The following is a 111,896-nucleotide window of genomic DNA, read 5'->3' as shown; positions in this document are numbered from 1 at the left end:
CAGATCGCCCTGACGGCTGGAGATGTCGAGAAGGAAGCTGACGATGCGCTCAAGTGCCGTCTGGCGACCGACAACGAGGAGATGCTCCTGGGCGCGGACCATTTCATTGAGCGCCAGCGACAGCAGTTCATGCGAGGTTTCCGCACCGTCGTGCTGGCTGAATGCGCGAAGCCCGCACTCGGCAATCGATTCCGCGAAGAAACCGTGGGTCAGGCCCGGCTCAAAACCGAAGGTCTCGCCGGCGAGATGAAAGGCAATGATCTGACGCCGGCCATCGGTCAGCAGGCGGTAGATGCGCACGGCGCCGTAAGCGACCTTGTAGAAGGTGCCGGCCTTGTCTCCTGGACCATAGATCTCTTCGTCGGCGGCAAAGTTGATGACCAGTTGCGGCTTGGCAAAACCGGTCACGGCAGCGGGAAACCGGGTGCCGAGTTTCGGTGTCGAAGCAGCTAAGGTCGCGGCGTTGAAACTGGCGTGCATTTCCGTTCTCCTCGGTTCGGTGAAAGGAGAATGCAGCAGGACGGGTCAGCGGGAAATTCGGTTATGACACTACGGGTAATTACTTAGGCGTGCGCGGGGATGGACAACGCGCGCACCTGCGCCAGGATGTCAGATCCCTGCGAAGGCTTGTAGATCACACGCACCCCGGCAATATCGACCTGAGCGCCGAGACCATCCGCCAGGAGAATGACCGGTGCGGCAAGCCCGATCATCTCCATCGAGGTCGCCGGCAGCACCTGCTCATCGATGATGAAGCAGAGAAAGCGTTGATTGTCCTGCGCCGCGCGGTGCCAATCCTCGGCAGAAAATGTCTCCGACGCAAAACCTTCCGCGGCCAAGGCAAAAGCCAGCGATTGCCTCAGGGCATGGTCGGCAGCCAGGATGGCAATGGGTTTGGCGGCAGGCACGGTCGTCTCTCACGTCTCGACGGTCAATCCGCCATGCTGCATGACTAGACCACCTGCTGCTTTGCCGCCTTGCGCCAGATCAAGCGTTTCGCAATCACCATACCGATCACTGCGGGCCGAAGCCGGCCGACATCGCCATGCGGACAAGTTGCGGCAGACTTTTTGCCTTCATCTTCGTCATGACATTCGCCCGATGCACCTCCACCGTGCGCGGACTTATATCGAGATCATAGGCGATGGTCTTGTTGGGCAGACCGGCGACAACCGCGGCCAGCACCTGTCTTTCGCGTTCGCTCAGGGTGACGACACGGTCGCGTATCTCGTCGATCGTCTCGCCATCTTCAGCACTACCAGCAAGCTGGACCGCCGCGCGCCTGATGGCATCGATGATGACCGTATCCTCGAACGGCTTCTCGATGAAATCCGTGGCCCCGGCCTTCATCGCTTCGACGGCCATGGGGATGTCACCGTGGCCGGTAATGACGATCGATGGCACTTTCAGTTTCATCGCCGCAAGCCGGCGCACGAGGTCGATGCCGCTCATTTCGGGCATTCTGAGATCCGTGATCAAAACCGCGTTGCGGGCATTGGGTGCAAATTCCGCAAAGGCTGCCGCCGTCTCATGAATGCGGACAGCAAAACCGTTCATCGTCAGCAGGAAGGCCAGCGACTTGCGGACAGGCTCTTCGTCATCGACAATATGGACGGTGAAGTCAGCGATCTGCATTTGCAATGCCCTCATTGAAAGACGGAAGCGTGAAGCGGAAGCTTGCGCCCCCCGATGCGTTTTTCGACACCGACATCTCGCCGCCATGCGCTTCCACGATACGTTTTGAAATCGACAGCCCTATTCCCATGCCGCCGGATTTGGTGGTGACGAAGGGCTTGAACAGGTCCTGGGCGATCTCATCGGAGATTCCGGGGCCTGTGTCGTTAACTTCCACGACGATTTCACCTTCGCCTTCCAGGCGGGTTCGAACAGTCAATTCGCGGTAGGGGGAATCCTTCATCGCCTCGATCGCATTCCGCATCAGGTTGATCAGGATCTGCTGGATCTGGATGCGGTCGATCATCGCCATTTCGGCGCCGGGAGCAAAGTCGAAGACGGTTCGGACACCCTTCTCCTTCGAGCCGGCAAGCGCCAGCGCACCGGATTCCTCGATGACCTGGCGGATGTTCTCCGGCGTCTTGTCCGTTTCGCCCTTGGTGACGAATTCACGCAGATGCTTGATGATCTGCCCTGCCCGCAGTGACTGTTCCGCGGCAGCCTCAAGGGCTTCACGCACCATCACCGTCTTCGGATCGCCGGCATCCTGCAAAAGTCGGACACAGCCGTGAACATAGTTTGCAATCGCCGACAATGGCTGGTTGAGTTCGTGCGCGAGGGTCGATGCCATTTCGCCCATCTCGTTCAACCGGGCGAGCCGCGCCAACTCACTCTGCGTTTCGTGCAACCGCGCAGCCGTTTCCTCCCGCTCCGTCAGGTCGCGGATGAAGCCGGTGAAAAAGGTCTGCCCGCCGGAATGCATTTCGCCGACGGCCAGCTTCATCGGGAAGGTCGATCCGTCCTTGCGCCGTCCGACCACCACCCGATCGACGCCGATAATCCGCTTTTCTCCGGTATGAAGATAGCGTGAGATATAGCCGTCATGTTCCCGACGATAGGGTTCGGGCATCAGGATTCGCAGGTTCTGCCCAACGACCTCGTCTTCCGAATAGCCGAATTGCCGGACGGCGGCGGCATTGAAAGAGACGATCGTGCCATCGCGCGTGCTGACGACTGTCGCATCGAGGACAGTATCGAGAATCGAGCGGAGATGCGCCTCGCGCGAGGCGAGTGTCGCTTCAGCCGTACGGATCACCCGGCGCACGGATTGCAGCATTTCGCCAACGACACCGATCGCGATGCCGACACAGGCGAAGATCGACAGCGGCACGAGGGCGGACATGCCCGCATGGCCGATGATCGAGGCCGCTGCCAACGACGACAGCGCCAGTGCAAGCAGCGTCGGCTTGAGCCCGCCCACGGCGGCGACCAGCAGAATCGGCGGAATGAAGATTATGAACGGCGCGTTGTCGGCAAGGATACCTTCCAGCGCCAGCCGGACGGCGAAGGCCAGGGCGACCGACAGGACAGCCAGGATATAAGGATAGGCTGTCGGCAGTCGGCGCTTGACCAGGGCATTGACCGTCTGCATCGAAACCATATCTGAAAACATCAATTGCATATCCAACGATGGAAATTGTTCGATTGCTCTAGCACAGCGGATCTGCCCGTCGAAGTCATCGCAAACCGACGCCGCTTCGCTCTTGTGGATTGTCAATTCACTCTAGCAGGTGACGACCGTTTTGAAAAACCTGAAGTAGCAATCTTCCGCCTGCGCCACCTTGACCGCAGAGTGCCTGCGACGGCGATGTCAGGTTGAACGCGACCTCAGATAGGTACTGGGTGAACTTCCCAGCATGCGCCGAAACATCGTTGTAAATGCTGCGATATTCTCATAGCCGGCATCGAGCGCCACATTCGTTACCGGTTCTCCCGCCGCCAGTTTTGGCAGGGAAGCGAACAGGCAGGCCTGCTGTCGCCACGTGACGAAACTGACGCCCGTTTCGGAGCGGAACAGGCGGGTGAAGGAGCGCCGGCTCATGCTGAGGTCGCGCGCCCAGTCGTCGATGCCGGCATTGGCGGCGGGTGTCTTGAGAAAACGGCGGCAGAGGCTTGCCAGCCGCTCGTCCTCCGGAAATGGCAGGCCTAACGGCCTCTCCGGTAGCAGGCTTATTTCATCCAGAAGCAGTTCCATGATCAGGCGTTGCCGGCGAACCGACAAAGGCCTTACATCAACCAGCACCAGTTCCTCCATCAGGCTTCTGCCGAGACCGGTGATCTCGACCACCTTCGGCCCGCTCGCGCCGGCAACGGACGGATCGACATAGATCGAATGCATCTCGACTTCGCTGATCATTTCCGTGGCATGTTCAAGCCCGGCAGGGATAATCAGACCGTGGCCAGGCGGAATCATCCAGCGCCCATCGGTGGTGCTGACCAGCACCACGCCACGGCGCGCGCACCAGAGCTGGGTCTTGTTGTGCGAATGCAAAGGCACGCGAAAGCCGGAAGGATAGAGCCTGCCGAGCGCAACAACAGGTTCCGCGGCATCATTGATCCAGCTCAGGCTCTGCGCATGTTCGCTGTCCAACAGATTTTTGACACCGGTAAGATCGACAATACGCATTTGGCCCACTCTCGCAAGAACACGACCAGAGCACAAAAGCAGGCCAGTCGCAATCTCTGTAACACACGAGCCTGCCGTGCAGACTGCGCAAGGCGGACCTGGCGACCTGGAGAACTCGGAAATGGCAAGCGTAGCAGCAACCGGCGGGCATGACGTGCAGCGAACCGCCTATTCCATTATCGTTGCCGCCAGTTTCTGCCACATGCTGAACGACATCATGCAGTCGCTGCTGACATCGCTCTACCCGCTTCTCAAGGCCAACTACGCGCTGGATTTCGTACAGATCGGCCTGCTGACCTTCGCCTTCCAGGTAACGGCATCTCTGCTGCAGCCGGCCGTCGGCGTCGTCACCGATCGCTGGCCAATGCCGTTTTCGCTCCCTGCCGCCATGCTGTCGACCTGTGCCGGCCTGTTCACGCTGGCCTATGCCCATGAATTCTACGTGCTGGTCATCGGCGCATGCCTGATCGGGATCGGCTCGGCAATCTTCCATCCGGAAGCCTCGCGCGTCGCGCGGCTCGCATCCGGCGGCCGGCATGGCTTTGCCCAGTCGCTGTTTCAGGTGGGCGGCAATACGGGCACGGCGATCGGGCCGCTGCTGGCTGCCTTCATCGTCATTCCGCGCGGACAGACCAGCCTCAGCGGATTTACGGTGATCGCGCTCCTCGGCTTTGCCGTTCTGTCCTGGGTCAGTGTCTGGTATACCCGTCATCGCCGCAGCACGGCCGGCCGCGCACCGGCCAGCCGCACCTTGCCTCTGCCGCGCAACAAGGTGCTGATGACGCTTGTCGTGCTCGTCGTGCTGACGGCTACCAAGAATGCGTATCTGGCCAGCCTGTCGAGCTACTTCACCTTCTTCACCATCGAAAAATTCGGCGTATCCGTTCAGGATGCCCAGTTGCTGCTGTTCCTGTTCCTCGGCGCTTCGGCTGCCGGCGTGTTTCTCGGCGGCCCGATCGGCGACCGGTTCGGCGCGCGCATCGTGATCTGGTTCTCGATCCTCGGCGTCATTCCCTTCGCCTTGCTGCTGCCCTATGCCAACCTGTTCTGGACCTCGGTGCTGGTTGTCCTGATCGGCTTCATCTTCTCTTCCGCTTTCTCGGCGATCGTGGTCTTTGCCCAGGAACTGGTGCCTGGCCGTGTCGGACTGATCGCCGGAATGTTCTTCGGTTTCGCCTTCGGTTTCGGTGGCATCGGGGCTGCCGTGCTCGGCGTCTTTGCCGATCGCGAGGGGATCGAATTCGTCTACCGGATCTGCTCCTACCTGCCGCTGCTCGGATTGCTGACCGTCCTGCTGCCACGGCTGCCCGGCCACCGCTGACACCGGCGCCGGCATCCCGGCGAACATGTCGACGGAGAGACGCAGTCCGCACATCCCTCCGGATTGAAAGAGGATGTCATCAGCGTGACGATTCGCAACCTTCCACGGCCATGACAGGTTGCTGACAGTTTCATGTGGTGCATAGTGTTCACCATCATCCGTGGAGGCGGATGAGTGGAACGGTTCGGGAGGAACCCTTTCCAACACGCACAATCCTATTCGGCGATCGCTGCGTGTCACCCCAGTCTCTCCCGATGAGTTTTAAACGCGTCAAAGACGCGACAACGGAGGACACCACCTTGAAGAAACTGTTTCTCGCATCGCTGATCGCCGGCGCCATGTCGCTGCCGGCATTCGCTGCCGACTACACCATCATTGCACCGGCCAACCCCGGCGGCGGCTGGGACCAGACGGCCCGCTCCATCCAGACCGTGATGCAGCAGGAAGGCATTTCCGGCAATGTGCAGGTCCAGAATGTCCCGGGCGCCGGCGGCACGATCGGTCTTGCCCAGTTCGCCAGCCAGGCAGCCGGCAATCCCAATTCGCTGATCGTCGGCGGCTATGTCATGGTCGGCGCCATCCTGACCAACAAGTCGCCCGTAACCCTGAAGGACGTGACCCCGATCGCGCGCCTGACCGGCGAGTATGAAGCCATCGTCGTTCCGGCCTCTTCGCCCTTCCAGACCATGGGTGACCTGGTCGAAGCGCTGAAGAAGGATCCGGGTTCGGTTTCCTGGGGCGGCGGCTCGGCCGGTGGCACGGACCACATCGCCGTTGGCCTGATCGCCAAGGCGGCCGGTGTGGACCCGACCAAGATCAACTACATCGCGTTTTCCGGTGGTGGCGAAGCGCTTGCCGCCATCCTCGGCAGCCAGGTTTCAGCCGGCATTTCCGGCTACGGCGAATTCGAATCCCAGGTGAAGTCCGGCACGCTGCGCCTGCTCGCCGTGTCCAGCGACGAGCGCATCGCCGGCGTGGACGCGCCGACCCTGAAGGAATCCGGCCTCGACGTCTCTGTCCAGAACTGGCGCATGATCGCCGCGGCTCCGGGCCTTTCGGACGAACAGAAGGCAGCTGTTTCGGCCGACATCGAAAAGCTGGTCAAGTCGGCCGGCTGGCAGGAAACGCTGAAGACCAAGGGCTGGGCTGACACCTATCTTTCCGGCCCTGCCTTCGACGAACAGCTGGCCAAGGATGTTGCAGCGACGGAAACCGTCCTGAAAGACATCGGATTGGTGAAATGAGCGGGAACAACCTTCCCGGAACATCGCCACGCCGCCCCGATGGGGCGGCGCTTGGCGTGGCGGTCGTTCTCGCCGTGATCGCGGGCATCATCCTCTGGGATGCCGCCCATCTGGCTGCACTCACCGCCTATTCGCCGGTCGGACCGGCGACGGTTCCCTATGTCGTCGCGTTTGGCCTGCTCGGGTTGGCCGTCTGGACCGTCTTTGCCGCGATGCGCCGGGACTTTCCCGAGCGCGAGCACCAGGAGATCGCTCCGGTCATCTGGATCATCGGCGGGCTGGCGGCGCAGATGCTGCTGCTCAAGACAGCCGGTTTCTCGATTGCCACGGGACTGCTGTTTGCCGCCACCGCCTATGCCTTCGGGCGGCGCAAGCTCTGGGTTTCGATACCCGTCGGCATCGTGCTGTCCTTTGTTGTCTGGCTGATCTTCGCCCGGCTGCTGCAGCTCTCGCTGCCGGCCGGACCGATCGAACGCCTGTTTATCTGAGGGTCCACTGCCATGAGCACCTTTGAATTCCTCCTGCAGGGACTGGTGATCGCGTTTCAGCCGATCAACCTGTTCTACGCCCTGATCGGCGTGACGCTCGGCACCGCGGTTGGCGTGCTTCCGGGCATCGGCCCTGCCCTGACCGTCGCGCTGCTGCTGCCGGTGACCTACAAGCTCGATCCCGCCGGCTCGCTGATCATGTTCGCCGGCATCTACTACGGCGGCATGTATGGCGGCTCGACAACCTCGATCCTGCTCAACACGCCGGGCGAAAGCGCCTCGATCGTGACGGCGCTCGAGGGCAACAAGATGGCGCGCGCCGGGCGCGGCGGACCTGCGCTGGCGACAGCGGCCATCGGCTCGTTCGTTGCCGGTCTGATCGCCACCATCGGCCTCGCCTTCATCGCACCCTACATCGTCAAGCTGGCGCTGGTTTTCGGACCACGCGAATATTTCGCGCTGATGGTCCTCGCCTTCATCACCGTCTCGTCAGCCTTTGGCGACAGCACGCTGCGCGGCCTGACATCGCTGTTCATCGGCTTTGCCCTCGCGATGATCGGCATCGACCAGCTGACCGGTCAGACCCGTCTCAGCTTCGGCGTTCCCGACCTGCTCGACGGCATCGAGGTCACAACGCTTGCCGTTGCCATGTTTGCCATCGGCGAGACGCTGTTCATCGCAGCCCAGGGCAACCGCGGGCCTGAAACGATCGAGGCCGTCAAAGGCTCGCTGTGGATGACCAAGGCAGACTGGGCACGCTCCTGGAAGCCGTGGCTTCGCGGCACGTTCATCGGCTTTCCGATCGGCGCCATGCCGGCCGGCGGTGCCGAAATCGGCACATTCCTCTCCTATGCAGCCGAAAAGCGCCTGACCAAGCATCCGGAAGAGTTCGGCAATGGCGCCATCGAGGGCGTGGCCGGGCCTGAGGCTGCCAACAACGCTTCGGCAGCCGGCACGCTGGTTCCGCTGCTGACGCTTGGCCTGCCGACCACGGCCACGGCCGCGATCATGTTGGCCGGCTTCCAGCAGTATGGCCTGCAGCCCGGCCCCCTGCTGTTCGTCACCAACCCGCAGCTGGTCTGGGGCCTGATCGCCAGCCTGCTGATCGCCAACTTCATGCTGCTGGTGCTCAACCTGCCGCTGATCGGCCTCTGGGTTCGCCTGCTGACGATCCCCAAGCCCTGGCTCTATGCCGGCATCCTGCTGTTTGCCACACTCGGCACGATCGGTGCGAACCCATCGGTCTTCGAGCTTGGCATGCTGTTGGCCTTCGGCATCATGGGCTACATCATGCGGGTATTCGGCTATCCGATCGCGCCCGTCGTGGTTGGTCTGATCCTCGGCCCACTGGCCGAGCAGCAGCTGCGCCGGGCTCTGGCCATCAGCCAGGGCGACTGGACGGTGCTGGTCACCTCGCCGATCGCCGCCGTTCTGCTGGCGATTGCCGCTGCGGCGCTGATCGTGCCGCTGGTGCTGCGGGCGCGCGGTCGCGGCCAGGTTCTGGCACAGCTGGCGGCCAACGAAGACTAAGCGGAAACCTATGCAAAATGTTAACGACGAGAAGGCCGGACGCAAGTCCGGCCTTCTCGTTTTGCATAGCTGACCTGATCTATTGTGCATTGCAAAATAGTGATCGGAGGACCACTTTATGTCTGTCTAATGAACGAGAAAGAGAGTTACTTCCATGTCCATCCGCAACAGCAAGCATTCGAATTTCTTCGGTCGCGCTTTTGCCATCCTCGGCGCTGCTTCTGCCGCTGCCGCTGCCGTTGAAGGCCACCGTCGCCCGCATGACCGCGATCTGCGCACGCTCGGCATCGAGCCCGGCAATTTTCCCGGCGCGTCCAAATTCTAATACCGGCCGCGTTTGATCGCAGCCCTTTCAATGATCACGACAGAGATGCCAAAAAATCGTTTGGCATCTTGGCCGGCGACACCAGTCGCGTCACGCCGACGGTTCCCACGACCGATATTCCGGACCGCTGCCGGTTCGCCACAGATAGTTTCTGGCAATTGCCAGCCCTCCCCTCCTGAACCCGTTTCGTCGAACGTTCGCCTTCGCTAATCGTGTGGGGAAACCGCACACAGCGATCGCGCCACTCTTCGTCGCGCTGCTTGCAGCGGGCGCTCACTTCTTCTAGCTTCGCGGCATATGGCCGAAACGGACCGGGAGAAACGTGTGGTAAAACTGGTTGGAATATCCGGCAGCCTTCGCAGGGGCTCGTTCAACACCGCCCTCTTGAATGCGGCGGTTGCCAATCAGGGACAGGGCTACAGCCTCGTGGCCGGCACCATTCGCGGCATTCCGCTCTATGACGGCGATCTTGAGACGGCAGATGGCATTCCGCCAGCTGTGCAGACGTTGAAAGACCTGATCGCATCGGCCGACGGCGTCATCCTGTTTACGCCGGAATACAACAACTCGATCCCCGGCGTGTTCAAGAATGCGATCGATTGGCTGTCTCGGCCATCGGGCGATATCGCCAGGGTTTTCGGGGGCAAGGCCTTTGCGGTTCTCGGCGCCTCGCCCGGCAATTTCGGCACCCTGCTCAGCCAGAACGCCTGGCTTCCGGTCTTGCATACGCTCGGCGCCCGCACATTTTCCGACAAACGCCTGATGGTCTCCAAGGCAGGCAGCGTCTTCGACGGCGAAGGTCAGTTGATCGACGAGGCCATTGCCAAGCGGCTGGCCGACTTTGTCGCGGCATTTGCAGTGTTTGCCAGGCACAACGCCACAACAGCCTGAAACTTAGTACAGAGCCTTCTCACATCGCGTCGTCAAAGCCGGCGGTCAAATGCTGCGGCAGTCGACCAGATCGACGACAAAGACGATGCCTAGCCCGGCAAGCACCGTGGAAAGTATAGAACCAGCGGAAAGCCAGCTTTCGCCGGCCCCGAGAGACCAGAAACCGTCGGCACCCTCCAGACTTGCCTGCCCTTCAAGGCAGAACAGCAAAACCGCATTCTGTCGGGGCGGCAGCACGATATTGCCGTCAAGACGAATGCGTTCGACGCGATGTTTGAAGCGGCCACGCCGGGTCATCACGTTCAGATCGGTAATTGCACCCTCGGCCAATGTCGCTCCGACCTGCTCGTCTGCCGGAAAAGCGTAGGGAGTGCTGTCGACCCGCAAGTCCTGCTTTGTGCCATCCGCCCGATCCAGGGTCAGCCCGTTGCCGGTGAGGACCGACAGGGTGCGTTCGATCCCCGGAAACAGCGAGAACGGACCATCGCTTGCAACGGTCGCCATGCTGATCCGCCAGTCGAAGTCGCCGATGCCAGCATCTGGCGGATATACGGCGATCTCGATGGTTTCCCCCAACCCGTTCTTCCACGGCATGCGGCGATAGTCGGTCGGCTTGAGCAGAACGGGTGATGGCATTGCGATCCCTCTCGGATGGGGATGGCGCCGCCGTGGCGGCGCCATTCAGTATCAGTTGCCGAGAATGCCCGGCAGACGCAGGCCCTTTTCCTTGGCGCAATCGAGCGCGATCTCGTAGCCGGCATCGGCATGGCGCATGACACCGGTCGCCGGGTCGTTCCACAACACCCGCTCCAGCCGCTTGGCGGCATCGTCGGAACCGTCGGCGCAGATCACCACGCCCGAGTGCTGGGAGAAGCCCATGCCGACGCCGCCGCCGTGATGCAGAGACACCCAGGTGGCGCCCGACGCGGTGTTAAGCAGCGCGTTCAGCAACGGCCAGTCGGACACGGCATCCGAACCGTCCTTCATCGCTTCCGTCTCGCGGTTGGGCGAGGCGACGGAACCCGAGTCCAGATGATCGCGGCCGATGACGACGGGCGCAGACAGCTCGCCGTTCTTGACCATTTCGTTGAAGGCCAGCGCCAGACGATGGCGGTCACCGAGGCCGACCCAGCAAATGCGCGCCGGCAGGCCCTGGAAGGCGATGCGATCGCGCGCCATGTCCAGCCAATTGTGCAGGTGGGTATTGCCCGGCGTCAGTTCCTTCACCTTCGCATCGGTCTTGTAGATGTCCTCCGGGTCGCCGGAGAGTGCCGCCCAGCGGAACGGGCCGATGCCGCGGCAAAACAGCGGGCGGATATAGGCCGGCACGAAGCCGGGGAAGGCGAAGGCATTTTCCAGCCCCTCTTCCTTGGCCACCTGGCGGATGTTGTTGCCATAATCGAGCGTCGGCACGCCGGCATCCCAGAAGGCAACCATGGCTTCCACATGGCGTTTCATCGAGGCGCGGGCAGCGGCTTCGACAGCCTTCGGATCGCTTTCGCGCTTGGCCTTGTGCTCGGCAACCGTCCAGCCGATCGGCAGATAGCCGTTCAGCGGATCATGCGCCGAGGTCTGGTCGGTGACGATGTCCGGGCGCGGGCCGCCGGCCTGCATGCGCTTGACCAGTTCCGGGAAGATCTCGGCGGCATTGCCGAGCAGGCCAACGGACTTTGCTTCTCCGGCCTTGGTCCAGCGGTCGATCATTTCAAGCGCTTCGTCGAGCGTCTTTGCCTTTTCATCGACGTAGCGGGTGCGCAGGCGGAAATCGATGCGGGTTTCGTCGCTTTCGACCGCCAGGCAGCAGGCGCCGGCCATGACTGCGGCCAGCGGCTGGGCGCCGCCCATGCCACCGAGGCCACCGGTCAGGATCCACTTGCCCTTTAGGTTGCCGCCATAATGCTGGCGACCGGCCTCGACGAAGGTCTCATAGGTGCCCTGCACGATACCCTGGGTGCCGATATAGATCCATGAACCGGCAGTCATCTGGCCGTACATGGCGAGACCCTTCTTATCCAGTTCGTTGAAATGGTCCCATGTCGCCCAATGCGGAACGAGGTTGGAATTGGCGATCAAGACGCGCGGCGCATCCTTGTGGGTGCGGAAAACGCCTACCGGCTTGCCGGACTGCACGACGAGCGTTTCCTCCTCGGTCAGCGTCTTCAGCGTCGCGACGATGCGGTCGAAATCCTCCCAGGTACGGGCGGCGCGGCCGATACCGCCATAAACCACGAGTTCATGCGGGTTCTCCGCGACATCGGGGTCGAGGTTGTTCATCAGCATGCGCAAGGGCGCTTCGGTCATCCAGCTCTTCGCATTGAGCTCGGTACCGCGCGGCGAACGCACGTCGCGGATGTTGTGGCGTGGGTTGGTCATCTCAGTTCCCCTTGGTCTTCAGTTGATCCGCAACGGCTTCGATGCGTGCCAGGATCTGGTTCAGGTGAATGCGCAGCCGCCCGGCCTTCTCCTCGTCATAGGCAAAAGGCGGCTCTTCGGTGGTCAGATGCGAAATCTGCGACAGTTCCATCTGGATGGCATGAACGCCATCCTGTGGCTGCCCGTAGTGACGGGTGGTCCAGCCGCCCTTGAAGCGGCCGTTGACGATCGACGTGTAACCTTCGGCCGCGCGAGCAACCTCGGCTGCAGCCGCCTCGATGCGAGGATCGCAGGTCCGCCCGATGTCCGTGCCGATGTTGAAATCCGGCAGCTGGCCTTCGAACAGGAAGGGGATCAGCGAGCGGATGGAATGGCAGTCGTAGAGCACGGCCACGCCATGGATCGCCTTCACCCGCTCGATCTCGGCCAACAAGGCGGCATGATACGGCGCATGGAACGTGTTCAGCCGATAGGCGACATCGGATTGCGACGGTTGCTCGCCGTCCTGCCAGATCGAAACCCCGTCAAAATCCGTTTCGGGCACCAGTCCGGTTGTGTTCTGCCCGGGGTAGAGGCTCGTTCCGGTCGGATCACGATTGGCGTCGATGACATAACGATGGAAGGTGGCGCGCACCGTCGTCACGTTCGGCAGCAGACCTGCGTAGAGCTGGTGAATATGCCAGTCGGTATCGGCCAGCAGCCGGCCATTGTCGTTCAGGCGGCCCCAGATCTCGGGCGGCACGTCAGTTCCCGTGTGCGGGAAGGCGAGAATGACCGGCGAGTTGCCTTGGAAGACTTCGAACGTCATTGCAGCCACCCCGCCTGGTGCCCGACACTACCCCCCTCTGGTCTGCCGACCATCTCCCCCACAAGGGGGGAGATCGGATCGCCGCAAGCGTCCAGATTGACGATAAGCATTTCCATGTGCCGCAGTTCGATCTCCCCCCGTGTGGGGGAGATGTCCGGCAGGACAGAGGGGGGTAGACCAAACACACCCATGCTCAACCCTCCAGCCCCGGCAACAAGCCATCAGACACGCTCGCCACCAGCGAGCCATCCGCCACCAGAGCACTGGCCGCAGCCAGATCCGGCGCCATGAAGCGATCCTCGTCCAGCGTGGCGACGACGGTGCGCAAGGTGGCGATCGCCGACTGCAATTCGGGGCTGGTGGCCAAGGGCGCACGGAAATCCACGCCTTGTGCTGCCGTCAGCGCCTCGATGCCGATGATCGAAAACAGGTTTTCCGTCATCTGCAGCAGGCGGCGGGCGCCATGGCAGGCCATGGAGACATGGTCCTCCTGATTGGCCGATGTCGGGGTGGAATCCACCGAGGCTGGATGCGCCATCTGCTTGTTTTCGCTCATCAACGCGGCAGACGTAACTTCGGCGATCATCAGGCCGGAATTCAGCCCCGGCTTGCGAGCCAGGAATGCCGGCAGGCCATAGGACAGTGCCGGATCAACCAGAAGCGCAATGCGACGCTGCGCAATGGCGCCGATCTCGCAAACGGCAATGGCGATCTGGTCGGCGGCAAAAGCCACGGGCTCGGCGTGGAAATTGCCGCCGGACACGACGCTGTCGTCGGAGAGCACAAGCGGATTGTCGGTGACCGCATTGGCTTCGATCTCAAGCGTGCGGCCGGCCATGCGTAGCAAATCGAGGCAGGCTCCGTCGACCTGCGGCTGGCAGCGAATGCAATACGGATCCTGCACGCGTTCGTCGCCCTGCAGATGGCTTTCACGGATGACAGACCCGGCCAGCAGGCCGCGCAGCGAGGCCGCCGTGTCGATCTGGCCCTTATGGCCACGCAGCGTGTGGATGTCGGCGGTGAAGGGCGCGGAGGAGCCCATGGCCGCGTCGGTCGAGAGCGCACCGGTGATCAGCGCTGCCTGGGCCGCACGATGGGCGCGGAACAGACCGGCAAGCGCCAGCGCTGTGGAGGCCTGCGTGCCGTTGATCAGCGCCAATCCCTCCTTGGCAGCCAACACGACGGGGATGAGACCCGCACGCTCCAGCGCCACTCCACCCTGCACGCGCTCGCCCTGATAAAAGGCTTCCGCCTCGCCCATCATCACGGCGGCCATATGCGCAAGCGGCGCCAGATCGCCCGAGGCCCCGACAGAACCCTTTTCCGGAATCAGCGGCGTGACGCCCTTGTCCAGCATGGCCTCGATCAGGCGCACCAGCTCGAGCCGCACGCCGGAAGCGCCACGGCCGAGCGAGACGAGCTTCAGCGCCATGATCAGGCGGACGATGTTTTCAGGCATCGGCTGGCCGACGCCACAGCAATGCGACAGGATCAGATTGCGCTGCAGCGTTGCCGTGTCGGCCGCATCGATCCGGATCGAGGCGAGTTTGCCGAAACCGGTATTGATGCCGTAGACGGCCTCGTTGCCGGCGGCGATCGCAGCGATGCGAGCGGCGGCGCGTTCGATGCCCGCGTCAAAGCTGCGGTCGAGCACGACGGTCTCGCCGTTCCAGTAGATCTCAGCCAGTTCTGCGAGCGAAACGCGGCCGGGATGCAGTGTAATGGTCATGCGTGGTTTCCTCCCGTAATGTCCCCGTTCCAGATCCGCTGATGCAGCGGATTGAAGCCGATGCGATAGACCAGCTCGGCCGGGCTCTCGATGTTCCAGATGGCGAGATCGGCCTGCTTGCCGGCCTCGATCGTGCCGATCGTGTCCAGCCGTCCCAGCGCGCGGGCGGCCTCGCGGGTCACACCCGCCAGGCATTCCTCCACCGTCAGATGAAACAGCGTCGCACCCATGTTCATGGTCAGCAGAAGCGAGGTCAGCGGCGAGGTGCCGGGGTTGCAATCGGTAGCAAGCGCCATCTTCGTCGCATGTTTGCGGAACAGATCGACCGGCGGCTTCTTCGTTTCGCGAATGAAATAATAGGCGCCCGGCAGGAGAACGGCGACGGTGCCGGCCGCCGTCATGGCCGCGGCCCCGTCATCATCGGTGTATTCGAGATGATCCGCCGACAGCGCGCCATAAGCTGCTGCCAGCGCCGCGCCGTGCAGATTGGACAACTGATCGGCATGCAGCTTGACGGGCAGCCCCAGCGCCTTGGCCGCATCAAACACCACGCGCATGTCATCCGGCGAGAAGGCAATGCCTTCGCAGAAGCCGTCGACGGAATCGACAAGCCCTTCTGCATGGGCTGCGGCAAGTCCCGACAGCACGACATCCCGAATGAAGTCGCCATTGCGGCCCTTGTAGTCGGCCGGTGTTGCATGGGCGCCGAGATAGGTGGTCGTCAGGTTCACCGGACGTTGGTTGCCCACAGACCGCGCCGCGCGCAGCATTTTCAATTCATCCTCGACCGTCAGGCCATAGCCGGATTTCACCTCGACGGTTGTCACCCCTTCGGCGATCAGCGCATCGAGGCGCGGCAGTGTCTCGGCAACCAGATCCGCCTCGCTGGCGTCGCGCACTTGGCGCACCGACGAGACGATGCCGCCGCCCGCACGGGCGATCTCTTCATAGGAAGCGCCGGCAAGCCGCATCTCGAATTCCCGCGCACGATTGCCGGCATGGACGAGATGGGTATGGCAATCAATTAGGCCGGGCGTGATCCACCTGCCTTCACAATCAACCACAGAGATCCCAGCGCCTGCCGGCGCATCGGCAGCGTGACCGGCATAGGCGATGCGGCCGTCTTCTATCAGGATGGCACCATCCTCAATGATGCCGAGGCCCGGAAGCTTAGGCGCCAGTGTTGTCAGTCTTGCATTGCGCAGCAGCGTTTTCATCGTGCGTCTCCGTCCAGCGGTGCCGACAGGATCCCGATCATCGCACGAACCTTGGCGACCTCAGCATTGAGCGGCCGGTGATCGCGGTAGAACGGCACATTCTGGCGAACGCGCTGATAAAGTGCCGCAGTCCGCTTGGCCTTGTCTGCCGAACCTGACTGCAGGTCGTAGGCTTGGCCGGCCGCCATGACTTCGATGGCGAGGATCGTCTGCAGGTTTTCAAGGATCGCCAGCGCCTTGTCGGCCGCCGGCGTCGCATGGGTCAGGATATCCTCCTGCAGCGCCGAGGTGATGCCGCCATCGAGGCTGGCGGGCGCGGCAAGGCGCCGGTTCTCCGCAACCAGCGCGGCCGCGGTATACTGGATGATCATGAAGCCGGAGGCGACGCCGCTGCCGGCTGCGAGAAATGCCGGCAGGCCGCTGACCAGCGGATTGACCAGCCGGTCGATCCGCCGCTCAGAAATGGCTGCGAGCTCTGCGGCAGCGGTTGCGAGGCTGTCCATGGCGAGACCAAGGGCCGCCCCCACGGCATGCGCCTGTGAATGCACTTCCGGTGTCTCCGGTATCCCGGCCACCACCGGATTGTCGGTGACGCTGGCGAGTTCGCGATCGACGGTTTCCGCGACATGCACGAGAGCATCACGCACGGCGCCATGGATCTGCGGCACGGCGCGCAGGCTCAACGGATCCTGCGTTCGGCTGCCGGCCGATTGCGCCAGAAGCGCGCTTCCGCCGAGCCAGTGGCGCAGAGTACGGCCGACCTGCTGCAGGCCGGGCGACTGGCGAAGGGCAAGCGGCATTTCGGCGAACGGGTCTGCCTGCGCACCGAGGTTTTCATAGGTCATCGCAGCGGCCGCATCAGCCCAGTCAGCGAGATGGGAGAGACGCGACACGGCAAGGGCGCCAAGACCGGTGGCGCAGGGCGTGCCGTTGACAAGGCTGAGGCCTTCCTTGGCCTGCAGAACGAGCGGCATCCGCCCCAAACGGTCGAGAGCCTCGCGGCCGGCGATCAACTCATCACCATGGCGGCATTCGCCTTCCCCGATCAGCACCAGACCAATCGCGGCAGCATGGGTCAGATAACCAACCGAGCCCTTGGATGGGATCACCGGCAGCATATCGCCGTTGAGCAGCGCCAGAAGCGTCTCGAGCACCGGCCTGCTGACGCCGGAATATCCGTGGGCGAAATTGGCGATCTGCGCTGCCATCACGGCGCGCGTCTCCACTTTGCCAAGCGGCTCGCCAACGCCGCAGGCATGGCTGAGGATGATATTGCGCGACAGGGCCTGCTGATCCGCACGGCTGATGATCACATCGCAGAGCGCGCCGACGCCGGTATTGATGCCATAGCCGCGGATCTCCCGCTCGACCAGTGCGTCAACGATGGCCCGCGCGTTTGCGATCCGCGCCCATGCGGCATCGGAAAGCGCAAGCTCAGCGCCTTCGGCAACCGCGGCAATCTCTTTCCAGCTAAGCGGTCCATCAAGAACAATTCCTTCAGCCATGATGCGCGACCTCCGCACCGGCCCGACGCTGGACAAAGCGGGCGACATAATCATCGGCCGGCGTATTGAGGATCTGGCTTGGCGTGCCGACCTGGACCAGGCGGCCGTCCTTGAGGATCGCGATTTCGGCCCCGATACGCAGCGCCTCATCGAGATCGTGGGTGATGAAGACGATGGTCTTCGACAGGTTCTTTTCCAGCTGCAGCAACTGGTCCTGCATGTCGCTGCGGATCAGCGGATCGAGCGCCGAAAAGGCCTCGTCCATCAGGATCACATCGGTGTCGGCCGCCAGCGCACGGGCAAGGCCGACGCGCTGCTTCATGCCGCCCGAGAGCTGATGCGGGTACTTGTTCTCGTAACCGAGCAGGCCGACGGTCTCGATCCATTTCATCCCGATCGGATAGGCCTCAGCCTTGCTCAGCCCGCGCACCCGCTGGCCGTAGACCACGTTCTGCATCACCGTCCGATGCGGCATAAGACCGAAACCCTGGAACACCATGCTGACGCGCCGGGTGCGGAATTCGCGCAGGTCCTTTGCATTGAGTTCGAGCACGTTGCCGCCATCGACGAGGATCTCGCCGCTGGTCGGCTCGATCAGCCGATTGATATGGCGCACCAGCGTCGACTTGCCCGATCCGGACAGGCCCATGATGACGAAGATGCGCGACGCCCCGATTTTCAGGCTGATGTCATTCAGGCCAACGCTGCATCCGGTGCGTTCGAGAATCTGGCTCTTCTCGGCTCCGCCGCGCGCCATGACGAGCGCTTCCTGCGAATTGCGGCCGAAAATCTTGAAGACGTTGCGGATTTCAATCTCAGCCATTCTGGCCATCCTCCTGGCTCGAGCGGCCGAAGCCCTGGGTGATACGATCGAGCACGATGGCAAGGATGACGATGCCGAGACCGGCCTCAAGCCCCTTGCCGACGTCGAGCGTCTGGATACCGTTCAAGACCTGTTCGCCGAGACCGCGGGCGCCAATCATCGAGGCGACCACGACCATGGAAAGCGCCATCATGATCGTCTGGTTGAGGCCGGCCATGATCGTTGGCGTGGCCAACGGAAGCTCGACACCGAAGAGGATCTGACGCGGGCTACCGCCAAAGGCGGTGGCGGCCTCGACGACTTCACCATCGACCTGGCGGATGCCGAGATCGGTCAGGCGGATCAGCGGCGGGACGGCATAGACGATGGTGGCCAGAACCGCCGGCACCTTGCCGAGGCCAAAGAGCATGATCGCCGGAATAAGATAGACGAAGCTTGGCATTGTCTGCATGACATCGAGAACTGGCAGCGCGATGCTGCGCATCAGGCGGCTCTTGGCCAGCCAGATGCCGACCGGCACACCGATCGCCACCGAAATCAGCGTCGCCATCAGCATCAGCGCCAGCGTCTGCATGGCGAGGTCCCAGAGGCCGAGCGCACCAATGGCAAAGAGCAGGACCGCGACGGTAGCGACCAGCAGGGGCTTGCGCGTCGCCTGCCATGTCAGTGCCATGAAGGCGATAATCATCAGCCACCATGGCAGACCGCGCACGATCCATTCGATGAACAGAATGGCCTGCAGAATGGTCTGCGAAATGGCCTTGAAGACAAAGCCGTAATTGACCACCAGCGCCTGAACCGCGTCATTGATCGGTCCGCGGATGGAGATATGCAAGCTTTCGGGAAACATGGCTCAAGTCCTTGAAATGGCAAACCCGCCCTCGCCGCACCGAAACGCTCGGCACAGACACGCATGAATGTGGCCGCGCGCCGGAACGCGCGGCCTGATGCGGCTTATTTCAGCGAGGCCTCGATCTTGGCCTTGGCATCGGCGGAGACCCATGCGCCCCAGACATCGCCCTTGGTCTTCAGGAACTCGTTTGCGGCAGCCGCCGCATCAGCCTTCTGATCGACCATATAGGCGAGGCTCGCATTGACCTCTTCCAGCGGGAAGGTGGCCTTGCCGAGAATTTCGATGATCTCCGGCGCTTCCTTGGCAAAGGTGCTGTTGACGCCGTAGGCGACTTCGACGGCCGGGAAGGCGCAGCCTGCCTCGCGCTTGCCGGTGGCACTCGTCAGTTCCTTCCAGCAAGCCTCGTCATAGGCCGGCTCTTCGAGCTGGACCAGCTTGAACTTGCCCATCACGGCTGTCGGGCTCCAGTAGTAGAAGAGCACCGGCTCGCCCTGCAGATAAGCCGAGCTGATCGCCGCATCGAGCGCCGTGCCCGTGCCGGGACGGAAATTCACATAGGTGTCCGTCAGCTTGTAGGCCTCGAGCTTGGCGGTGTTCACACCTTCGCAGGTCCAGCCAGACGGGCAATTGAGGAAGCGGCCCTTGGACGGCTCTTCCGGATCCTTGAACAGCTCGACGAACTTTGGATCGGAAAGCTGCGAAACGCTTTTCAGGTCCGGCGCTGCGGCCTTGATGCCGCGAGCTTCGTCGCCCTTGACGAGATATTCGGGCACGAACCAGCCCTCCGACGCACCGACAAAGGTCTTGCCGACAGACGTCACCTGACCGGCGGCTGCGGCATTGTTCCAGACGTCGGAACGGCCGATCCATTCCTCGGCAAAGATCTGCACGTCATTGTTGGCGGTCGCCTGCTCCAGGGTCACCGAATTGCCGGGGATCGAGTCCACCTTGCAGTCATAGCCCTTGGAAAGGATCGTCTTCATCACTTCCGTGATCAGGGCGCCGCTTTCCCAGTCGATGCCGGCAAAGGTGACGGTATTGCCGTCGGCGCAATAGGATGCGGCATTGGCGCTCATGGCGGAACCGCCAAGCATCAAGGCGGTGGCAAGCAGTGTATATTTCAGTTTGGTCTTCAGCATGGAATTCCCCTTTTTAATTTGCTGATGAATGAAATTCGGCTCCAAGACTAAGCGAGCCGCAGAAGCACCTCGCGGAAATCGCGATCAATCGCTTCCTCGTTGTGATGTCGACCGTCGCGAACCACCCACCGGCCGCCCACCATCACGTCGCGCACGGCGTCATTGCCGGTGGCAAACAGCCAGCGATCCAGAGCCTGATCGCCCGATGCCGAGCCGATGAACGGATTGTCGCCGTTGAGAACCACAAGATCGGCGCGGGCACCGACGCGAATGCCGCTGCTGCGCATTCCGGCTGCCTGTGCGCCACCGCTCAGGGCAGCATCGAACAGGGTTCGGCCTACGGACGCACCAGGGCCGCTGGCCAGACGGTTGCGGCGGCGGTCGCGCAATCGTTGGCCGTATTCGAGCAGGCGCAATTCTTCGGCGACGGTCGTTGCAACATGGCTGTCTGTACCGATGCCAAACGCACCGCCATTGCCGACATAATCGGTTGCCGGGAAAATTCCGTCGCCAAGATTGGCTTCCGTCGCCGGGCACAGGCCGGCAACCGCACCGGAACGCGCCAGCCGCGCCGTTTCATCCGGTGTCATGTGCGTGGCATGAATGGCGCACCAGCGCTCGTCCACCGGCATTTCATCCAGCAGGAACTCAACCGGCCGACGGCCACTCCAGGCCAGGCAGTCGTCAACTTCCCGTTCCTGTTCGGCGACATGAATGTGGATCGGGCCACCGGTCTTTTCGGCCGAAAGGATCGCTCGCATTTCATCCGGCGTAGCGGCCCGCAGCGAATGAATGGCAAAGCCGAGGGTGGCGCCGACGGCGTCGCATTCAGGCTTCAGCGCATCGAGCAGGCTCAGAAACTGGTCGACATCATGTATGAAGGGGCGCTGCCCCTCGCCCGGCTCCGTTCCGCCAAAACCGGCATGCGCGTAGAAGACCGGCAGATGGGTCAGACCGATGCCGGATGCTTGCGCCGCACGCAGGATCCGCAGCGATGTCTCGGCCACGTTTGCGTAGCGACGCCCCCCGGCCGCGTGATGGAAATAGTGAAACTCCACGATGCGGCCGAAGCCACCTTTCAGTAGTTCACTATACAACTTGGTTGCGACGATTTCGATATCGTCCGGCGACATTCGCCCGACGAGCCGATACATCGCGTCGCGCCAGGTCCAGAAACTGTCGTCAGTAGACCCGGCCAGTTCAGCGAGACCGGCCATAGCCCGCTGAAATGCGTGGGAATGCAGGTTTTGCAAGGCCGGGACAACAGGACCGCTGACGCTCTCCAGATCAGAAACGGCGTCGGAAGCCGCCTCGATCGCGACAACGCTTCCATCGTCGCCAATGCTCACCACGACGTCGGATACCCAGCCCTGCGGCAGCAATATCTGTTTACAGAAGAGAGAACGAGACGCCGTCATTTGCGTGCCCTTAGCAAGTTGTATAGGGAAGATGGCAGAGTTTTTCGAATGCGGCAAGTGGCCCGCAAAAACTTTGTGCTTTATTTCCGATGCGTATTTTGTATGCACATGACGGAACGACGGGGGAGAACCGAGCATGGCCGAAGGCGACCGGACGATCGAGGCTGCGAGCCAATCAGGTGACCAGCCTGGGACCGCGCGCGACATCCCGCTCTACGAACGCCTGAAGGCGGATATCAAGAAGCGGATCGAAACCGGTGAATGGCCACCCCATCATCGCGTCCCCTCGGAAAACGAGATTGCCGAAACCCTGAATGTCAGCCGGATGACGGCCAATCGTGCCTTGCGCGAACTGGCGAGCGAAGGCGTGATCGTCCGGGTGCAGGGACGCGGATCCTTCGTCGCGACCAAGAAGCGCAGCGCACCTTTCATGGGCGTTCGCAACATTGCCGACGAGATCACCGAGCGCGGCGCGATCCATACGGCAGAGGTCATCCTTGCCCAAACCGAAGTCTGCGGCCACGAGCTTGCCGAGGCGATGAACATAGAGGTCGGGCTATCGGCCTTTCATTCGGTCATCCTGCATCACGAGGATGAGGTGCCGATCCAGCTTGAGGATCGTTTCGTCAATCCGGCCGTCGCGCCTGACTATCTCGGCCAGGATTTCCAGAGAACGACGCCCAATGCCTACCTGACCCGCATAGCGCCGATCTCGCACACGGAACAGTTCGTCGAGGCCGTGCTGCCGCAGCCTTGGGAATGCAAGCATCTGTCGATTGCCCGCTCGGAGCCCTGCCTGCTGATCCGGCGGCGCACGTGGTCGGCGGATCGGATCGTCACATCCGTCCGCCTGCTTTATCCGGGCAGCCGCTACCGGCTGGAAAGCAGTTCGTGAGCAAAGCTCGCTTCGTCGGCACCGGCTATCAGGCCGAGACTGAGCAAGTTGCGGTCCGGGAAGGCTTCGGTTCGCGCCCGACAGCCTGAAGCTCCTTGGCAAGCCAATCAACGAAGACGCGTACCTTGTTGCTCAAATGCCGGGTCTGCGGATAGACGACATAAAGCGGCAGCGGATCACGATGCCATTCGGCCAGAACAGGGACGAGCTCTCCCTTTTCCACCGAAGTCTTGACCATGAATTCCGGCACCTGAACCACGCCCATGCCGGAAATTGCGGCATTCACATAAGAGCGACTGTCATTGATCGAGACAATGTAATTGGGTGCAACTTCGAGCGCCTCGCCGTCACGGACAAATTCCATCGGCATGATACGGCCCGACTGGGCGCTGAGATAGCCGACACAGAAATGCTCGGATTCAAGCTCTCTCGGATGCTGCGGCATGCCGAATTTTTCGATGTAGAAAGGTGCGGCATAGGTGTGCATCTCAAGCTCGCCGACCTTGCGCGCGACCAGCGACTGGTCGGTCGGCGTCCCGGCCCTCAGCGCACAATCGACATTCTCGGCGATGTAGTCGACGAGCCGGTCGCCGACGCCGATATCAAGGCGAATATCGGGGTAACGCATGTAGAAATCGCAGATGGCCGGCATGACGACGAGGTCGGCAAAAACACCAGCCATTTCAACGCGAAGACGTCCGGATGGCTGGGTCTGGGCGCTAGAGAAACTGCCATCGAGCTCTTCCAGTTCACTCAACAGCTGCGTCGCGCGCTCGTAATAAAGCGCGCCTTCCGTGGTCACCATGACCCGTCTTGTCGTGCGGTTCAGCAGGCGGGTGCGCAAATGGCCCTCAAGCCCCTGAATGAGATTGGTCACCGATGTCTTCGGCATGCTGAGGCTGCTTGCCGCGCGGGTGAAATTGCCCGTCTCGACAACCCGGACAAAAACGCGCATGGCCGATAGCTGGTCCAAATAAGCCTCCTTGTGCGCCGCACCATTATTCCGATATTTGGAATAGTATTATCACAATTCGCCGGCTTGCGCAGATTTATCGGGACAATCATATTTGTTCCCAAGCAAGCGTCGGCTTTCGTCCCCCTATGTATGGGGAGCCGCCAAAGGTATTTCAATGACAGCGCAATGGGAACACATCGCCTCGAGCAGGCCGTCGGCATCGCCATTGAGCGTGCGTGTGTACCAGGGTGCGGATCTGCCGAAGGCGCCGCCGCTCGTGCTGTACCTGCGTGGCGGCGCTTTTCTCGGCTCAGTGCCCGAGACCGACGAACGGCCGGTGGCACGCGCGCTGGCGGATACGGGCGCGGTTGTGGTCGAGGCTGACTATAGCAGCCCGTCGCACAATGCCTTCCCGGAGGCACTGGAACTGGCGTTCAGCGCTTTGAGCTGCCTCAGCAGCCGGCGCAAGACCTATGGGAGCGCCAAATCGATGCTTCTGGTGGTTGGAGAAGAGGCTGGCGGCAATGTTGCTGCGGGCGTTGCGCTGAAGGCACGGGATCTCATTCCCGGCGAGTTGAGCGGGCAGATCCTGCTGTCGCCGATGATCGATCCGCGGATGGCGACGGTGTCGTTTCGCGAGGCGGACCGGATCGGCATGCGGCAGCGCTGGTCGGACGGCTGGAGCCGCTATCTATCGATGGTGGGCAATTTTGCCCATCCCTATGCGGCCCTTTGTCAATGCACCCGGCTGTCGGGCCTGGCGCCGGCTCTGGTGCTGACGGCCGACAACGATCCGCTTCGTGACGAGGCAATCGCTTATGCGACCCGGCTGAAAAAGGCGGGCGTGCCGGTCACGCAACACAGTTTCCCGGCCTCCTCCGGATGGACGGGCATATACAACGACGAAAGTGGCGACTGGCTGGATCCCCTTTGCAGCCAATTCAAAAGTTTCGTCGACAAATTAAAACATTGAAATGAGCATTTAGACCAGAACCACCGGCTCGGTTTCGAGCCAAGGAGACCAAGATGACATCGAAGAAGCTACGCTGGGCCCTGTGGGGCGCCGGCATGGGTATTGCTGCGTCCGTAACAGGTGCCGCGTTCTACTTCACACCGCCGACCGCTGCCAATGCCGCATCGACGGAAGCAGCCGCTGCGGCCCCCGCCGTGCCGGTTACCGTGACCGCAGTCGAGCCCCGCAAGGTCACCATCTGGCAGGAGTTTTCCGGCCGGCTCGAGGCTGTCGACCGGGTTGAGCTCAGGTCTCGGGTGGCAGGTGCCGTCCAGTCCGTTCACTTTCGCGAAGGCAGCATGGTCAAGGCCGGCGACCGCCTGATCACCATTGACCCGGCGCCCTATGCCGCTCTGGTTTCCCAGGCGCAAGGCCAGGTGGCTTCGGCCCAGGCGCGCGTCGACCTGGCACTGACTGAACTGGAACGCGGCAAGACGCTGTCATCGCGCAACACCATATCGCAGAGCGATCTGGCGCAGCGCGAAAGCACCCACAAGGAGGCGTTGGCCGCCCTGCAGTCGGCGACAGCCCAGCTCACGGCCGCACAGCTCAATCTGGATTATACCGAGATCCGTGCACCGATCAGCGGCCGCGTCGGCAAGCTGGAAATCACACCCGGCAACCTTGTCGCCGAAGGTTCCGCCTCCACGCCCCTGACCACACTCGTGTCGTCCGACCCGATCTATGCGAGCTTCGATGCAGGCGAGGAACTGGTCAGCCGGGCGCTGGCCAGCCTGCCGGTCGAAAACGGCCTTCCGGCCATCGAACGGATTCCCGTCGAAATCGGCACGCTTGCCGATGAAGGCACCCCGATCCACGGCAAGCTGCAGTTGGTCGACAACGAGGTCAATGCCGCAAGCGGCACGATCCGCGTGCGGGCAGTGTTCGACAATCCAGACGGCAGGATGATCCCTGGTCAGTTCGTCCGTGTCCGCATGGGCCAGCCGGAAAGCGGCAACCAGCTTCTCATCAGTGAAAAGGCCATCGGCACGGACCAGGACAAGAAATTCGTCTTCGTCGTCGATGCGAGCAATACCGTTGCATACAGGCAGGTCGTGCTTGGCCTTTCCGTCGATGGCATGCGCATTGTCGAAAAGGGTCTGGCCGCTGGTGACCGCATCGTCGTCAATGGCCTGCAGCGCATCCGTCCCGGCGTCGTCGTCGATCCGCAGGACGAGGCCAAGGTCGCCAACAACTGATTTTGGCCGGCAGCCCCCGGTCGCCGGCCCACTCTGATCCACCGCCATGGTCGCCCGCAGCCCTCCCGCTGCGGGACAGGCTTTTCTTTCGCCTCTTGTTCATCCCCAGAGAGAGGGTTTTGACATGAATATCTCCAGGTTCTTTATCGACCGGCCGGTCTTTGCGGCCGTGCTGTCGATCCTGATCGTGGTCGCAGGTCTGATCGGCATGCGATCCCTGCCGATTTCCGAATATCCAGACGTCGTGCCGCCATCGATCGTGGTGCGCGCCGTCTATCCGGGCGCAAACCCGACCGTGATTGCCGAAACCGTTGCGACGCCGCTCGAAGAGCAGGTCAACGGCGTCGAGGACATGCTCTACATGTCAAGCCAGGCGACATCGGACGGCGTGCTGACGCTGACGGTGACCTTCAAGCTCGGCACCGATCCGGACAAGGCACAGCAGCTCGTGCAGAACCGCGTCTCGCAGGCCGAGCCGCGCCTGCCGGCCGAAGTGCGCGCGCTTGGCGTGACCACGGTCAAGAGCTCGCCCGACTTCATCATGGTCGTCAATCTCGTCTCGACGGTGGATGACTACGACATCACCTATCTGCGCAACTACGCCACGCTGAACGTCAAGGACCGGCTCGCCCGTATCCAGGGCGTCGGCCAGGTCCAGGTCTTCGGTGCCGGCGACTATTCGATGCGCGTGTGGATCGATCCGCAGAAGGCCGCCGAACATTCGCTGGCAGCAAGCGACATCACCAATGCGATTCGCGGCCAGAACGTTCAGGCCGCCGCCGGCATTATCGGCGCCTCGCCGAGCCTTCCCGGCGTCGACCTGCAGTTGAACGTCAATGCCCAGGGTCGCCTGCAGACGCCGGAGGAATTCGGCAATATCATCGTGAAAAGCGGTGCAAACGGCGAGATCACGCGTCTGCGCGATGTTGCCCGCATTGAACTCGGCGCTGCCGATTATACCCTGCGTTCGCTGCTCGACGGCCAGCCGGCGGTTGCCGTGGCCGTGCTTCAGGCGCCGGGATCAAACGCCATCGAGATTGCCGACAATGTCCGTGCCACCATGGACGAGCTGCAACTGGCGATGCCGACAGGGGTAAAATACGAAATCGCCTACGACACGACCAAGTTCGTGCGCGCCTCGATCGAAAAGGTCGTCGACACGCTGCTCGAGGCCGTGGCGCTGGTCGTGCTCGTCGTGATCATCTTCCTGCAGACCTGGCGCGCCTCGATCATTCCGCTGATCGCCGTTCCCGTGTCGATCATCGGCACATTCGCCGTCATGTATGCCTTCGGCTTCTCGGTTAACGCACTGACGCTGTTCGGCCTGGTTCTGGCGATCGGTATCGTGGTCGATGACGCGATCGTCGTCGTCGAAAACGTCGAGCGCAATATCGAAAACGGCCTGAGCCCGCGCGATGCGACCTACAAGGCCATGAAGGAAGTGTCCGGCCCGATCATCGCGATCGCGCTGGTGCTGGTCGCGGTCTTCGTGCCGCTCGCCTTCATCTCGGGCCTGTCCGGCCAGTTCTACCGGCAGTTCGCCCTGACGATCGCAATCTCGACCGTCATCTCGGCGATCAACTCGCTGACCCTGTCTCCCGCCCTGGCTGCTCTTCTCCTGAAGGACCACCATGCGCCGAAAGACTGGCTGACCCGCTTCATGGACCGGATCTTCGGCTGGTTCTTCCGTGGCTTCAACCGGGCATTCGGCGCGGCGTCAAACAGCTATGCCCGCGGCGTCGGTGGATTGCTGTCGCGCAAGTCGCTGGTGATGATCGTCTATCTCGGCCTGGTGGCGTTGACCTATACGGCATTCACCGCCGTTCCGGGCGGCTTCGTGCCGGCACAGGACAAGCAGTATCTGATCGGCTTTGCCCAGCTTCCGGACGGCGCCACCCTCGACCGTACGGAAGAGGTTATCAAGAAGATGAGCGACATTGCCCTGGAACAGCCAGGCGTCGCCCATGCCATCGCCTTCCCCGGCCTGTCGATCAACGGCTTCACCATCGGCTCCAACGCCGGCATCGTGTTCGCGGTCCTCGACGATTTCGAGGAGCGCAAATCGCCGGAGCTTTCGGGCGGTGCCATCGCCATGGCGCTGAACCAGAAATATGCCGGCATCCAGGATGCCTTCATCGCCATGTTCCCGCCGCCGCCGGTCAACGGTCTCGGCTCGACGGGCGGCTTCAAGCTGCAGATCGAGGACCGGGCTGGCCTCGGCAACCTCGCTCTGGACGAAGCCACAAAGGCATTCATCGCCAAGGCCTATCAGACACCGGAACTGGCCGGCATCTTCTCGAGCTACCAGATCAACGTGCCGCAGCTCTATGCCGATCTCGATCGCGCCAAGGCCGAACAGCTGGGCGTCTCGGTATCGGATGTCTTCGAGACGCTGCAGATTTATCTGGGCTCGCTTTATGTCAACGACTTCAACGCCTTCGGCCGTACCTACAGCGTGCGTGTCCAGGCGGATGCCAAGTTCCGCGCCAAGGCGGAGGATATCAGCCAGCTGAAGGTGCGCTCGCAGTCCGGCCAGATGATCCCGCTGTCGGCGCTCCTGAAGGTCGATGCCACGACCGGGCCGGAACGCACCACACGCTACAACGGCTTCCTGTCCGCCGACATCAACGGCGGTCCGGCTCCGGGCTTCTCGTCGGGCCAGGCCCAGGCGGCCATCGAAAAGATCGCGGCGGAAACACTGCCGGCCGGGATCGATTTCGAATGGACGGATCTCACCTACCAGCAGATCCTCGCCGGCAATTCCAGCATCGTGGTCTTCCCGCTGGCGCTGCTGCTGGTCTATCTGGTGCTGGCGGCGCAATACGAAAGCCTGACCTTGCCGATCGCGATCATCATGATCGTGCCGATGGGCGTGCTCGCGGCTCTGGCGGGGGTATGGCTGACCGGTGGCGACAACAACATCTTCACCCAGATCGGTCTGGTGGTGCTTGTCGGCCTGTCGGCGAAGAACGCGATCCTGATCGTGGAATTCGCCCGGGAGCTGGAGTTCGAGGGCCGAACGCCGTTGCGGGCCGCGATCGAGGCCAGCAAGTTGCGCCTTCGCCCGATCCTGATGACGTCGATGGCCTTCATCATGGGTGTCGTGCCGCTGGTCGTGTCCACCGGCGCGGGTGCGGAAATGCGCGCGGCCATGGGTGTCGCGGTGTTTTCCGGCATGATCGGCGTGACCTTCTTCGGCATCTTCATGACGCCGGTCTTCTATGTGCTGCTGCGCCGGCTCGCCGGCAACCGGCCGCTGGTCCAGCATGACCGGGAACCGGCCAACAGCCAGACGGCGACGGGCGTGGAGCATTCCGTCGCTGCGGAATGACATGAACACTCGTCAGGATTGATGACATGGGCGGGATCTTCCCGCCCATGTCCGTTTTCGGCTCCTGCGCGCCCTGTCCAACAAACCTGTCCAACAAAACAGGGGACCCAGCCGATCAAAGCGGCGTCTTCTCCCTTGCAGATCTGCCCTTCTCATGCGACTGGACGGCCATGGAGATCTGACAGGAGTAAGCCCCTTGAGCGCACGAGACCGTCTCATCGTCGGACTGGACGTCCCCACCATTGCCGAGGCCGAAGCCATCGTTGCCAAGCTCGGGGACAGTGTTTCCTTCTACAAGATCGGCTACCAGCTCGTCTTTGCAGGCGGCCTTGAACTTGCCCGCGATCTTGCCCAGGGCGGCAAGAAGATTTTTCTCGACATGAAACTGCTCGACATCGACAACACGGTTGCTTCCGGCGTCGAGAACATCGCCAAGATGGGCATGTCGATGCTGACCCTGCACGCCTATCCGAAGGCGATGCGTGCCGCCGTCGAAGCCGCCAGAGGCTCGGATCTCTGCCTGCTCGGCGTCACGGTCCTGACCTCGATGGACGAACAGGATCTGGTCGATGCCGGCTACGAATATGATCCGCACACGCTGGTGCTGAAGCGTGCCGAACAGGCGCGTGCTGCCGGCATGGGCGGGATTGTCTGTTCGGCGGAAGAATCCGCCGCTGTGCGTTCGATCATCGGCCCCGACATGGCGCTGGTGACGCCCGGCATTCGTCCGGCAGGTGCCGACAAAGGCGACCAGAAGCGGGTAATGACACCGGCCGATGCATTGAAAGCCGGCTCGAGCCATCTCGTCGTCGGCCGGCCGATCGTCAAGGCTGCCGACCCCAAGGCTGCGGCGCTGGCGATCCTTGCTGAGATGGACACCGTGCGGGAAGCCGCACGATAACAATCGACGGTTCACGTCTGAGGGAGAACAAACATGGCCAAGGGTTACTGGATCGCGCATGTCACCATTCGTGACACCGAGCGCTACAAGGACTATGTCGCTGCCGCAAAGCCCGCCTTTGAAAAATACGGTGCGAACTTTCTCGCCCGCGGCGGCGACGTGACCGAACTGGAGGGCCATGTGCGGCCGCGCAACGTGATCATCGAGTTTCCGTCCCACCAGGCGGCGGTCGATTGCTACAATTCACCGGAATACCAGATTGCCGCAAAGATCCGCCAGGAAGTGGCCGATGCGGACATGATGGTCGTTGCCGGTATCTGAGGCTGTTTGCCTCGCCTGACGGCGCCGCAACAGCCCTTTCACTACTGCTGCGATTCGGCTAAGAGAAGCCGAGATCCGAGGTGCATTCCGCGCCAATGCCGTTCAACCGCCATGCAATCGCAGTTCAGGGGAACCCATCATGACCTTGTCGAACCTTCCGCCGCTCGTCACCGTCTTCGGAGGCTCGGGCTTCGTGGGACGGCATGTCGTTCGGGCTCTCGCGCGCCGCGGCTACCGCATCCGTGTCGCCGTTCGACGCCCGGATCTTGCTGGCTTCCTGCAGCCGCTCGGCAATGTCGGCCAGATTTCCTTCGTGCAGGCGAACCTGCGCTATCGGGACTCCATCGACAAGGCCGTGCAGGGCGCTGACCATGTGGTCAACTGCGTCGGCATCCTGTTTGAAAACGGTCGCAACAGCTTCGACGCCGTGCAGGAATTCGGCGCCCGTGCTGTAGCCGAAGCTGCACGTTCGGCCGGTGCCCGCCTGACCCATATTTCCGCCATCGGTGCAGACGCACAATCCCGGTCCATCTACGCCTCGACCAAGGGCCGCGCCGAGGCTGCGATACGGTCTATCCTTCCCGACGCGACGATCCTGCGTCCGTCGATCGTCTTTGGACCGGAAGACAGCTTCTTCAACAAGTTCGCCGCCATGGCGCGCATCTCGCCTTTCCTGCCGCTGGTGGGCGGTGGCAAGACCAGGTTCCAGCCGGTCTATGTCGAAGATGTCGCCGAAGCCGTTGCGCTTTCGGTCGATGGCAGCATCGCGTCGGGCAAGATCTACGAACTCGGCGGTCGCGACGTGCTGACCTTCAAGCAATGTCTGCAGACCATGCTCGAGGTGATCGGCCGCAAGCGCGCGCTCGTCCCGCTTCCCTTCGGCATCGCCTCGATGATCGGCAGCATTGCGTCGGCAATTCCGCTGATCAGCCCGCCGCTGACCAGCGACCAGGTCACTCTGCTGAAGCGCGACAACGTCGTGTCGGACGCTGCCAAGGCGGAAGGCCGCACGCTTGAAGGCATGGGGATCCAGCCGGTAAAGGTTGCTTCCATCCTGCCGACCTACCTGGTGCATTTCCGTCCACATGGACAGTTCACCGGATCCGGCAAGGCCGCCTGACGGCGGCCCGACAAGCGCTGCTTGTTTCGACGTTGCACAAATGACGCAGTCGTGGAAACACCTGCGTTAACCTCGAATAAAGCAAGATCTTCTATTGATGCCTCTGACGGCAATGCGTAAAGACTCGGCCCCAACGGCAAGGCGGGAATGATCGCTAGCCCACATCCTTCTACACCCTCAAGAGGCATTTTATGGGCAAGTCCATCGCACTGTTCTTTGCGTGTGCGGCATTGGTGATCATCGCCGGTTCGTTCCTCGCTCCCTCGACAGTCGCGGCACGCAAGGGCAATTGCTCACCCGCCTATGGCGTCGATCCGTGCAGCACGGGTTCGATAGCGGCGTCCGAGTAAGGCACCCCCAAAGGCCGCCCGTTGAGCGGCCTTTTTCTTATCCGGCTTTCCGGTATGGCGACGCTCAGCGACCCATAAGCAAGGCGACAAGGCCGATGCTGCCGATCGCGATCCGCCACCAGGCAAACGGCGCATAGCCACGCTTCGAGACAAAATCCAGCAACGACCTGACCACCAGCAGCGCGGTAAAAAACGCCGCCACGAAGCCGATCGCGATGATCGCGCCGTCGTCGAAGCTCAACGCGTCGCGGTTCTTGTAGAGGTCGAGCGCGAAGGCGCCGGCCATGGTCGGCATGGCGAGGAAGAAGGAAAACTCGGCGGCCGAACGCTTGTCCGCACCGAGCAGCAGCGCGCCGACGATCGTCGCGCCGGAACGGGATGTGCCGGGGATCATCGCCACGCACTGGCAAAAGCCGATCTTCAAGGCAAGCGACAACGGATATTGCGTGACATCGGTATATTTCGGCGTCAGCGGAAGGCGATCGATCCACAAGAGCACGATGCCGCCGAGGATCAGCACCACACATATCAGCATCGGCGTCTCGAACAGCACCGTCTTGATGAAATCATGCGCCAGCGCACCGATAACGGCTGCCGGCAGGAAGCCAATCAGTACGGCCATCACGAAACGGCGGCTTTCCGGGCTGGACGGCAGCGACAGCGCAATGCCGAGCAGCTTGGTGAAATAGACACTGAGGATCGCGAGGATCGCGCCCAGCTGGATCAGCACGGCAAAGGTGTTGCCCGGTGATTCGAAACCAAGGAAATAGCCGGCGAGAAGGACATGCGCGGTCGAGGAAACGGGGATGAATTCCGTCAAACCCTCGATAAGGCCGAGCACGAGGGCGCTGATGATGGATTGGTCTTCCATGGAAACTCTTTCAGGGCGGGATGGCGAAGCGATCTGCTTGTATTGCGATAACCAAGCTCCTATAGCTTGGAAGCCGAGGTCATGACCAGTCGCCTCTCGCACGGGCGTACCGGCAGGCGAAATCCCAAGAATTCGAGTGACAATGCCGACCCTCTACCACCATTCCATGTCCACATCGTCGCGGTTTATCCGTCTGGTGCTCTCCGAATACGGCTTCCAGGTCGATCTTGTCGAAGAACAGACATGGGAAAAGCGCCGCGAGTTCCTGGCCTACAATCCGTCCGGCACCCTGCCGGTCTATGTTGACGACAACATGCGCGCGCTGTGTGGACCTGTGGTGATCTCCGAATTCCTTGACGAGACCCATGGTGTCCTGAAGCGCGACCGGCGGTTGCTGGCCGAGGATCCGTTCCAGCGCGCGGAAATCCGTCGGTTGACCGAATGGTTCCTGCAGAAGATGGAGCAGGACGTGACCAAGCCGCTGGTGCGCGAACGGGTGCACAAGCTGATCATCCCCAACGGGCTTGGCGGCGGGGCGCCGGATTCCAAGATCCTGCGCACCGCGCGCAGCAATATTCGTCAGCACATGAAATATCTCAGCTGGCTTGCCGGATCGCGGCAATGGCTGGCAGGAGAACGGCTAAGCTATGCCGACCTGGCAGCGGCCTCCGCCGTTTCGGTGCTCGACTATCTCGGCGAGATCGACTGGGCGGAGTTCCCTGTGGCAAAGGAATGGTACCAGCGACTGAAGTCGCGCCCCTCTTTCCGCCCGTTGCTGACTGAGCGTGTCCGCGGCCTGACCCCCGTATCGCACTACGCCGATCTCGATTTCTGACGGACCCGGCCATGGAAACGCCGCAGACCGATCCGAAGGCGACGAAGCGGCGGAACGATCTCACCGGCTTCCTGCGCAGGGAAGCTGAGGCGCAAGGCTTCGACCTCTGTCGGATCACGCTGCCGGATGCCATTCCCCAGGCGCCGGAGCGACTACAGCAATTCGTTGATGCCGGACGCCATGGCACGATGGCCTGGATGGAAGAGACGTTAGAGCGCCGTGGCGACCCGAAGGTGCTCTGGTCGGATGTGCGCTCGATCGTCATGTTCGGGATGAACTACGGTCCGGACGAAGATCCGCGCGCGCTACAGGCGCAACCGGACAAGGCAGCCATTTCAGTCTATGCCCGCAATCGCGACTATCATGATGTGATCAAGGGCCGGCTGAAGGAGATCGCCACCCGCTTTGCCGCCAGAGCCGGCGCCGATGTCAAGGTCTTCGTCGACACGGCTCCCGTGATGGAAAAACCACTGGCCGCGGCTGCTGGCCTCGGCTGGCAGGGCAAACACACCAATCTGGTCAGCCGCGAATTCGGCTCCTGGCTGTTTCTCGGCAGCCTGTTCACCACGGCCGAGCTTGAAATCGACGATGGCGAACGCGACCATTGCGGTTCCTGCCGGGCCTGCCTCGACGCCTGCCCGACCGACGCCTTTCCCGCACCCTACCAGATCGACGCACGGCGCTGCATCTCCTACCTGACGATCGAGCACAAGGGCGTCATCGACGCGGCACTCCGGCCAGCCTTCGGCAACCGGATCTATGGCTGCGACGACTGCCTGGCGGCCTGCCCGTGGAACAAGTTCGCCGCGGAAGCGCGCGAGATGAAGCTGAAGGCCCGCGACGATCTGAAGGCCCCGGATATCGCCTTCTTCCTGACGCTGGACGACAGCCGGTTTCGCACCTATTTCAGCGGCTCACCGGTGAAACGCATCGGGCGAGACCGGTTCGTGCGCAATGTGCTGATCGCGGCGGGCAATTCCGGCTTGGCATTGCTTGTTCCGGTGTGCGAAAGCCTGCTGGACGATGCCTCGGCAGATGTGCGCGGCATGGCCGTCTGGGCGTTGACGCGGCTTGCTTCAGCCGAGCGCTTTGCCACGCTCCGCGATGCGCATCTGGCCAAGGAAGCCAATGGCACCGTGCGGGCTGAATGGATGATGGAGACCTGATACATGCGCATGATGATTTTCGGGGCCGGATATTCGGGCAAGGCGATCGGCAGGAAGATGACAAGCCAAGGCGCCAGACAGGACATCTGGGTCGGCGGCACGAGCCGCAGCCCCGACAAGACCGAGGCGCTGCGTGAAGCCGGACTTCAACCTTACATCTATGACGGACAGGTACTGAGCGAGGATCTCGCGGACGCACTGACCAGCGTCACGCATCTGGTTCAGTCGATTGCGCCGGGCCGCGATGGCGACCCGCTGATCCGGCTTTTTGGCGAGCGGGGCCTGCGGTCCGCCCTGCCCAGACTGGAGTGGATCTGCTACCTTTCCACCGTCGGCGTCTACGGAGACCATGACGGCGCCTGGGTCGATGAAGAGACGCCACTCAAGCCGGTTTCCATCCGCTCGGTCGAGCGTGTCGAGGCCGAAGCGGCCTGGACGGCTCTTGCCCGGCGCGAAGACCTGCCGCTTGCAATCCTCCGGCTGTCGGGCATCTATGGCCCCGGCCGCAACACCCTCATCAACCTTGCGCAGGGAACCGCGCGGCGACTGGTGAAGAAGGACCAGGTGTTCAACCGCATCCGTGTCGAGGACATCGCGTCCGCCACAGCGTTTCTGGCAGGTCCCCGGACAGCCGGCATCTTCAATGTCACCGACGACATGCCGAGCCCGCCGCAAGATGTGGTCAGCGAGGCCGCCCGACTGATGGGCATCGATGCACCGGCCGAGCAGCCGTTCGAGACCGCGGATCTCACCCCGATGGCGCGCTCCTTCTATGGTGAAAACAAGCGCGTCTCCAACGCCAAGATCAAGTCGCTCGGCTTTGATTTCAACTACCCAAATTACTATCAGTCCCTGCAGGATCTACTGTCGTCCGGTCACTGGAACAAACCAGCCTGACGATCGTTTTACGGGGTCAGGTTGCATCTGCACCACCCCCTGCCGGCCCCACAGATTGGGCCTCGGCCACGAGCTAGCCACAATTAGGGCGATGAATGTGGCGATCCGGATTGATTTTTCTTCATTTTTTTCGTGATCGCGCATCTCCGGGCGACTCGAGGAATGAGATTCCTTCGTTCCGACTGGATTCAATGGGTTTTTTCTTCCCATTTAGACTTCATTAAGGTGAATATTTTCTGCGAATCAATCACGTATGTTACCTGTTGTAACATTACGTGATCGCATGAGGGCACGTTTTTGCCACTTTTCACCCCGCTTAGCCGTTTCCACGCAAAAAACAGCTCGTGTCAATGACTAGGGAAATCAAACTTGACGAATAACCGACGCTCTATTTTCACCGCTGCAACTATAGCTGCACTCTGTGCTTTCGCGCCGATCAGTGCAGAGGCCGCTTCTTCCTGTGGCGGCGCGTCCTGGTACGCCCTGCACTCCAAGACAGCTTCCGGTGAACGTATGAACCCGTCGCAAATGACCGCCGCTCACAAGAGCCTGCGTTTTGGCACCAAGATCAAGGTGACCAATCGCAACAATGGCAAGAGCGTCGTGGTCCGCGTCAACGACCGTGGCCCGTTCATCCGTGGCCGCGTGCTCGACCTGTCGAAGGCCGCAGCCCAGAACATCGGCATGATCCGTTCCGGCCATGCCAAGGTTTGCTACGAAATCATCCGCTGATCCACGCTTTCAAGACCCGTGACGGCGAAATGCCGGATCTCCAGCCAAAGCGCTTGCTCTTCATCCGGTTCGCCGTTACCACGCTCTCTTCTTTTAGAGGAGAATGAATATGCGCTTGGGCGGCCGTCTTGCCGGTGCGATCGAAGTTTTGAGCGATATCGAAACCCGTCGCCGTCCTGTTGCCGATGCCCTCAAGGATTGGGGCCTGTCGCATCGTTTTGCCGGCTCCGGTGACCGGGCCGCGATCGGCAACATCGTCTACGATGCCCTGCGCATGAAACTCTCGCACGCCTGGCTGATGGACGACGAGAGCGCGCATGCGCTCGGCTGGGCCGTGCTGCTGCGCCAGTGGGGCTATACGGCCGAGCAATTGGCGTCAGAGTTCGACGGCGACAATTTTGCCCCTGCGCCACTCAGCGAAGCCCAGGCGCTCGCCTTTGCAAACCGCACGCTTTCAGACGCGCCGTTGCATGTCCAGGGCGATATTCCCGACTGGGTCGAACCCGCCTTTGAGGCCGCCTTCGGTGAAGCCTGGCTCACCGAGGCCAAGGCACTTGCCACCCGCCCGACACTCGACCTGCGCGTCAACACCTTGAAAGCCCATCGCGAGAAGGTCCTGAAGGCGCTCGATCGGGCCGGTGCCGTGGCCTCTCCGATCGCGCGCTTCGGCATGCGGGTACCCGCGGGCGAAGGCCCGTCGCGCCTTCCCAATGTCACGGCCGAACTGAGCTTCCAGAAGGGCTGGTTCGAAGTCCAGGACGAAGGATCGCAGATCGTCGCCGACATGGTCGACGCGCGCGAGGCCGATCAGGTTCTCGATTTCTGCGCCGGCGGAGGCGGCAAGACGCTCGCCGTGGCAGCGGCGATGAACAACAAGGGGCAGGTGCATGCCTATGATGCCGACCGCAAGCGCCTGGCGCCGATCATCGAGCGGCTGAAGCGCGCCGGCACACACAATGTTCAGGTTCACGATTCGCTCAAGAGCCTCGCCAACCTCAAGGAAAAGTTCGACCGTGTGCTGGTCGATGCGCCCTGCACCGGCACCGGCACCTGGCGCCGACGCCCGGACACCAAATGGCGCCTGACACAGCGCAATCTCGAAGAGCGCGTGATCCAGCAGCAAGAGGCCCTGACCGAAGCCTCTGCCTATGTGAGGCCGGGCGGATCGCTGTTCTACATTACCTGTTCCGTGCTGCCTGCCGAAAACGATGCGCAGGTCAGCGCATTCTGCGAAGCCAATCCAAAATTCGAGATCGTTTCGGTGCTGGAGGACTGGAAGCGCCTCTTCGGCGACAAGGTTCCGATGCCCCGATCGATCGATGGCCGCACCATCACGCTGAGCCCCGCCAGCATGGATACCGACGGCTTCTTCTTCTGCCGGATGCGCCGCAAAACCGGCACCGATTGACAGGCGTCAAGTCCAGTCGTTCATTCTTATAGTCGACTGTTTGACACCAGTTTGGTTTTCGGCCAAGACATGGCGTCCGTTTTATCGAGAGGGCGCGTCGGCGTCGAAGGAGAACCCCATGATCCGGAAATCCATCATCGGCGCGTCTGTCGCGCTTCTGGTCGCTTCCGCCGCAGTTTTTACCGGCCCGGCATTCGCCGCGCCGTCGTCGGCAGATGTGCTCAAGCACTATAGCGTGCTTGCCCATGCGAAATTCGAGGATGCGCTTACCACGGCCAAGGCCCTGGACGCTGCCATCGACGCGCTGATCGCAGGCCCGAGCGACGAGACGCTCAAGGCTGCGCGTGCCGCCTGGATCAAGGCCCGCGTGCCGTATCAGCAGACGGAAGTGTATCGCTTCGGCAACGCGATCGTTGACGACTGGGAAGGCAAGGTCAACGCCTGGCCGCTCGATGAAGGCCTGATCGACTATGTCGATGCCCGCTACGGTACCGAAAGCGATGGCAACGCACTTTACGTCGCCAATGTCATCGCCAACCCGAAGATCAAGATCAACGGCGCCGATGTCGATGCCAGCACCATTACCCCGGAACTGATCGCCGACACCCTGCATGAAGCCGGCGAAGTCGAGGCCAATGTGGCCAGCGGCTACCACGCCATCGAGTTCCTGCTTTGGGGCCAGGACCTGAACGGCACCGGCCCGGGCGCCGGCAACCGTTCCTATACCGATTTCGACACCAAGGCCTGCACCAACGGCAATTGCGATCGCCGCGCGGCCTATCTGAAGTCCGCCTCCACCCTGCTGGTCAGGGATCTGCAGGACATGGTCACCGCCTGGGCGCCGGACGGCGAAGCCACAAAGGCGGTGCTGGCCGACGAAAAGGCCGGCCTTTCGACCATCCTCACCGGCATGGGCTCGCTCTCCTACGGCGAACTGGCCGGCGAGCGCATGAAGCTCGGCGTTCTGCTGCATGATCCGGAAGAAGAGCACGATTGCTTCTCCGACAACACGCATGCCTCACATCTGAACGACGCGATCGGCATCGCTTCGGCCTATACCGGCGAATATACCCGTGTCGACGGCACCAAGCTGACCGGCCCGTCGCTGTCGGAACTGGTGGTTGCCAAGGATGCAGCGCTGGACGCCGAGATGAAGGGCAAGCTCGACAAGACCCTGGCCGCGATGAATGCCATGGCCAAGCGGGCCGAAACCGTCGAGGCCTATGACCAGATGATCGGCGAAGGCAATGCCGAGGGCAATGCCACCGTTCAGGCCGCCATCGACGGCCTGATCGACCAGACCCAGACCATCCAGCGCGTCATTGCGTCGCTGGATCTGGGTGCGATCGAGCTTGAAGGTTCCGACAGCCTGGATAATCCTAACGCTGTCTTCCAATAAGCACAAAGGCGGGCCGCCCGATAACCATCGGGTGGCCCGATCTTCACATGAGCATGTTTCTTCGGCCCCTGCGGGCGCATCCGTCCGCCTGCACAGGTTTGGCGTTCCTGGTTTTGGCCGTTGGCCTGGCCCTCTCCTCCTCCAGGGCCGACGACCGGCCAAGCCGCCCCGATCTCACGGACAAGGATCGCGCGCGGGTCGCGAAGGTGACAGCGCCGACAACAGCGTTCGATGAGGCTGAAGCCTTCGAAGCCATGGCGGGCGGTGCCGGAACGTCGCGCCATACGCCCAATGCCGATGCCTTTTCGCAGTTTTCCGAAAACATCACCTTTGCCGAAGAGCAGGATTTCAAGCTCGGCAACGCCCTCTTCCGCAAACTCTGGGTCTCCTCGCCCTCGTCCACGCAGGCTTCTGACGGCCTTGGCCCGCTGTTCAACGCGCGCGCCTGCCAGAGTTGCCACCTGAAAGACGGGCGGGGTCATCCGCCCGAGGCCGACAGGGATGCCACATCGATGTTCCTGCGGCTTGCGCGTCCGGCGCGCACGGCCGAGGAGCGGGCGAAGTCTGACACGCTTGAGGCAGTCAATTTTCCGGACCCGGTCTACGGCGCCCAGTTGCAGGATCAGGCCGTGCCCGGCCTTGCCGCAGAAGGCCGCATGGTCATCTCCTACGAAGAGCAGACAGTGACGCTTGCCGGCGGCGAGACCGTCTCGCTGCGCAGGCCGCACTATTCCGTGTCCGATCTCGCCTATGGTCCGCTCGACCCGCAAACCACGCTGTCGCCACGCATTGCCAACCCGATGACCGGCCTCGGCCTGATCGAGGCCATCGCACCCGAAGATATCCGCTCCCGCGCCGATCCTGATGACAGGGACGCCGACAGCATATCCGGGCGAGCGGCACGGGCGCGCGACCATCGCACGGGCGAAATCGTGCTCGGCCGCTTCGGCTGGAAAGCGCAGAACGGTTCGGTGCGTGACCAGAGCGCCAGTGCCTTTGCCGGCGATATCGGCATTTCCACCCCGGACACGGAGAGGCATTGGGGCGATTGCACTGAGCTGCAAACCGCCTGCACGTCTCTGCCAACCGGGGTGCAGCCGCGGCTGGGCGACACGGAAGCGCCGGATCCGGTGCTTGCGCTCGTCACCTTCTACGCTGAAAACCTGGCCCCACCGATCCGGCGCGACGTCTCAAGCCCGGACGTGCTGCGCGGCAAGCAACTGTTTTATCAAAGCGGCTGCATTGCCTGCCACATGCCGAAATACGTGACGCGCCGCGATGCCGGCAACAAGGCCCAGGCTTTCCAGCTGATCTGGCCCTATTCCGATTTCCTGCTGCATGACATGGGCGACGGCCTTGCCGATGGCCAGCCGGTTGGCGATGCCGGCGGACAGGAGTGGCGCACGCCGCCGCTCTGGGGTATCGGTCTGACCCAGACCGTCAGCGGGCATACTTTCTTCCTGCATGACGGGCGGGCGCGAAACCTGACCGAGGCCATCCTCTGGCATGGCGGCGAAGCACAGAAAGCCCGCGATGCCTTTGCAGCCCAGGCGCCCGACGACCGGAAGGCGCTGATCACATTCCTGGAGTCTCTCTGATGCGTTTTGCCCTGACGAGCCTGGTTCTTGCCTTGTCGATGTCCTCCGGTGCGATAGCACAGGAAAGCAATGCCGGGCCTGCCGTGCTGAATACCGCACTGGTTCCGGGCGTGATGACCCGGGCCGTCGATGATTTCATTCGCCCCGGCTATCACCGGTTCCATGAGACGGCAGGTTCGCTGAAGACCAACATGGAGGCACTGTGCGCCACGCCATCGGCCACCTCTGTCGATGCCGCCCGGGACGCTTTTAACGACACGATCGATGCCTGGTCGCGGATCGAGATCGTTCGCGTCGGCCCTGTCATCGAGGACAACCGCTTCGAGCGCGTGCTGTTTTTCCCCGACCGGAAAAGCACCGGCCTGAAACAGGTTCAGGCAGCGCTCGCCAAACCGGACGACAGCGTCACGCAGATGGCGACGCTGAAAGACAAAAGCGTCGCCATGCAGGGCATCGGTGCGCTGGAATTCGTGCTGTTCGGCACCGGACATGAAGTGCTCGCTGACAATCAGGGAGGCGATCAGGGCGCCTATCGCTGCCGCTATGGTGCAGCGATTGCCGCCAATCTCGAGCGGCTCGGCGGTGAACTCTCGGCGGCGTGGGATGCGCCCGACGGCGTTCAGGCCGCCTGGGAAAAGCCGGGGCTCGACAACCCGCTGTTTCGCGACGAAAAGGAAGCCGCCAACGCCCTTCTCGGGATCCTGGTACATGCGGCAGAGACGATCCGCGACCAGCGCCTGGAGAGCTTCTACAAGGGTGACGCAAAAAAAGCCCTGCCGCGCCAGGCGATCTATTGGCGCTCGGGCAATACATTCCGGTCGATCGCCGGCAATCTCGAAGGTGTGCGTGACCTGATGAAGGCGTCCGGCATGGTCGAACTGCTTGATGACGACAGCCGTTCCACCGTCAGTTCGATCGATTTTGTCGCCCGCGCGCTGCTGCGGGTGGTGAATGACATCAGGCCGAATGTCGAAGAGGCGCTTGCCGATCCGGCCGAAACCGCCAAGCTCGACTTCCTGCTGCTCAACAGCCGCGACCTGATCCTGCGCCTCAACAATGACCTCGGCGGCGGCATTGGCCTGGCCGCGGGCTTCTCGTTTTCCGACGGAGACTGAGATGATCGGCAGCGGCCTGATCGACCGGCGATCCTTCATCCGGGCAGCGGGCCTTGCCTTCTTGGCCGGCCTTGCGCCGCGCTCAGCCTTTGCACTGTCGCGGGCGGATGCGGTCTACGCGTCAGGCCTGAGGCGCGCTGATGGCCGCTTTGCCATCGGCCTCGTGAGCGAAACCGGCGAACTGATCGACGAAATTGCCCTGCCCGGCCGCGTGCACGGGCTTTGCCACAGCAAGACGACAGGTCTCTCCGTCGCCTTCGCCCGCCGTCCGGGCACTTTTGCCGTGGTCTTCGACAGCCAAAGTCGGATCGAACCGCGGATCATCCACGCGCCGGACGAGCGGCACTATTTTGGCCATGGTGCCTTTTCCCCGGACGGCCGGCTGTTCTATGCCAGCGAAAACGACTTTGCCGCAAACCGGGGCATGATCGGGATCTACGATACGCGGGCAGACTTTGCCCGCATCGGCGAGATCCCGGCGCATGGCATCGGCACCCATGACATGACGGTCACGGCCGACGGCGCAATGCTGGTGATCGCCAATGGCGGTATCGAGACCCATCCGGATTTCGGCCGCACCAAGCTCAATCTCGACCACATGGAGCCTTCGCTGGTGCTGGCGGATGCGAAGACCGGCGCGCTGATAGAAAAGCACAGCCTGCCGCCTGAACTCTCCCGGCTGTCGACCCGGCACCTGGATATCGCGGCCGACGGCAGGATCTGGTTTGCCTGCCAGTATGAGGGACCGCGTACCGACCGGCCTCCACTGCTTGGCCATTTCAACAAGGGCGAGACGCTGTCGCTCGTTCAGCTGCCGGACAGCACGACCGACCGTCTGGGCAACTATATCGGCGCCATTGCGGTCAACCGACGCGAAGGTCTTGTCGGCATCGCATCGCCGAAAAACGGCCTTTGGGCCGTGCTCGACGGACGCGACGGACGCCTGTTGTCCGAGACCATCCTCGCTGACGCCGCCGGCATTGCCGCGTCTCCCAAAAGCTTTGCAGTCTCCTCTTATCGCGGCGACTTTCTCGGTACACACACCGCGGTTGCCTTCGATCAGCACATTACCCGCCTGTGAAGGCTTGAGTTCCATCGCCACTGTCCTAAGTTCAGATCATGCGCACCATCCTGACCTATGGCCTTTTCATTTTTCTCGTCGTCGGCGCCGGGCTTCTGTCCGGCCTCACCAACATGCCGGGCGAGTGGTATCAGACACTCCAAAAGCCGTTCTTCAACCCGCCGTCGTGGATCTTCGGCCCGGTCTGGACCCTGCTCTACGTGCTGATCGCCATTGCCGGCGCACGGATCTGGCTGAAAGCTCCAAGATCTGGCGCCATGCAGCTGTGGTTTGCCCAGATCGCACTGAACATGCTGTGGTCACCCTCCTTCTTCGGTCTGGAGAACCCTGGCCTGGCGCTGGTGGTCATCCTGATGCTGCTGGCGACCATCGTCGTCTTCATGCGCAAGGCCGCGCCGATCGACCGGCCGTCGATGCTGCTTTTCATCCCCTATCTTGCCTGGGTCGGCTTTGCGACGCTTCTCAATGCCAGCATATTCCTGCTGAACTGAATTTCCCGCCGCAGCGCTTGCCTGTCTCAACCGAGCATGCCAATTTCGCCGCTTCGAAGAGGCAGACGGCATGACAGACATCGACAGCGACACAGTGGACACGCGAATCCGGGAGAGTTTTGCCCGGCAAGGCGCCATGGAAACACTCGGCGCCGAGCTGACCCGGATCAGCCAGGGCGTGGTGGAAATCGAACTTCCCTTCGACCAGAAACTGACCCAACAGCATGGCTTCCTGCATGCTGGCGTGATTTCCGCCGCCCTCGATACGGCTTGCAGCTACGCCGCTTATACGGTGATCGAGCCGGATGCCTCGCTCTTGACCATCGAGTTCAAGGTCAACCTGATGTCGCCCGGTCGCGGCGATCGGTTTCTCTTTCGCGGCGAAATCACCAAGCCCGGCTCCAACATCATCGTCGCCGATGGTCGCGGCTATGCGCTGACCGACGGGCCGGCCAAGCTGATTGCTTCGATGACCAGCACGATGATGGTGATCCGCGGGCGCGAGGGTATTTCCGGATGAGATACGAGCTCCGTTCCATTTCGGGCAAGGCCGTGCTTTTCGTCATGGCAGCGGATGCCGAATACGGCGTATTTCTGCGCACTCGCATTGCACCACTGATGACCGGCGTCGGACCGGTCGAGGCTGCCGTGGTGCTGACACGGGAACTGACCCGGCTCGAACATCAGGGCGACCTGCCCGATCTCGTCGTGTCACTCGGTTCCGCGGGCTCGGCAAGGCTCAAGCAGGCGGAAGTCTATCAGGTCTCGGCGGTTTCCTACCGCGACATGGATGCCTCGGCCTTCGGCTTCGAGAAGGGCAAGACACCCTTTCTCGACCTGCCGGTCTCCGTCGATCTGCCGCTGCGCATTCCGGGCATTCCGGCCGCCAGCCTGTCGACCGGTGCCAATGTCGTCTCGGGCGCGGCCTATCAGACCATTCAGGCCGATATGGTCGACATGGAGAGCTTTGCCGTCATGCGCGCCTGCCAGGCCTTCAGCCTGCCGCTGATCGGGCTGCGCGGCATTTCAGACGGTCTCCACGACGTCAACCATATCGACGACTGGACCCAGTATCTGCATCTGATCGACAAGAAGCTGGCGCTGGCCGTCGACGGGCTGCAATCGGCGCTGGAAGACGGCGTCTTCTGGTTCTGATAACCCTGCCCAAAAATTCAGGCACAGCCGGCATTCTGCAGTTGAAAGACGGGCCGCTTTTCTTTAAAGGCTCGGCATGACCCAGACAGCACATCCCGACAGCGTTCTCATCATCGATTTCGGCAGCCAGGTGACGCAGCTGATAGCGCGACGCGTTCGCGAGTCCGGCGTTTATTGCGAAATCGTTCCCTTCCAGAATTCGGAAGAAGGCTTCAATCGGCTGAAGCCGAAAGCGGTCATCCTGTCGGGAAGCCCCGCCTCCACCCTCGACGAGGGCAGTCCCCGCGCCCCGAACGCGATCTTCGACAGCGGTGTCCCGGTGTTCGGCATCTGCTATGGCCAGCAGACGATCTGCGCCCAACTCGGCGGCAAGGTCGAAGGGGGCCACCACCGCGAATTCGGTCGCGCGTTCCTGGAAATCGAAAAGGACTGCGGCCTGTTCGAAGGTCTCTGGTCGGTCGGCTCGCGCCATCAGGTGTGGATGTCGCATGGCGATCGCGTCACCGCGATCCCGCCGGGCTTCGAAGTCGTCGCCACCTCGCCGAATGCGCCGTTTGCCTTCATCGCCAACGAGGCGAAGAAATACTACGCGGTCCAGTTCCACCCGGAAGTCGTGCACACGCCGGATGGCGCCAAGCTGATCCAGAACTTCGTGCATAATGTCGCCGGCCTGAAGGGCGACTGGACGATGCATGCCTACCGCGCCAAGGCTGTGCAGGCGATCCGCGACCAGGTCGGCAACAAGCGCGTCATCTGCGCGCTGTCGGGCGGCGTGGATTCCTCGGTCGCAGCGCTTCTGATCCATGAAGCCGTCGGTGACCAGCTCACCTGCATCCTGGTCGACCACGGCCTGATGCGCAAGAACGAGGCAGCCGACGTCGTTGCCATGTTCAAGGAACACTACAACCTGCACCTGATCCATGTCGACGCGGTCGACCGCTTCGTCGGCGAACTGGAAGGTGTCAGCGACCCGGAGACCAAGCGCAAGATCATCGGCCGCCTGTTCATCGAGACCTTCGAGGACGAGGCCAAGAAGCTTGGCGGCGCCGATTTCCTCGGCCAGGGCACACTCTATCCGGACGTCATCGAGAGCGTTTCGTTCACCGGCGGCCCGTCGGTCACGATCAAGAGCCATCACAATGTCGGTGGCCTTCCCGATCGCATGAACATGCAGCTCGTCGAACCCTTGCGCGAACTGTTCAAGGATGAGGTCCGCGTGCTTGGCCGCGAACTCGGCCTGCCGGATTCGTTCATCGGCCGCCACCCGTTCCCGGGTCCGGGTCTTGCCATCCGCTGCCCGGGCGGCATCACCCGTGAAAAGCTCGACATCCTGCGCGAAGCCGATGCGATCTATCTCGACGAGATCCGCAAGGCTGGTCTCTACGATGCGATCTGGCAGGCCTTCGCCGTCCTGCTGCCGGTGCAGACCGTCGGCGTCATGGGCGATGGCCGCACCTACGAATTCGTCTGCGCGCTGCGCGCCGTGACCTCGGTCGACGGCATGACCGCCGACTTCTACCACTACGACATGGAATTCCTCGGCCGTGCGGCCACCCGCATCATCAACGAGGTCCGCGGCATCAACCGCGTCGTCTACGACGTGACCTCGAAGCCGCCCGGCACGATCGAGTGGGAATGATCGTCGAGGTTTCGACGATCATTCGGGCGGCTTGAGATTCTGCACTCGTGGAATGCTGTGCCTTATTGCAATAGGCGGTACGGTCTTTTCGTAAGACCGCAGATATCTTGCCTGCGGCCACAGATGCGCTATCTTACTGCGGTCTTACATTTTTGGACCGAGACAGATGGCACGTGCTGAGAACCTTCTCACGACCGTATCAACCAAAGGACAGATCATCCTTCCCAAAGCCGTGCGTCAAAAGCGGGCCTGGGAGGCTGGTACACGCCTGATTGTCGAGGAAACACCGGAAGGTGTATTGCTCAAACGTGCGCCGGCCTTCCTGGCGACGGAGACCCGCGACGTGTTTGGCATGCTCTCGGGTGACAAAGAGCCAAGAACACTGGAAGACATGGACGCCGCCATCCTGGTCGAGGCCCGTCGTCGCCATGATCGCGATTGATACAAATCTCGTCATCCGCTACCTGACCAATGATCACCCCGAGCAAGCTGACCGCGCCCGAGCAGTCATCGATCGAGAGACTGTATTCGTCCCTGTAACCGTCATGCTGGAGGCCGAATGGGTATTGCGAGGTGCCTACGGCTACACACGATCCGAAATTGCTGGCGCACTCCGGGCCTTTGGTGGCCTTTTAAATGTAACGCTTGAGGAAGAAGCCACTGTCGCCGCAGCTCTGGACTTGATGGAGCGCGGGATGGACTTCGCCGATGCGCTGCATCTTGGCAAGTCGGCGCATTGCGATGAGTTCCTGACCTTCGACCAAAAGCTGGTCAAAGCAGCAAAGGCCATTGGCCACGACAGCGTGCGAGAAGCCTGAACAGGTCGCACGAATCAGGTGGGATAGAGGCTCTCAATTCTCGCCTTTAGAAACCAAGCGATTGCTGCGCCGGCTCTTCCGGCGCAAACCTGACACCCTCGAGCTCTAGCATCCGGGCTTTCGACTGCGATCCGCCCGGCGCTGAAAACCCGCCGAGCTTGCCGCCTGCGGCCAGCACCCGGTGACAGGGAATGATCAGCGCCACGGGATTTTTCGCCATCGCCTGGCCGACATCACGCGCGACTTCCGGCCCGTGATCCAGGCTCCTGGCGAGCGTGCCGTAGGTCGTGGTCTGCCCCCAGCCGATTTTCCGTGCGGCTGCATAGATGTCGCGCCGGAAATCGTCCTGGCCGTCAAGGTCGAGCGCCACGCTGGAAAAATCGACCATCTCTCCGGCAAAATACCGTTTCACCGCCTCGACCGTCTCGACAACGGGTCCTGACGCTTGCGCTCCTGCGGATCCCGGCACGCGCCGCCGCAGAAGCCGTTCCGTTTCCGCCGCCTCGGAAGTTGGCAACTGGAAGCGAACGATGCCATCGGCGCTCCACGCGATGCCGCAGAAGCCACCGGCCGTCTCGAAGATGCAATGCTGGTATTGTGCCGAGCTCATGTGGCCATATCCGTTGTCGTCCACGTCAGGATCCTCCGCCCAGTCCCGCAATTCAACCCAATTCTTGCCTCCGCCAGCCGCAATCGACATGCAATTGCGCCCCGACCAGACAGATCCTGCGCCATTTGTCCGTTCGGGCGTTTTGCGCGCGTCGGCCGGCTTCATTCGGCCTGACAACGGCTTGCAAGGGCAGGCAGGGTTCGCATAAAGCTCGTGGCAGCACAGTTTGCGGAGTGGACAGCGTGGAAATATCGGAAATCATCATTGCCGGGGATACGCCGGGTCTCGAATGGCGCCTGCCGGTGCTGCGCTTCAAGGGCAGCAATGCCGATGCCCCGAGCGTCTACATGCAGGCCGCCCTGCATGCCAACGAGCTTCCCGGAACAGCCGTGCTGCATTTCCTCTGCCAGACATTGCGCGAGGCCGAAGCCGAGGGCCGGATCGCAGGCTCGATCGTGATTGTGCCGCAGGCTAATCCGATCGGCGCTTCACAATCGCATTTCGGCGAATTGCAGGGCCGTTTCGAACTCGGCACCCGTACCAATTTCAACCGCGACTTCCCGCTGATCTCGCTGCGCGATCGTGATTCACTCGTGTCCGACCTGACACGGCATCCGGCGACGGAACAGTTGAAGCGGCAGCTGCTGCATATGGCGCTCGGCGCCGATCTGGTGCTCGATCTGCATTGCGATGACGAGTCCCTGCAATATGCCTATATCGACGACGCCTTCTGGCCGGAGGCGAGCGATCTGGCTGCGGCACTCGAAATGGATGCCGTCTTCCTGTCCGATGGTGAAAGCTCGGCCTTCGAGGAAGCCGTCGGCTTTGCCTGGAAACACGAAATCCCCGGTGAAAAACGCAGCGCCCTGCCCGGCAAACTTGCCGTCACCCTCGAGTTGCGCGGCCTGCGCGACGTCTATCCCGATGTGGCGCGCAAGGATGCGGACGGGATCTGGGCCTTCCTCGCCGCCCGAGGCGTGGTGGTCGATACAAACGTGTCACTGCCAACCTTCGTCGGTCCCGCCGTGCCGCTCGACAATATCGAGATGATCCGTAGTCCCGAAGCCGGCGCGGTCCTCTTCCACCGCGATATTGGCGATCCGGTTGTCGAAGGCGATCTTCTGGCGACCATCGTCACCCGCCCCGGCCAGCCCGATGGCAGCATCGATATCCGCGCACCACAGGCCGGACTTATTGTCACGCGCGTATCCGACCGGTTGGTGCGACGCCGCGCCGACCTGATGAAAATCGCCTGCGACCTGCCGAGCCGCGCATTGCGCAAGGCAGGAGCCCTGGAGGATTGAGCATGACTGCGACGATATACGGGATCAAGAACTGCGACACGATGAAGAAGGCCCGCCAATGGCTTGACGATCACGGCGTCGCCTACGGTTTCCACGACTACAAGACGGGCGGCATCGATCGGGGCCACCTCGAGACATGGACCGACAAGGCAGGCTGGGAGACGGTTCTCAACCGTGCGGGAACGACGTTCAAGAAGCTGCCCGACGAGGCCAGGTCCGATCTTGACCGTGAAAAGGCGATCGCGCTGATGCTGGCACAGCCTTCGATGATCAAGCGGCCGGTTCTGGAAATGGACGACAAGCTGCTGATCGGCTTCAAGCCGGAGGTCTATGCGGCAGAACTCGGGAAATAGGAATGTCGAAGACCACGCGCGCCACCCAGGCGCTGGCCAAGGCCGGCGTCAGCTTTACCGTTCACACCTATGACTACGATCCCAATGCCGAGCGGATCGGCATGCAGGCGGCGGAATCGCTGGGCGAGGATCCGGCGCGCGTGCTGAAGACGCTGATGGCAGAGCTTGACGGCAAGCCGGTCTGCGTCGTGCTGCCCTCCGACAAGGAGGTGAGCATGAAGAAGCTGGCTGCCGCGCTCGGCGGCAAGTCGGCGGCGATGATGAAGCCCGCGCTGGCAGAAAAGCTCACCGGCTTCGTCGTCGGCGGCATCAGCCCGTTCGGCCAGAAAAAAACGGTGCCGACGGCCATGGAGATCGCAGCCCTTGGCGAAGAGCATGTTTTCATCAATGGCGGCCAACGGGGGCTGCAGGTGCGGCTCGATCCGAAGGACGCACAAAAGACCCTGGGCGCGATAGCAGCCTCGATCGTCGCCTGATCCGCCACCGGCGCTTTTCGCGCCTCAGACCTTCATTTTCGCCGCAAAGCTCCCTAAGTCTATCGCCAACCCAACGACAATTATGGCAGGTCCCCATGACAATTGCGCCCGACTTCACTCATGCCGTCGATCCAGTCAAACTTGAAAAGCTGGGCGAAGTGGCCGTCAAGGTCGGGCTTCAGCTGCAGAAGGGCCAGGATCTGGTGATCACCGCCCCGATCGCAGCCCTCTCCCTGGTCCGGCACATCACAAAACATGCCTATCTGGCCGGCGCCGGCATCGTCACCACCTTCTATTCCGATGAGGAAACGACCCTTGCGCGCTATGCTCACGGATCGGACGAGAGCTTCGACAGGGCATCCGGCTGGCTGTATGACGGCATGGCCAAGGCCTATGCCAATGGTGCGGCGCGACTGGCTGTCGCCGGCGACAATCCGATGCTGTTGTCGGGCCAGGATCCGGCCAAGGTGGCGCGGGCCAACAAGGCCAATTCGATCGCCTACAAGCCGGCACTCGAATATATCTCGAATTTCGACATCAACTGGAACATCTGCTCCTATCCCAACCCGTCCTGGGCCAGGCTGGTGTTCCCGGATGTGCCGGTCGAGATTGCCGTGGCCAAGCTGGCCGATGCGATCTTCGCCGCCTCGCGCGTCGATCAGGCAGATCCGGTCGCCGCCTGGAAAACCCACAATAGCGAGCTTGCCAAGCGTTCCGCCTGGCTGAACGGCGAGCGTTTCTCGGCCCTGCATTTCAAAGGTCCGGGCACTGACCTGACCGTTGGCCTTGCCGACGGACACGAATGGCATGGCGGGGCATCGGTTGCCAAGAACGGCGTCACCTGCAACCCCAACATCCCGACGGAAGAGGTCTTCACCACGCCGCATGCGCTGAAGGTGGAAGGATATGTCTCCTCGACCAAGCCGCTCTCGCATCAGGGCACGCTGATCGACAATATCCAGGTCCGCTTCGAGCAAGGCCGCATCGTCGAGGCCAAGGCGAGCAAGGGCGAAGAAGTCCTGTTGAAGGTGCTCGACACCGATGAAGGCGCCCGCCGTCTTGGCGAGGTGGCGCTGGTGCCGCATTCGTCACCGATCTCGGCCTCCGGCATCCTGTTCTACAACACGCTGTTCGACGAAAATGCGTCGTGCCATATCGCGCTCGGCCAGTGCTATTCGAAATGCTTCCTCGATGGCGCCTTGCTCAGCCAGGACCAGATCAAGGCACAGGGAGGCAATGCCTCGCTGATCCATATCGACTGGATGATCGGCTCCGACAAGGTTGATATCGATGGCGTGAGGGAAGATGGCTCGAAGGTACCGGTCATGCGCAAGGGCGAGTGGGCCTGAGCATGACACCGGATTGCCGGCGGATCGACCGCCGGCAGCCTGGCGCGGTGGCGCCTGGAGACGTCAGCGGTAGTAGACGATCTTTCCGCCATTGGCGGCAGTCTGCACCCAGATCACATTCTTGGCGGCAATGTCGCGCAGTTCCAGCGCATCGCGCAAGCCTGCATCGGCGGCAACCTCGGCCTGCGCCGCCCGGATGCGAACCGGCAGCGGCTTCTGCACGAAGAACGGCACCGTACCGTCCGAATCGCGCCACGACGGGCCGACCTTCACAGCCGTGACGTTGTCGTTGAAGCTCCTGCCAAACAGGATGCGAGACAATTCGGATTGCTCGGCGAGAGCCGGAGCCGCACCGATGGTTGCGGCCAAAAGCCCGGCCAAAGTCCCGGCAAGAACCGCGGAATTTTTCATTTTCATAGTCAAATCTCCATCACGTACCGGCGGTACCGCGCAAGCGGCCTGACGCAATCTGCCACGCTTTTGTTTCCCGGGTTTCATGGAAATGGGAATTACGTTACCGGTTTGTAAGGCCACATGCGCTCACAATTCGATGAACGCCACGGCTGCCCGTCTGCTGGACGCAGAAAAGGCCGGCGAGAGGCCGGCCTTGAGACAGATACGGTGTTCAAGATAATCTTGGAGCCAGGCCTCAGGACTGCCGTGCCTTGCGATTGGCATAACGCCTGTCACGTTCGGCCTTACGCGCGGCTTCGTCTTCGACGACGCGGGAAATGCGGCTGGCTTCGGCCGCTTCGCGTGCCTCTGCTTCGGCATTGGCGGCAGCGATCATGGCGGCTTCGCGCTCGGCGGCCTCGGCCTTGAGACGGTCGCGTTCTTCGTTCTTCAATCGCTCGCGTTCAGCGCGGCGCGCTTCGCGGGCTTCTGCGACGGCCATGCGCTCGGCCTGCTTGGCTTCGAGGGTCGGCTGTGCAGCCTCCTTGGCGGCGCGGTAGGCCTGAAGGAGAGCGGCCTTTGCTTCGGCAGCGGTGCTGCGGCGGTCGGAAAGTTCGGTATTCTTTATATTTCTCAATTGTCTATTCCAGTTGGAATGCCATGCCGGCTTTCTCAGGCCTTTCTGGCACGTTTCGTAACGGGGCTCGCTGCCGGCCTGCTGGCGTCTTGCAATTCCTTGGCAAGACGGGCCTCGCGCAGCCTCAGGGTCTTTTCTTCGCGCGCTACCACGATCGTGTCCAGTTCTTCGAACGCGCGTTCGCGGGCAAAGAATTGCGACTGGGTCTTGCCGAAGGCAATCTCGGCCTGTTGACGCGGTTTGCTGAAGTTTTCTGTCATGCTCGTCGTCCTCTTGGGTGCTCGGGTCGGCGAGCGGCAATAAAAAAGGCCAGGCAATGTGCCTGACCCCGGTGGTTCTTGCTCTCGACAGTGCCAGTACATCCGTGGTCAAGGGAAAGCAGAAACCGAATTCAGGCAGCCTGAAGATTGCAGGCCGACATCTTGCCCGACTTGTTGTCGCGCTCCATGTCGTAGCCGATCTTCTGGCCTTCGACGATTTCGCGCATGCCGGCGCGTTCGACTGCCGAGATGTGGACAAATGCGTCCGGGCCGCCGTTGTCAGGCTGGATGAAGCCGAAGCCCTTGGTGGAATTAAACCATTTTACGGTGCCAGTGGTCATGATGAACCCTTTCATAGCGTATAAGTGACCACAACGCGTGAGCGCTGCGGATGATGATAACGATTTTTGAAAGGAAGGTTCGTTCAGGGCGCGTTTGCTAAATGCGCGGTAACCAAAGCTCAGCAAGCAAATATCGATGATTGATAGATAGAGACTTTTCTAAAGAATGTCAACCATTGGTTTTTCTCTTTTCCGTCGCGACACTCGCAAGATGCCTGAAATTCCGAGGTTTTTGCCAAAATTACCAATCTGACGATGTCCGATATACAATCATAAGATGTATTTTCCGATATCAGATCCTATCCCTGCCGACAGGTATCCCGGCAATGAAACGGCGGCGTTTTCAGGCAGTCTCCGCGTTCATGCAAAGCCGCGACAGCGCGTAGGAGCCAAAGCGACAAGGGAAGGACGACAGGCCGACGGCGGTTTCTGGCAAACCCGGCAAATCCGGTCATGTCGCCATCCGAAATGGCCGGCTGTTCCCTGGTCATATACTCAGCCGGCCGCCTCCAAATCGTCAATGAAGCAATGCCCGGCAGGCGTGCCGGCCGACAAAGGGTCCGTTGCGACAGTTGCGCCTTTGAGCTGGCGCTGCGAACTGACCAGTGGCGCCAGGCGCTGTCAGAACAGGCTGCCCTGGCCGGCCGGCGGCTCGGCTTTGCGTGCCGGTTTCGCGGGCGACTGCGGCCGGGATATCGACGGCTGCGGATCTGCAGTGCCGGGTGATGGCGCGCCCTCGCCGATCACCGCCGCTATGCGACCATCGGCAAACTCGATCGCGACGGATTGCGATGCGCCAAGCGCTGCGGCCCGCGAGACCGGGCGGTCACGCTCGTCGCGGATCACCGCATAGCCGCGCTGGAGCACATTCTTGTAGGACAGAGAATGCAGCATCCGGTCCTGGGCCACTACAAGCGTTCGGGCGCGGCGCAGGTCATGGATGACGGCGCTATCGGCGCGCCGTCCAAGGCTTTCCAGCCGGTCTTTCGCGCGGGCGGTCAGCGCCTGCAACCGCGCCGGCACCGCCGTCAGCGTTGCATCGAAACGCCCTAATCGCGCCTTGCTACGCTCGACCAGGCGTTCAATGATCCGCTCCGCCCGGGTCGCCTGCTCGCTCAGCCTTTGCCGGCGCTCGACGAGGCGCCGCGCCAGCATGTCGGGTGAGAGCCTGGCTGCCGCGCGCTCGAAGCTGCGCCGCTTGTTCATCGTGTTGAGTTCCAGGCTGCGGCCCAGTCCGCCAGCCGCCTCGTCGAAACGGCGACGCGGCAGCGCCAGCAACTGGTCGAGCGACGGCAGGGCCCTGGCAAGTGCGCGAAGGCCCTGGCGGCGATAGTCCATCTGGCGGTTGATCGCGCCCGAAAGACGGGCAGCGAGCGTCGCGATCTGGGCTTCCAGGTCGGCTTTCACCGGCACGGCCATTTCCGCAGCCCCGGTCGGCGTCGGCGCGCGCACATCCGCCGCATAGTCGATCAGCGTCCAGTCGGTCTCATGGCCGACGGCCGAGATCAGCGGAATATCGCTTGCGGCAGCGGCTCGAACCACGGCCTCGTCGTTGAAGCTCCACAGATCCTCAAGGCTGCCGCCACCGCGCGCCACGATGAGGAGGTCGGGCCGTGCGACCGGCCCACCGGGCTCGATCGCGTTGAAACCGATGATGGCATTGGCCACTTCGTCGCCGGACCCCTCGCCCTGGACCTTGACCGGCCAGACGATCACATGAACCGGGAAGCGGTCGGAAATGCGATGGAGGATATCGCGGATGACGGCGCCGGTCGGCGAGGTGATCACGCCAATCACCTTCGGCATGAAGGGCAGCAATTGCTTGGTCGCCGGATCGAAAAGCCCTTCGGCCGTGAAACGTCGCTTGCGCTCCTCGATCAGCGCCATTAGGGCGCCGGCGCCTGCCGGCTCCATCTGCTCGATGACGATCTGGTATTTCGACGAGCCGGGGAATGTGGTGACGCGACCGGTGGCGATCACCTCCATGCCCTCCTCCGGGCGGTATTTCAGCTTGCCAAACGATCCTTTCCAGATCACCGCATCGATGCGCGACTTGTCGTCCTTCAGCGAGAAATAGGCATGGCCGGACGAATGCTGGCCGCGAAAACCGGAGATTTCGCCACGCACCCGCACATGGTCGAAGGCGGTCTCGACCGTGCGCTTGATCGAACCCGAAAGTTCCGAAACGGTGAACTCGGTCAGGTTGCTCGGCGAATCGTCAGCGAAGAAATTGCTCATGCGTCCTGATTATCGCAAAAGCGCAGGAAGATCAGCCTCGACACATCGGCATGGCGCAGATTTCCTTGCCGTCTGTCTCTCTGCCGTGCTCGCAGGCGATTTCGGGATCAGGGCAGAACGACGCGGTAGATGGTCAGACCGGACTGCGGATCCTGCGGCAATGGCTGCAGGTAGTCGGGAACCTTGCCCGCAGTGATTGCGGCATAGAGCCCGTCCGGCTTCATGCCGGCGATTTTCTCGGTCTGCACATTGGTCGGGCAGAAGGCAAGGATCGTCGATTTGGACCCGCGCAGGAAGGCTGCCGCCTCCGCGGGCTCGGCAAGGCCGATATGCAGTTCGGTCAGCATGCCACCCTGGTTGCGGTGATAGGGGCCGCTCAACACGCGATGCGGCGTGATCCGGAGAATGTCCGCACCATAGTCGGAGGGCGCCACCACCGTGCCTGCCGGTAGGTCATTCAACTGCGCCAGGGACTGCAACGTCTCGCAGGCGGCACCGGGGTCCGTCTCGCTCGCCGACCCTGCCGCGACCAGCGAGCGCATCCGGTTGGAGATGCCCATCGTCCCCTCGACGATGAAGACGCCGCTGAGGATCCAGACGCTGGGAACCGAAAGCAGCGCCACGACAACGAAGAAGAAACCGGCACCGATATTGTCGGGCTCGGCATTGGAATTGCGCCGAAGCTCGGCGATCAGGAGCGCCACCGGCAAAATGGCGAGCAGGTTTGCAAATGCAGCGCCGCGTACCTGGACCAGTGCGATGACAAAGCTGATCAACAGCAGGGCAAAGAGAATGGCATGGCTGCGCACATTATCGCCGCGCATTACCCGGAACAGGCAGACGGCGAGGGCAAAGACGGGCACGGCGTAGAAACCGCCAAAGCTCGCAGGCTCCACCTCCAGCCAGCGCAGGAAGGACTGGGCCTCCAGGACACCGTCAAGCCACATCGTCTGCAGCAGTGGATCCAGTTCGTTCAGCGGATTCTGCAGGCATTGCGGCGCGACGGCAAGTGCCGAGAGCAGCACCAGCGCGCCAATGGTCACCAGCGCCGCGCTTCGCCCGGCCAGGCCAAGGCGGGCGGGCAGGTAGGTTGCGACGAACAGCGCGCCAGCGCCAGCGGCAATGATCGCGTAGTAGCCGATCGACAGGCTGTCGCAGGTGACGAGGCGATAATGCGCAGATGGCACGGTCGCCAGAAAGAGCGCCGAGATCGAGAGCAGAAGCGATAGCGAGAACGCCCTTGCGGCCGTTCTGGATGCCGTTCCTTCAAGTGTCCACAGAAGCGCCACCACGACACAGACAACGGCAATCAGCGGGGTGGTCTCGGCGCCGATGGCGATTGCCAGGGCACAGGCGAGGCCGGCGCCGGCAAAGCTTGCCGCCCCGCGGCCAGGATCCAGCAGGCAGGCGGCGATGGTGGCGACCAGGACCAGTTGGACATTGTGGTGATCGATCGCACCCGGGAGGAAGCGGTTTCCCGTAACGACGAAGACGGCTGCGAGCATCAGGGCGATATGCATGACCACGGCGTCGCCGAGCCTGCGCGCCGCAACGGCGATCGCCGTCATGAGCGGGATGACGAGGAAAAATGGCCAGACCAACAGCGCCAGAGCCTCGGCGCGCTCGCTTGGCAGTATCAGGGAAAACACCTTGATCAGCGCCGCGATCGGCAGATCGATGATCCGCGACCAATGCATCAGCGTGCCGCCCGGCAACCCAAGGCGGTATTGCATCAGGTCGAACCAGGACTGGCCGCCGAGGAAATCGCGTACCTGGACAAGGCGCATCACGTCGTCATTGTCGACACCGACATAGTCACGCGCACCCGGCAGGTTGAGACCTGCCAGGATGAGAATCGTCAGGATCGAATAGAAGGCAACGGCAGCCGGCAGGCGCTGCAAGCGGCGTCTCGCGGGCAGGACGGATGAGGAAGATGCTGCCGTCAATCGTTTCATCCTCAAGAAGGCGGCGTTTCGCAGCCGGTAGGCAAAATAGTCCAGGAGACAAGTCTGGCGAAACCTAGCCTTAACCTTCTCAAGAAATAGTAAAGCCGGTGCGGTCTTGAGGGCTGCAAGAGCTTTCAACAGGTACGCTATCGATGAGTGGTTCGGCCTCCGCCTATCCCGACATTGCCGTCTTGCTGCCCTGCTACAACGAGGCGGCGACGATCGGCGACGTCGTGCGCGATTTCCGCGCCGCCCTGCCGCAGGCCCGGATCTTCGTCTATGACAACAATTCCACCGACGGCACGGCGCTGACTGCCATGCTGGCCGGCGCGACCGTCGTTCGCGAGCGCCGCCAGGGAAAGGGCCATGTCGTGCGCCGGATGTTCTGCGATATCGACGCTGACATCTATGTGATGGCCGATGGCGACGGCACCTATGCGCCGCAGGATGCCGAAGAACTGATCCGCACGCTGATGACCGAACGCGCCGACATGGTTGTCGGCACCCGTCGCGGCGTGCATGACGATGCGGGGCGGCAGGGCCATGCCTTCGGCAACCGGCTGTTCAACACGCTCTACCGCCTGCTGTTCGGCAACGATTTCACCGATATCCTGTCCGGCTACCGGGCGTTTTCGCGTCGCTATGTGAAAAGCTTCCCGGCCGTGTCCGGCGGCTTCGAGATCGAAACGGAAATGTCGGTGCATGCCTCGCGGCTGAAACTGCCGGTCTGCGAGCTGGAACTGGATTACGGCCGCCGGCCTGAGGGCTCGCATTCCAAGCTGTCGACCTTCAAGGACGGCGCAAGGATCCTCTGGATGTTTGCCATGCTGATGAAGGAGACAAGGCCGTTTGCCTTTTTCGGCCTGATCAGCGCTGGCCTGATGGGCATGAGCCTCGGCTTCATGGCACCTGTGCTCTACGAGTTCTTCACCACCGGCCTGGTGTCGCGCATGCCGACCTGGATTGCCGCCATGGCGCTGATGATGATGTCCTTCCTCAGCTTCACCGCAGCGCTGATCCTCGACTCGGTTGCCCGGTCGCGGGCCGAACAGCTGCGCATCCACTACATGAACCTGCCGGCGTTGCAGCGACCCGAGGGCGACAAGATGGCGGCGAGCAAGCCGACGGCTGCCAAAGCCGCCGCGACCGGCAAACGCACCTCGAAAGCCGCATGAAAAAATTCATCCGCTTCGTCATCGTGGGCGCGACCGGTTTCGTGGTCGATGCCGGCACGCTGTGGCTGCTTCTGTCCTTCACGCCCCTCGGACCACTCAGCGCACGTGTCATCGCGATCATGCTCGCGATGACGGCGACCTGGCTGCTCAACCGCAGCTTCACCTTCGGCGCCTCGAAGCGATCGGTCGTGGTCGAGGGCTTCCGCTACGGGGTGATCGCGGTGATCACATCACTGGTCAACTACGGCATCTATGCCGGGCTTTTGATCATGGCACCGCTGCTCAGTCCCTATGCGGCGCTGGTCTTTGCCTCCATCGCCGCCATGCTGTTCAGCTTCTTCGGCTATTCGCGCTTCGTCTTCCGCCGGTAGACCAATCCGATAGCCGGTTCATGTCAGACGGTCTCCCAGCCGTCCTTGGCCGCCGCCCGATAGATCGCATCGATGAAGCGCTGGTTGGCCTTGGAGTTCTCTAGCGTCACCACCTCGCCCTTTGTCCCGGCAACAGCACGTGCAAAAGCCTCGGTCTCAAGCTTGTACTGGCGGCTGTCGGGGAAGCGGAAGATCTGCGAGCCGTCATGGCTGCGATTGGTCAGCTCGACCTCTTCGGCGCCCCAGCGATCGGCGTTGAACGGCGATTTCACCTCGATGAAGCCTTCGGTGCCGTGGAAGACCATCAGCTGCCGGTTGGCCATCTGGGTCGAGATATAGAAATTCAGTTCGAAATCGCCGAAATCTGCCTTAACGCTCGAATAGATATCGGTGCCGAATTGCGGGTCGCGCTCGATCGTCGCCTGGATGCGCTGTGGCTCCTTGCCGGTGACAAACCGCGTGGTGATCGTCGGATAGACGCCGATATCCGGCAGCGCGCCGCCGCCGAGTTCGGGAATGTTGCGCATGTTGCCGGGATCGCGGTTGAAATAGGTGAACGACCCCTGGACCATCTTCAACTGCCCGATCGCGCCCGCAGCCAGCAGTTCGCGGACCTTGTGCCAGACCGGCGTATAGGTGACCATGAAGGCTTCGGAGACGACAACCTTGTTGCGATCACGGGCTTCGATGATGGCGTCGATCTGGTCGGCCTTCAGCGCAATCGGCTTTTCGCACAGTACATGCTTGCCGGCATTGGCGGCCTTGATCGACCATTCGACATGCTGCGAGGTCGGTAGCGGAATGTAGACGGCATCGATCACGTCGGAGGCCAGCATCTCCTCGTAGGAGCCGAAGGCATGCGGCACGGAAAAGCGGTCGGCCATGGCGCGGGCCTTTGCCAGATCGCGGCTGGCAATCGCCGTGACCACGGCATTTTCCGCATCCTGGATGGCGGGCACGACAAGCTCGCGGCCGATCTTGGCCGTCGACATAATTCCGAAACGCAACATGATTTCCTCCCTGAAAATATCGGCCGGACATTAGGCGAGGTTCTTGAGCGGCGCAATCCGGCTCGCGGCACGTGCCGCTCCATGCCCGCGCACCATGTTGGCCGAAAATGTCCTGTCTTCGTCCGACCGCCTGCTTTTTCTGCTCTCCAGACTGGATAATTTCGGCTATCGTTGAAAACACTGGAGAGCCTGAAATGTCCGCAGAGAAAACCGCACTGATCGTGATCGATGTCCAGGAATCCTTTCGCCAATGCGCATTCTGGACGACGGATGATCTGGCCGCCTATGTCGAGAAACAGCAGGCGCTGATCGACGGCGCCAAGACTGCCGGCATACCGATCATCCAGATCTTCCATGTCGACAGCGACGCGCCGTTCACGCTCGACAGCGGTTTCGTCACCACGCTTGCCGAGCTCGAGATCAAGCCGGACATCACATTCCACAAGTCCGTGCATTCGGCGCTGGTCGGCACAGGCCTCGAGGACTGGCTGAAGGCGAACGGCATCAGTCGCCTGATCGTCTCCGGCATTCGCACCGAACAGTGCTGCGAGACCACGACGCGGCACGCGGCCGATACCGGATACGGCGTCGACTTCGTCACCGAGGCCACGCTGACCTTCGCGATGACGCATGCGTCTGGCATCCGCTTCTCGCCGGCCGAGATCCGCATGCGCACCGAACTGGTGCTGGCCGGCCGTTTCGCCCGCATCGCAACCGTCGAAGACGCGCTCGACACGGCAAGGAAAGCGGCTTGATCGAACGGAAGAACCCGTCCGCGCCGGAGATCGTGCCGGTCTACATCCTGGTCCCGCCGGCGGCCCTGCTGATCGATATCGCGGGGCCGCTGGAGGTGCTTCGCTATGCCAATAGCGAGCAGAGCGCCGTCTGCTTCGACTACCGCTATATCTCCACCCATGCGCGACAGCACACATCGATCGGCCTGACGCTGGATGGCCTGCAGCCGCTGCCCGCGCAATTGCCGGCGAATGCCATGCTGGTGATTTCCGGTAGCCTTGCGGTCGGCGAACAGTCCCTAGTCGCGGACGGTGAACTCCTCGGGCTCAGCGGGTGGCTTCGGCGTGCCGTGACCGCGGAGACGCGACTGGTGACGATCTGCTCCGGTGCCCTGCTTGCCGGTGCCGCCGGTCTGATGGAAGCCCATGCCTGTACCACCCATGCCGAATGCATCGATGAGTTGAAGGCGCTGGCGCCGACCGCCAACGTGCTGGAAAACCGGCTCTATGTCGAGGATCGCAACCGCTTCTCAAGCGCCGGCATCTCGACCGGCATCGACCTGATGCTGCATATCGTCGCAAAACTGACCTCGGCACAAGTGGCGCTGGCGGTGGCGCGCAAGATGGTGATCTATCTGCGTCGCAGCGGTTCCGACCCGCAGCTTTCGCCCTGGCTGTCCGGCCGCAACCACATCCATCCGGCGATCCACCGGATGCAGGATGCGATCATGGCAGACCCTGCGCGCGACTGGAGCCTTGGTGAGTTGTCACGCCTGGCAGCGCTCAGCGAGCGACACATGACAAGGCTGTTTCGCGAGCATACCGGCCTGCCGGTCACCGCCTATATCAACACCATCCGGGTGGCGCTGGCGCATGACCTGTTGTCCCAGAGCCGGTTCGACATGGAAAGCGTCGCCGAGCGGGCCGGGTTTTCCTCGACACGGCATTTGCGGCGGGTCTGGTCGGAGCATCACGCTGCACCGCCCAGCCAGTTTCGCCGCGACCGGCGGCCGGACACATGAGTGGAGCCGGGCCTGCTACCAACCCCTGCCCCCTGCCCCAAGCCCCCTGCCCCTACCCTTGATGGATCCGACCCATTTACCGATTTCAATGGTGCATCACGAAACTGCTTGCTACCGTCCGGTCCAATTGCCCCTTGAAAGGATCCCGTCATGCAGAAGCGCGCCCTCGGTCGCACCGGTTTTTCCATCGCGCCCGTCGTCTTCGGCGGCAATGTCTTCGGCTGGACGGCCGACGAGGCGACCTCGTTTGCCCTGCTCGATGCCTTCTTCGATGCCGGCTATAACACGATCGACACGGCCGATGTCTATTCCGCCTGGGTCGATGGCCATGTCGGCGGCGAAAGCGAAACGATCATCGGAAAATGGCTGAAGCGCGGCGGCATCTCCCGCGACAAGGCGATCATCGTCACCAAGGTCGGCTTCGACAACAACGGCCGGGAAACCGGTCTGGGCAAGACCTGGATAGCCGACGCGGTCGATGCATCGCTGAAGCGGATGCAGACCGACTATATCGATCTCTATCTGGCCCATAAGCCGGATGAAAAGACCCCGATCGAGGAAACGCTGGAGGCCTTCGGCAAGCTCATCACCGCCGGCAAGGTCAGGGCCATCGGCTGCTCCAACTATGACGGCGGTCAATTGCGGGCGGCATTGGATGCCTCGGCAAAAAACAGCCTGCCGCGCTTCGACGTGGTGCAGCCGGAATACAATCTCTATACCCGCGACCGTTTCGAAGGCGCGCTTGCCGATCTCTGCGTCGCCGAAGACATCGGGGTGATCAGCTATTATGCGCTGGCCGCAGGCTTCCTCACCGGAAAATACCGCAGCCACGAGGACACGGCCGGCGTCGCCCGCTCCTACCGCGTCGGCAATTACCTGAACGACAAGGGATTGAAGATCCTCGCCGCCCTCGACCAGGTCGCTGCCGAGACCGGCACTACGCCGGCAACGGTGGCCATCGCCTGGGTTGCCGCCCGCCCCGACATCACTGCACCGATCGCGTCGGCCACCAGCCTTCGCCAGCTCGACAGCCTGATCGCCGCCGGCAGGTTGCAACTCTCGGACCAGCAGATGGCCACGCTCAATGCGGCAGGCGCCTGACCATGACGCTTGTCATTCGCGATGCGACCGCCACCGACGAGGCCGCATGGCGCCGTCTCTGGGCGGATTATCTCTCCTTCTACAAGGTCGATCTTGCTGCAGAGGTCACCGACCACACCTGGGCCCGCATCCTCGATCCGACCTCGCGCGTCGCGATGCGTGTCGCCGAGATCGATGGAGAACTGGCCGGTTTTGCCATCCACCATTTTCACGACAGCACCTGGGTGATGACGCCGGACTGCTATCTGGAGGACCTGTTCCTCGACGCCCGCTTTCGCGGTCAGGGCATAGGCCGCGCCCTGCTCGACGATCTGATCGCGCTTGCCAAGGCCAAAGGCTGGTCGCGGCTCTACTGGCATACCAACCACGACAATGCGACAGCGCGCAAACTCTACGACAGCTATGCGCGGGAAGACGGTCACGTACGCTACCGGATGTCGTTCGACTGATCAGCTGGAATAGCGGAAGAAATCGACAAAGGCTCTCAGTGCCGGACGCATCTGCCGACGGGAGGTGTAGTAGATGTAGAAACCGTCGAACGGCGACGACCAGTCGGCGAGCACCGGTACGAGCCTTCCTTCGCGGATATCCTCGTCCACCCGTTCGTCGAACAGGAAGGCGAGCCCGACACCATCGAGGGCCGCGATGCGGGCCAGTCGCTGGTCCGACAAGATCAACGGACCCGTGACATCGACGGCCAGCGCCTCGCCGTCCTGCTCCAGTTCCCAGCGATAGATCCGCCCACTGCTGAAGCGGCGGCGGATGCAGCGATGCTGCATAAGGTCCTGCGGCGTCAGCGGCACGCCGTGTTCGGCGATATAGGCGGGCGATCCGACGATCACGCCGCGCTGCGGTCCGCTCGCCTTGACCGCGATCATGTCGGCTTCCAGATGTTCGCCGAGCCTCAGACCCGCATCGAAGCCTTCGGCGACGATATCCTCGAAACGGTCATTGGTGACGATGTCGAGTTCGATTCGCGGATATGTCCGCAGGAACGCACCCAGCCGCGGCGCGATCAGGTCCTCGGCAGCCAGCATCGGCATGGTGATGCGTAAGGGGCCAGCCGGCTCGCTTCGATCGTCAGCCAGGGCCGCAAGCGCCGTATCGATATCGGCCAGCGCCGGTGCCAGCGTCTCCAGCAGCCGCCTGCCCTCCTCGGTCGGCGCGACGCTGCGGGTGGTGCGGGCGAGCAGGCGCACGCCGAGGCTTGCCTCCAGCGAGGCGACCGCATGGCTGACGGCCGAGGGCGCAATGGCAAGTTCCTCGGCCGCCTTGCGGAAGCTGCGGGTCTCGGCGACGGTGGCGAGCACCGCCAGTTGCGAAAGCTGGATCCTGTTCATTGCTCTATCTGATAGAACAAGCTGCGCAAAATTACAGCCATTATCCTGCTCAATCCTGGTGGTATCCTCCGACTATCATCAGCGCATCCAGAGCGCGCTTCCGCGAAAGATCAAGCACCATGAAGACAAGCACCATGAAGACAAGACAGCTCGGTTCCCTCTCCGTTTCCGCCCTCGGCCTCGGCTGCATGGGTATGACGCATGGCTATACGCAGACCGGCGACGAGGCCGGCTCGCTGGCGACCCTGGCACGCGCGGTCGAACTCGGCGTGACGCTGTTCGACACGGCTGAGATCTATGGCCCGTTCACCAACGAAATCCTGGTCGGCAAAGGCTTGCGGCCCCATCGCGACCGGATCCAGATCGCCACCAAGTTCGGCTTCAGGATCAATGTCGACAACCCCAATGACGCCAGTGCGGGCGGCACGGATTCGCGGCCCGACCATGTCAAGGCGGTCGCCGAAGCCTCGTTGAAGCGGCTCGGCGTCGAGGTCATCGACCTCTACTACCAGCACCGCGTCGATCCGAACGTGCCGATCGAAGACACGGTCGGCGCCATGGCCGATCTGGTACGCGAGGGCAAGGTCAGGGCGCTCGGACTGTCGGAAGCCAGTGCCGCGACGCTGCGCCGGGCGCATGCAATCCATCCCATCGCCGCCATCCAGAGCGAGTATTCGCTATGGACCCGCGATCCGGAAGACAATGGCGTGCTCGACACCTGCCGCGAACTCGGCATCGGCTTCGTGCCGTTTTCGCCGCTCGGCCGCGGCGTGCTGACCGGCGCGCTGAAGTCGCTCGACGGCATGGCCGCCAATGATTTCCGCCGCTCCTTGCCGCGGTTCAGCCAGGAGAATTTCGACGCCAACCTGGCGCTGGTGACAGCGCTCGAACAGATGGCCGCCGACAAGGGCGCAACACCCGGCCAGCTGGCCCTTGCCTGGGTGCTGGCGCAGGGCGATTTCATCGTGCCGATCCCCGGCACTACCAAGATCGCCAACCTGGAAAAGAATGTCGCCGCCGCCGATATCGTGCTTTCACCGGAAGACCTCGCCGCGCTTGGAGACCTGCTGGCGCCCGCCAAGGTGGCCGGCGCCCGTTATCCCGAGCGCATGGCGCAGATGGCCAACAAATAGCGCGAAGACATCAGGCGCGGGCGGCGACGCTGTGCCGATAGGCCGATGGTGTCGTTCCTGTCATCGCCTTGAACACACGGGTCATGTGGCTTTGGCTGCTGAAGCCGCATGCGGACGCGATCTGGGCAATCGGATCGCCTCCCGCCAAGAGTGTCTTGGCGCGGGCAAGCCGCCGATGCTGGACCCAGCCATGCGGAGAAACGCCACAGCTCGCGCGAAACATGCGTTGCAGGTGGAACTCGCTGAGGCCGGCAATCGCGGCGAGTTCCGCCAGGCTCACCTGCATGTCGAGATGCGCCTCGATATAGTCAGTGATCCGCCGGCGGACGGCGGGTGCCAGGCCGCTCTTGATGGCGATCGGCCGCGATCCGCCATACCGGGGATCCACAAACAGGCTGGCAAAGGCTTCCGTCATCGCCTCGCCGGCCAGCAGCGCATCGCCTGCACGGGTCGCATCGGCCACCCTGTGCAAGGCTGCGGCGAGCGCAGGGGCATGGTCGAATGTCGCCTCGGGCATGACCATCAGCCGGCAATCCCGCTCGACGGTCTCGGTGAAAGCCCGCCGCAGCTCGTCATCCGCCACATAAAGATGGACGAATTCGAAGGCATCGGTGATTTCCCATTCCGACGAAGCGCCTTGCGGCATGATACACAAGGCGCCGGGCCAGCCGTTCAGCGCGCCGCCGTCGAGACGACGGGTGCCGGCGCCTCCCTGCAGATAGAGACTGAACGTGTGGCCATCCGGCCGTTGGTAGCTCATCCGGTCATCGGCATTGCGCCAGATCGCCGCCGAACAACCGGAACCAAGCTCAAGCGTACCGACCGCCTGCGCACGCGGCGAGGCGGAGAGGAAGCTGAAGATGGACTGGTGCTGAAGCAACATGAACGACCCTGGAAACTGGCGCTCATCTTAGCGCAATCTCGCGCCGGTGCCATCCGCGAAGCGCTGGACATCGGACAGAGGCCGCACTTCACCGCAAGATCGTGCAAGAAGCCGCCCGGCGCCGGCGCTAACTGTGCGCCATCATAGCGAGGGCCTCATGACCAATATCATCCTGTTCGTTTCCACCGTCATCATCTGGGGCACGACCTGGATCGCCATTGCCATGCAGGTCGGGCCGGTTCCGGTGCTGGTGTCGGTCTTCTACCGCTTCGCTACCGCCGCGCTGATCTTTCTCGTTGTGCTTGCCGTCATGGGCAAGCTCAAGGTTCCGGCACTGCGCCACCAGCCGTTCATCCTGGCGCAGGCGCTCTGCCTGTTCAGCTGCAATTTCATCTGCTTCTACAATGCCGCAAGCTATGTTCCATCCGGCCTGATCTCGGTGATCTTCTCACTGGCGACGATCTACAACGCCATCAATGCCCGACTTTTCTTCGGTGATCGGATAACCAGCCGCACGCTGGTGGCGGCGGCACTGGGCGCATCCGGCCTGATGCTTTTGTTCGGCCCGGATATCCTCGTGGAGTTCGATGTCGATACCTGGAAAGGTGTGGGCCTGTCGGCGCTCGGCACGCTGTTCTTTTCGCTCGGCAACATGGTCTCGCGCCGCAACAGCGCCGCCGGCATAAAGCCCGCAACCGCCAATGCCTGGGGGATGAGCTACGGCGCGATCTTCCTTTTGACCCTTATTGCCGTAACCGGCACACCGGTCATCGCACCGCCGGACGGACGTTACCTGTTTGCGATGCTTTATCTCGCCGCGATCGGCTCGGTGGTCGGCTTCACCACCTATCTGATGCTGGTCGCACGCATCGGCTCATCCCGGGCCGCCTATACGACCGTGCTTTTCCCGGTCGTCGCGCTCTCGCTGTCGACAGTCTATGAGGGATATCACTGGACCCTGCTCGGCGGCCTCGGTCTCGCGCTGACGCTTGCCGGCAATGTGGTGATCTTCGCACGGCCCACCGCGCGACAGACCGATCCGGCTCCAAGCCCCGCAGCGGCAGGCAGCCCTTCGCCCTGAACGCAATCGACTGGGCGCCCTTAGAGCGTCGGGGTCAGCATCTCGAACCGGTCGCGGATCGTCGAGCAGGTATCGCCGCCAAGCCTTGCGATGGCATCGATGCCGGCCGGATCGACATGCAGGCGATCATCGACCAGGCCGTCCTGATAGTGGGCAAACAGGATTTCGCCCAGGATGATCTGCCGGGACTTGCCGAGTTCGAGACTGACATGGCGGCGGCACTCGAAGGCCGCCGGCGCCTCCTTGATCCATGGCGAGGCGACCTTTACCCCGGGCATGGCGGTCAGCCCCGCCTGTTCCAGCTCATTGACGCCGCGCGGATGTTTCGCAGCACAGGCATGCATGGCTTCGGCAATGGCAAACGAGACGATGTTGACGGTGAAGACTTCCGTCATCCGGATGTTCTCGCCGGTATGCTTGAACGACATGTCGGGATTGTTTTCCACCCCAAGCGCCAGGATCGGCGGGTCAGCCGACAGGCAGTTGAAGAAGCTGAACGGTGCCGCGTTGATGCGGCCTTCCGTGTCGACCGTCGTCACCAGCGCGATCGGCCGCGGAATGATCGTGCCGATCATCAGCTTGTACTTGTCGCGCGCCGACAGCGCGGTGAAATCGAAACCTGCAGACATGCATTATCCCCGCTCCAAGCGTCCGCCATCCGTCGGACAGGCGCTCCGAAATGAACAAGGGCGGCAAAGCCGCCCCTGGTTGAACCGTCGGATCAGGCCCGAAGACTGCCGCCGGTGTTCTTTTCGACATTGGCGACGATCTTCTTCGTCAGCGCGTCGAAATCCTCGTCCGTCAGCGTCTTGTCCGACGGCTGGATCAAGACTTCGATCGCCACCGACTTCCGGCCTTCGCCAACCGAGGCGCCTTCGAAGATATCGAAGACGTTGACGCCTGATATCAGCTTGCGGTCGGCGCTGGTGGCCGCCTTGATGATCGCACCGGCCTCGACCGACTTCTCGACAACAAAGGCGAAGTCGCGCTTGACCATCTGGAAGGGCGAAAGCTCGAGGGCCGGCTTCGTGCGGGTCGCCTTCTTCTTCGGTTCGGGCAAGGCGTCGACAAACACCTCGAAGCCGCACAACGCGCCCGACACATCGAGCGCTTCCAGCGTCTTCGGATGGAATTCGCCGAAGTAGCCGAGGATCACCTTCGGACCGGCCTTGATCGTGCCGGAGCGGCCGGGATGGAACCATTCCGGTCCGCCCTGCTCGATCTGGATATTGGTCATCGGCAGGCCGCAGGCTTCGAGAACCGCCAGCGCATCGGCCTTGGCGTCATAGACATCGACCGGCTTGCCGCCGCCTTTGGCGGCATTCGACCAGGACCGGCCGGCGCCGGCAAGCGAGGCCGTGCCACGGCGGATACCGCCGGCGACGCGCCGCTGGCCTTCCGGCGTATCGGCTTCATAGGTGCCGGACACTTCGAAGATCGCCACATCGCCAAAACCGCGGTCGGCATTGCGCTGGGCAGCCGTCAGGAGGCCAGGCAGCAGCGAAGGCCGCATGTCCGACATGTCGGCCGCGATCGGATTGACCAGCTTCAGGGAGGGCTTGCCGCCACCGAACAGCTTGGCATGGTCTGCCGAAATGAACGACCAGGTGACCGCTTCCATCATGCCGCGTGCCGCCAGCGCGCGCTTGGCGGTGCGGGTGCGGATCTGCAGCGTGGTCAGGATCTTGCCGTTGACCGAGCCCATCGAAGGCAAAGGTTCCGGCTTGATATTGTCGACGCCATGCATGCGCATGACTTCCTCGACCAGATCGGCCTTGCCATCGACATCCGGACGCCAGGATGGGACCGAAACCGAGACCCGTTCGCCGGAGCCGGAGACCTCGAAGCCGAGGCCGGTGAGGATGGCGCGGGCCTCGTCGTTGGACACGGTCAGGCCGGTCAGGCGCTTGACTTCCGCGAAGGGGAAATCAACGACCTTCTTCTCATGCTTCTTGTAGCCGGCTACCTTTGCCACAGCTGCCGTGCCGCCGCACATATCCAGCACCAGCTCGGTAGTGCGCTCGAGGCCCGGAACCGTGTATTCCGGATCGACGCCACGCTCGAAACGATAGCGGGCATCGGTGATGATGCCATGGCTACGGCCGGTCTTGGCGATGTTGATCGGATCCCAGAGGGCCGATTCGATCAGCACGTTGACGGTGTTCTCGTCGCAGCCTGAATGTTCGCCGCCCATGATGCCGCCGATCGATTCAACGCCATTGTCGTCGGCGATCACGACATTGGCCGGGTTCAGCTTGTAGGTGCGGGTGTCGAGCGCCAGCACTTCCTCGCCGACCTGGGCGCGGCGCACGGTCAGCACACCCTTGACCTTGTCAGCGTCGAAGACATGCATCGGACGGCCCTGGTCGAAGGTCATGTAGTTGGTGACGTCGACCAATGCGGAGATCGGGCGAAGGCCGATGGCGAGCAGGCGCTGCTGCATCCATTTCGGGCTCGGGCCATTCTTGACGCCGCGCACCAGCCGATAGGCAAAGCCCGGGCACAGGCGCTCGTCGTCGAGCACGATCTTCACCTCGTGCGGCGTCTCGCCCTCGACCTTGAAGCCCGGCGCCTTCGGCTGCTTCAGCGTGCCGAGGCCGGAGGCGGCCAGATCGCGGGCGATGCCGAAGATCGAGGTGCAGTCCGGACGGTTGGGCGTCAGGTTGATCTCGATGAGCGGATCGTCGAGCCCGGCATAGGTGGCAAACGACGTGCCGACCGGCGCATCCTCGGGCAGGTCGATAATGCCATCGTGATTGTCGGACATGTTGAGCTCCTTTTCAGAGCACATCATGCCGTGGCTTTCGACGCCGCGGATCTTGCCGACGGCAAGCGTCACGTCGATGCCGGGCACATAGGTGCCGGGGCGTGCGAGCGCGCCGATCATGCCGGCGCGCGCATTCGGCGCGCCGCAGACGATCTGCACCGGCTTGCCATCGCCTGCGTCAACGCTCAGCACCTTCAGCCGGTCCGCTTCCGGATGCTTTTCCGCCGTCAGGATCTTTGCGATGACGAAGGGCCGATACGCCGCCTTGTCGTCGACATCCTCGACTTCGAGGCCGATCGCCGTCAGGCGCTCGCAGATCTGGTCGAGGCTCGCATCGGTATCGAGATGATCTTTCAGCCAGGAGAGTGTGAATTTCATTGTCTCGTTTCCACCTGAATCTTGTCCGAAACGTCCGGCGATCGTGCGCCTGGCGCCTTTTCGCCGAGAAGCAGGCTGATGACCGAGATATCGAGTTCGATGTCGGGCCAGTGCATGCTTTTCGGCATGAAGTCTATGTTGTTCCGTTCCACCGGCATCGCGTCCTGAAGCTGCGGATACCACCAGACCGGGACACTGACGATACGACCGTCCGTCAGTTCCACATGCAGCAGGTCGTCGCCGCAGAGCGCGTCGACCGGCCGCATGTTATCAAGATGTTCAATCACGTTTCATTTGCCTTCAATTCTCACCGGACAGGGAAGCCTTCGGCCCACCTGTCCGTCCCGTCCCCCAGCGGGGCCGGTCATTCGTCTTTGCCGCTTAGTTGCTCAAGCCGCCGAACAGCGTCGGCACGTCGAGCGGGCGGAAGCCGTAGTGGCTCATCCAGCGGACATCGGCGTTGAAGAAGTCGCGCAGGTCCGGCATGCCGTATTTCAGCATGGCGATGCGGTCGAGGCCCATGCCCCAGGCGAAGCCCTGGTATTCGTCCGGATCGAGGCCACCAGCGCGCAGCACGTTCGGGTGAACCATGCCGCAGCCGAGGATCTCCATCCAATCCTTGCCCTCGCCGAACTTGACGATCGGGCCCGAGGAGCGGTCGCACTGGATGTCGACTTCGAAGCTCGGCTCGGTGAACGGGAAGAAGGACGGGCGGAAGCGCATCACGACATTGTCGACCTCGAAGAAGGTCTTGCAGAATTCTTCGAGGATCCAGCGCATGTTGGCGACATTGGCCGTCTTGTCGATCACCAGGCCCTCGACCTGATGGAACATCGGCGAATGGGTGGCGTCGCTGTCCTGGCGATAGGTCTTGCCCGGGATTACGATGCGGATCGGCGGCTTCTGCGCCTCCATGGTGCGCACCTGGACCGGCGAGGTGTGCGTGCGCAGCACCTTGCGCTCGCCGTTCTCGTCCGGCTGGAGGAAGAACGTATCGTGCATCTCGCGGGCCGGATGACCTTCGGGGAAATTCAGCGCGGTAAAATTATAATAGTCGGTCTCGATATCCGGACCTTCGGCGATCGAGAAACCCATGTCGGCAAAGATCGCGGTGATCTCGTCGACGATCTGGCTGATCGGATGGATACGGCCGCGCTCGGCGGGCGAGGAGCGCACCGGCAGCGACACGTCCAGCGTCTCGGCCTTGAGGCGGGCATTGATCGCCGCGTCCTTGAGATCGGCCTTGCGGGCGGTCAGCTGCTCGGTAATCTCGTTCTTCAGCGCGTTGATCGCGGCGCCGCGCGTCTGGCGCTCTTCCGGCGTCATGGCGCCGAGCGTCTTCAGCAGTTCGGAAACCGAACCCTTCTTGCCCATGGCCGCCACGCGTACCGCCTCGATCGCCGGCTCGTCCGCGGCGGCGGCGATATCGGCGAGAAGCTGGGTCTTCAAACTGTCGAGATCGGACATTTTCCGTTTCCTGCCCTTCATGTCGCGCCGTGATACCGTCACGGCCTAACGGTCAAAGAAAAACCCGCGCCAGCCGTCCCAGCGCGGGTTTCCCAATACTTGAAATTCAGTCGGGAAGCGCTGGCTTACTTGACCGCGCTTTCAAACTCGTTGGTCGTGCCGGCTTCCTTGAGGTAGGCGAGCGACTTCTTCGAAACGTCAACGAGCTTCGCGAAGGCTGCCGGCTCATGGATGGCCATGTCGGACAGGACCTTGCGGTCGACTTCGATGCCAGCCTTGTTCAGGCCGTCGATGAAGCGGCCATATGTCAGGCCGAATTCGCGGACAGCCGCGTTGATACGCTGGATCCACAGAGCGCGGAAGTTGCGCTTGTTGACCTTGCGGTCGCGGTAGGCGAATGCCTTCGAACGGTCCACGGCAGCCTTTGCTGCGCGGATGGTGTTCTTGCGGCGACCGTAGAAGCCCTTGGCTGCCTTGAATACCTTGTTGTGCTTGGCGCGGGAAGTTACGCCACGTTTTACGCGTGCCATGTCATGATCTCCTTAATGATCCAAAAGTGCCTAAGTCTCAGAGACCGTTGGGCAGGTAGTTCTTGATGACCTTCTTGCCATCTGGTTCAGCCAGAACCATCGTGCCGCGTGCGTCACGAATGAACTTGTTGGACCGCTTGATCATGCCGTGGCGCTTGCCAGCAGCAGCTGCACGGACCTTGCCGGTTGCCGTGATCTTGAACCGCTTTTTGGCGGAGGACTTCGTCTTCATCTTGGGCATTTTGCTACTCCATTGTTCTTGTATCGAAACAGGCAGACGAAGCCTGTTTTCAAGCATAAAGAACGGCCACGGCATGCCCTGCCGGACCGTTCGGACGGGGGCTTATAACCGCAGGACCGAAAAAGCGCAACGGGGGCAGGCCGGAATCTTCAAACCTCGCGTCAGGCACTGTTGCGTGGCACGGCGAGCGTGACCTTCAGGCCACCCATCGATGAACGGCTGAAGCGCATGGATCCACCATAGGCCGTCAGCACATCCTGCGAAATCGCCAGTCCAAGGCCCGAGCCCGGATCCTTGTCATCGAGATGCACGCCGCGCCCGGCAATGCCCGACAACGCTTCCTCGGCAACACCTTCGCCGTCATCCTCGACATCAATCAGCAGGCCCGTGCCGTCGATGTGACCGGTCACCTGAATGACGGTTGCGGCAAACCGGGTGGCATTGTCGAGCACATTGCCGATTGCCTCGGCCAGATCGGCCGCATCCATGTCGACGGTCAGGGCCTCGTCGATGGCGATGCGCCAGTCGATCCCGCGATGCTCCGTCACCGGCTTCAGCACCGAAACCAGCTTGCCGACCAGAGCCCCCAGTTCGGTGACGGCCATCTGTTCGACACCGAGCCTTGCCGACTGCAATTGCCGGTCGGCACGCTGGCGGATCAAGTCGATCTGCTGGCGGGCGAGATCGCGCTGGGCGATCGGCAAATTGTCGGCCAGTTGCAGGAGCACGGTCAACGGCGTCTTCAGGCCATGGGCAAGATCGCTTGCCCTTGCGCGGGCGCGCTCTATCGCCGTTTCACGCTCGCGCAGCAGATGATTGAGCTCCCCGACAAGAGGACGCAGCTCCCGCGGCCCGCCTTCCTTCACCGCCCGGCTCAAGCCGGAACGCACTAGGGCGACATCGGACTGCAGGCTGGCGAGCGGTGCAAGACCAATGCCGATCTGCAGGAAGGCCGCCGCGACCAGCACCGCCGCGGTCAGCGCCAGCATGAAACCGATGGCGCTGTGATAGTCGAGCAGGGCGTCGTCCATCACCGAGCGGTCGAAGGCGGCCAACAGGGTGAAATTGCGCGAGCCGTCCGGTTCCTCGACCAATATACGGCGGCTGTGGACGAAGAGCTGGGCGCCGTCCGGCCCCTGCGTGGTGCTGAAGCCGTAATCGCCCGGCAAAAGTGCTGCCACCGGAATCTCCAGGTCCCAGAGCGAGCGCGAGCGGAAAACCTCGCCGCGTTCCGAGACGATCTGCCAGTACAATCCGCTGCCCGGCAGGTCGAAACGCGGATCGGCCGGCTTGCGGTCCAGCATTGCCTTGCCGTTTTTCAGCTCGAGGCCCGCCGCAAGCTGGTCGATGACGGCGGCCATGTCGGTGCGGTAGCGCTCGGCGACATAGTCGGAAAAGATGCGGCTGAGGCCGAAGCCGACCAGCAACAGGATGAGCACCACGGCCACCATGGCTCCGATGACGAGACGAAGCCGCAGCGACTGCATCATGGCTTGCCATCCAGCAGGACATAGCCGAAACCGCGGCGGGTCTCGATCGCATCGGCATCGGTCTTGCGGCGGATGCGGGCGATCATCGCCTCGACGGCATTCCTGGCCTGGTCATCGTCGCGACCCTGCACATGGCGGGCAATCTGCAGCGGATCGAAGACCCTACCGGGCTCGGCAATCATCAGCGCCAGAAGGCGATATTCGAGCGGCGTCAGCTCCAGTGCCTGGCCGTCGTAAGTGACACGCCGGGCAAGATCATCGAGCACGAAACGGCCGGCCGTCACCACGGACTTCGGCCGACCGCCGGCGCGGCGCAGCAAGGCCTTGAGACGCGCCACCAGTTCCTCGCTGCGAAACGGTTTGGGAAGATAGTCGTCGGCGCCGGCATCGAAGCCGTCGACGCGCTCCATCCACGAGCCCCGGGCCGTCAGCACCAGGATCGGCGTGTCGAGGCCGGCGGCCCGCCAGCGCTTGAGAATGGAAAGCCCATCCATGCCGGGCAGGCCGAGATCGAGGATGATGGCGTTGTAGTCGCCCGTCTCGCCCTCCGCCCAGACCTCGGGGCCGCTGGTCATGTGTTCGACAACGAAGCCTTCGGCCTCCAGCTTGGTGCGCGTGTATTCGGCAATGCCCAGATCATCTTCGGCGAGCAGGAGACGCATGCATCACCACCCAAATGCCGAGAGCTTGCGGCCGGTCTCGGCATTCAGCCTCAGGCTGCGCACGCTGCCCTTGGCGCTTTCTACCTTCAGGGCGTAATACGGCGTGCGTGCCTCGAGGTTGAGATCGACCGATATCACACGCCCCGCCTTCATCTCATCGACCTTGTCGAGGATCTGGCGCAGCGACAGGATACGTCCCTGCCGGACGGCATCGCGCGCCCGAACATGATCGGCGTCACGATCGCGACCTTTCGAGCCACTGCCGCTGCCCGAATTGTCGTCGTCATCCTCATTGCCGTCATCGTCCCTGTCATCGCTGTTGCCATGGCCTGAATTGTCGGAGTCATCACCGGAATCGTCGCTGCCGCCTGAGCCGTGTCCGCTGCTGTCACTGTCACTGCTGCTATCGCTATCGCTATCGCTGTCGTCATCAGCCCAGGCGGGATCGATCCGTGCCAACACGGTGAGCGCCGTGGGCAGGCTCAACAGCAGGTGAAGAAATGCGCGACGATCCATGGGCTTTCGGGAATTTTCCTTGCTCTTTTGGGCTCTTTGGGCGCTGACATGAGTGCAGGCTGATCTGGATGCAGTGCTGCAACGGCTTGAACGTAACGCGTGTTGACCGGCCTTGCCACCGGCAAAGACGGGTTCCCCGCCCGGGGGCGCCGGGCGGGGCGAAACGGCGAAAGGGGTTGCCCGGGCGGATGGGCTTCGCGCGTTTCTATGGCGGTCAGCTGGCGGGGATGACCGTCACCTTGGTGAGCGTGCCTTTTGGCGCGCGAAGCTTGATCTCGGTTTGGCCGTGTTCTTCCTCAAGCTCGTAGCGCAGACGGTTGCCGTTCTGGTCGACGGCAATCATCGAGCCATTGCGAAGGCCATTGAGCTGGGCGTCGTTGACGACGAGGCGCACATCATCGCGACCTCGACCACGGCCCCGGTCGTCGGCACTGTCGTCATCGTCGCTGTCGTCATCATCGTCGCTGCTGTGGTGGCGGCCATGATCGTCGTCGCGACTGTCGTCATCACCGCCGTGACGACCGCTGCTGTCGTCATCACTGTCGCGATCATCGCTGTCGTCGGACCCGTGCCGGCCGCTGTCGTCCGAGCGATCGCCGCCGCTATCGTCGGAGCCATCATCGTCACCGCCGCGGGCTTCCGCGACGGAAACAATCATCGAGGCGACGGGTGATGGCAGCGTGGCGCCGAGGGCGGGAAGCAGCGTCAGGGCGACGGCGGCGGTGCTGGAAACCAGCAGGGCTCTACGCAAAAGACAGGTCATCGTTTCTCTCCGTGTTGCAGATCCATCGTTTGGATGATCGCACTATGCAGCACGGCGCCTGACAGGATGCCCGCGCGGCTTGTCAGCAAGCTGTCAGGAAAGCAGGGGCGGGAATGACCGGGTACGATTGCCGGCGTTCAGGATGATCGAGCGGCGCTTGCAGCGGATGGTCGAAAAACGGGCATGAAAAAAGCCGCCTTGCGGGCGGCTGATTTCGGCGTTCTCGTGCAGGCAATCACTTCGGGGCCAGAACCATCATCATCTGGCGGCCTTCGAGCTTCGGCTCGGCTTCGACCTTGGCGATCGCCACGGTGTCTTCCTTGACCTGAAGCAGCAGCTTCATGCCGAGTTCCTGGTGGGCCATTTCGCGGCCGCGGAACTTCAGGGTCACCTTGACCTTGTCGCCCTCTTCAAAGAATCGGTTCATCGCCTTCATCTTCACCTCATAGTCATGGGTGTCGATGTTGGGGCGCATCTTGATTTCCTTGACCTCAACGATCTTCTGTTTCTTGCGCGCTTCAGCTGCCTTCTTCTGGTTGGCATATTTCAGCTTGCCGAGGTCGAGGATCTTGCAGACCGGAGGCTCCGCATTCGGGGAAATCTCGACCAGATCCAGTCCGGCCTCTTCCGCCATTCGAAGCGCTTGATCCGTCGCCACGACGCCGAGGTTCTGGCCCTCGTCATCAATCAACTGGACTTTCGGAACGCGAATTTCTCGATTGGAGCGCGGCCCATCCTTTACGGGGGCATCGGTTTTGAACGGTCTGCGGATGGTCGTATTCTCCTTGAATTATTTCCGTGCACTGCAAAGTCTAGACAAAGTCTGGCGACGCGATGCGCGCCGAAGGCCTATGTGGCGAATACAGCGGCAGTGTCAATACCATGGTCCGGACAGAAAATCACCTGTTGTCCGTCACTTCCTGAATGTGTTTTACAGCAAATCAGCAAAAAAGGAGCCGCTACATGTCCGAAATCTCGCATAGTCTCGTCGAAAGAGGCATCTCGGTGGGTCCGCTCGGCGATCAACGCGAGATTGCGACCATCACGCGGCCAGCCACCCGCACCGACGAAAAGGCCGCACTGGTCTGGCTCGGCGGTTATCGCTCCGACATGTCGGGCACAAAGGCGGTCGAAATGGATCTGCTCGCTGCCGAACACGGCCTCCAGGCGATCCGCTTCGACTATTCCGGCCATGGCGTATCCGGTGGCGAATTTCGCCTGGGCACGATCTCGCGCTGGACGGAAGAGGCCCTGGCGGTGATTTCCGCCTCGGGTGCCCGGCGCGTGATCCTGGTCGGTTCGTCAATGGGCGGCTGGATCGCACTTCGGGTCATCCAGGAAGCCCGGCGTCTCGGCCTTGCCTTCGACATCGCAGGCCTGGTGCTGATCGCGCCGGCGCCCGACTTCACCATCGACCTGATCGAGCCGCATCTGTCGGAGGCGGAAAAGCAGTCGCTGGCCGAACGCGGATATTTCGAGGAACCGTCCGAATACAGTCCCGAGCCGAACATCTTCACCCGCGCCCTGATCGAGGATGGCCGGCAGAACCAGGTGCTGACCGGCATGATCGAGACCGGCTGCCCGGTGCATATCCTGCAGGGCATGAAGGATCCCGACGTGCCTTACAAGCACGCGCTGAAGCTGATGGAATTCCTGCCGGCGGACGATGTCGTCCTGACACTCGTTCGCGACGGTGACCACCGCCTGTCGCGGCCGGAGGATATTTCGCGGATGAAAGCGGCGATCGCCGCGATGATCTGAGGCTTCTCGGGAACCTTTGCATCCGGCGCTGGTTAGATGTGTCGCATTTTAACCATACTCACGGAATTGCGAAGGTTCGAACCTCGGCGCGATTGACTCACGACCCCTGCCAATCTTAACTTTTCGTTAACGATACAGGGGACAGTTTCATGATGAACGGTTCGCGCGCCATCAAGGCGCTGCTCATCGCGGTGGCGGTTATGGCACCGGCTGATTTCGGCTATGGCGCGCCGAAGCCCCTCAATTCGATGATCACCGGCAGCATCACCTCGCAGCCGATCGGTCACTATGAATTCTGCAAGGCAAATCCCGCCGAATGCGCCGTGCGCAGCCGCCCCGGCTCCGTGCCCAAGGTCACGGATCACGGCTGGAGCGTGATCAGCGAGATCAATGCAACGGTCAATCATTCGATCACGCCGATGACCGACATCGAAATCTACGGCCGCGACGAAGTCTGGGCCTATCCGACCGATGTCGGTGACTGCGAAGATTTCGTCCTCCTGAAGCGTGCCAAGCTGATGGCCGCCGGCTTTTCCGCGGCCGATCTGCTGATCACCGTGGTGCGCAAGCCCGATGGCGAAGGCCATGCCGTTCTCAGCGTGCGCACCCAGGCTGGCGACTTCATCCTCGACAACCTCAATGACGAGGTGAAGCTGTGGAACGAAACGCGCTACACCTATCTGAAGCGTCAAGCGAGCTATGATACCGGCCGCTGGGTAACGATCGAAAACGGCAATGCCGATGTTCTGGTCGGCGCCCTGCGCTAGGACGATTGCGGCCGCAGCCGCGTATCAAGCCTGACCAAAGCCAGCATGGCAATGGTCGAGACGGCCGCAACAAGCACAAGACAGGTGAGCGCTGCGGCCGGCCCCAGTCTTTCATTCAGCAAGATGATCGAAAACGGCGCCGCCGCCGACAGGACCATGCGGATGCCCGAAAGCGCGCCCGTGCGACGGCCATAGCCGTCGGGACCGAAATAATGCAACGGCAGCATGCCGCGCACGATCGACGTCAGGCCCTGCCCGATGCCGTAGACCACGGCAAAGGCAAAAATGGCAATCGGCCAGGGCGCGACCACGGTCAGGCATAGCAGGGCCATGGCAAGCGTGATCGCAACGGCGGCTATGACCGCCGTCAGCGGTGGTGAAAACAGACTGCGACGGAGATATTCGAAAAGCCGCGCACCAACCTGCGACGGGCCGATGAAGCTTGCGGCAAAGGTCGCGGTCGCGGCGGCAAAGCCGAGATCCCCGAGCAGGACCAGCAAGGCCGCGCCGATCGCCGACATGACAAACCCGCCGCCGGCAAAGCTGATCGCCATCAAGACCATTGGCCGCCGGTCGCCTGCCGGCGCCGGCCGAGGCCGCATCTCTTGAGCCTCGACCTTGGCTTCGTCGTGACGCTCCGGCAGCGCCTTGGCCCTGCCATCGTCAGCACGCGCAGACACCCCCTTCGGCATGGCCAGATGGATCGGCAGCGCGATCAAGAGGTTCATCGTAGCCAGCACGAGATAGACGTCGCGCCAGCTCATCCATGTCAGGAGCCATTGCAACAGCGGCCAGAAGATCGTCGAAGCGAACCCGGCAATCAGTGTCACCAGGGTAATTTCGGCGCGGGCCTTTCGACCATGTCTCTGGGCAAGGGCTGCAAATCCGGCGTCATACTGCACGGCGATCGCGACGAATTCTGCGGCAAGCGCTATCGCCGCAAACTGCCAGGCGTTCTGCATAAGGGCGAGCAGCACCAAGGCAAGCGCGGCAAACAGCGAACCGAGGCTCATTACCAATCGCGCACCGAAGCGATCAATTTGGCGGCCGACAATCGGTGCCGAGACGGCGCCGGCGAGCAGACCCAGCGAAAAAATGGCAAAGACAAAGCTTTCGTCCCAGCCGAACTCGCCGGCGATGTGCGGCGCCAGAACGGAAAACGAGTAGTAGAGCGTCCCGTAACCGATGGTCATCGAGACACCTAGGCCGATGGTCGAGGGAGAAGCCTTCATACGGATCCAGTTACGTCAGCTGCATGGCAGCCAGATGACATCGCGACCGCCCTCGACGTCAACCGATAGGTCGAGCTTGGGCCTCATCCATGCCCGATCAGCACACCGGCCGCCAGTACCAAGGAGCCGCCCAGCACCACCTGCATGGCGGCTCGCCAGAACGGCGTTTCCATGTAGCGGTTCTGGATGAAGGCAATCACCCAAAGCTCGAAGAACACGATGATGGCGGCCGTGACCGTCGCCGTCCAGAAATGCGGAATGAGATAGGGCAGCGCATGACCAAGCCCGCCAAGGGCCGTCATGATGCCGGAGGCCAGGCCGCGCTTGATCGGCGAGCCGCGGCCGGACAGCTTGCCATCGTCATGGGCCGCTTCGGTGAAGCCCATCGAAATGCCGGCACCGACCGAGGCGGAAAGACCGACCAGGAATGTCTGCCACGTATCGCCGGTGGCAAAGGCTGCGGCAAAGATCGGCGCGAGCGTCGAGACCGAGCCGTCCATCAGCCCGGCAAGACCCGGCTGGACATAGGTCAGGATGAACTGCCGACGAACCGTATCGTCCTCTTCGACCCTTGCATCACCGGAGACATGCTTTTCTTCCAGCATCGCGGCAATTTGCTCGTGGCCCTCCTCGGCCAGCGCCAGATCGCCGAGCAGCTTGCGGATCCCGGCATCCGATGTGCGCTGCAGGGCCGTGCGATAGAAGCGGGACGCGCCCTCCTCCATGCGCTCGACCTCGGCGCGGATCTGCTCCAGCGTCTGGCTCTTGCGCAGCCAGTCGGGTTTGCGGTCGTAGAAACCGCGGACATGCTCGCGCCGGATCAGCGGAATGCGCTCGCCGAAACGCTCCCGATGCATGTCAATCAGCATGTTGCGATGGGTGTGCTCGACCTCCGCCATGTCCTCGAAGACCTTGGCCGATTGCGGGAAATCGGCGCGCAACTGGTCCGCATAGGCCAGATAGATCCGTGCATCGTCTTCCTCAGACGAAATCGCCAGGGCAAGGATTTCCTGCTCGCTCAGGCTGTCGAATGGCCGCTTGGCCGGTGCAAAGGCAGACAATCTCATCGCTGTGATCCTGTTTAGAATTATTCTAAATAACTATCGCAGCGGCCCTGCGTGGTCAAGTCGCAGGCGATCGGGTTTGACCAAAGGCGCAAGATCGGTGAAACAGGGGCGGCAAGACACCGACGCCGACGTCGATACTGACACTGACACTGACACTGGGCGGACGGCGCCGACGGGGCCTCGACAAGGACAGTGGTCCATCGCTGCCGCCGACAAGGAGTTCAGGACATGACGGAATTGAGTGGCCGCGCGGCAAACCGGGCAGACATCATTGCGCGGGCCGAAGCCGATATGGCCCGCATGGGCGTCGACCAGGCTTTCATCGACCGTCTGGTCGACACATTCTACGATCGCATCCGGCAACATCCCAATCTCGGCCCGGTGTTCGAGACCCGTCTGTCGGGACGCTGGCCGGAGCACATGGTCAAGATGAAATCCTTCTGGTCATCGATCGCCTTCAAGACCGGCGCCTATGGCGGCAAACCGGTGCAGGCACATCATGGCGTCGACGGCATGGCGGAGGACCTGTTCGGCCAGTGGCTGCAGCTGTTTGCCATGACGCTGCGCGATATCGGCGCCTCGCGGGAGGCAGGCGACTGGTTCATCACCAGCGCCGAACGCATCGCCAGGAGCCTGGTCCTGTCCCTGTTCTACAATCCGGCCCTGGACGATCCGAACCGTCCATCTCGATCCCCAGCTCCATCCGCGTCCAAATCCAACTGATTGCGCAAAAACGCAAAAATGCGCAAGAAGCGCGATATTCCGGTTACCCTTTGGACAAGATTACGAGCTTTTCGACTTGCACCCCCCGCCCTGCACCATTAGACCGCAGCCGGGAGCTGAGGGATTTGGAAACATGCAAGGCAAGAGATCAATGAACCGCCGTCAATTCATCACGCAGGCCGGCGTTGCCGGCATGGGCGCCGCCGCGCTCGCCAGCCCGGCCCTCACCACTCCGGCCATCGCCCAGGAAAATCCGACGATAACCTGGCGCATGACATCGTCCTTCCCCAAGAGCCTCGACATCATCTTCGGTGCGGCCACAGACATCGCCGAGAGCGTATCGAAGGCAACCGACGGCAAGTTCCAGATACAGGTCTTTGCCGCCGGTGAAATCGTCCCGCCGCTGCAGGCTGCCGATGCCGTCACCGCCGGCACGGTCGAAATGGCCCATACCTGCTGCTACTACTATATCGGCAAGGATCCGGCCTTCGCGCTCGGCACCGCCGTGCCTTTCGGTCTCAATGCGCGCATGACCAATGCCTGGTTCACCGCCGGCGGCGGCAACCAGCTGCTCAACGAGTTCCTCGCCGGCCACAAGCTCTACGCGCTTCCCGCCGGCAATACCGGTGCCCAGATGGGCGGCTGGTATCGCAAGGAAATCAAGACCATCGACGACCTCAAGGGCCTGAAGATGCGCATTGCCGGCCTCGCCGGCGACGTGATGAGCAAGGTCGGTGTGACACCGCAGCAGATCGCCGGCTCGGATGTCTATCCGGCACTGGAAAAGGGCACGATCGACGCCACCGAATTCGTCGGCCCCTATGACGACCTGAAACTCGGCTTCTACAAAGTTGCGCCGTATTACTACTATCCGGCCTGGTGGGAAGGCGGTCCGACCGTGCATGCCTTCTTCAATCTCGACAAGTTCAACGAGTTGCCGGAAAGCTATCAGCGCATTCTGACCGACGCCTGCGCCGCCGCCAATGCGCGCATGCTTGCCCGCTACGACGCATCGAATGCCACGGCGCTGCGCGAACTCGTCGCCAATGGTGCCCAGCTGCGCGCCTTCTCATCGGAAATTCTCGATGTCTGCCACAAGGCAGCCAAGGAGACCTATGCCGAACTGAGCGCCAAGAACGAAAACTTCAAGAAATTGTTCGACAGCCAGCAGGCCTTCAAGCAGGACGCCTATCTCTGGGCACAGATCGCCGACTACAGCTTCGACACCTATCAGATGATCCAGCAGCGCCAGGGCAATCTGTAGGCCCCGATTGCTGCATTGACGCTTGCGACGGCCCGCCCAAAGCGGGCCGTCTGCATTTACGGCACGTCGTCGAAGAAGTCCGCGATCCGCATTGCGACCGCGTCATGCACGGCACGCCGATCGACGCCGGTTGCGTCCCGGAACAGGTCCGGAGACAGTTGCGTTCCGATGTTCGATCCCTCCGGCAGGAAGGTGTAGTGACCTATTCCGCCATTCATGATGTCGAGTGTGCTGCCCTGAATGTGACTGGCCAGCCAGTCGCAGCACTCGGATGGCGGCGCGATGTCATCGGCATCACCGCCGATGATAAAGACCGGGCGGGACATGGCCGCAAGGCTTTCGACGGCATAGCCCAGCACCGAGCGCCCCGGCGCAATGGCGATCGCGCATCGAAAGCGCGGATCCGAAAAGTCGCTGCGCCTGCGCTCCCAGGACTTGCGGAAGACCGGATTGGCGTGAAGCTCGGGCAGCCGGTCGATCAGGTCGGGAAATTCCCGCGGGCCGCGCACCTTGCTCTTGACCGGATTGTCCGGCTCGAACTGCGAATAGGCGATCCGTGCCCCGATCAGCTGCAGTGCCGTATAGGCACCGGCGGAGAAGCCGGCAACATGGGCGCGATGATCGATCGTCCCGCCCAGCGACCGACGCCATGAGGGATCGTCCAGCAGCGCGACGAGATCGGCGGCGCGTTCCCAGAGGCAGAGAAAACCTTCGGCCCGGTATCGTTCGCTGCCGGTATGACCATGATGATCGACGGCAATGGCGACATATCCCCGCTCCGCCAGCCGATAGGCCAGCCAGGCCATTGCAGACGCACTCGCGCCACTGCCATGCGACAACAGCACCAGCGGATGCGGCATGGCGGATGCGGCGATCGCCGCATCGCGCGCGACTGGCTCCTGAATGAACCACGACACTTCGGTCGGAACCGCGGCCGTCGCGCCCCTTGCCGCCGGATACCAGGCCGTCCAGGACAAAGGCCTGATGCCGGACGCATCCCAGTTCTGCCGGGTTGCGTCGAAGCTCTGGCCTTCCCGATAACCGACTGTCACGCATCACCTGCGCAGATAGAGGGAGAGGCAGAGGCATTCCACCGGACAAAACCGCCGCGATCCGTTGCGATCATCGTGTCGTCAGCCCTCCAGGCCTTTCAGGACATTGGCGACATTGAGCCCGATCTCCGGCACGCCGTAGCCGCCCTCCATCAGGGTCAGCACCGGAATGCCGGTTTTGGCGATCATTTCGCCCATGTGGATATAATCCGGCGTCTTCAGCTTGAAAAAGCTGATCGGGTCCTGCTCGAAGGTGTCGACACCAAGGGAAAGAACGATGACCTCGGCGCCATAGGCCGTTATGCGCCGTAGCGCGTCGGCGAGTGCCGCCGACCAGATGCCGAACGGCGTGCCGGACGGCAGCGGATAATTGGCATTCAGACCCTCGCCCGCCCCTTCGCCGGTCTCGTCGGCATAGCCGAGAAAATAGGGGAAGGCATCGGCCGGTTCGCCATGCAGCGAGGCAAAGAAGATATCGTCGCGGCGATAGGTGATGTCCTGCGTGCCGTTGCCGTGATGGAAATCGACATCGAGGATGGCGACCTTGCGGGCGCCGAGGTCGATCAACCGCTGCGCGGCCACGGCCGCATTGTTGATGAAACAATAGCCGCCGAACAGGTCGATGCCGGCATGATGGCCGGGCGGGCGGCAGAGCGAAAAGGCAAACCGGTTGCCGGCGTTCAGCCAGTCGGCGCCCGACAGCGCCACATCCATCGAGGCGACGGCCGCCTCGAAAGTGCCGCCCGAAATCGCGGTTTCGGCCGAGTTGGCATAATAGCCGAGCGCACCGTCGATATGGCGGGGAACCCGGCCAATCTGGCTGCGCCGGCAGGGAAAGGACGTCGCGATCGCCTCGCCCTCAAAACCGGCTGCCTGCCAGCGCTCCCAGCAGGTGCCGAGAAAATCGAGATAGCCGGCGTCATGCACCTTCAGCGCCGTCTCCAGTCCATGCTCCGTCGGCGGCAGGACATCGGTAAAGCCTGCCTCGTTGACCGCGACCAGGATCCATTCAGCCCGGAACGGTCCCTCGAACGGCTTGACCAGCAAGCCGCCATGCATCTCGGTCCGTGCATCGCGGAGCTTGTGTTTTTCCGAATAAAAGACGCGCATTCCTGTTCCCCATCTGCCGGACCTTCGCCCAATCTTGGTTTTTCCAAGCCTAGCGTCAGGTCCTTCGGGTCGGCAAGGGAAGCGGGGATATTTTCGATCATCTGACCAGAAGTTGTTGCCTGTCGCTCTTCGTGCCGACGATCGTTCGAATGGCGGCCGGGCGGCTGCCAGTCACGTTTCAGGACCGGGTCAAGCTCGAGGACCGGATCGCGATCTAGGACGTTCTCGATCGCGATCCGGGGCGTCTCTGGCGTCGATCGGTCGCAAGACATCCCCGTTCTCCAACTCGAACGAGGTTCCGATGCGTTCCATCCTTGCCATGCTCACCCTTGCACTTGCCGGCGGCGCTGCCTTTGCCGGTCAGCCTGTCGGCGTTCAAACGCTCGCCATTGCCGCACCCGCCCGGACCAAACCGCTCGCCGTCACTGTCTGGTATCCGGCGGCCTCCGGCGGTCAACGTATGACCGCCGGCGACAATCGCATCTTCGAGGGCACCGAGGTGCTGCGCGATGCCATGCCGGCCAAGGGTGATTTCCCGCTCATTCTGCTCTCCCACGGTTCCGGTTCTCGCGCCCTTGGCATGGCCTGGATCGCAACGGCGCTCGCCGAGGCGGGCTTTGTCGTCGCCGGTCCCGACCACCCGGGCACTTCAAGCGGCGATTCCACCCCTGAAGCGACACCGAAAATCTGGGAGCGAACCGAGGACCTGTCCGCAGTTCTCGACGGTTTCACCACCGACAAGGCCTGGCACGGCGTGGTCGATCCCGCCAGGGTCGGGGTTCTGGGCTTTTCGCTTGGCGGCACGGCGGCGATGGAAATTGCCGGCGCAAGGGCAAGTCTTGATGCCTACATTGCCTATTGCGACAGCTATCCCGCGATGATGGACTGCCGATGGTTCAAAGGCGGGCGCGGTTTCGTCAATGACGAAGAGATCAAGGTGCCGCCTCTCGACCTGCGCAGCATCGATCGCCGGCGCTTCGAACAGTCCAACCGCGATCCGCGCATCGACGTGGCCGTGCTGGTCGATCCGGGCCTTGCCACCAGCTTTGTGCCGGCCAGTCTCGCCGCGATCGATACCCCGCTCGCATTCATCAATCTCGGCAGCAGCGGTGAAATTCCCGTCGCCGTCCTTTCGGATGAATTGGCGACAAAAACGCCCGGTGCGACATACAGGCAGATCGAGAAGGCCGACCATTTCAGCTTCCTGCCGCTCTGCAAACCGGGTTCTGCCGCAATGCTGAAACAGATCGGCGAACCGGATCCGATCTGCGGCGAGAGCCCCGAACGGTCGCGCGCCGATATCCATGCCGAACTGGTTGACCAGATCGGGCAAGCCTTTGCGCGCATGCTGAAGGACGGCGACTGAGCAAGCACCGGAGGGAAACATGGCGGCGAGGTGTCGCCATGCCATGCGCCGTCCCGGGATAGGGCACTTGACGGACGCGCTTTCCGCGACTATTTGGAAACGATCGTTTCCTATTTAATCGGCTCAGTCAATGACCATCCCGGACACCGCCACCCGCTCCCCCGCACGCCCCCCCGGACGTCCACGCGAATTCGACATGAATGACGCACTCGATGCCGCCATCAGGATCTTTTCGGAAAAAGGCTATCACGGCACTTCGATCAGCGAGTTGAAGTCGGCCATGGGCCTGACCGCCGGCAGCATCTACAAGGCATTCCGCGACAAGCGCGACGTCTTCATCGCGGCCTATGATCGCTACAAGCAGGTCCGCGCCGATTTGCTCGACGAAGCGCTGGATACGGCCGGCAACGGCCGCGAAAAGCTATCGCGCGTGGTCGGCTTCTACGCCATGGCCGCCTGTGGCGAGACCGGCCGGCGGGGATGCCTGGCGATCGGCGCCGCCGTCGAACTGACGCTGTCCGATCCGCAGATCGCCGAGCGGGTCAGCCTGCACAACGGCCGGCTCGTCGAACGGATTGAGGCTTTCATTCGCGAAGGTCAGGCCGATGGCTCTATCCGGCCCGAGCTTGCACCCGCACCAACGGCGCTTGCGCTGTTTTCCTATCTCCAAGGCATTCGCATCGCCGGCAAGACGGCCGCGCTCGAGAGCCAGACGCTTGCCTCGGCGGAAACCGTGCTCCGGCTGCTCGAATGACCGACGGATCGGTTTCAGGCACCTCGCCGTCCCCTGCCGCTCCGCCCCTAACCTCCGGCCCCTTGCCCGGCATTGCCTGACTGAATGCATCTTGCCTTGCCGTCCCCTCGCTCGCCCTTCCCTCCCAAGGACACGTTCAATGACCCTCCCGTCCACCCCCGCCCAACTGCTTCCGTCGAGCGTCCAGACGATGGACCCGTCTTCGGCCCCATCGTCAGGCCTGTCAGCCGGCATGACATTCATGATGGCTGCGGCCTGTGGCCTGATTGCCGCCAACCTCTACTATGCGCAGCCGCTTGCCGGGCCGATCGCCGCCGCCATCGGCCTTCCGGTCGAAGCCACCGGGCTGATCGTCACCCTGACCCAGATCGGCTACGGGATCGGCCTGCTGCTGCTGGTTCCCCTCGGAGACCTGATCGAGAACCGCCGGCTGATCGTCGGCATGATCGGCCTCGTCACGCTTGCTTTGATCGCCGCCGGGCTTTCGACCACGCCGGGACCGTTTCTCGCCGCATCGCTTGCGATCGGACTGGGTTCGGTCGCCGTGCAGATGATCGTGCCGTTTGCCGCCAATCTGGCGCCCGACGCGGTGCGCGGGCGTGTCGTCGGCAATGTCATGAGCGGTCTGATGCTCGGCATCATGATGGCGCGACCGGTCGCGAGCGTGATTGCCCACCTCTTCTCGTGGCACACCATGTTCTATCTCTCGGCCGTGGTCATGGTCGCGCTGGCCGCCTTGCTCTGGACGCGGCTGCCGCGCCGCGCACCTGCTGCGAAACTCAGCTATCTGCAACTGATCGGCTCGATGGGCCGACTGCTTGCCACCCAGCCGGTGCTGCAGCGCCGCGCCGCCTACCAGGCCTTTCAATTCGCAGCCTTCAGCCTGTTCTGGACAGTGACGCCGCTTTATCTCTCAGGCCCGGCCTTCGGCCTCTCCCAGGGCGGGATCGCGCTGTTTGCGCTCGCCGGCGTTGCGGGTGCCATCGCCTCGCCGATTGCCGGACGGCTTGCTGACCGCGGCCTCGTGCGCCCGGCCACCGCGTTCGGCCTGATCAGCGTCGCCGTCGCCTTCCTGATTACCCATATCGCACCGGAAGGATCGAGCCTGGCGTTGGCGCTCTTGACTTTTGCCGCCATCCTGCTCGATTTCGGCGTGACCATGACGCTGGTCACCGGACAGCGATCGATCTACGAACTCGGCGCTGACTTGCGCAGCCGCCTGAACGGGCTGTTCATGGCGATCTTCTTTACCGGCGGCGCCATCGGCTCGGCGCTCGGCGCATGGGCCTTCGCCTCCGGTGCCTGGTCGCTCGCCTCGATGATCGGCCTTGCCCTGCCGGTCCTGGCACTGGCCGTGTTCACCACGGAAAAGCGCAAAGGATAAACTCTCGGACCAGTTCAAACAGAAAAGGGCGATTTCCTGAGGTCCATGACCCCGAAAATCGCCCTTGCCCCCGGCCCCCGCCGTATTCGGATTTATTCGACCAGATTGATCTGCTGTGTTTCGCCACCGGAACAGGTGTAGCAGCAATCGGTGCAAGTTTCGCCATTGTCTGGACCCGTGCCCCAATAGGAGGCGCGGTCGCCGGAAATCCAGGCGCCGTAGCAGATCTTCTCGCCTTCCTCGCAGGCCAGCGAGATGTTCTTCGCTTCACCGTCGTCGAGATAATAGACTTCGCCATCGCCCGGCCAGACATGGTCGCGATCCTGGCTGTAGAGCTCGACCTCGACCGCATTCGGATGGTCGTTCTTCATGACGAAGGTGACATCGGCGGCCAGAACCGGTGCCGCGACCAGGGCTGCGAGCGCCAGCACTGCAAGCCGCAAGGAGCGGCCCTTAGACAAAAGCATGTTATTGATCCCTAAACTAAATTGGTTCGGGGACACTATCACACGGCTTGCGACTGAGAAGGGGACCGCCGCGCTCCAGGCGTGGCAATTTTTGGTACACGTTGCCCGATCTGCGCTCAACCCAGCTGCTTGTAGAAGATCGTGGTGTCGCAGAAGCGGCCATCGGGAAACAGCGCATAGGCCGGTACGACGCCTGTCCTCTGCCATCCGAGCTTCTCATAGATCTTTTCCGCCGGCTCGCCGGTTGCCGTATCGAGCACCAGCAGGGTGCGTCCGGCCTCGGCAGCACCTTGCTCTGCGGCCGCCATCAGCAGCCGCGCCAGACCCAGGCCGCGCGCGCTTCGATGCACCAGCAGTTTCATCAGGTCGGCGCGGTGCGGCTGGTTCTGCTTGCTGGCAAAGCCGATCTGCACCGTGCCACGGACCCTGCCATCGACTTCGGCCAAATAGAGCAGCACTTCGCCACGGCCGACGGCCGCAGCGACGGCCTGCCAGAACGGCACGCCGTCGGATGGTGCAAACGGCGACATGAAGCCGACGGATGCGCCGCCTTCGATGCAATCGGCCAACACCTCGCAAAGATCGGGCAAGACCCGCAGCGTTTCGGTTTCGTCGAGCAGGCGGATGGCGGTCATGGTGTTGTCCTGATGCTGGCGTTGATGGGTGAAAGACGACAAGAGCGATTCCGGCAAAGGCGGGAACCGGTTTTGCGTTGCGAATTGCATAAAAACAAAGATATAAGCATTGAAGGCGACCCTCGTTCTCGCCGGAAATGCTCTACCCGCCCAGATTGACGACCACCGCATAGCGGGCGGCGATCGGTCCCGGATTGCGATAGCCATGCACATCGGCGACGTTCATGAACAGGCAATCGCCGGCCGAGAGATGATAGACATCTTCGCCGACATGCATCACGATCTCGCCTTCGAATACCCAGACATGCTGGGTCTGGCTGCGGCTGGAAAGCCGGCCGGGAAAGCGAACCTCGGCGCCGGCCGGAAATTCGACCTCGATGATATCGACAGCGCTGCCGGCGCCCCGGCCTGTAGCGGGCGGCGACACCGCGCGGCGCAGGTAGCCGCTATCGGGATCGCGCCAGAGCGGCTGGTCCGCCCGGCGGGCCAAGGGCCGTGGCTGCCGGCAGTCATTGTCGAAAAAGACCGACAGTGAAACGCCGAGCGCCGAACAGAGCCTCGCCAGCAAGGCCGCCGTCGGGCTCGCTTCGGCGCGCTCGACACGCGAGATCATCGCCCGGCTGACGCCGGACAGGTCCGCCAGCGCATCGAGCGTCAGGCCACGTTCCGCCCGCAACGACTTCAGCCGCTCGGCCACCGTTTTCTCAAACTGTTCACCACCAATTTCCATTATCAGAGAATACATATACTCCTATCATGGAGTCAACTCTGCTCCCTTCAGCGCGTGACTGGAGCTGGCTGGCGAGCAGCTGGCTGGCCGCCTGCAGGATGTGACCGGACGATTGGCACGACCTGCGGAACAAAAGCCATGTATGCGCTTTGTTGACTGAGTGGCACGATCACGCAGAACCATCACTCTCAACCAGGACCAGGAGGAACCCCGATGATTTCCGCTGACCAGATCCGTGAACATATGGAAGTGATTGCCGTCGACGGCTCGCATGTCGGCACCGTCGACCATCTTGAAGGCCAGAGCCGCATCAAGCTGACAAAGACCGGCGCGCCGGACGGCAAGCACCATCTGATCCCGCTCGACTGGGTCGATCATATCGACAAGCATGTGCATCTGTCGAAAAGCATCACCGACGTGCACAGCCAGTGGACCTCGATGAACTGACGAGGCGCTGTGAACTGTCGGCGCTATAGCGCCGGCGGCATCGCCCGCCGGAAGTTCGCGACATTTTCGCAAAGCCGCAGCCGCCATGCTGCGGCTTTGTTCGTTTTCTTACAAGCCCTTCGTCACCAGCGCGTCGCGCCGGTGAACCCCCGTCGCGATTCGCCGGCCGAGCGCGAAGCGGCGATCCGCAAACCGAACCTTGACGCCTTTGTCCGGCCATTACAGCCGGGCAGACCGGCGAAAAGCGCCATGCGGCAACACGGGTTTGCGCAAGAAAGCCTTCGTTTCTGGCGATTTTAGTCAAATTCCCGCTAGGCGCTGAAACGGCCCGCTGCTATATGCGCAAGCCATGAGCACAGATAACCGTACGCCCCTCGACCATATCCGCAATTTCTCGATCGTGGCCCATATCGACCACGGCAAATCGACGCTGGCTGACCGTCTGATCCAGACGACCGGCGGCCTTGCCGAACGCGACATGTCCGAGCAGGTTCTGGATTCGATGGATATCGAGCGCGAGCGCGGCATCACCATCAAGGCCCAGACGGTGCGCCTGCACTACAAGGCCAACAATGGCGAGACCTATATCCTCAACCTGATCGACACGCCCGGCCATGTCGACTTCGCCTATGAAGTGTCGCGCTCGCTATCGGCCTGCGAAGGCTCGCTGCTCGTCGTCGACGCCAGCCAGGGCGTGGAAGCCCAGACGCTGGCCAATGTCTATCAGGCGATCGACAACAATCACGAGATCGTCACCGTTCTCAACAAGGTCGACCTGCCGGCGGCCGAACCCGACCGCATTCGCGAGCAGATCGAGGAAGTCATCGGGATCGACGCATCGCAGGCCGTGCTGATTTCGGCCAAGACCGGCCTCGGCATCCCCGACGTACTCGAAGCGATCGTGCATCAGTTGCCGGCGCCGAAGAGCGAATTGGGCGAAAAAGGCCCCCTGAAGGCGCTTCTGGTCGACAGCTGGTACGACACCTATCTCGGCGTCATGGTTCTGGTGCGCGTGCTCGACGGCGTGCTGACCAAGGGCCAGACGATCCGGATGATGGGCACCGATGCCAAGTACCAGGTCGAGCGCGTCGGCGTGCTGACACCGAAGATGCTCGCCGTCGATTCACTCGGACCCGGCGAGATCGGTTTCTTCACCGGCTCGATCAAGGAAGTCGCCGATACCCGCGTCGGCGATACGATTACCGAAGACAAGAAGCCGACGGCAAAAGCGCTACCGGGCTTCAAGCCGGCCCAGCCGGTGGTGTTCTGTGGCCTGTTCCCGGTCGATGCGGCTGATTTCGAAGACCTGCGCGCCGCCATGGGCAAGCTGCGTTTGAACGATGCGTCCTTCTCGTTCGAAATGGAATCGTCTGCGGCGCTGGGCTTCGGTTTCCGTTGCGGCTTCCTCGGCCTCCTGCATCTGGAAATCATCCAGGAACGCCTCGAGCGCGAATTCAATCTCGACCTGATCGCGACAGCACCTTCGGTGGTCTACAAGCTGTTCATGACCGACGGCACCGAGCGCGAACTGCACAACCCGGCCGACATGCCGGACGTGGTGCGCATCTCGGAAATCCACGAGCCGTGGATCAAGGCAACCATCCTGACGCCGGACGACTATCTCGGCGGCATCCTCAAGCTCTGCCAGGACCGCCGCGGCATCCAGACCGAACTCACTTACGTGGGCAAACGCGCCATGCTCACCTATGAGCTGCCGCTGAACGAAGTGGTGTTCGATTTCTACGACCGCCTGAAGTCGATCTCCAAGGGTTATGCCTCGTTCGACTACCATCTCGACGCCTATCGCGAGGGCAACCTCGTCAAGATGTCGATCATGGTCAATGGCGAGCCGGTCGATGCGCTGTCGATGCTGGTCCACCGGTCGGCTGCCGAAAAGCGCGGCCGCGACATGTGCGAAAAGCTGAAAGACCTGATCCCGCGCCACATGTTCAAGATCCCGATCCAGGCCGCCATCGGCGGCAACGTGATCGCCCGCGAAACCATCTCGGCCATGCGCAAGGACGTCACCGCCAAGTGCTACGGCGGCGACGCCAGCCGCAAGCGCAAGCTCTTGGACAAGCAGAAGGCCGGCAAGAAGCGCATGCGCCAGTTCGGCAAGGTCGATATCCCACAGGAAGCGTTCATCGCCGCGCTGAAGATGAGCGACGAGTGAGGGTTGGGACGAGGAGATTACTCCTCGTCCAAAATCAAACGGTGCACCTCCAGCAGCTTGATCAGCTTGCCAATCTCTTTCGACCCCATTGGACCTTCAACAATAAGCCGTACAACGGTTTCACCACTCAGCGACGCCTTTAACCACTCAGTGGATGGACTCCCATTTGACCAACTTCCTGCCTGCACACTGGCTTGTGCAGGCATTTCTCGGCTAGTCATCTCAAATTCTGGATTAGACACATCGCTTTCAGCCTCCTCATCAGGTCTTGAAGGCGAGTTTTCTTGAAGGCCGGAAAAAACTATCGCGTCCCTGTAGTTAAGGATCACTTCGTCGGCAGCCTGCGATGAATAAGCTGATTCACCGCTCTCCTGACGGTCGAATACCAGATAGTTTTTTAAAAGGGCGTCTGACAAATGCGCCGGAAATCCAAACTTCTCCCATAGCTCCCGGTGGATGCTAGGAAGCAAAGCTGCTTCTTTGATTAGCTGCGCTCGCTTTTCAGACCGTGGATCAGCATCGCCTACAATCCTCCTTGCCGTGTCGGTAAGCTGAAATTTACGGCCGTCGCCGCTGCCTTGGTCCGACAAAAGCCCGAATTGAATTAGTGCAGCAGCTGATTTCAAAAGCCCCCCCGATTGAGGTGACAAGTCCCAAGCGTCTGCTAGAACTGGCAACCCCACAGCAAAGTGCTGCGCTTTTCGGTGCAATTGCGCGACCCGATCAATCGCCTTCGAGAGTGAAAGGTATGGGTACGGAGGGCTCCTGAAGCGTTTCCGTATATTTGGCTCATCATCGACCATGGAAGTTCTCCTTGCTACGCTAGCATTTATGAAGCATTTTCTTATTGCCTTCAAGGATTTTCTAATCTAGCCTGCTTCAATCAAGGAGAATCGACATGGAGAGAAGAGCAATAGCCAGCCGCACCATCGAGCACCGTCGCGGTTGGCAGTAACAAAAAGGGCCACAAAACAGATAGGGCTGCAACCCGACCTGAAATGTGACCCGTGGTGTCAGCGGACAAGCCCTAATCCGTTGGACGAATGTACTGGGAATGCCGATATCTGAAACACTTTGCCCCTTCAGAATCGCACGTCCCGGTCTTCGTTTCAAGTGGGCAACCAGTTGAAATGAAAGGATCGTTCAATGAACGATAATGCAAAGCCGAGCCCTGCGCTCACCTTCGATGACGCCGTCCAGATCTGGCTCTGCCACTGGACCGGCGAGTTTCAGAACCGGATTGCGGCGCGTCTCGACGTCAATCCGGGCCGCGTGAACGAAGTTCTCAAGGAACGGAAGTTCATCGGCAGCCGTGAAGCGGCCCTTCAGAAGCGCTCAGCATGACGAAGCGAGGTCGCTGCGACAGCAGCGATCTTCCTCCTCACAATCGAAAAGGAATCTGAAAGTGACCAAACGCAATCAACACGTCGTCCCACATGCAAACGGCTGGGCAATCAAGGGTGCGGGCTCAGAGCGCGCTACCAAGGTCGTCCCCACCCAAAGCGAAGCCATCGGCATTGCCCGTGGTATCGCCCAGAACCAGCAGTCGGAAATGCTGATCCACGGAGAAAACGGTCGTATCCGCGAGCGCAATTCCTACGGCAACGACCCGCATCCGCCGAAGGGTTGATCCAACCATGCCGGGGGCAGTCCGCCGCCCTCGGCTCCCGCTTCCGGTGCGGCGGTTCTTGCGCTATGATCCGCCATTGACCGGAGAACCGTGCATGTCGACGCAGGCCCGCAAGCCCACTGAACTGCCCCTGGACGAGACGCTTATTGCGGAAGCCCATGAACTTGGGCTCGACGTGGCGGATGCCGCAGAGGCCGGCATCGCGCGTGCGGTGAAGGCCGAGAAGGAGCGCCGCTGGAAAATCGAGAACGCGGACGCAATTCAGGCCGCAAATGACTACGTCGCCAAGCATGGTTTGCCTTTGGCCAAATATCGGATCTGGTAAATCATGACACGCTTCCATGTTCACGGCATCGGAAGCGAGGGCAGTCTGGCCATGGATCTGCAATCCAACCTTTTGGACACACTCGATACGCGCGTCGTGGCACCCTTGGCGCCTGTTGGCGATCTGGCCAAGATAGTCTTGCGGCTCAACCCCCATTTTGAAATCGAAGGCGAGGTGTTCGTGATGCTGACGGAATTCCTGACCACCATCCCCGCCTCAGCGCTAGGCCCCGCCATCGCCGATCTCTCGCCCAGGGCGGACGAAATCACGGCGGCCACGGACTTCCTGTTCCAGGGATTCTGAGGCTTCACCTGCAACCCTTCCCCCCGGCTTGCAGCCCTTCAAAATCCTCGTTATTTAGTTGTGCAGGCAATTCGAATAAACCGCGACGCGATCGCTTCCAAGGGGGAATGGCCAATGCACAAGTTCAAGATCGTCAAGACCGAGAAGGGCGAATACCGCGTCCAGTTCGTCTACAATGCCGAAGTGATGGCGTGGTCGGAGAACTATGCCTCGAAGGCGAGCGCGAAGAATTGCGTCGAGTCGATCAAGAAAAATGCGCCCGAGGCCGCGATCGTCGACCTGACCAAGCAGGAGACCGGCAGCGGCTATCGCTTCGAGATCGACGAGGCGAAGAACGGCGAGACCTTCGTCCGCTTTCGTGCCGGCAATGGCGAGATCATGGTGCGCTCGGAGACTTACAAGTCGAAGGCCAGTGCCAGGAACTGCGCCACCTCGGTGCAGAAGAACGCGCCCGAGGCCGAGGTCGTCGAGGAGGGCTAACCGGCCGGCCGCCGCAAACCTTCGGCCAACGCCATCTCCAGCAGCCAATCGCGGAACAGCCGCATGCCGGCGGTCGGCTGGCGTGATTTCAGCCGGGTCAGCCAGTAGCTGCCCATGCCGGTCTCGATGGCAAAGGGCTGCACGAGCTGGCCCGCTGACAAGAGGCGCTGGAACATCAGCGGCGGTGCCAGCGCCACGCCGGCGCCCTGCTGGGCGGCCTCGATCATCGCCAGCGAGGTGTCGAAGACCATGCCCTTCAGCGGCGCGGATGCCGCAACACCGGCGGCGGCAAACCACGACGCCCATTCCGACGCGCGGTAGGAGCGCAGCAGCGTCTCGCCGAGCAGGTCGTCAGGCACCTTCAGCCGGGCGGCCAGCTGCGGCAGGCAGAGCGGCGACAGGGGCGCCTCGAACAATTCCTCCGCCTCCGTGCTGTGCCAGGCGCCATTGCCGAAGCGGATGGCGAAATCCAGGCCTTCTGCGGCCATGTCGACGCGGTTGTTGTTGGTCGACAGCCTGAGTTCGACAAAGGGAAAACGCCGGGCGAAATCGCCGAGCCGCGGCAACAGCCAGCCGACGGCAAAGGTGCCGACGGCGCCGACCTTGACCACCTCGCTCAGATGACCGTGCTCGAAGCGGTTGAGCGTCCCGGCGATCCGGTCGAAGCTTTCGCGCAGCACCGGCAAAAGCGCCTCGCCCTCTTCGGTGATCATCAGCCCGCGCGGCAGGCGCTTGAACAGCGCCGTGCCCAACCGGTCCTCTAACTGCTTGACCTGCTGGCTGACGGCCGCCTGGGTGACGCAGAGCTCGATCGCGGCCCGGGTAAACGACAGATGCCGGGCCGAGGCCTCGAAGGCACGCAGCGCATTGAGCGGAAGATAGGGTCGAACCATGATGCCCCAGATTTTCTAGGATGAGATACCAGATAAGGTCGTTTGCGATGCAATTGCGATAAATTTAGCGATGAGCGTGTCGCAGTCGTCAAGCCGGAATGCAAGCGCAGTCCTGCCGGACGGAAGCCTGCGGCCAGGATCCGCAACCCGCTCAAGGAGCCGCCATGCCCGCCTCGCCCACCCCTGTCCTGTCCCGCCGCCGCTTCACCCGGCTTGCCGGTGCGCTGATCGGCGCCTGCCTTGCCACACCCCGCCTGTCGCTTGCGGCGGGCAATGCCGAGGGCGCATTCAGCCAGGCGGTGGAGGCCATCGAGGCGCGCATCGCGGCCCGGCTCGGCGCCTTCGTGCTCGACACAGAAACCGGGACCACGCTCGGCTACCGCGCCGACGAGCGTTTCCCGATGTGCAGCACCTTCAAGGCGGTTGCCGCCGGCGCGGTACTGTCGCGCGTCGATGAGGGCAAGGAGGATCTGGCGCGCCGGCTGCGCTGGAAGAAGGCCGACCTGATCGCCCATTCTCCCGTCACGGAAAAACACGTCAAGGATGGCCTGACGCTGGCCGAGCTCTGCCATGCCGCAACCACCGTCAGCGACAATACGGCCGCCAATCTGCTGCTGGAGGCGATCGGCGGTCCGGCCGGCTTTACCGCCTTCGTCCGCTCGCTGGGCGACCCGGTCACCCGCATCGACCGGATGGAACCGGCGCTCAACAGCGCGAAGCCGGGCGACAAGCGCGACACCACAAGCCCTGCGGCGATGGCCGCCCTGATGAAGGCGCTTGTTCTCGACGAGGCGCTGTCGCCGGCTTCCCGCGAACAGCTCGGCCAGTGGATGATCGCCAATACCACCGGCGGTTCGAAACTGCGCGCCGGCCTGCCACGCAGCTTCATCGTCGGCGATCGCACCGGCGCCGGCGCCAATGGTACCAACAATGTTGTCGCCGTCATCTGGCCGCCGGAGCGCAAGCCGCTGGTGGCGACCGTGTTCATCACCGAAACCGGGACGCCGCGCCCGGAATCGGATCCGGCCATGGCCGAGATCGGCCGGTTGTTCAATCGGATCCTGGAAATCTGAGCGCACCGCCGCGGCCGTCCCCGCTCGGGCGAGGGCTGCGGCCCGACCCTGACGCCGTTGACCGCAATCGCGCTCAACCGGACTTGCTCAACCGGATTTGGTCAGCAGCTGATAGAGGGCGATCGGGTTGGTCGAAAGGTAGCGCACCAGCAGCCGGCGCGGCTCGCGGAACAGGCGATAGAGCCATTCGAGCCCGGCCTTCTGCATCCATTCCGGCGCGCGCGGCAGCTTGCCGGCAAGGAAGTCGAACAGCCCGCCGGAAGTCTTGATGACGCCGACGCCACGCAGCCGCTCGAGATTGCGTGCGACAAACTGCTGCTCATAGGGTACGCCCATGCCGATCCACAGGATGTCCGGCTTCAGCCGGGCGATTTCTGCAACCACCGCCTCTTCCCGCCCGGCCAGATAGCCGTTCGATGACCCGGCAAAGATCAGGTCCGGATAGGTCTCCCGCATCTGCGCCACCGCGCGCCGGTTGCTGTCTTCGGTTGCGCCGAGAAAATAGAAGCTGACACCGGCCTGCGCGGCCAGTTCGGCCACGGCGTGGACCAGATCGGTCGTCGCCACCCGTTCAGGCAGCGGCGTGCGGCACAGGACGCGCGACAACAGCACCATCGGCATGCCATCGGCATGAATCTGTCCGGCCTTGAGCAGAATGTCTCTGAAACCCTCATCCCGCGCCGCCAGGGCGATGACCTGGCCATTGGCCGAGGTGGAATAGAAAGGCAACCCGTCCCTGCCGCGCGCTTCCAGCGCAATGCGAATGAACGCGCGGGCGGATGTGTGCATGTCGATCAAGGCAATGGGGAGGCCGCCGAGCCGGACGGTTTTAGCACCATCGTCCGCCGGGCGATCGGTCAGGTCTGCTTTGTGCATACGAAAGGGACGTCCAGTTGGTCGTTTGGTCCTGCAAGTTACTACCGCTGTGTTAACGGTTCGCTACGAATTGACAGCCGACGGACATGTCCGGCGTCACCATCATTCGCGGTGCCTGTACGTCACCGCGCCCCGCTGTCCGCCATCCTCGACCACGGCAACGATCTCCGACCACAGTCTTTGCAGTTCAGCGCCTGCCTCGATCGTTGGCGCTTGCGTATGCCAGGCTTCGAGCACGGCATCCGCCATGGCCTGCGCATCGGCATCGGTGCCGACGAGGTGGATTGCCTTATGGTCGATCAGCCGGCGAAACAGGCCGTGATGGGCAAGAGCATCGCTGCGGCGCGGCGCGTTGACGATCACCGGCTTGCCGGAAAGGCCGGCCGCCAATACGCTGCCGCGACGCGCGGTCAGTCCCTCGGGAAACAGATAGCAGAATACGTCGACCTGCTCGAAAATGGCAAAGAGTTCGGCATCGGTCGCGACATAACCGGTGACCGTGACGCGCTCGCTGATGCCAAGGTGGCTCGCAAGCTCAAAGAAATCACGCTCGACATTGTCCATTCCCTTGATGAAGGACCCGACAAACACGACGCTGACATCATGGCCGCGCGCAACCAGGGCGCCAGCAATGGCCAGGACTTCGGTGGACTGCTTTTTCGGATAGATCGAGCCGAACTGGCCGATGATCAGGCGGCCGGCTTTTTTCTGCCGCTCCAGCGCCTGCGACCGCGGTCCCGGCTGCAATGTGGCCGGCGGCACGAGATTGGGCGGCACGGGCACGATGGCGCGACGCTTCGTCGTCATGCCCGACACGGGGCTTGCCGCAAACTCGTCCTCGATTTCCGGCGCCGAGAAGCAGACGCGGCTGGCCAGCAGCATGACCGGCATCAGCACCAGCCGCCGTTTCCAGTCGAGCGCCTGCCATTCATGCAGGACGACGACCAGTTTGCGTCCCAGCAGCCGCACCATCAGCGCTGCGAGCGTCGGCTCGACAAGCTTCTTCTTCCAGCCGACGACCGGGAAATTGAAGATTGCCGCATCTACGTCGGACAGCGCCTTTGCCAACCCGATCAGATCCAGGTCCAGCTTGCGCCGGCGGGCGCGCGGTCCCAGTCGATCGGCCAGAAGCCCGGCAAAACTCTCGACGCCGCATGTCTGCGCGGCACCGGAAACAAAAACGAGGTAGTTCTTTTCTGCCATGTCGATCTGTCCAAAGTCTCCGGCAATGCCATGGCCGATGCGCTGATGGGACCGTTCGCGGCCACAGATGCAGACAGCCCAGCGGAAACGGCCTTCTGAACAAGGATGCCGGTTCCGGTGCAGCAAAATCGCTGTTTAGTCTGAAAATAAGATGAAGCTGCAAGCCCGTCGGTTCGTTGCATATCGGCTAACCGGCCGCGTCACGGGCGCCCAGCACGGAATTGGCAGCATCCGTTAAGCTATTCTAGGGGAATGCCGCCTAGATTTGGCAGCCGAACATGCCACGAAGGAAGAGACATGACGGCATCCATCTCGCTGGTCACACCGAGCTATAGCGGCGATTTCGATTGCTGCCAGCTGCTGTGCGAATCAATCGATCGCCATGTCACCGGCCATGACATGCACTACATCGTCGTCGGCGATGAGGATGCGGCGCTGTTTGCGCCGCTGAACGGCCCCCGGCGTCGCGTGGTCCTATCCTCGAGCCTGCTGCCGAAATTCTGGGCCTTGCCGAAATGGCGCGGCCGGCGCTACTGGTGGTCACCCGCCATCCACCTGCCGGTCTATGGCTGGCACCTGCAGCAATTGCGCAAGATTGCCATGACGCTCGCCCAATCGAGCGAGCGGGTGATGTGCGTCGATTCCGACAATGTCTTCTGCCGTCCCCTCGATTTATCGGAGATTGCCGCGACGCCGAGGCTTGCGCACTATGTCGAGCCCGGCGCAATCAATCCATCCCGTCCCAATCATGTCCGCTGGTGGCAAAATGCTCACCGCGTCCTCGGTATGCCGGATCCGGTCCTGCCGGGCGACGACTTCATCGGCCCGATGACCCTGTGGGAACGCGAGACCGTGAAGGTCATGACACGGCAGATCGAAACGGTTTCCGGCCTGCCCTGGTGGCAGGCACTGGCACGCCAGCGGCATTTCTCGGAATACCTGGTCTATGGTGCAGCCGTTGCCAGCGATCCGACGCTTGCCGCCCGGCACGAGCGCGTCTCGCAAAGCCGTTGCCTTACCTATTGGGTCGGCCCGCCGCTCGATCGGGCCGGGCTCCAGGCGCTCATCGCCAGCCTGCTGCCGCACCAATGCGCCATCACCATCCAGTCGCACACGCAGACGCCGATCGAGATCATCCGTGAGGTCGCGATCGGCAAGGCCTGAGATACCCTGCCTGTGCCTCTCAGCCCTTGTAGGGTTTTGGCAGGAAACCGAGACTTGCAACGGTCCGGCCGAGCGACACCAGCAAGGGATGGCTTGCCGGCAACAAGTGGCGGGTTTGCCGGAACAGCAGCAACGACCGGCCAAGTCCGAGGAAAAGGCTCACCGCATTCTTGGCAACAGGCCCGATCGCCGATCGGCTGTGGATGCGGTCGATAACATAGTTGATGCTACCGGTGCGGATCGACCGCTTCATCAGGAACCGGGCCGAGACACGTTCTCCGGCCACGAATTCGTGGATCAGCGCCTCGGCGCACCACCAGGTCCTGAAACCTGCCTTGCGGCAGCGGGTGAAGAATTCCATGTCGCCGCCGCCGAGAAAATTGAACCGTATGTCGAACAATGGCGAGGCGAGGCCATCGAAGACCCGGCGGCGGATCAGGCAATTTCCGGATCCATGGATCTGGTCGATCTCGCGGCTCGGACCGTCGATCGAACCGAACAGCGGATGCTGCATGACGGCTGTGGTCGCCGGCACCTCGAACTCCCGGTCGACCGGGCCGCCGACGATATCGGCATTCTCGCGCCTGGCCGTGCCGACGATCGCCGCCAGCCAGCCGGGCATGGCCATTTCGTCATCGTCGATCATCAGCAGGAACTCGGCCTTCGGAAAGGCCTGCATCGCCTCGGCAAAGGCACGGTTGATCGCGTGGCAATTGCCCTGCTTGCCCTCGGTGAAAACCGCATACGGCAGGCCAGCCGGGCCGAGCAGGTCTTCGGCGCAGGCAGCACCGACCGGATTGGCGGCATCATTGTCGACGACGACGATCGCGAAGGGGAAATCGGTTTCCTGGGCGACGACGGATGCAAGCGTGCGGGCCAGCCAGGCCGGCCGACGAAAGGTCGGGATACAGACGACCGCCTGGATCGAACCCGCATCCTGCTTTGGCATTTCAGAAGCTCTTGTCACCGGCGACTGCAATCTGGCTGATTTCAGCCTCTCTGATCCTGCGGCGGAACCTACAAACTGCAGGTAAGCATGACGTTAACGCGCATTTGCGAGACGCTGTGCCAGGCGCTCTGTTTGGCGCTGTGGCCTCGGCCAGTTCGGGCGTGCAGGCCGGGCTTTTGCCGCAACAGCCGGTTTGGCCTCGACAAGGCTGGCATAGGCCTGGAACCTGAGCCCGAAGACCGAGATCAGCGTGGTGAACCAGAGCGGCCCGGTATTGCCAAAGAACGGGCTCTCCAGGCAGGCAAAAAACAGGGAAAACAGCCAGATGCGGATGAACAGCCGTGTCAGCGCCGGATCCTTGCCGCTCTTCAAAGCCCGTCCGGCATCGCGGATCGGCAGGAAAACCAGCCAGATCACCACCAAAACCAGCATCGGAATACCGCCATTGATCAGCTGTTCGACATAGCCATTGTGCGAATTGGCGGCCGTGACCGCCCATGAACTGAGTGCCTGGCCGCGCGAAAACAGGGCTTCGGTCTGCCAGAAGGACTGGAAGCCATAGCCGAAGAACGGCCGGTCGGCGATGGCCGACAGGGCCAGCTCCCAGATCGAGTTGCGGTCGGTGAAAGTCGGATCAACACCGAGCGATATCAGGAAACCACTGACCGCCGGAGAAACGGCGGCCGACATCAGGATGGCGTTGACGATCAGGAGGCCAAGAACCGGGATCAGCCAGCGCGAGGCCCGCACATGCTCGAACACCCAGGCCAGAACCAGCACGGCCGGCAGCATGCCCGCCGACGTCTTGCCGCCTGACTTCAGCACGAAGAAGCCTGCCGCCACGACGATCGCGAGGCCAATGAAAGTGGACCGGACCTGTCGCAGGTAAAGGCCGAAAAACACCGCAAAGACCATGGCACCGGCCGCGACGTTCTTGTGGCCGAAATGGCCGCGCCAGTCGCCTGCCAGCAATTGCTCGAGCGCATCCGTCGGCTGGTGGATCGCCCGCTGCGGCAAGGCCAGGATGCCAAAATAGGACAGGCCGATGACCGCGACCATGATGCCGCAGACCAGCTTGCCGAACTGCTTTTCATTGCGCGGCAACAGCAGAACGGCGCTGCTGCACAGGCAGACCAGTATGGCAAAGACGATACGGCGGAAGGCCGTGGCAGGATCGTCTGACAGCAGCCCGGTCAAGCAGACCCAGAGCAGAAGCACGGCGAGCAGACCATGCGGCCTGAGCAACATCCCGACCGATCGATAGCGAAACATCGTGACCAGCACGACACCGGACAGGCTGACGACGATCAGCTGGTTGATCAGGTTAGAGCTCTTGCCATAGGCGGTCAGCAGTGCGGCCGCATTCGGATCGGGGAAGGGTGCAAGACCGATCCAGAAGTAGCAGAAAATCGTCAAGAAGAGCAGGCTGGAGAACAGGCCGTTCCGCGCGGTTGCTCCGTTCTGACGCCCGTCAGGCATAAGCCTCTTCCCTGTCTTCGCTCAGATAGCGATAGTCGCGCCACAGGCCGAGCAGGACGGCGACGACGAGGCCGAGGAACAGGCCGACCATGCCGCCTGCCGCGGCCAGCAGATATCCTCTGGGCGGGAAGCTGCGATTGGCGGGCGCGACCGCCGGCGTGACGATGCGGACATTGGTGGCGTCGATCTGCTGGCGCTGGGCGGCTTCGCCGGCACGCGCCATGAAGGCTTCGTAGACGGCAGCCTTGGCGCGGGCCTCGCGCTCGAGTTCGCGCAGCTGGATCTGCGAGGCGCTGTCGTCGAAGACCGAGGTCGCCATCTGGTTGGCCTGCGAATTGAGCAGCTTCAAGGCGGTGCGTGCCTGGTCGAGCTCGGTCTTGGCAGCCTGGACGATGCGGCCGGTCTCGGCGCTGATCTGGTCTTCGAGCGCCTTCACCTGCGGCGTCAGCGTCAGGATCACCGGATGGTTTGGACCAAGTACCGCCGATTGCGAGGTCATGCGCTGCTTCAGGGTCGAATACTGGGTGCGCAGCATGGTCATCGTTTCCGACTGCAGGCTTGCGGCGTTCATCTGGTTGCGCGGGTCGGTGGCGACCAGTTCATTGTAGCGGGTTTCGGCCTGGATCAGCCGCGCCCGCGCCTCGATCAGCTGGGTATTGGTCTGCTGCGACATCAGCGTGCTGGTCAGTTCACCGGATACCGATTGCAGTCCCCGCTCGCGCTTGAACTGCTCGACATTGGATTCCGCCTTGGTCACCTCGACCTTGAGGTCGTCGAGGCGCGCGATCAGCGCGCTTGCCGCCCGGCCCGCCCCTTCGGATTCCGCCTTGGCCAGTTCTTCCTGGAAGCTGGTGACGACGGCATTGGTGATATCGACCGACTTGTCCGGATTGTTGGACCAGACCGCGACATTGACGATGAAGGAGCGTTCGTCGCGGCGCGCAACGACGCGCTTGGCCAGCGTGGTCAGCGCGTCATTGGCCGGATCCTTGGATGATGCGCCGGCAAATTCCGGATCGGCATAAAGTTTCAGGTCCTTGACCACGCGGCCGAGAACATTGCCCGAGGTGATGACGCGCAGCTTGCTGTCGACATCGAGCAGCTTGGTGTCACGTTGCATGTTCTCGGAAAAGATGTCGTTGCTGACGACCCGCAGATTGGCCGGATCAAGCAGGATGTCGATGCCGGCGATAAAGCGCGGCTTGACGAAGATCGTCACGCTATAGCCGGCGACGGCGCCGAAGACGGCCAGCGCCACGATCCAGATCGCGCCACCCCGCAACCAGTCGAGAACGCGGAAGAGATCGATCTGGAAGAGCTGCTGGAGCCTTGAATAGGTTTCCGCGTCGCGTCTTTCATCCGATGCACCGACCGTTTCGGCGGCGGGAGCAACCGTTTCGGATTGAAGCACATGCGGCGCGGGTCCGTCTTGCTCCGGCACATGCAGCGCCGCTGCGGGCAGAGCATCCGCCTGATGATGCACTCTTTCGATCCAGCCGCGTGTACTGACCACGGGCTTCTTCAGTCGAGAGTTGGCTTCATACATGGTGGTCCGGACCCAGTCGCTATCGGCTTTGCGCGCGCAATCATGGTTAACAAACCCTGTTTTCATTAAGTATCCATTAATGCCGTTTCCGAATGATGCGTGCGCGTGCGTAACTCCTGATATAAAAGGGGCGCGAATGCGTCGTCTTGCGACACGCGCCACTGACCATGTTCCATTTTGGGCGTAGCCGAGGGAAGCACCGTGATGCGCAGGCGAGAGTTCGTGGTCGGCGCCCTTGGGGCAGGCCTTGCAGCATCCACCATGCCTGACCGCGTGCTTGACGGCATGCCCGAAGCCTTGTCTGGCGCCTCACAGGGTACCTCACGCAGCACAGGCGGCATGGCCAGCGCCAGCCAACTGCGCACCGCCATTCCCTTCGGCGCCGCCGTGCGCGTCGATTATCTCGCCGACCAGTTCGACTACAAGACCGCCATCCTCGAGCACTGCCAGATCGTCGTCGGCGAAGGCGGGTTGAAATGGATCGACCTGCGCCCGACGCGCGACGATTTCGTCTTCGACCAGCCTGATCGCCTGATCGCATTCGCCGATGCCAATGGCATGAAGATGCGCGGACATACCCTTGCGTGGTACGGCGCCATGCCGGACTGGACCCAGCAGATCGCCAGCGAAGCCGAGGCGGAAGGCGAGCTTGTCCGCCACATCGAGACCGTGGTCGGGCGCTACAAGGGCCGCATCCCGAGCTGGGATGTCATCAACGAGGCGATCGCCGACAATCCGACCGCCGACGCGCCGTTCCGCGATTCGATCTGGTACCAGCGCCTCGGCAAGCGCTTCCTCGAGCTTTCGCTGCGCACGGCAGCCGCCGTCGATCCGGATGTGCAGCTGGTGATCAACGACTACGCCATCGAAAACCCGACCGAGCAGTGCCGGGCCAAGCGCGAGGCGCTTCTCGCCATGCTGCGCGACCTGAAGGATCGCGACGTGCCGCTGCATGCCGTCGGCATCCAGGGCCATCTTCTCGGCGACCAGGAGATCGACAAGGAAGGACTGTCGCGCTTTGTCGAAGAGGTTTCGGGCCTGGGACTCGAGGTTCTGGTCACCGAACTCGACGTGATCGACAACAAGCTGCCCGCCTCGACCTATGACCGCGACCAGATCGCGGCGGCCACCGCGCGTGACTTCCTCGGCGCCATCTGCGACGTCAAGCGTCCGGGCGCCATTCTCACCTGGGGGATCACCGACCGCTATACCTGGGTGCCGATGTGGTTCACCCGCGACGACGGCAAGCCGAACCGGCCGCTGCCGCTCGACGTCAACTATCGTCCGAAAGCCATGATGCAGGTGATCGAAGACTTCACGCGTGTTCCTGCCTGATGATCCGTCAAATCTCGTCCTACATGATCGCCAATGTCGTCACCGTCCTGATCGGCGGTGCCTCGGTCGTGCTGTTCACCCATATCCTCAGCCCGCATGAATACGGCATCTACGTCCTCGGTATCAGCGTCGCCGGCCTGATCTCGACGCTTCTGTTCGGCTGGATCAAGACATCGGTCTTGCGCTTCACCTCCGAAGGAGACGGCGCGGATGTGCGCATGTCGGCGCTGATCGCCTATGGCGTCATCGTCATGGCTATCCCGTTGATGGTGATCGCGGCCCTTTTCCTGCCCGACGGTTCTGCCCAATACGTGGTGCCGGCGATCTTCGTCGCCTATGCCGTCGGCCTGTTCGAATTCGTGCTGGAAATCTTCCGGGCGCGCCAGGAAACCGGATCCTACATGCGCTCGACGATCCTGCGTGCGCTGCTCGGCATCACCCTGTCCTGCCTGCTGGTGATGGTGTTCGATCTCGGCGGCCAGGGCTTGCTGATCAGCGTCGCCGGCTCCTATCTGGTCACCATCCTGGTCTATGCGCCAATGGTCTGGCGCCGTCCCCTGCATGGCTTCGACCGCGCCATTCTCACCGAAATGCTGCGCTTCGGCCTGCCGATGACCGTGTCCGGCGGCATCTTCATGCTGCACACGATCATTGACCGGCTGATCATCGTCTCCTTCCTCGGCGAAAATGCCGCCGGCAATTATGGCGCGGCCGCCGATCTCGTCCGCCAGATCATCCTGTTTCCCGGCGTGGCGATCGGCTCGGCCATCGTGCCGATCGCCATTCGCCTTTTGTCCCAGGACGGTCCCGCCGCGACCAACCGGCATCTGCTGCACAGTCTCGAACTGCTGCTGGCGATCCTCATTCCGGCCTGCGTCGGCATGGCGCTGACGGCGGCCAATTTCTCCGGCCTGATCCTCGGCCCGGAATTCGAGGTCGCGGCATCGCAGCTGATACCGGTCATCGTGTTTGCCTGGCTGTTCCGCTCGATCTCCTACCAGTTCATCCATGTCAGCTTCCAGCTCGCCAAGACGGCCCGGCTGGTGTCGATCCAGGGCATGGTCATCCTGACCATCAATGTCATCGGCATGTTCGTGCTGGTGCCGCGCCTCGGCCTGATGGGCGCCGCCTGGTCGCTGCTGTTTTCCGAGATCTGCGGCGTGATCGTCGGCTATTTCCTGTCGTTCAAGGCGCATCCCCTGCCACTGGAAATCTGGCCGACCGTGAAGATCTGCATCGCGACGGTGGTCATGGCGGTGCCGACATGGTTCGTCGAAGGCTTTTTCCCCAACAAGGGACTGATCGATCTCCTCGTGCCGGTGCTGACGGGTATCGTCGCCTACACGGTCGCCGCGCTTTGCCTCGATGTCGCCGGCATCCGGCAGATGCTCCGGGACCGCTTGTCAAAGACGGCCCAGCTGCCCGTCTAGCAGGCCCGAATGCGCCCGGCGATGCAAGGTCTGTTAAGGTCTTGGGCATTTAATCGCGACGGGAAAATGGGCGCGTCCTGCCGGCGTGTCCTCAAAAGGAAGAACGCGTGGACGGAGCGGGAAATACATCCGTACGGCGGGCGAAAAACGGCTTGTCAGCCGCACAACCCACCGTGTTCGGATCACATGTCGGCCTGTTTTCGGCGCCAGACGAAGGTCTGGCCCGCCGCGATCTCGCCGTGCTCTTTCTCAGCCCCTGGGGCATGGAGGAAATGTGCACGCGCAAGTTCTACCGGATCCTGGCCGAACGTTTCGCGTCGCTCGGCGTGGCCAGCCTGCGCTTCGACTATCCCGGCGCGGCAAACGCGTTCGGCGCGCCGGAGGGCAGCGCGGATCCCTCAGGTTCAGGTTTGGCCGATTCCGGTTTGGCCTGTTGGCTCTCGACCATCGGCGAGGCCATTGCCGAACTCAAGGCGCTATCGGGTACCCGACACATCGTCCTGCTCGGCCAGGGTCTGGGCGGCAGCCTTGGCTTTCTGCGCGCGCCGATGGAAACCGACATTGCCGGCCTGATGCTGCTCGGTCCAGTGTTGAAAGGTCGCAACTATCTGCGCGAACTGTCGCTCTGGTCGAAGATGATCGACGAGCCGATGCAGATCAGGACCGAGCTTCGCGACACGTCGCCCGGCGCCATTGCCGGCCTGCGCATGCCGGCGGCTGTCGCATCCGACCTGAAGACCCTCGATCTTTCCGCAGCGCCGCCGCTCGATCCGGCCCTGCCGCTTTTTCTTGGCCAGCGTCCGGGCAATCACGGCGACATCGCCTTCGGCGAGATCCTGCGCAAGACGGGCGGCAATCCGGCGACGGCCAATTTCACCGGCTATGACCAGCTTGTCTCCGGTCCCCTGTCGCAGACCATGCCAGGCGCTTTCATCGAGACCATGCTCTCCTTCGTGCAGGCGCTGCCGCAATTTCACAACCTTAAAGGGCAACCCGCCCGGCTTCCGGTGATCCGGCCGATCGTCTGCGGCGACAGTCGCGAGACGCCGGTGCGCTTCGGTGACGGCGACTGCTTCTACGGCACGCTGTGTCAGCCGGTGGCCTCTTCGATCGGGGTAACGGCGGTGATCTTGTCGACCTCATACGATCATCAGGCCGGCTGGGCCGGTTCGTCGGCGGAGATGGCGCGGCGGCTCGCGGCCATCGGCGTCTCGTCGCTGCGTTACGACGCCGCCGGTGTCGGCGACAGCCCGCCGATCCCGGGACGGCGCCGGCAGGTGCTCTACGACGATGCGCAGCTCGTCGATGTCGCTGCCGCCTACGACTTCCTGCAAACGCTGGGTCTGGCGGACAGGACGCTGATCGTCGGGCGTTGCAGCGGCGCCTATATCGCATTGCGTGCCGCCATATCCGATCCGCGCTGGAACGGGCTTGTGGCCGTCAATCCGGATTCCCTGCTCTGGCGTTTCAAGGGCCTGCCGCGCACGCTGACCGCCTATTCGCAGACGATTCTGAAGCGTGAGACGATCCGGCGCGTGCTTGCCGGCGAGGTGGACACGCTGGCCGCCTTGCGCAATATCGCCGTGCGACTGATCGACCGCGCTGCACGGTCCGCATCGCGCTTCGTCAAGGCGGCCGTGCCGATCACCCGCCTGAGCAGCCGGGTACACAGCGAATTCCTGCAGCTTCAGGCACGCGGTACCCGCGTCGTCTTGGTCTATGCCGAAGGTGACGAGGGGCTGGAGCGCTTTCATGTGCATTTCGGCCCCCGGGCCGAGAAACTCGACGCCTATGGTAATGTCGAGTTCCACATGATCGCCGATGCCGACCATAATCTTACCCCCCTGCCCGCCCGCGAAAGATTGTTTGCCATCGTCGAGTCCACCGCCCGGCAGCTGGCCGCAAGACACGTGATCTGAGCCATCCAAGGGGGATGACTTTTCCAAATCCCCCAACCTTTTCAATAAAACACACCCCATTTCATCCCCCTCCTTTCCACCCGTGCCATACTCACCCCCGTTCCGCTTTCGGATACACCGGGTGTTGCGAGCCCGGCGAAGCGGAACCGGCGCCGGGGGGCGCGGCTGTCGCTGGCCAGATCCTCCGGGCCGGATGCAACGGTCTCCCTCTGGTGGAGGGGATTATAGATGGCGACGGCCCCGGATGGCTTGCCGCCATGTCGAGATCCCCACAGCCATCGGACGTGCCTCAGCGGCACACAAACAAGGCGCCGGACCTGACTGATTGATCGAGTGATTGATTGATCGGGTCCGGTGACAAAGACGGCGGGAGCTGCGGTCGTAAATGACCCGCTCCCCGGGCGAGGGTCAGGTCGGGATGTGCGCACATCCGACGGGGAACCTCCCGGGCACCCGGCCAGGACGTTTTTACGAGACGTCTTGGACCCAAGCCCGGTTGACGACGAGACTTCGGTCTCAAAGCCAGAGCCGCCTTGCCAGAGAGACGCATGCAACCGGCAAAAATCGCCGAACGGGGCGCCGGAAGGAGCCACATACTAAACTTACAGAGGTTGCTTCTGGCGCCCTGTCCGAGACTTGCATTGGAGTACAGGCATGCCCATCCCCGGAGGAGGACAATCCGACCGGTCAATTGGCGTGGGATTTTTGAAGGTTTTGAATGATGAGAGTGGAAAGCCGAAAAAGGCACGTCAGCGCCAGTTCGCCCCCCTCTGTCGGCTCCGCCGACATCTCCCCCACACGGGGCGAGATCACCGAGACCGCAGTGCAAGGGAGAGAATGGTGAGCTCAGCGCAAAAGCAAAAGCAACCGAAAGTAAGGTGTTATCGGTCTTTCACTCGTTTCGGTTTGGCGAGCGGCCAGCCCCAATCCGATCTCCCTCCTTGTGGGGGAGATGCCCGGCAGGGCAGAGGGGGGTATTGCTAGGGCATAGAGGGCATTCCCGGAACAGAGTTGTCGGGACACTGGTGGCGGAAATCCAGCCCCCCAACCGCCCATCACCCCATTCACCCCCCTTGAAGCCTCTCGCCCGGCGTCCAGACCCGGACAGGCCGATCGCGTTGCACGAGATAAAATCCGTCAGCGGTCACCACCTGCCACGCCCCTGCCGTGCCATCCGGCCACAACACGCGGATCTCCGTGCCGGCCTCGTCGCCGATGCCGAAATGGTGCCAGCCGATCTTGCCGCTGGCATGGCCGCCGCCGACGGTCACTTCGCGCGTCAGCACGCGATCCCCGTGCCGCACCTCGATCCAGGCGCCGATCGCATCGCGGTTCGGCACGTCCTGGCGCAGCGCCAGTTGCAGGAAGTGTCCCGCAGCTTGCGTGTCGTTGCGCCAGATCTCGACGGGGGACCCTTGGTTGACGACGAGCAGATCGATGCGGCCGTCGAGATTGAAATCACTGAGTGCCGCGCCGCGCCCGCTTGCCGTGCTGGCGATGCCAGCCGTGTCGCCCATTTCGACAAACTTTCCGTCGCCGCCTTGGACCAGCAGGTTGTTCGGATCTTTTTCGGCAAAGTCCGGCATCTTGGCGACATTGCCCTTGGCAATGAAGAGGTCGACGAGCCCGTCATTGTTGACGTCCTCGAAATCGGTGTGCCAGGCAGTCGAGGGGCGGATTTCGCCGCCGGTATAGGGACGGTGCGCGGTCACGCCCCTGGCAAAGGCAATGTCGGCGAAACCCGGCTTCGGCTGTCCGGCCTTCGGCACTTCGGCCAAGACCTGCAGCTTGTTGTCGGCCATGCTGGTGAGGAAATAATCGGGATAGCGGTCGAAATTGACGTCGTAGCTCGCTATGCCCATGCCCCAGATGCGCAGGTAGCGCCAGCCGTCCTGCTGGCTGTAGAGCACCGGCTCCCTGCCGGGCTCTATGCGCCACATCTGCTCCTGGCCACCCTTGTAATATTCGCGATCGTTGGAGACGCGCAGCGACGGCGTGCCGGAGCGGTTCCAATCGGTGAACAGGATCGACAGGGGGCAGAACGACGGCTTCAACGCCAACGGCGGGGCAAAACGGCGGGCAGCGTCTGCTGCCGGGCGGTGCAGCCAGTTGTCGGTGCACGAGCCCCAGGGCTCGATGTCCTCGAACCGGTCGATGTAATTGCCGACGGCCAAAGTCGGCCAGCCGGCGCCCCGCTCGAAGGTTGCGGAAAAGGCGGTCGACCAGGCGTCGCCACCGTCAAAACCCCAGGCCTCGTTGGCGCGCTCGAAACGGCATTCGCCGAGACCGCGCATCGCGACATTCTCGCCGGAGCGCAGCAGCACGAGGTCTTGGACGCCGTCGGCATCGACATCCAGCGGATAGGCGCCGAGGACCTTGTCGAGTTCGAGGCCGGACCTGGCTTCGACAAACGACAGCGGGCCGGCGACGGTGCTGCGATTCTGGTAGAACTTGGCCGGTGCCTCGCCGCCGGCCAGCAGCAGGTCGGCAAAGCCGTCGGCATTGCAATCGAAGCTCGCGACGCCGCCGCCGACCATGAACTCCCAGTCGCCGCGATAGGTGCTGTCGATCCCCGCGGTCGCGGTTTCATCGACAAAACGCGGCACAAGCGGTTGCTTGCCCTCGGCGCCTGCAGCGCAAGCCGACAGGAGCAGGATTGTGAGGGTCGCCGACAACGGAAAACGGGCCATGGTC

At 62.3% G+C, this 111,896-nt stretch carries 113 protein-coding genes (1 of these 113 running past the window's edge); 60 read left to right on the top strand and 53 right to left on the bottom strand.

What is annotated here, in order from left to right; translation table 11 throughout:
* From IM739_RS04595 to IM739_RS04575, 5 genes are all read right to left on the bottom strand, one after another.
* Positions 1 to 480, bottom strand: partial view of a helix-turn-helix domain-containing protein gene (locus IM739_RS04595; RefSeq protein WP_237370039.1) — the 5' portion only. 174 nt of this gene lie to the left of the window's left edge; 480 of the gene's 654 nt are visible here — the first part of the coding sequence; the start codon lies at positions 478 to 480; the stop codon falls past the left edge of the window.
* Positions 481 to 563: 83 nt separating this feature from the next.
* The gene (locus IM739_RS04590) at positions 564 to 908 is read right to left on the bottom strand and encodes a hypothetical protein (protein ID WP_237370038.1); all 345 of its coding nucleotides are present in this window, start codon (positions 906 to 908) and stop codon (positions 564 to 566) included.
* Positions 909 to 1,014: 106 nt separating this feature from the next.
* Positions 1,015 to 1,629: a response regulator FixJ gene (fixJ, locus tag IM739_RS04585; RefSeq protein WP_237370977.1), complete on the bottom strand. Its 615-nt coding sequence runs from the start codon at positions 1,627 to 1,629 to the stop codon at positions 1,015 to 1,017.
* Positions 1,622 to 3,127 carry a PAS domain-containing sensor histidine kinase gene (locus IM739_RS04580; protein ID WP_442981091.1) on the bottom strand — a complete coding sequence of 502 codons (1,506 nt, stop codon included), beginning with the start codon at positions 3,125 to 3,127 and terminating at the stop codon, positions 1,622 to 1,624. Before IM739_RS04580 ends, fixJ begins: the two co-directional genes overlap by 8 nt.
* 198 nt (positions 3,128 to 3,325) lie before the next feature.
* Positions 3,326 to 4,141 carry an AraC family transcriptional regulator gene (locus IM739_RS04575; protein ID WP_237370037.1) on the bottom strand — a complete coding sequence of 272 codons (816 nt, stop codon included), beginning with the start codon at positions 4,139 to 4,141 and terminating at the stop codon, positions 3,326 to 3,328.
* Between the two features lie 121 nt (positions 4,142 to 4,262).
* Between IM739_RS04575 and IM739_RS04570 the strand changes: the two genes are divergently transcribed.
* The 6 genes from IM739_RS04570 (at position 4,263) to IM739_RS04545 (ending at position 9,940) form a co-directional block, all read left to right on the top strand.
* The gene (locus tag IM739_RS04570; RefSeq protein ID WP_237370036.1) at positions 4,263 to 5,462 is read left to right on the top strand and encodes an MFS transporter; all 1,200 of its coding nucleotides are present in this window, start codon (positions 4,263 to 4,265) and stop codon (positions 5,460 to 5,462) included.
* A 299-nt stretch (positions 5,463 to 5,761) separates the two neighbouring features.
* Positions 5,762 to 6,706 carry a Bug family tripartite tricarboxylate transporter substrate binding protein gene (locus tag IM739_RS04565; protein WP_237370035.1) on the top strand — a complete coding sequence of 315 codons (945 nt, stop codon included), beginning with the start codon at positions 5,762 to 5,764 and terminating at the stop codon, positions 6,704 to 6,706.
* On the top strand, positions 6,703 to 7,194 hold the full coding sequence (locus IM739_RS04560) for a tripartite tricarboxylate transporter TctB family protein (RefSeq protein WP_237370034.1): 492 nt from the start codon (positions 6,703 to 6,705) through the stop codon (positions 7,192 to 7,194). The genes IM739_RS04565 and IM739_RS04560 overlap by 4 nt, the downstream gene beginning before the upstream one ends.
* 12 nt (positions 7,195 to 7,206) lie before the next feature.
* Entirely contained in the window at positions 7,207 to 8,724 is a 1,518-nt protein-coding gene (locus tag IM739_RS04555; protein WP_237370033.1) for a tripartite tricarboxylate transporter permease, read from the top strand.
* Positions 8,725 to 8,878: 154 nt separating this feature from the next.
* Positions 8,879 to 9,049 carry a hypothetical protein gene (locus tag IM739_RS04550; protein ID WP_237370032.1) on the top strand — a complete coding sequence of 57 codons (171 nt, stop codon included), beginning with the start codon at positions 8,879 to 8,881 and terminating at the stop codon, positions 9,047 to 9,049.
* A gap of 324 nt (positions 9,050 to 9,373) precedes the next feature.
* Positions 9,374 to 9,940, top strand: a complete 567-nt coding sequence (locus IM739_RS04545; RefSeq protein ID WP_237370031.1) for an NADPH-dependent FMN reductase — start codon at positions 9,374 to 9,376, stop codon at positions 9,938 to 9,940.
* 45 nt (positions 9,941 to 9,985) lie between these two features.
* Here IM739_RS04545 and IM739_RS04540 read toward each other — a convergent pair whose 3' ends face one another.
* The 10 genes from IM739_RS04540 to hutF form a co-directional block, all read right to left on the bottom strand.
* On the bottom strand, positions 9,986 to 10,576 hold the full coding sequence (locus tag IM739_RS04540) for a HutD/Ves family protein (RefSeq protein WP_237370030.1): 591 nt from the start codon (positions 10,574 to 10,576) through the stop codon (positions 9,986 to 9,988).
* Between the two features lie 51 nt (positions 10,577 to 10,627).
* Positions 10,628 to 12,313: a urocanate hydratase gene (gene hutU / locus IM739_RS04535; RefSeq protein WP_237370029.1), complete on the bottom strand. Its 1,686-nt coding sequence runs from the start codon at positions 12,311 to 12,313 to the stop codon at positions 10,628 to 10,630.
* Position 12,314: 1 nt separating this feature from the next.
* Positions 12,315 to 13,121 (bottom strand): N-formylglutamate deformylase, encoded by an 807-nt coding sequence (hutG, locus tag IM739_RS04530; protein ID WP_237370028.1) that lies wholly within the window; start codon positions 13,119 to 13,121, stop codon positions 12,315 to 12,317.
* A 193-nt stretch (positions 13,122 to 13,314) separates the two neighbouring features.
* Positions 13,315 to 14,850 (bottom strand): histidine ammonia-lyase, encoded by a 1,536-nt coding sequence (gene hutH / locus IM739_RS04525; protein WP_237370027.1) that lies wholly within the window; start codon positions 14,848 to 14,850, stop codon positions 13,315 to 13,317.
* The gene (gene hutI, locus IM739_RS04520; RefSeq protein WP_237370026.1) at positions 14,847 to 16,067 is read right to left on the bottom strand and encodes an imidazolonepropionase; all 1,221 of its coding nucleotides are present in this window, start codon (positions 16,065 to 16,067) and stop codon (positions 14,847 to 14,849) included. The genes hutH and hutI overlap by 4 nt, the downstream gene beginning before the upstream one ends.
* Positions 16,064 to 17,572: an HAL/PAL/TAL family ammonia-lyase gene (locus tag IM739_RS04515; RefSeq protein WP_237370025.1), complete on the bottom strand. Its 1,509-nt coding sequence runs from the start codon at positions 17,570 to 17,572 to the stop codon at positions 16,064 to 16,066. Before IM739_RS04515 ends, hutI begins: the two co-directional genes overlap by 4 nt.
* On the bottom strand, positions 17,565 to 18,395 hold the full coding sequence (locus tag IM739_RS04510) for a quaternary amine ABC transporter ATP-binding protein (protein ID WP_237370024.1): 831 nt from the start codon (positions 18,393 to 18,395) through the stop codon (positions 17,565 to 17,567). Before IM739_RS04510 ends, IM739_RS04515 begins: the two co-directional genes overlap by 8 nt.
* Positions 18,388 to 19,245, bottom strand: a complete 858-nt coding sequence (locus IM739_RS04505) for an ABC transporter permease (protein ID WP_237370023.1) — start codon at positions 19,243 to 19,245, stop codon at positions 18,388 to 18,390. The genes IM739_RS04510 and IM739_RS04505 overlap by 8 nt, the downstream gene beginning before the upstream one ends.
* 104 nt (positions 19,246 to 19,349) lie before the next feature.
* The gene (locus IM739_RS04500) at positions 19,350 to 20,387 is read right to left on the bottom strand and encodes an ABC transporter substrate-binding protein (protein WP_237370022.1); all 1,038 of its coding nucleotides are present in this window, start codon (positions 20,385 to 20,387) and stop codon (positions 19,350 to 19,352) included.
* Between the two features lie 47 nt (positions 20,388 to 20,434).
* Complete coding sequence (hutF, locus tag IM739_RS04495; RefSeq protein WP_237370021.1) at positions 20,435 to 21,805, bottom strand: formimidoylglutamate deiminase; 1,371 nt, start codon at positions 21,803 to 21,805, stop codon at positions 20,435 to 20,437.
* A 136-nt stretch (positions 21,806 to 21,941) separates the two neighbouring features.
* Between hutF and hutC the strand changes: the two genes are divergently transcribed.
* A complete protein-coding gene (gene hutC, locus IM739_RS04490; protein WP_237370020.1) occupies positions 21,942 to 22,700 on the top strand; it encodes a histidine utilization repressor in 759 nt (252 codons plus the stop codon).
* A 28-nt stretch (positions 22,701 to 22,728) separates the two neighbouring features.
* Here hutC and IM739_RS04485 read toward each other — a convergent pair whose 3' ends face one another.
* Entirely contained in the window at positions 22,729 to 23,673 is a 945-nt protein-coding gene (locus IM739_RS04485) for a LysR family transcriptional regulator (RefSeq protein WP_237370019.1), read from the bottom strand.
* 157 nt (positions 23,674 to 23,830) lie between these two features.
* Between IM739_RS04485 and IM739_RS04480 the strand changes: the two genes are divergently transcribed.
* The 7 genes from IM739_RS04480 (at position 23,831) to IM739_RS04450 (ending at position 31,889) form a co-directional block, all read left to right on the top strand.
* Positions 23,831 to 24,628: an alpha/beta hydrolase gene (locus tag IM739_RS04480; RefSeq protein WP_237370018.1), complete on the top strand. Its 798-nt coding sequence runs from the start codon at positions 23,831 to 23,833 to the stop codon at positions 24,626 to 24,628.
* A 53-nt stretch (positions 24,629 to 24,681) separates the two neighbouring features.
* Positions 24,682 to 25,866 carry an efflux RND transporter periplasmic adaptor subunit gene (locus IM739_RS04475; protein WP_237370017.1) on the top strand — a complete coding sequence of 395 codons (1,185 nt, stop codon included), beginning with the start codon at positions 24,682 to 24,684 and terminating at the stop codon, positions 25,864 to 25,866.
* Positions 25,867 to 25,990: 124 nt separating this feature from the next.
* Positions 25,991 to 29,197 (top strand): efflux RND transporter permease subunit, encoded by a 3,207-nt coding sequence (locus IM739_RS04470; protein WP_237370016.1) that lies wholly within the window; start codon positions 25,991 to 25,993, stop codon positions 29,195 to 29,197.
* Between the two features lie 196 nt (positions 29,198 to 29,393).
* Positions 29,394 to 30,098, top strand: coding sequence for an orotidine-5'-phosphate decarboxylase (pyrF, locus tag IM739_RS04465; protein ID WP_237370015.1), 705 nt, complete (start codon positions 29,394 to 29,396; stop codon positions 30,096 to 30,098).
* 33 nt (positions 30,099 to 30,131) lie between these two features.
* On the top strand, positions 30,132 to 30,419 hold the full coding sequence (locus tag IM739_RS04460) for a DUF1330 domain-containing protein (RefSeq protein WP_237370014.1): 288 nt from the start codon (positions 30,132 to 30,134) through the stop codon (positions 30,417 to 30,419).
* A 139-nt stretch (positions 30,420 to 30,558) separates the two neighbouring features.
* A complete protein-coding gene (locus IM739_RS04455; protein ID WP_237370013.1) occupies positions 30,559 to 31,539 on the top strand; it encodes a complex I NDUFA9 subunit family protein in 981 nt (326 codons plus the stop codon).
* Positions 31,540 to 31,730: 191 nt separating this feature from the next.
* Positions 31,731 to 31,889: a hypothetical protein gene (locus IM739_RS04450; RefSeq protein WP_237370012.1), complete on the top strand. Its 159-nt coding sequence runs from the start codon at positions 31,731 to 31,733 to the stop codon at positions 31,887 to 31,889.
* Positions 31,890 to 31,953: 64 nt separating this feature from the next.
* On the opposite strand, the gene IM739_RS04445 is transcribed toward IM739_RS04450, so the two are convergent.
* Positions 31,954 to 32,760: an undecaprenyl-diphosphate phosphatase gene (locus tag IM739_RS04445; RefSeq protein ID WP_237370011.1), complete on the bottom strand. Its 807-nt coding sequence runs from the start codon at positions 32,758 to 32,760 to the stop codon at positions 31,954 to 31,956.
* 142 nt (positions 32,761 to 32,902) lie between these two features.
* Between IM739_RS04445 and IM739_RS04440 the strand changes: the two genes are divergently transcribed.
* From IM739_RS04440 to IM739_RS04370, 15 genes are all read left to right on the top strand, one after another.
* A complete protein-coding gene (locus tag IM739_RS04440) occupies positions 32,903 to 33,595 on the top strand; it encodes a glutathione S-transferase family protein (protein ID WP_237370975.1) in 693 nt (230 codons plus the stop codon).
* Between the two features lie 11 nt (positions 33,596 to 33,606).
* Positions 33,607 to 34,761 carry a tRNA epoxyqueuosine(34) reductase QueG gene (gene queG, locus IM739_RS04435; protein WP_237370010.1) on the top strand — a complete coding sequence of 385 codons (1,155 nt, stop codon included), beginning with the start codon at positions 33,607 to 33,609 and terminating at the stop codon, positions 34,759 to 34,761.
* Between the two features lie 3 nt (positions 34,762 to 34,764).
* Positions 34,765 to 35,658 (top strand): SDR family oxidoreductase, encoded by an 894-nt coding sequence (locus IM739_RS04430; protein ID WP_237370009.1) that lies wholly within the window; start codon positions 34,765 to 34,767, stop codon positions 35,656 to 35,658.
* Between the two features lie 369 nt (positions 35,659 to 36,027).
* A complete protein-coding gene (locus tag IM739_RS04425; protein ID WP_159946070.1) occupies positions 36,028 to 36,390 on the top strand; it encodes a septal ring lytic transglycosylase RlpA family protein in 363 nt (120 codons plus the stop codon).
* Between the two features lie 109 nt (positions 36,391 to 36,499).
* A complete protein-coding gene (locus IM739_RS04420; protein WP_237370008.1) occupies positions 36,500 to 37,798 on the top strand; it encodes an RsmB/NOP family class I SAM-dependent RNA methyltransferase in 1,299 nt (432 codons plus the stop codon).
* Positions 37,799 to 37,916: 118 nt separating this feature from the next.
* Positions 37,917 to 39,197, top strand: coding sequence for an imelysin family protein (locus tag IM739_RS04415; protein WP_237370007.1), 1,281 nt, complete (start codon positions 37,917 to 37,919; stop codon positions 39,195 to 39,197).
* A gap of 47 nt (positions 39,198 to 39,244) precedes the next feature.
* Positions 39,245 to 40,795 carry a di-heme oxidoreductase family protein gene (locus IM739_RS04410; RefSeq protein ID WP_237370006.1) on the top strand — a complete coding sequence of 517 codons (1,551 nt, stop codon included), beginning with the start codon at positions 39,245 to 39,247 and terminating at the stop codon, positions 40,793 to 40,795.
* Positions 40,795 to 41,910 carry an imelysin family protein gene (locus IM739_RS04405; RefSeq protein WP_237370005.1) on the top strand — a complete coding sequence of 372 codons (1,116 nt, stop codon included), beginning with the start codon at positions 40,795 to 40,797 and terminating at the stop codon, positions 41,908 to 41,910. The genes IM739_RS04410 and IM739_RS04405 overlap by 1 nt, the downstream gene beginning before the upstream one ends.
* Position 41,911: 1 nt before the next feature.
* The gene (locus IM739_RS04400) at positions 41,912 to 42,991 is read left to right on the top strand and encodes a DUF1513 domain-containing protein (protein ID WP_237370004.1); all 1,080 of its coding nucleotides are present in this window, start codon (positions 41,912 to 41,914) and stop codon (positions 42,989 to 42,991) included.
* Between the two features lie 38 nt (positions 42,992 to 43,029).
* Entirely contained in the window at positions 43,030 to 43,482 is a 453-nt protein-coding gene (locus IM739_RS04395; protein WP_237370003.1) for a TspO/MBR family protein, read from the top strand.
* Between the two features lie 70 nt (positions 43,483 to 43,552).
* On the top strand, positions 43,553 to 44,002 hold the full coding sequence (locus tag IM739_RS04390) for a PaaI family thioesterase (protein WP_237370002.1): 450 nt from the start codon (positions 43,553 to 43,555) through the stop codon (positions 44,000 to 44,002).
* Complete coding sequence (locus tag IM739_RS04385; RefSeq protein WP_237370001.1) at positions 43,999 to 44,637, top strand: 5'-methylthioadenosine/S-adenosylhomocysteine nucleosidase; 639 nt, start codon at positions 43,999 to 44,001, stop codon at positions 44,635 to 44,637. The genes IM739_RS04390 and IM739_RS04385 overlap by 4 nt, the downstream gene beginning before the upstream one ends.
* Before the next feature lie 76 nt (positions 44,638 to 44,713).
* Complete coding sequence (gene guaA / locus IM739_RS04380) at positions 44,714 to 46,276, top strand: glutamine-hydrolyzing GMP synthase (RefSeq protein ID WP_237370000.1); 1,563 nt, start codon at positions 44,714 to 44,716, stop codon at positions 46,274 to 46,276.
* A gap of 166 nt (positions 46,277 to 46,442) precedes the next feature.
* Positions 46,443 to 46,718, top strand: a complete 276-nt coding sequence (locus IM739_RS04375) for an AbrB/MazE/SpoVT family DNA-binding domain-containing protein (RefSeq protein WP_237369999.1) — start codon at positions 46,443 to 46,445, stop codon at positions 46,716 to 46,718.
* Complete coding sequence (locus IM739_RS04370) at positions 46,705 to 47,094, top strand: type II toxin-antitoxin system VapC family toxin (RefSeq protein WP_237369998.1); 390 nt, start codon at positions 46,705 to 46,707, stop codon at positions 47,092 to 47,094. Before IM739_RS04375 ends, IM739_RS04370 begins: the two co-directional genes overlap by 14 nt.
* Positions 47,095 to 47,140: 46 nt before the next feature.
* On the opposite strand, the gene IM739_RS04365 is transcribed toward IM739_RS04370, so the two are convergent.
* Positions 47,141 to 47,704, bottom strand: a complete 564-nt coding sequence (locus IM739_RS04365) for a methylated-DNA--[protein]-cysteine S-methyltransferase (protein ID WP_237369997.1) — start codon at positions 47,702 to 47,704, stop codon at positions 47,141 to 47,143.
* Between the two features lie 242 nt (positions 47,705 to 47,946).
* Here IM739_RS04365 and IM739_RS04360 point away from each other — a divergent pair, with 242 nt between their 5' ends.
* The 4 genes from IM739_RS04360 to IM739_RS04345 all read left to right on the top strand — a co-directional run bounded on the left by IM739_RS04360 (position 47,947) and on the right by IM739_RS04345 (position 51,186).
* A complete protein-coding gene (locus tag IM739_RS04360) occupies positions 47,947 to 49,008 on the top strand; it encodes a succinylglutamate desuccinylase/aspartoacylase family protein (RefSeq protein WP_237369996.1) in 1,062 nt (353 codons plus the stop codon).
* A 2-nt stretch (positions 49,009 to 49,010) separates the two neighbouring features.
* Positions 49,011 to 49,361, top strand: coding sequence for an ArsC family reductase (locus IM739_RS04355; RefSeq protein ID WP_237369995.1), 351 nt, complete (start codon positions 49,011 to 49,013; stop codon positions 49,359 to 49,361).
* A 2-nt stretch (positions 49,362 to 49,363) separates the two neighbouring features.
* Positions 49,364 to 49,837 (top strand): Cys-tRNA(Pro) deacylase, encoded by a 474-nt coding sequence (gene ybaK, locus IM739_RS04350; RefSeq protein ID WP_237369994.1) that lies wholly within the window; start codon positions 49,364 to 49,366, stop codon positions 49,835 to 49,837.
* Between the two features lie 95 nt (positions 49,838 to 49,932).
* The gene (locus tag IM739_RS04345) at positions 49,933 to 51,186 is read left to right on the top strand and encodes an aminopeptidase (RefSeq protein WP_237369993.1); all 1,254 of its coding nucleotides are present in this window, start codon (positions 49,933 to 49,935) and stop codon (positions 51,184 to 51,186) included.
* Between the two features lie 63 nt (positions 51,187 to 51,249).
* Here the strand turns inward: IM739_RS04345 and IM739_RS04340 are convergent, their stop codons facing one another.
* From IM739_RS04340 to IM739_RS04315, 6 genes are all read right to left on the bottom strand, one after another.
* Positions 51,250 to 51,603: a hypothetical protein gene (locus tag IM739_RS04340; RefSeq protein ID WP_237369992.1), complete on the bottom strand. Its 354-nt coding sequence runs from the start codon at positions 51,601 to 51,603 to the stop codon at positions 51,250 to 51,252.
* A 232-nt stretch (positions 51,604 to 51,835) separates the two neighbouring features.
* Positions 51,836 to 52,216, bottom strand: a complete 381-nt coding sequence (locus IM739_RS04335) for a DUF6481 family protein (RefSeq protein WP_237369991.1) — start codon at positions 52,214 to 52,216, stop codon at positions 51,836 to 51,838.
* A 35-nt stretch (positions 52,217 to 52,251) separates the two neighbouring features.
* Positions 52,252 to 52,476, bottom strand: a complete 225-nt coding sequence (locus IM739_RS04330; RefSeq protein WP_237369990.1) for a hypothetical protein — start codon at positions 52,474 to 52,476, stop codon at positions 52,252 to 52,254.
* Positions 52,477 to 52,607: 131 nt separating this feature from the next.
* Complete coding sequence (locus tag IM739_RS04325; protein WP_007605510.1) at positions 52,608 to 52,817, bottom strand: cold-shock protein; 210 nt, start codon at positions 52,815 to 52,817, stop codon at positions 52,608 to 52,610.
* A gap of 621 nt (positions 52,818 to 53,438) precedes the next feature.
* Entirely contained in the window at positions 53,439 to 55,055 is a 1,617-nt protein-coding gene (xseA, locus tag IM739_RS04320) for an exodeoxyribonuclease VII large subunit (RefSeq protein WP_237369989.1), read from the bottom strand.
* A gap of 107 nt (positions 55,056 to 55,162) precedes the next feature.
* A complete protein-coding gene (locus IM739_RS04315) occupies positions 55,163 to 57,010 on the bottom strand; it encodes a hypothetical protein (protein ID WP_237369988.1) in 1,848 nt (615 codons plus the stop codon).
* Positions 57,011 to 57,153: 143 nt separating this feature from the next.
* Between IM739_RS04315 and IM739_RS04310 the strand changes: the two genes are divergently transcribed.
* On the top strand, positions 57,154 to 58,176 hold the full coding sequence (locus IM739_RS04310; RefSeq protein ID WP_237369987.1) for a glycosyltransferase: 1,023 nt from the start codon (positions 57,154 to 57,156) through the stop codon (positions 58,174 to 58,176).
* Complete coding sequence (locus IM739_RS04305) at positions 58,173 to 58,547, top strand: GtrA family protein (RefSeq protein ID WP_237369986.1); 375 nt, start codon at positions 58,173 to 58,175, stop codon at positions 58,545 to 58,547. The genes IM739_RS04310 and IM739_RS04305 overlap by 4 nt, the downstream gene beginning before the upstream one ends.
* Positions 58,548 to 58,570: 23 nt before the next feature.
* Here the strand turns inward: IM739_RS04305 and IM739_RS04300 are convergent, their stop codons facing one another.
* Positions 58,571 to 59,557, bottom strand: coding sequence for a Gfo/Idh/MocA family protein (locus IM739_RS04300; protein WP_237369985.1), 987 nt, complete (start codon positions 59,555 to 59,557; stop codon positions 58,571 to 58,573).
* 194 nt (positions 59,558 to 59,751) lie between these two features.
* Here IM739_RS04300 and IM739_RS04295 point away from each other — a divergent pair, with 194 nt between their 5' ends.
* From IM739_RS04295 to IM739_RS04280, 4 genes are all read left to right on the top strand, one after another.
* Complete coding sequence (locus tag IM739_RS04295) at positions 59,752 to 60,312, top strand: cysteine hydrolase family protein (protein WP_237369984.1); 561 nt, start codon at positions 59,752 to 59,754, stop codon at positions 60,310 to 60,312.
* On the top strand, positions 60,309 to 61,313 hold the full coding sequence (locus tag IM739_RS04290) for a GlxA family transcriptional regulator (RefSeq protein ID WP_237369983.1): 1,005 nt from the start codon (positions 60,309 to 60,311) through the stop codon (positions 61,311 to 61,313). Before IM739_RS04295 ends, IM739_RS04290 begins: the two co-directional genes overlap by 4 nt.
* Before the next feature lie 150 nt (positions 61,314 to 61,463).
* Positions 61,464 to 62,414 (top strand): aldo/keto reductase, encoded by a 951-nt coding sequence (locus IM739_RS04285; RefSeq protein WP_237369982.1) that lies wholly within the window; start codon positions 61,464 to 61,466, stop codon positions 62,412 to 62,414.
* A 2-nt stretch (positions 62,415 to 62,416) separates the two neighbouring features.
* Complete coding sequence (locus tag IM739_RS04280) at positions 62,417 to 62,863, top strand: GNAT family N-acetyltransferase (RefSeq protein WP_237369981.1); 447 nt, start codon at positions 62,417 to 62,419, stop codon at positions 62,861 to 62,863.
* Here IM739_RS04280 and IM739_RS04275 read toward each other — a convergent pair whose 3' ends face one another.
* A complete protein-coding gene (locus IM739_RS04275; protein WP_237369980.1) occupies positions 62,864 to 63,754 on the bottom strand; it encodes a LysR family transcriptional regulator in 891 nt (296 codons plus the stop codon).
* Positions 63,755 to 63,888: 134 nt separating this feature from the next.
* On the opposite strand from IM739_RS04275, the gene IM739_RS04270 reads away from it, so the two are divergent.
* Positions 63,889 to 64,887 (top strand): aldo/keto reductase, encoded by a 999-nt coding sequence (locus IM739_RS04270; RefSeq protein ID WP_237369979.1) that lies wholly within the window; start codon positions 63,889 to 63,891, stop codon positions 64,885 to 64,887.
* Positions 64,888 to 64,897: 10 nt separating this feature from the next.
* On the opposite strand, the gene IM739_RS04265 is transcribed toward IM739_RS04270, so the two are convergent.
* On the bottom strand, positions 64,898 to 65,647 hold the full coding sequence (locus tag IM739_RS04265; protein ID WP_237370974.1) for a helix-turn-helix domain-containing protein: 750 nt from the start codon (positions 65,645 to 65,647) through the stop codon (positions 64,898 to 64,900).
* Between the two features lie 280 nt (positions 65,648 to 65,927).
* Here IM739_RS04265 and IM739_RS04260 point away from each other — a divergent pair, with 280 nt between their 5' ends.
* Positions 65,928 to 66,851 (top strand): DMT family transporter, encoded by a 924-nt coding sequence (locus tag IM739_RS04260; RefSeq protein ID WP_237369978.1) that lies wholly within the window; start codon positions 65,928 to 65,930, stop codon positions 66,849 to 66,851.
* 20 nt (positions 66,852 to 66,871) lie between these two features.
* On the opposite strand, the gene IM739_RS04255 is transcribed toward IM739_RS04260, so the two are convergent.
* The 11 genes from IM739_RS04255 to infC all read right to left on the bottom strand — a co-directional run bounded on the left by IM739_RS04255 (position 66,872) and on the right by infC (position 76,437).
* Positions 66,872 to 67,480: a flavin reductase family protein gene (locus IM739_RS04255; protein WP_237369977.1), complete on the bottom strand. Its 609-nt coding sequence runs from the start codon at positions 67,478 to 67,480 to the stop codon at positions 66,872 to 66,874.
* A gap of 92 nt (positions 67,481 to 67,572) precedes the next feature.
* The gene (pheT, locus tag IM739_RS04250; RefSeq protein WP_237369976.1) at positions 67,573 to 69,996 is read right to left on the bottom strand and encodes a phenylalanine--tRNA ligase subunit beta; all 2,424 of its coding nucleotides are present in this window, start codon (positions 69,994 to 69,996) and stop codon (positions 67,573 to 67,575) included.
* Positions 69,993 to 70,283: a DUF2442 domain-containing protein gene (locus tag IM739_RS04245; RefSeq protein ID WP_230170334.1), complete on the bottom strand. Its 291-nt coding sequence runs from the start codon at positions 70,281 to 70,283 to the stop codon at positions 69,993 to 69,995. The genes pheT and IM739_RS04245 overlap by 4 nt, the downstream gene beginning before the upstream one ends.
* Positions 70,284 to 70,377: 94 nt before the next feature.
* Positions 70,378 to 71,463 carry a phenylalanine--tRNA ligase subunit alpha gene (gene pheS / locus IM739_RS04240; protein ID WP_237369975.1) on the bottom strand — a complete coding sequence of 362 codons (1,086 nt, stop codon included), beginning with the start codon at positions 71,461 to 71,463 and terminating at the stop codon, positions 70,378 to 70,380.
* Positions 71,464 to 71,588: 125 nt separating this feature from the next.
* Entirely contained in the window at positions 71,589 to 71,993 is a 405-nt protein-coding gene (rplT, locus tag IM739_RS04235; protein WP_113139608.1) for a 50S ribosomal protein L20, read from the bottom strand.
* Positions 71,994 to 72,030: 37 nt separating this feature from the next.
* Positions 72,031 to 72,234: a 50S ribosomal protein L35 gene (rpmI, locus tag IM739_RS04230; RefSeq protein WP_025425550.1), complete on the bottom strand. Its 204-nt coding sequence runs from the start codon at positions 72,232 to 72,234 to the stop codon at positions 72,031 to 72,033.
* Between the two features lie 161 nt (positions 72,235 to 72,395).
* Entirely contained in the window at positions 72,396 to 73,724 is a 1,329-nt protein-coding gene (locus tag IM739_RS04225; RefSeq protein ID WP_237369974.1) for a sensor histidine kinase, read from the bottom strand.
* Complete coding sequence (locus IM739_RS04220) at positions 73,721 to 74,386, bottom strand: response regulator transcription factor (RefSeq protein WP_237369973.1); 666 nt, start codon at positions 74,384 to 74,386, stop codon at positions 73,721 to 73,723. The genes IM739_RS04225 and IM739_RS04220 overlap by 4 nt, the downstream gene beginning before the upstream one ends.
* Positions 74,387 to 74,389: 3 nt before the next feature.
* A complete protein-coding gene (locus tag IM739_RS04215; RefSeq protein WP_237369972.1) occupies positions 74,390 to 74,902 on the bottom strand; it encodes a PepSY domain-containing protein in 513 nt (170 codons plus the stop codon).
* A 214-nt stretch (positions 74,903 to 75,116) separates the two neighbouring features.
* Entirely contained in the window at positions 75,117 to 75,665 is a 549-nt protein-coding gene (locus IM739_RS04210) for a hypothetical protein (RefSeq protein WP_237369971.1), read from the bottom strand.
* A 235-nt stretch (positions 75,666 to 75,900) separates the two neighbouring features.
* A complete protein-coding gene (infC, locus tag IM739_RS04205) occupies positions 75,901 to 76,437 on the bottom strand; it encodes a translation initiation factor IF-3 (RefSeq protein WP_081593159.1) in 537 nt (178 codons plus the stop codon).
* Positions 76,438 to 76,628: 191 nt separating this feature from the next.
* Here infC and IM739_RS04200 point away from each other — a divergent pair, with 191 nt between their 5' ends.
* On the top strand, positions 76,629 to 77,426 hold the full coding sequence (locus IM739_RS04200; protein WP_237369970.1) for an alpha/beta hydrolase: 798 nt from the start codon (positions 76,629 to 76,631) through the stop codon (positions 77,424 to 77,426).
* A gap of 149 nt (positions 77,427 to 77,575) precedes the next feature.
* Complete coding sequence (locus tag IM739_RS04195; RefSeq protein ID WP_237369969.1) at positions 77,576 to 78,193, top strand: transglutaminase-like cysteine peptidase; 618 nt, start codon at positions 77,576 to 77,578, stop codon at positions 78,191 to 78,193.
* Here IM739_RS04195 and IM739_RS04190 read toward each other — a convergent pair.
* Complete coding sequence (locus IM739_RS04190; protein ID WP_237369968.1) at positions 78,190 to 79,425, bottom strand: MFS transporter; 1,236 nt, start codon at positions 79,423 to 79,425, stop codon at positions 78,190 to 78,192. The genes IM739_RS04195 and IM739_RS04190 overlap by 4 nt on opposite strands.
* A gap of 83 nt (positions 79,426 to 79,508) precedes the next feature.
* Positions 79,509 to 80,492, bottom strand: coding sequence for an iron exporter MbfA (mbfA, locus tag IM739_RS04185; protein ID WP_237369967.1), 984 nt, complete (start codon positions 80,490 to 80,492; stop codon positions 79,509 to 79,511).
* 228 nt (positions 80,493 to 80,720) lie between these two features.
* On the opposite strand from mbfA, the gene IM739_RS04180 reads away from it, so the two are divergent.
* Complete coding sequence (locus tag IM739_RS04180) at positions 80,721 to 81,215, top strand: group III truncated hemoglobin (protein ID WP_237369966.1); 495 nt, start codon at positions 80,721 to 80,723, stop codon at positions 81,213 to 81,215.
* 151 nt (positions 81,216 to 81,366) lie between these two features.
* Entirely contained in the window at positions 81,367 to 82,479 is a 1,113-nt protein-coding gene (locus IM739_RS04175) for a TRAP transporter substrate-binding protein (protein WP_237369965.1), read from the top strand.
* Positions 82,480 to 82,535: 56 nt separating this feature from the next.
* Here the strand turns inward: IM739_RS04175 and IM739_RS04170 are convergent, their stop codons facing one another.
* Together IM739_RS04170 and IM739_RS04165 are read right to left on the bottom strand one after the other, a co-directional pair.
* Positions 82,536 to 83,531, bottom strand: a complete 996-nt coding sequence (locus tag IM739_RS04170) for an alpha/beta hydrolase family protein (RefSeq protein WP_237369964.1) — start codon at positions 83,529 to 83,531, stop codon at positions 82,536 to 82,538.
* An 81-nt stretch (positions 83,532 to 83,612) separates the two neighbouring features.
* Entirely contained in the window at positions 83,613 to 84,641 is a 1,029-nt protein-coding gene (locus IM739_RS04165) for a histone deacetylase family protein (protein ID WP_237369963.1), read from the bottom strand.
* Between the two features lie 301 nt (positions 84,642 to 84,942).
* On the opposite strand from IM739_RS04165, the gene IM739_RS04160 reads away from it, so the two are divergent.
* The 3 genes from IM739_RS04160 (at position 84,943) to IM739_RS04150 (ending at position 88,145) form a co-directional block, all read left to right on the top strand.
* The gene (locus IM739_RS04160; RefSeq protein ID WP_237369962.1) at positions 84,943 to 86,007 is read left to right on the top strand and encodes an alpha/beta hydrolase family protein; all 1,065 of its coding nucleotides are present in this window, start codon (positions 84,943 to 84,945) and stop codon (positions 86,005 to 86,007) included.
* Positions 86,008 to 86,137: 130 nt separating this feature from the next.
* Positions 86,138 to 86,761: a TetR/AcrR family transcriptional regulator gene (locus tag IM739_RS04155; protein WP_237369961.1), complete on the top strand. Its 624-nt coding sequence runs from the start codon at positions 86,138 to 86,140 to the stop codon at positions 86,759 to 86,761.
* A 139-nt stretch (positions 86,762 to 86,900) separates the two neighbouring features.
* Entirely contained in the window at positions 86,901 to 88,145 is a 1,245-nt protein-coding gene (locus tag IM739_RS04150) for an MFS transporter (protein ID WP_442981090.1), read from the top strand.
* A gap of 92 nt (positions 88,146 to 88,237) precedes the next feature.
* On the opposite strand, the gene IM739_RS04145 is transcribed toward IM739_RS04150, so the two are convergent.
* The 3 genes from IM739_RS04145 to IM739_RS04135 form a co-directional block, all read right to left on the bottom strand.
* Positions 88,238 to 88,612 carry a hypothetical protein gene (locus IM739_RS04145; protein WP_237369960.1) on the bottom strand — a complete coding sequence of 125 codons (375 nt, stop codon included), beginning with the start codon at positions 88,610 to 88,612 and terminating at the stop codon, positions 88,238 to 88,240.
* A gap of 116 nt (positions 88,613 to 88,728) precedes the next feature.
* A complete protein-coding gene (locus IM739_RS04140) occupies positions 88,729 to 89,247 on the bottom strand; it encodes a GNAT family N-acetyltransferase (protein WP_237369959.1) in 519 nt (172 codons plus the stop codon).
* Positions 89,248 to 89,389: 142 nt separating this feature from the next.
* On the bottom strand, positions 89,390 to 89,977 hold the full coding sequence (locus IM739_RS04135; protein WP_237370972.1) for a helix-turn-helix domain-containing protein: 588 nt from the start codon (positions 89,975 to 89,977) through the stop codon (positions 89,390 to 89,392).
* Between the two features lie 213 nt (positions 89,978 to 90,190).
* On the opposite strand from IM739_RS04135, the gene IM739_RS04130 reads away from it, so the two are divergent.
* Both IM739_RS04130 and lepA read left to right on the top strand, forming a co-directional pair.
* Entirely contained in the window at positions 90,191 to 90,424 is a 234-nt protein-coding gene (locus IM739_RS04130) for a DUF2171 domain-containing protein (protein WP_237369958.1), read from the top strand.
* 349 nt (positions 90,425 to 90,773) lie between these two features.
* On the top strand, positions 90,774 to 92,597 hold the full coding sequence (gene lepA / locus IM739_RS04125; RefSeq protein ID WP_237369957.1) for a translation elongation factor 4: 1,824 nt from the start codon (positions 90,774 to 90,776) through the stop codon (positions 92,595 to 92,597).
* 17 nt (positions 92,598 to 92,614) lie between these two features.
* Here the strand turns inward: lepA and IM739_RS04120 are convergent, their stop codons facing one another.
* A complete protein-coding gene (locus IM739_RS04120; RefSeq protein WP_237369956.1) occupies positions 92,615 to 93,400 on the bottom strand; it encodes a hypothetical protein in 786 nt (261 codons plus the stop codon).
* 343 nt (positions 93,401 to 93,743) lie between these two features.
* Here IM739_RS04120 and IM739_RS04115 point away from each other — a divergent pair, with 343 nt between their 5' ends.
* The 5 genes from IM739_RS04115 (at position 93,744) to IM739_RS24120 (ending at position 95,335) form a co-directional block, all read left to right on the top strand.
* Positions 93,744 to 93,941: a hypothetical protein gene (locus IM739_RS04115; protein WP_237369955.1), complete on the top strand. Its 198-nt coding sequence runs from the start codon at positions 93,744 to 93,746 to the stop codon at positions 93,939 to 93,941.
* Between the two features lie 61 nt (positions 93,942 to 94,002).
* A complete protein-coding gene (locus IM739_RS04110) occupies positions 94,003 to 94,227 on the top strand; it encodes a DUF2188 domain-containing protein (protein WP_237369954.1) in 225 nt (74 codons plus the stop codon).
* 94 nt (positions 94,228 to 94,321) lie between these two features.
* Entirely contained in the window at positions 94,322 to 94,552 is a 231-nt protein-coding gene (locus IM739_RS04105; protein ID WP_237369953.1) for a type II toxin-antitoxin system CcdA family antitoxin, read from the top strand.
* Between the two features lie 3 nt (positions 94,553 to 94,555).
* On the top strand, positions 94,556 to 94,855 hold the full coding sequence (locus IM739_RS04100) for a CcdB family protein (protein WP_237369952.1): 300 nt from the start codon (positions 94,556 to 94,558) through the stop codon (positions 94,853 to 94,855).
* A gap of 114 nt (positions 94,856 to 94,969) precedes the next feature.
* Complete coding sequence (locus IM739_RS24120; RefSeq protein WP_442981089.1) at positions 94,970 to 95,335, top strand: YegP family protein; 366 nt, start codon at positions 94,970 to 94,972, stop codon at positions 95,333 to 95,335.
* On the opposite strand, the gene IM739_RS04085 is transcribed toward IM739_RS24120, so the two are convergent.
* Positions 95,332 to 96,228 (bottom strand): LysR family transcriptional regulator, encoded by an 897-nt coding sequence (locus IM739_RS04085; protein ID WP_237369951.1) that lies wholly within the window; start codon positions 96,226 to 96,228, stop codon positions 95,332 to 95,334. The genes IM739_RS24120 and IM739_RS04085 overlap by 4 nt on opposite strands.
* A 164-nt stretch (positions 96,229 to 96,392) precedes the next feature.
* Here IM739_RS04085 and bla point away from each other — a divergent pair, with 164 nt between their 5' ends.
* A complete protein-coding gene (gene bla / locus IM739_RS04080) occupies positions 96,393 to 97,301 on the top strand; it encodes a class A beta-lactamase (RefSeq protein WP_237369950.1) in 909 nt (302 codons plus the stop codon).
* 87 nt (positions 97,302 to 97,388) lie between these two features.
* Here the strand turns inward: bla and IM739_RS04075 are convergent, their stop codons facing one another.
* Together IM739_RS04075 and IM739_RS04070 are read right to left on the bottom strand one after the other, a co-directional pair.
* Entirely contained in the window at positions 97,389 to 98,177 is a 789-nt protein-coding gene (locus tag IM739_RS04075; protein WP_237369949.1) for a WecB/TagA/CpsF family glycosyltransferase, read from the bottom strand.
* 102 nt (positions 98,178 to 98,279) lie between these two features.
* Positions 98,280 to 99,380, bottom strand: coding sequence for a glycosyltransferase (locus IM739_RS04070; RefSeq protein ID WP_237369948.1), 1,101 nt, complete (start codon positions 99,378 to 99,380; stop codon positions 98,280 to 98,282).
* 297 nt (positions 99,381 to 99,677) lie between these two features.
* Between IM739_RS04070 and IM739_RS04065 the strand changes: the two genes are divergently transcribed.
* Positions 99,678 to 100,544 carry a DUF6492 family protein gene (locus IM739_RS04065; protein WP_237369947.1) on the top strand — a complete coding sequence of 289 codons (867 nt, stop codon included), beginning with the start codon at positions 99,678 to 99,680 and terminating at the stop codon, positions 100,542 to 100,544.
* Between the two features lie 19 nt (positions 100,545 to 100,563).
* Here the strand turns inward: IM739_RS04065 and IM739_RS04060 are convergent, their stop codons facing one another.
* The 3 genes from IM739_RS04060 to IM739_RS04050 all read right to left on the bottom strand — a co-directional run bounded on the left by IM739_RS04060 (position 100,564) and on the right by IM739_RS04050 (position 104,485).
* Positions 100,564 to 101,493, bottom strand: a complete 930-nt coding sequence (locus tag IM739_RS04060; protein ID WP_237369946.1) for a glycosyltransferase family 2 protein — start codon at positions 101,491 to 101,493, stop codon at positions 100,564 to 100,566.
* Between the two features lie 93 nt (positions 101,494 to 101,586).
* Complete coding sequence (locus IM739_RS04055) at positions 101,587 to 102,972, bottom strand: O-antigen ligase family protein (RefSeq protein WP_237369945.1); 1,386 nt, start codon at positions 102,970 to 102,972, stop codon at positions 101,587 to 101,589.
* Positions 102,965 to 104,485, bottom strand: a complete 1,521-nt coding sequence (locus IM739_RS04050) for a GumC family protein (protein ID WP_237369944.1) — start codon at positions 104,483 to 104,485, stop codon at positions 102,965 to 102,967. Before IM739_RS04050 ends, IM739_RS04055 begins: the two co-directional genes overlap by 8 nt.
* Before the next feature lie 237 nt (positions 104,486 to 104,722).
* Here IM739_RS04050 and IM739_RS04045 point away from each other — a divergent pair, with 237 nt between their 5' ends.
* The 3 genes from IM739_RS04045 to IM739_RS04035 all read left to right on the top strand — a co-directional run bounded on the left by IM739_RS04045 (position 104,723) and on the right by IM739_RS04035 (position 109,202).
* Positions 104,723 to 105,853 (top strand): endo-1,4-beta-xylanase, encoded by a 1,131-nt coding sequence (locus tag IM739_RS04045; protein WP_237369943.1) that lies wholly within the window; start codon positions 104,723 to 104,725, stop codon positions 105,851 to 105,853.
* On the top strand, positions 105,853 to 107,283 hold the full coding sequence (locus IM739_RS04040) for an oligosaccharide flippase family protein (protein ID WP_237369942.1): 1,431 nt from the start codon (positions 105,853 to 105,855) through the stop codon (positions 107,281 to 107,283). The genes IM739_RS04045 and IM739_RS04040 overlap by 1 nt, the downstream gene beginning before the upstream one ends.
* A gap of 152 nt (positions 107,284 to 107,435) precedes the next feature.
* Entirely contained in the window at positions 107,436 to 109,202 is a 1,767-nt protein-coding gene (locus IM739_RS04035) for a serine aminopeptidase domain-containing protein (protein WP_237369941.1), read from the top strand.
* 1,064 nt (positions 109,203 to 110,266) lie between these two features.
* On the opposite strand, the gene IM739_RS04030 is transcribed toward IM739_RS04035, so the two are convergent.
* Positions 110,267 to 111,892, bottom strand: coding sequence for a CRTAC1 family protein (locus IM739_RS04030; protein WP_237369940.1), 1,626 nt, complete (start codon positions 111,890 to 111,892; stop codon positions 110,267 to 110,269).
* Positions 111,893 to 111,896 lie beyond the last annotated feature (4 nt).

The organism is Rhizobium sp. SL42 (assembly GCF_021729845.1).
In the GTDB taxonomy this organism is placed as follows: Bacteria; Pseudomonadota; Alphaproteobacteria; order Rhizobiales; family Rhizobiaceae; genus Allorhizobium.
This window is presented reverse-complemented; position numbering and strand designations above follow the sequence as displayed.

Excerpts from the sequence above, each read along its gene's own strand:
- IM739_RS04580 (WP_442981091.1), bottom strand. The coding sequence starts at position 3,127 with ATGTTTTCAGATATGGTTTCGATGCAGACGGTCAATGCCCTGGTCAAG.
- IM739_RS04575 (WP_237370037.1), bottom strand. The coding sequence starts at position 4,141 with ATGCGTATTGTCGATCTTACCGGTGTCAAAAATCTGTTGGACAGCGAA.
- IM739_RS04570 (WP_237370036.1), top strand. The coding sequence starts at position 4,263 with ATGGCAAGCGTAGCAGCAACCGGCGGGCATGACGTGCAGCGAACCGCC.
- IM739_RS04560 (WP_237370034.1), top strand. The coding sequence starts at position 6,703 with ATGAGCGGGAACAACCTTCCCGGAACATCGCCACGCCGCCCCGATGGG.
- IM739_RS04555 (WP_237370033.1), top strand. The coding sequence starts at position 7,207 with ATGAGCACCTTTGAATTCCTCCTGCAGGGACTGGTGATCGCGTTTCAG.
- IM739_RS04550 (WP_237370032.1), top strand. The coding sequence starts at position 8,879 with ATGTCCATCCGCAACAGCAAGCATTCGAATTTCTTCGGTCGCGCTTTT.
- IM739_RS04540 (WP_237370030.1), bottom strand. The coding sequence starts at position 10,576 with ATGCCATCACCCGTTCTGCTCAAGCCGACCGACTATCGCCGCATGCCG.
- hutU (WP_237370029.1), bottom strand. The coding sequence starts at position 12,313 with ATGACCAACCCACGCCACAACATCCGCGACGTGCGTTCGCCGCGCGGT.
- hutG (WP_237370028.1), bottom strand. The coding sequence starts at position 13,121 with ATGACGTTCGAAGTCTTCCAAGGCAACTCGCCGGTCATTCTCGCCTTC.
- hutH (WP_237370027.1), bottom strand. The coding sequence starts at position 14,850 with ATGACCATTACACTGCATCCCGGCCGCGTTTCGCTCGCAGAACTGGCT.
- hutI (WP_237370026.1), bottom strand. The coding sequence starts at position 16,067 with ATGAAAACGCTGCTGCGCAATGCAAGACTGACAACACTGGCGCCTAAG.
- IM739_RS04515 (WP_237370025.1), bottom strand. The coding sequence starts at position 17,572 with ATGGCTGAAGGAATTGTTCTTGATGGACCGCTTAGCTGGAAAGAGATT.
- IM739_RS04510 (WP_237370024.1), bottom strand. The coding sequence starts at position 18,395 with ATGGCTGAGATTGAAATCCGCAACGTCTTCAAGATTTTCGGCCGCAAT.
- IM739_RS04505 (WP_237370023.1), bottom strand. The coding sequence starts at position 19,245 with ATGTTTCCCGAAAGCTTGCATATCTCCATCCGCGGACCGATCAATGAC.
- IM739_RS04500 (WP_237370022.1), bottom strand. The coding sequence starts at position 20,387 with ATGCTGAAGACCAAACTGAAATATACACTGCTTGCCACCGCCTTGATG.
- hutF (WP_237370021.1), bottom strand. The coding sequence starts at position 21,805 with ATGACGGCGTCTCGTTCTCTCTTCTGTAAACAGATATTGCTGCCGCAG.
- hutC (WP_237370020.1), top strand. The coding sequence starts at position 21,942 with ATGGCCGAAGGCGACCGGACGATCGAGGCTGCGAGCCAATCAGGTGAC.
- IM739_RS04480 (WP_237370018.1), top strand. The coding sequence starts at position 23,831 with ATGACAGCGCAATGGGAACACATCGCCTCGAGCAGGCCGTCGGCATCG.
- IM739_RS04475 (WP_237370017.1), top strand. The coding sequence starts at position 24,682 with ATGACATCGAAGAAGCTACGCTGGGCCCTGTGGGGCGCCGGCATGGGT.
- IM739_RS04470 (WP_237370016.1), top strand. The coding sequence starts at position 25,991 with ATGAATATCTCCAGGTTCTTTATCGACCGGCCGGTCTTTGCGGCCGTG.
- IM739_RS04460 (WP_237370014.1), top strand. The coding sequence starts at position 30,132 with ATGGCCAAGGGTTACTGGATCGCGCATGTCACCATTCGTGACACCGAG.
- IM739_RS04455 (WP_237370013.1), top strand. The coding sequence starts at position 30,559 with ATGACCTTGTCGAACCTTCCGCCGCTCGTCACCGTCTTCGGAGGCTCG.
- IM739_RS04450 (WP_237370012.1), top strand. The coding sequence starts at position 31,731 with ATGGGCAAGTCCATCGCACTGTTCTTTGCGTGTGCGGCATTGGTGATC.
- IM739_RS04445 (WP_237370011.1), bottom strand. The coding sequence starts at position 32,760 with ATGGAAGACCAATCCATCATCAGCGCCCTCGTGCTCGGCCTTATCGAG.
- IM739_RS04440 (WP_237370975.1), top strand. The coding sequence starts at position 32,903 with ATGCCGACCCTCTACCACCATTCCATGTCCACATCGTCGCGGTTTATC.
- queG (WP_237370010.1), top strand. The coding sequence starts at position 33,607 with ATGGAAACGCCGCAGACCGATCCGAAGGCGACGAAGCGGCGGAACGAT.
- IM739_RS04430 (WP_237370009.1), top strand. The coding sequence starts at position 34,765 with ATGCGCATGATGATTTTCGGGGCCGGATATTCGGGCAAGGCGATCGGC.
- IM739_RS04420 (WP_237370008.1), top strand. The coding sequence starts at position 36,500 with ATGCGCTTGGGCGGCCGTCTTGCCGGTGCGATCGAAGTTTTGAGCGAT.
- IM739_RS04415 (WP_237370007.1), top strand. The coding sequence starts at position 37,917 with ATGATCCGGAAATCCATCATCGGCGCGTCTGTCGCGCTTCTGGTCGCT.
- IM739_RS04410 (WP_237370006.1), top strand. The coding sequence starts at position 39,245 with ATGAGCATGTTTCTTCGGCCCCTGCGGGCGCATCCGTCCGCCTGCACA.
- IM739_RS04405 (WP_237370005.1), top strand. The coding sequence starts at position 40,795 with ATGCGTTTTGCCCTGACGAGCCTGGTTCTTGCCTTGTCGATGTCCTCC.
- IM739_RS04400 (WP_237370004.1), top strand. The coding sequence starts at position 41,912 with ATGATCGGCAGCGGCCTGATCGACCGGCGATCCTTCATCCGGGCAGCG.
- IM739_RS04395 (WP_237370003.1), top strand. The coding sequence starts at position 43,030 with ATGCGCACCATCCTGACCTATGGCCTTTTCATTTTTCTCGTCGTCGGC.
- IM739_RS04390 (WP_237370002.1), top strand. The coding sequence starts at position 43,553 with ATGACAGACATCGACAGCGACACAGTGGACACGCGAATCCGGGAGAGT.
- IM739_RS04385 (WP_237370001.1), top strand. The coding sequence starts at position 43,999 with ATGAGATACGAGCTCCGTTCCATTTCGGGCAAGGCCGTGCTTTTCGTC.
- guaA (WP_237370000.1), top strand. The coding sequence starts at position 44,714 with ATGACCCAGACAGCACATCCCGACAGCGTTCTCATCATCGATTTCGGC.
- IM739_RS04375 (WP_237369999.1), top strand. The coding sequence starts at position 46,443 with ATGGCACGTGCTGAGAACCTTCTCACGACCGTATCAACCAAAGGACAG.
- IM739_RS04370 (WP_237369998.1), top strand. The coding sequence starts at position 46,705 with ATGATCGCGATTGATACAAATCTCGTCATCCGCTACCTGACCAATGAT.
- IM739_RS04365 (WP_237369997.1), bottom strand. The coding sequence starts at position 47,704 with ATGAGCTCGGCACAATACCAGCATTGCATCTTCGAGACGGCCGGTGGC.
- IM739_RS04355 (WP_237369995.1), top strand. The coding sequence starts at position 49,011 with ATGACTGCGACGATATACGGGATCAAGAACTGCGACACGATGAAGAAG.
- ybaK (WP_237369994.1), top strand. The coding sequence starts at position 49,364 with ATGTCGAAGACCACGCGCGCCACCCAGGCGCTGGCCAAGGCCGGCGTC.
- IM739_RS04345 (WP_237369993.1), top strand. The coding sequence starts at position 49,933 with ATGACAATTGCGCCCGACTTCACTCATGCCGTCGATCCAGTCAAACTT.
- IM739_RS04340 (WP_237369992.1), bottom strand. The coding sequence starts at position 51,603 with ATGAAAATGAAAAATTCCGCGGTTCTTGCCGGGACTTTGGCCGGGCTT.
- IM739_RS04330 (WP_237369990.1), bottom strand. The coding sequence starts at position 52,476 with ATGACAGAAAACTTCAGCAAACCGCGTCAACAGGCCGAGATTGCCTTC.
- IM739_RS04325 (WP_007605510.1), bottom strand. The coding sequence starts at position 52,817 with ATGACCACTGGCACCGTAAAATGGTTTAATTCCACCAAGGGCTTCGGC.
- xseA (WP_237369989.1), bottom strand. The coding sequence starts at position 55,055 with ATGAGCAATTTCTTCGCTGACGATTCGCCGAGCAACCTGACCGAGTTC.
- IM739_RS04315 (WP_237369988.1), bottom strand. The coding sequence starts at position 57,010 with ATGAAACGATTGACGGCAGCATCTTCCTCATCCGTCCTGCCCGCGAGA.
- IM739_RS04310 (WP_237369987.1), top strand. The coding sequence starts at position 57,154 with ATGAGTGGTTCGGCCTCCGCCTATCCCGACATTGCCGTCTTGCTGCCC.
- IM739_RS04305 (WP_237369986.1), top strand. The coding sequence starts at position 58,173 with ATGAAAAAATTCATCCGCTTCGTCATCGTGGGCGCGACCGGTTTCGTG.
- IM739_RS04300 (WP_237369985.1), bottom strand. The coding sequence starts at position 59,557 with ATGTTGCGTTTCGGAATTATGTCGACGGCCAAGATCGGCCGCGAGCTT.
- IM739_RS04295 (WP_237369984.1), top strand. The coding sequence starts at position 59,752 with ATGTCCGCAGAGAAAACCGCACTGATCGTGATCGATGTCCAGGAATCC.
- IM739_RS04285 (WP_237369982.1), top strand. The coding sequence starts at position 61,464 with ATGCAGAAGCGCGCCCTCGGTCGCACCGGTTTTTCCATCGCGCCCGTC.
- IM739_RS04280 (WP_237369981.1), top strand. The coding sequence starts at position 62,417 with ATGACGCTTGTCATTCGCGATGCGACCGCCACCGACGAGGCCGCATGG.
- IM739_RS04275 (WP_237369980.1), bottom strand. The coding sequence starts at position 63,754 with ATGAACAGGATCCAGCTTTCGCAACTGGCGGTGCTCGCCACCGTCGCC.
- IM739_RS04270 (WP_237369979.1), top strand. The coding sequence starts at position 63,889 with ATGAAGACAAGACAGCTCGGTTCCCTCTCCGTTTCCGCCCTCGGCCTC.
- IM739_RS04265 (WP_237370974.1), bottom strand. The coding sequence starts at position 65,647 with ATGAGCTACCAACGGCCGGATGGCCACACGTTCAGTCTCTATCTGCAG.
- IM739_RS04260 (WP_237369978.1), top strand. The coding sequence starts at position 65,928 with ATGACCAATATCATCCTGTTCGTTTCCACCGTCATCATCTGGGGCACG.
- IM739_RS04255 (WP_237369977.1), bottom strand. The coding sequence starts at position 67,480 with ATGTCTGCAGGTTTCGATTTCACCGCGCTGTCGGCGCGCGACAAGTAC.
- pheT (WP_237369976.1), bottom strand. The coding sequence starts at position 69,996 with ATGAAATTCACACTCTCCTGGCTGAAAGATCATCTCGATACCGATGCG.
- pheS (WP_237369975.1), bottom strand. The coding sequence starts at position 71,463 with ATGTCCGATCTCGACAGTTTGAAGACCCAGCTTCTCGCCGATATCGCC.
- rplT (WP_113139608.1), bottom strand. The coding sequence starts at position 71,993 with ATGGCACGCGTAAAACGTGGCGTAACTTCCCGCGCCAAGCACAACAAG.
- rpmI (WP_025425550.1), bottom strand. The coding sequence starts at position 72,234 with ATGCCCAAGATGAAGACGAAGTCCTCCGCCAAAAAGCGGTTCAAGATC.
- IM739_RS04225 (WP_237369974.1), bottom strand. The coding sequence starts at position 73,724 with ATGATGCAGTCGCTGCGGCTTCGTCTCGTCATCGGAGCCATGGTGGCC.
- IM739_RS04220 (WP_237369973.1), bottom strand. The coding sequence starts at position 74,386 with ATGCGTCTCCTGCTCGCCGAAGATGATCTGGGCATTGCCGAATACACG.
- IM739_RS04215 (WP_237369972.1), bottom strand. The coding sequence starts at position 74,902 with ATGGATCGTCGCGCATTTCTTCACCTGCTGTTGAGCCTGCCCACGGCG.
- IM739_RS04210 (WP_237369971.1), bottom strand. The coding sequence starts at position 75,665 with ATGACCTGTCTTTTGCGTAGAGCCCTGCTGGTTTCCAGCACCGCCGCC.
- IM739_RS04200 (WP_237369970.1), top strand. The coding sequence starts at position 76,629 with ATGTCCGAAATCTCGCATAGTCTCGTCGAAAGAGGCATCTCGGTGGGT.
- IM739_RS04195 (WP_237369969.1), top strand. The coding sequence starts at position 77,576 with ATGATGAACGGTTCGCGCGCCATCAAGGCGCTGCTCATCGCGGTGGCG.
- IM739_RS04190 (WP_237369968.1), bottom strand. The coding sequence starts at position 79,425 with ATGAAGGCTTCTCCCTCGACCATCGGCCTAGGTGTCTCGATGACCATC.
- mbfA (WP_237369967.1), bottom strand. The coding sequence starts at position 80,492 with ATGAGATTGTCTGCCTTTGCACCGGCCAAGCGGCCATTCGACAGCCTG.
- IM739_RS04180 (WP_237369966.1), top strand. The coding sequence starts at position 80,721 with ATGACGGAATTGAGTGGCCGCGCGGCAAACCGGGCAGACATCATTGCG.
- IM739_RS04175 (WP_237369965.1), top strand. The coding sequence starts at position 81,367 with ATGAACCGCCGTCAATTCATCACGCAGGCCGGCGTTGCCGGCATGGGC.
- IM739_RS04165 (WP_237369963.1), bottom strand. The coding sequence starts at position 84,641 with ATGCGCGTCTTTTATTCGGAAAAACACAAGCTCCGCGATGCACGGACC.
- IM739_RS04160 (WP_237369962.1), top strand. The coding sequence starts at position 84,943 with ATGCGTTCCATCCTTGCCATGCTCACCCTTGCACTTGCCGGCGGCGCT.
- IM739_RS04155 (WP_237369961.1), top strand. The coding sequence starts at position 86,138 with ATGACCATCCCGGACACCGCCACCCGCTCCCCCGCACGCCCCCCCGGA.
- IM739_RS04150 (WP_442981090.1), top strand. The coding sequence starts at position 86,901 with ATGACCCTCCCGTCCACCCCCGCCCAACTGCTTCCGTCGAGCGTCCAG.
- IM739_RS04145 (WP_237369960.1), bottom strand. The coding sequence starts at position 88,612 with ATGCTTTTGTCTAAGGGCCGCTCCTTGCGGCTTGCAGTGCTGGCGCTC.
- IM739_RS04140 (WP_237369959.1), bottom strand. The coding sequence starts at position 89,247 with ATGACCGCCATCCGCCTGCTCGACGAAACCGAAACGCTGCGGGTCTTG.
- IM739_RS04135 (WP_237370972.1), bottom strand. The coding sequence starts at position 89,977 with ATGGAAATTGGTGGTGAACAGTTTGAGAAAACGGTGGCCGAGCGGCTG.
- IM739_RS04130 (WP_237369958.1), top strand. The coding sequence starts at position 90,191 with ATGATTTCCGCTGACCAGATCCGTGAACATATGGAAGTGATTGCCGTC.
- lepA (WP_237369957.1), top strand. The coding sequence starts at position 90,774 with ATGAGCACAGATAACCGTACGCCCCTCGACCATATCCGCAATTTCTCG.
- IM739_RS04120 (WP_237369956.1), bottom strand. The coding sequence starts at position 93,400 with ATGGTCGATGATGAGCCAAATATACGGAAACGCTTCAGGAGCCCTCCG.
- IM739_RS04115 (WP_237369955.1), top strand. The coding sequence starts at position 93,744 with ATGAACGATAATGCAAAGCCGAGCCCTGCGCTCACCTTCGATGACGCC.
- IM739_RS04105 (WP_237369953.1), top strand. The coding sequence starts at position 94,322 with ATGTCGACGCAGGCCCGCAAGCCCACTGAACTGCCCCTGGACGAGACG.
- IM739_RS04100 (WP_237369952.1), top strand. The coding sequence starts at position 94,556 with ATGACACGCTTCCATGTTCACGGCATCGGAAGCGAGGGCAGTCTGGCC.
- IM739_RS24120 (WP_442981089.1), top strand. The coding sequence starts at position 94,970 with ATGCACAAGTTCAAGATCGTCAAGACCGAGAAGGGCGAATACCGCGTC.
- IM739_RS04085 (WP_237369951.1), bottom strand. The coding sequence starts at position 96,228 with ATGGTTCGACCCTATCTTCCGCTCAATGCGCTGCGTGCCTTCGAGGCC.
- bla (WP_237369950.1), top strand. The coding sequence starts at position 96,393 with ATGCCCGCCTCGCCCACCCCTGTCCTGTCCCGCCGCCGCTTCACCCGG.
- IM739_RS04075 (WP_237369949.1), bottom strand. The coding sequence starts at position 98,177 with ATGCACAAAGCAGACCTGACCGATCGCCCGGCGGACGATGGTGCTAAA.
- IM739_RS04070 (WP_237369948.1), bottom strand. The coding sequence starts at position 99,380 with ATGGCAGAAAAGAACTACCTCGTTTTTGTTTCCGGTGCCGCGCAGACA.
- IM739_RS04065 (WP_237369947.1), top strand. The coding sequence starts at position 99,678 with ATGACGGCATCCATCTCGCTGGTCACACCGAGCTATAGCGGCGATTTC.
- IM739_RS04060 (WP_237369946.1), bottom strand. The coding sequence starts at position 101,493 with ATGCCAAAGCAGGATGCGGGTTCGATCCAGGCGGTCGTCTGTATCCCG.
- IM739_RS04055 (WP_237369945.1), bottom strand. The coding sequence starts at position 102,972 with ATGCCTGACGGGCGTCAGAACGGAGCAACCGCGCGGAACGGCCTGTTC.
- IM739_RS04045 (WP_237369943.1), top strand. The coding sequence starts at position 104,723 with ATGCGCAGGCGAGAGTTCGTGGTCGGCGCCCTTGGGGCAGGCCTTGCA.
- IM739_RS04040 (WP_237369942.1), top strand. The coding sequence starts at position 105,853 with ATGATCCGTCAAATCTCGTCCTACATGATCGCCAATGTCGTCACCGTC.
- IM739_RS04030 (WP_237369940.1), bottom strand. The coding sequence starts at position 111,892 with ATGGCCCGTTTTCCGTTGTCGGCGACCCTCACAATCCTGCTCCTGTCG.